Genomic DNA, 114,975 nt, shown 5'->3' with positions numbered 1-114,975 from the left:
CGACGCCACCGGGGGCAGCAGCACGCAGGTCGCCGACATCTGGCCGAGCCTGCTGTCGCAGGACAACGGCTGCGCCGTGGCCAAGGCGCAGCGCGACGGCAATGCCTGGAAGCTCCAGGTGATCAACCTGACGGGGAAGATCAAGCAGGGCGACGAGAACGCCCTCATGCGGTTCGCCGTCAGCAAGTGACCGACGGGCTGGGGTCCTTGTCGGCCGGCCCGGGCGACAGGGCCGGAGCGCGGGCCGCGGTGGCCGGCCGGACGTCGCCCGCGCCGGTGTGAGGCTGCGCGGCCCCTTCGCAGGAGGGGGCCGCGGCCTCCCGGGCCCCGGGAGGGCAGGCGCGGCTCCTGGACGGGACCCGCCCCGCTGAACCGAACAGCGTCAGCGGAGGCCGGCCCCGGGTCGCCGAGTGGCCTGGTGGCCGGGTGGCCTGGTCGTCCGGGGCGCGGCCTGTCTCCTTCCACCGCGGACGGGCACCGTCCGCGGCGACGCGTTGCGGGAGGGCACCCTCGATCCGTACGAAGCCGTCGCTCAGGAAGCGCTCCGGTATCACCGTCGGGGCCCCCACTTTTTGCCGTTCGAGCAAGGCGACTGGCCGCTTCCGGGGGGTGGCGGGCACGCTGTCGGCATCCCGAGAGAGAGGCTTCCGCCATGGCACAGGACCACGGCCACGACCCGGTGCACCACCAGGGCATGGCCGGCGCTCCGGTACACCACCACGCGCACGGCCACACCCACGTGGACTTCGCCGAGATGCTTCCCCTGCTCGTGCTGGAGGCGGAGCTGTTCTCCCCGGCCTACACCGAGGCCGCGCGGTGGCTGCGCGAGCAGCGGCCCGAACCCGGACTGGTGGTGGACGCGGGCAGTGGCCCCGGCGTCATCTCCTGTCTGCTCGCCGAGACCTTCCCCGGCGCTCGGGTCGTCGCCGTGGACGCCGTGGAACCGCTGCTCGCACAGGCCCGGGCCCGTGCCGCACGCCTCGGCGTCGCCGACCGCTTCAGCACCGTGGAGGCCGAACTCCAGGACGGCATAGGAGATGTGGAGTATCCCGCCGACCTGGTGTGGGCCAGCCGGTCGCTGCACCACGTCGGCGACCAGCGCGCCGCCCTCGCGGAATTCGTCCGCGGTCTGGCCCCGGGCGGGACCCTCGCCCTCCTCGAAGGCGGCCTGCCCACACGGTTCCTGCCGCGCGACATCGGCATCGGCCGGCCCGGCCTGCAGGCCCGCGTCGACGCCGTGCACGACGAGTGGTTCACGCGGATGCGGGAGGAACTGCCCGGCGCGGTGTCCGAGGCGGAGGACTGGCCGGCCCTGCTCACCGCCGTCGGCCTGCGCCACACGGGGACCCGCACCTTCCTCGTCGACCTCCCCGCCCCGCTCTCGGACGAGGCCCGCGCCTTCGTCGTCGCCTCCCTCGCCCGCCGCCGCGACGGCCTCGCCGAGGGCCTCACGCCCGAGGACGTCACCACCCTGGACCGCCTCCTCGACCCGGACGACAAGGCGAGCGTCCACCACCGCGCCGACACGTTCGTCCTGACAGCGATGACGATGCATGTGGGCGTGAAGCCGGAGTAGCGGTCGGCGGGCCCCATGGCGGGCGAGGTCGCGTGAGAAGGGGCGCCCCGGAGAGCCGGACCCCGGGCCCAAGCCCCGTACCCCCAGGACCCCTTGACATCGAGAACACTCCAAGTGATGGACTCTCCGAGTTCGCCGTACATCCGGTCCGTGGCGAAGCGGGCCGGCGGGCAGGCCGTCGTGAGGAGGCCGGCCGGACTCTATGGGGGTAGACCATGACCAGCACCGACACCGACACGGGCAGTGGCTCCGGCGCCGACACCGGCACCGATGCCCCCGTGGCCCTCATCACCGGAGGGGGCAGCGGTATCGGAGCCGCGGTCGCGCGGCGGCTGCTCGGCGCCGGGCATCGGGTGGCCGTCACGGGGCGCGGGGCGGAGCGGCTGCGGGACTTCGCGGAGGAACTCGGCAACCCTGAGGGGCTGTTGACGATCGTCGGGCACGCGGCCGAGTACGACCAGGTGCGGGCGGCGGTCGAGGCGACGCTCAAGGAGTTCGGGCGGCTCGACACCGTCGTCGCCAACGCCGGTTTCGCGACGCACGACACGGTCGCGGAGGGCGACCCGGCCGGCTGGTCCGAGATGGTGCTGACCAACGTGCTCGGGCCCGCGCTGCTCATCAGGGCGTCCATCGACGCGCTGAAGGAGAGCCGTGGCCGCATCGTGCTGATCGGCAGCGTGGCGGGGCACGTGAACACGCCCGGCAACATCTACGGCGCCACCAAGTGGGCGGTGACGGGGCTCGCCGAGAACACCCGGCGTCAGGTCACCGAGTTCGGGGTGGGCGTGACGCTGATCTCCCCCGGCCGGGTGGAGACCCCGTTCTGGGACAGCTACGGGAGCCTCCCGCCGGGGCACCTCCTGACGGCGGACCAGCTCGCCGACTCGATCGTGTGGGCCGTCGGACAGCCGGAGGGTGTCGACGTGAACACCGTGGTGGTCCGCCCGATCGGCCAGCCCGCCTGAGCCCGGTGACCGGTGACCGGTGGGGCCGTGCCGCGCGAACGGCCTCACCGGCCACCGGGGATCGACGGCGGGCCTCTCCCCGCCGGCACGCCGCGGGGAGAGGCCTACGGTGGTGCGACGTCGAGTCAGTTGCCGGCCAGGAACTGCTGGGCCAGCGAGTTGCCGAGCGTCACGGCCGCGGTGTGGCTCTCGATGGGCGACACCTGCGAGTTCTTGAACAGAATGTAGGTCACGCCGGAGTCGGTGCCGCCCGTCTCCGGGTCGGGGTCGATGCCGAGCGCGCTCGCCGTGGCGTACGAGGCCTCGCCGATGATGCTCGTCGGACCGGTGTCGCCGACCACCGCGTACTCGACCTTGTTGTTGTAGACGACGGCGACCACGCCGCCGCCCTTGATGCCCGAACTCGTGTACTTCCAGATGCTGCTGGTGGACGGCACCACGACGTAGGGGAGCGAGTCGGCGCGCAGGGGCTGGCCGTTGGACTGGTGGAAGGCCGTGTCGTCCTGGAACCAGGGGTCGGTGTCGCCGCTGCACTTGCTGGTGACCTGGCCGTCGCAGTCGATGTCCATGTCGGCCTTCCAGAACACGGCGCCGTTCTTGCCGCAGACGGGAATCGTGGCCGACGTCTCCTCGTCGGTGCGGTACTTGCCGCTGGAGATCTGTGAACAGGACGTCACCTTGGCGAGCAGGGAGGCCGCGCTGACCGAACCCTCCTGTGCCGAGCGGGGGTTGACGGTTCCTGATGCCTGGGCCGGGAGGGCGGCGCCGGCGAGGAGCGCGGCGCAGGCGGCCGCGGACAGGGTCAGTGTTCGAGTGCGCACTGTGGGGGAACCCTTCTGTTAGGAAACTTTCCTTACTGGGTTGCCGTACAAGGTGGCCCTCCTTGCATGACCGCGTCAAGACCTTCCGCGGAGTTGGTCCGGTCCAGGGTGCGAAAACACCGCCGGCCCGGACGCTTCCAAGCGTCCGGGCCGGCGGTGGCGGTGGCGGTGGGTGCGGGCCGGTCAGCCGACGTCGAACGTGGCCGGGTCCGGGCCGAGCCGGCGGTCCTCGTTCAGGGCGGAGATGGCCGCGATGTCCTCGGTGTCCAGGGAGAAGTCGAAGACGGCGATGTTCTCCTTGATCCGCGACGGGGTCACGGACTTCGGGATCACGACGTTGCCGAGCTGGATGTGCCAGCGCAGCACGACCTGTGCCGGGGTGCGGCCGTGCTTCTGCGCGATGGCCACGATCGCCGGAACCTCCAGGAGGCCCTTGCCCTGGCCCAGCGGCGACCAGGCCTCGGTCGCGATGCCCTGCTCCGCGTGGAACTCGCGGGCGGCCCGCTGCTGGAGGTGCGGGTGCAGCTCGATCTGGTTGACGGCCGGGATGACGGACGTCTCGTCGATCAGCTTCGCCAGGTGCTCCGGGTGGAAGTTGGACGTGCCGATGGCCTTGGCGCGGCCGTCGGCGTAGATCTTCTCGAAGGCCTTGAACGAGTCGATGTTCGTGCCGCGGGACGGCATCGGCCAGTGGATCAGGTACAGATCCACGTGGTCCAGGCCGAGCTTCTCCAGCGAGGTGTCGAAGGCGCGCAGGGTCGAGTCGTACCCCTGGTCGCTGTTCCAGAGCTTGGTGGTGACGAAGAGCTCCTCGCGGGGGACGCCCGACGCGGCGATGGCCTTACCGGTGCCCTCTTCGTTGCCGTAGATCGCCGCGGTGTCGATGCTGCGGTACCCGGACTCCAGCGCGGTGGCGACCGCCCGCTCCGCCTCGTCGTCCGGCACCTGCCAGACGCCGAAGCCCAGCTGCGGCATCTCGACGCCGTTGTTCAGGATGATCGGGGGGACCTTGCTCACGAGCTCTCGATCCTTCAGTCGTCGGGTGGTACTCCCATGGTCAACGATCACGGCCCGTGGTGCATTCCTGACCGGGCCCGCGGTCCTGTGAAATACAGATTGGCCGAAAGGCCCACCGCGCAGGTCCCCGCCGGGTGCCGCGCCCGTACCACCCGGCTGCTACGCCCGGTACAGCGCCTCGACCTCCGTCGTGTACGCCTTCTCGATCGCCTTGCGCTTCAGCTTCAGCGAGGGGGTCAGCAGTCCGTGCTCCTCGGTGAACTGGTGGGCCAGTATCCGGAACGTACGGATCGACTCGGCCTGCGAGACCAGCGTGTTCGCGGCGACCACGGCGCGCCGCACCTCGGTCTCCAGGTCGGCGTCGCGCACCAGGTCGCCGGCGGCCAGCTGCGGCTTGCCCCGCATCTGGAGCCAGTGCTCGACCGCCTCGGAGTCGAGGGTGACGAGCGCGGCGATGTACGGGCGGTCGTTGCCGACCACGATGCACTGCGCGACGAGCGGATGGTCGCGCACCCGCTCCTCCAGCACGCCCGGCGCGACGCTCTTGCCGCCGGAGGTCACCAGGATCTCCTTCTTGCGCCCGGTGATCGTGAGGTAGCCGTCCTCGTCCAGGGAACCGAGGTCACCGGTGGCGAGCCAGCCGTCGTGCAGGGTGGCGTCCGTGGCCTTGTCGTTGTTGAGGTAGCCCTGGAACACGTTGCCGCCGTGCAGCCAGATCTCGCCGTCGTCCGCGATGTGCACGGTGGTGCCCGGGATGGCCTGCCCGACGGTGCCGAACCGGGTGCGCTCGGGCGGGTTGGCGGTCGCGGCGGCCGTGGACTCGGTGAGCCCGTAGCCCTCGTAGATGATGACGCCCGCGCCCGCGAAGAACAGTCCGAGCCGCCGGTCCATCGCCGAGCCGCCCGACATGGCGTGCTTGACCCGGCCGCCCATCGCGGCCCGCACCTTGGAGTAGACGAGCTTGTCGAAGACCTGGTGCTGCATGCGCAGGCTCGCGGAGGGGCCGGGGCCGATGCCCCAGGCCTTCGACTCGACGGCGTCCGCGTAGCGCACGGCGATGTCGACGGCCTTCTCGAAGGGGCCCGATCTGCCTTCCTTCTCCGCCTTGCGGCGGGCGGCGTTGAACACCTTCTCGAAGATGTACGGCACGGCCAGGAAGAAGGTCGGCCGGAAGGCGGCCAGATCCGGCAGCAGCGCGGCCGCGTTCAGCTGCGGCTGGTGCCCGAACTTGACCCTCCCGCGGAACGCGGCCACCTGCACCATCCGCCCGAAGACGTGCGCGAGCGGCAGGAACAGCAGGGTGGTCGCCTCGTCGCCGCGCTTGGAGTGGAAGACCGGTTCCCAGCGCTCGATGACGGTGTCCGCCTCGAACATGAAGTTCTCGTGCGACAGGACACAGCCCTTGGGCCGCCCGGTGGTGCCCGACGTGTAGATGATCGTCGCGGTCGACTCGGGGGTGACGGCACGGCGGTGCCGGTGCACCACGTCGTCGTCGATGTGCGCCCCGGCCTCGTACAGCTCGTGCACCGCGCCGGTGTCGAGCTGCCACAGCTGGTGCAGCGCGGGCAGCCGGTCGACGACCGTGGCGATGGTCATCGCGTGGTCCTCGTGCTCCACCATGACCGCCGACACCTGCGCGTCGTGCAGCATCCAGAAGACCTGCTCGGCGGAGGACGTGGGATAGACGGGCACCACCTGGGCGCCGACCGTCCACAGGGCGAAGTCGAAGAGGGTCCACTCGTAGCGGGTGCGGCACATGATGGCGACGCGGTCGCCGAAGCGGACGCCCTGGGCGAGCAGGCCCTTGGCGAGGGCCAGGACCTCGTCGCGGAACTCGGCCGCGGTGACGTCGCGCCACTCTCCTCGCTCGTCCTTGCGACCGAGCGCGATGCGCAGCGGATCCTCCTGGGCATACTCGAAGACGACGTCGGCCAGGCCGCCCACCGGCGGCGCCGACGCCAACGGGGGGTTGGTGAACTCGCGCAATACCGCTCCTCGTGGCGCTCCGCACAGCGCCGTGAAAGCTACCCCACCCCGGGACCGGACGGGAGGGGGCTCGAACCGGAGAGGGGCACGGCGTCCGCACTGGTCAGCCGAGGAAATGCCCGCACAAGGGGAAGGGCCGGACAGAATTGCCTACGGTTCCGTAGGTTTCGGGTCCGCAATCTCCACGGAATCTGTACGACCCCGCACCAGTCTCCGGCGCCACCCGCGCCGGAGGGGATCCTCCCCGTCCAGCGGGGGTGTGAACCCTCTCCGCGGGCCTCCTGAACCCCCACCCCGCACGCGGCGGCCTCTGGTTCCCGTGGAGCCCCCGTGCGGGGCGGGGCGGCCCTGCCCGGCGCGCTGGGTGCCCGGGGAGTGCGTGCCGAGCCGGTCCGGGCGGGCCGGTCCCGGCTCGGGCGGGCGGGTCTCAGCCCTGGGGCGCCGGTACTTTCTCCGCGGAGGCGGCCGCCGGGCTCGCCGCGGCGCGTGGGGTCCGGACCAGGATCAGGACGAGCGCGCCCGCGACCAGCGCCGTCACCCCGGCCGCCACCGACGCCGTGTCGAGCCCCGAGGCGAACGCGGCCCGCAGCGTGTGCTCGGAGACCGTGCCGCGCAGCGCCCCGGCGCCGCCGCCCGCCAGCGTGTGCGCCCCAGCGTGCGACAGCGTGTCCCGCATCCGGGAGATCAGCACGGTCCCGAAGGCGGCCACCCCGAGCGCGTACCCGAGCTGCCGGACCGTGTTCACCGCGCCGCTCGCCATCCCCGCCCGTTCCTGCGGCACGGAGGCGAGCGCGGCGCCCGCGAGCGCCGGGGCGACGAGGCCGATGCCGATTCCCACGAGTACCAGGCCCGGCACCAGCACCGTCCAGCCCGTGCCCGCGTCGAGAACGGCCTGGCACAGGACCCCCGAGCCGATCAGCAGCAGCCCGCCGCCGATGGTGAGCCACGCCGGAGCCCCGTGCAGCAGCTTGCCGGCGAGGATCGCGACGACCACCGACGCGCCGGTCATCGGCAGCAGGGTGAGCCCGCCGTGCACCGGACTCAGCCCCAGCACCGTCTGCATCCAGATCGAGAGGTACGGGATGACGCCGAAGGCCGCCCCGTTGAAGGCGAGCGCGCCCAGCATCACCCCGACGAACGCGGGCTTGCGAAGCAGCGCCAGATCGAGCAGCGGCTGCGCCACCCGGCGCTCGACGAGGACGAAGGCGAGGAGTGACACCGCCGCGACGGCGAAGGAGCCCGCGGTCACGGCCGACGCCCAGCCGTCGGACCCCGCCCGCACCACCGCGAAGGTCGTCGCTCCCGCGAAGCAGGCGAACGCCGCCGTGCCCGCCCAGTCGATCCGCATGCCACGCGGGCCCTTCGACTCCGGCACCACCTTCAGCGTCAGCCACACCGCGGCCACGCTCACCGGCAGGTTCACGAAGAAGATCCACCGCCAGCCGGGCCCCTCGGTCAGCAGCCCGCCCAGTACCGGACCGACCGCCGCGGCACTGCCGCTGACCGCGCCCCACACGCCGAGCGCGGTGGACCGGTCCCGCCCCCGGTAGACCGAGCCGAGCAGCGGCAGCGTCGTCGCGAGCGTCGCCGCCGCGCCCACACCCTGCACCACCCGGGCGGTCACCAGCATCTGCGGCCCGGCCGCCAGCCCGCACCACAGCGACGCCACCGCGAACAGCACGACGCCCGCCACGTGCACCCGGCGCCGGCCCAGGATGTCCGCGGCCGCCCCCACCCCGAGCAGCAGCGCGGCGAGCGCCAGCGCGTATCCGTCGATGACCCACTGCAGATCGCTCAGCGAGGCGTGCAGCCCCCTCGCCATGTCCGGCAGCGCGACGATCGCGATCGTCACGTCCAGCAACAACATGCACGTGCCCAGGCACACCGCCGTCAGCGGCCCCCACTTACGCATGTCCTCAGCTCCCTCTACCGCCGGATCCCGCGCATCCCCGTGTCACGGACGCGGGCCGTCGCCGCTGATGCGGCCGACTCCGCCGGCACCGTTCGTGCCGGTCGGCTCGCGCTTCTCCGTACGATGGGGCGGCACCGGCCGATCACAGCGGTCGCCGGTCGAAGGCCGACGGAATCCGACAGGGACGGGCCGCATGAAGATGGAATCCATCAGGCTCGACAGTCTCGATCTGCGACTGCTCGCCGCTCTGGAGGTGAACGGACGGGCCTCCTTCAGCCGGATCGGGGAGGTGCTGGACGCCTCCGACCAGACGATCGCCCGGCGCTACCGCCGGCTGTGCGCCGAGGCCGGCCTGCGGGTCGTCGCCGTCCGGGACGCCCAGCGGCTCGGCCAGGACCACTGGATGCTGCGGCTGCGCTGCACGCCCGACGGCGTCGAGGCCATCGCCGACGCCCTCGCCAGGCGCCCCGACACCGCCTGGATCGGCCTGGCCTCCGGCGGCACCGAGGTGGTCTGCATGACCCGGCCGCGCAGCATCGGTGACCGCGACGACCTGCTGCTCGGCAAACTCCCGCGCACTCCGAGCATCCTGGAGATCCGGGCCCACCAGCTGATCCACCGCTTCTACGGCGGACCCGACGGCTGGACCCGCAAGTTCGCCGCGCTGACCGACGACCGGATCGCCGCACTGCGCCCCGAGCGGCCGGCGACGGACGGGCCCGCCCGGATCGCCCCCGAGGACGAACCCCTGGTCGCCGCGCTCGAACGCGACGGGCGCGCCACCTACCCCGAGCTGCAACGCGCCACCGGACGCTCCGAGTCGGCCGTCAAACGCCGGCTGTCCGCGCTGCTCGCCTCCGGCGCCGTGTACATCGACGTCGAATACCACTCGGAGATCCTCGGCTATCCTCTCGCCGCCTGTCTGTGGATCACCGCGGCCCCCGCCGCCCTCCACTCCGTGGGACGGGCCCTGGCCGCCCACGACGAGGTCGCCTTCGCCTCCGCCACGGCGGGCCCCTCCAACATCGTGGTGACCGCCGTCGTCCCCGACACGGCCGGCCTCTACGCGTATCTGAGCGGCCCGCTCGGCCGGCTCGACGGCGTCCAGCACGTCGAGACGTCGCCGTTCCTGCGCCGGGTCAAGCAGCTCACGTACACCCGGCTCCGCTGACCTCCCTCAGTCCCGCCGCCCCCGGTGCAGCCGGTCCCCGCCCGCCAGGACCGCCGCCGCGAGCGCGTCCGCCGCCCCCTGCGCCGAAGGCCTCCGCCGCCCGTGCACCAGCACGAAGTCCACTTCGCCCAGCGTGGGCAGGCCCGCCCGCTCCGGAACCCGGGCCAGCCCCGGCGGCACGAGCCCCCGGGAGTGGGCCATCACGCCGAGACCCGCGCGGGCCGCGGCGATCAGCCCGTTGAGGCTGCCGCTGGTGCAGGCGATGCGCCAGGACCGGCCCTGGCGTTCCAGTGCCTCCAGCGCGAGGGCGCGGGTGATGCCCGGCGGCGGATAGACGATCAGCGGAACCGGACGCTCGGGGTCGAGGCGCAGCCGCGGGGCGCCGATCCACACCAGGTGGTCGTGCCAGACGAGTTGGCCGCGCGGGTCCTCGGGCCGCCGCTTCGCCAGCACCAGGTCCAGATCGCCCGCCGCCAGCCGTTCGTGGAGGGTCCCGGACAGCTCGACCGTCAGCTCCAGGTCCACCTCGGGATGGTCGGAGCGGAACCCCTCCAGGATCTCCGGCAGCCGGGTCAGCACGAAGTCCTCGGAGGCACCGAAGCGCAGCCGGCCGCGCAGCCGCGTCCCCGTGAAGAACGCCGTGGCCTGCTCCTGCACCTCCAGGATCCGGCGCGCGAACCCGAGCATCGCCTCGCCGTCCTCGGTGAGTTCCACGGAGTGCGTGTCCCGGGAGAAGAACTGCCGGCCGGCGGCGTCCTCCAGCCGGCGCACGTGCTGGCTGACCGTCGACTGGCGCACCCCGAGCCGCCGGGCGGCCTGCGTGAAGCTGAGGGTCTGTGCCACCGCCTGGAACGTACGCAGCTGCGAAGGGTCGTACATGTCGATCACGTTATCGTGGAACGTGATGACAGTCAGAGCGGTGTGAAGGATTCCCGATCGCGGAGAGGGAGAGGACGATGGAGAGGGCACGACCCGGGCCGGTCCGAACGGCACCTCCGGCGGCCCCGACCGACGCACCGAACGAGTAGTGGAGCACCGTGAAACGCCTGCAGTGGCCGAGTTGGATGCCGATCGATCCGTACATCCTGCTGTTGCTCGGGACCGTGGGGCTCGCCGCCCTGTTGCCGGCGAGCGGTACGGGAGCGGACGTCGCCTCGGGGGCGTCCACGGCGGCGATCGCGTTCCTCTTCTTCCTGTACGGCGCCCGCCTGTCGACCCGTGAGGCGGTGGAGGGCGTCAAGCACTGGCGGCTCCACACCACGGTCCTGGTGTGCACCTTCGTGGTGTTCCCGCTGCTCGGTCTCGCCGCCCGCGGCCTGGTCCCGGTGTTCCTGACGCACGACCTGTACACCGGTCTGCTCTTCCTCACGCTCGTCCCCTCGACCATCCAGTCGTCGATCGCCTTCACCTCGATCGCGCGCGGCAACGTGCCCGCCGCGATCTGCGCGGGCTCCTTCTCCTCGCTGGCCGGCATCGTCATCACGCCCCTGCTCGCCGCCGCCCTGCTCGGCAACAGCGGCGGCGGGTTCTCCGCGGACTCGCTCGTCAAGATCGTGCTGCAGCTGCTGGTGCCTTTCGTCGCCGGGCAGTTGCTGCGGCCCTGGATCGGCGCGTTCATCACCCGGCACAAGAAGGTCCTCGGTTACGTCGACCGCGGTTCGATCCTGCTCGTCGTCTACACCGCGTTCAGCGAGGGCATGGTGCAGGGCATCTGGCACCAGGTCAGCGCCGGCCGGCTGGCGGGACTGCTGGTCGTCGAGGCGGTGCTGCTCGCCGTGATGCTGGTCCTCACCTGGTACGGCGGCAAGGCGCTGCACTTCGGCAGGGGGGACCGGATCGCCATCCAGTTCGCCGGGTCGAAGAAGTCGCTCGCCTCCGGACTGCCCATGGCCAGCGTCCTGTTCGGCGCGCACGCCTCGCTCGCCGTGCTCCCGCTGATGCTCTTCCACCAGATGCAGCTGATGGTGTGCGCGGTGATCGCCAAGCGCCGCGCCCGCGACCCCGAGGCGTCGGGACCGGCCGACGGAACCGGCCCGGACCGCCCGGACGGGACGACGGGCACCGGCGGAACGCGCGGCGTGGGCGGCACCACCGGATCGGCCGGGAACGCTAGGAGGGTGCCCCCAGGCGCAGCGTCACGAAGCGCGGTCGGTACAGGGACACGTTCCGGCTGAGGTGCGTCTGTGCCGCACCGCCCGTGGCGTCCAGCCAGTTGACGTCGTAGCTCAGGACGATCCGGCCGCCGTCGCCCAGTTCGGGATGCGCCTGCGGGTTGTAGGCGGCCACCTCGCCCGGCGGCAGCGGGGGGCTGAAGCCCCGGGTGGGCCCGTGCCAGGGCCCGGTGGGGGAGCACGCCCAGTAGGAGGTGACCGTGGTCAGGCCCGCGGCGCCCGTCGCCATGGTGAACAGGACGTACGTGCCGCCGTCCCGCACCACGGTGAACGCGCTGCCCACGCCGGTGTTCCGGCCGTCCCCGAGCACCGGCGCGGGACGCCCGCGCACCGTCCAGTCCGTGCCGTCCCAGTACTCCCAGGCACCCGGCTCGCCGAGCCGGCCGCGCGGCACCCGCGCCACGTACGCCTGCGAGGCGGGGCGTCCGACGGCGCGGCCGTCGTCGCCGCCGAAGACGTACGTCCAGCCGCCCGCGTCGACGGCCGTGGTGCCGAAGAGGACCCGCCGGGAGGCGTCCGGCACCTGACGCTGGTCCAGGACCGTGGTGACACCTTCGAGGCGCAGCCCGGGCAGGGACAGCGTGGCCACCTCGGTGGCCGTCGGCACCCCGTAGATCCAGGGCGCGGGGCCCGTGGCGCGCGTCCACAGCAGGACGCGCAGGACCTGCTCGCCCGAGCCGGGGGAGCGGGCCTCGACGCGGGCTGCCACCGGCCAGCGCCACTGCTGCGGGGCCGGGTCGGGGAAGAGGGGTGTGGGCAGCGTGGTCAGCGGCCTGCCGTCGCGTGACATGACGACCGCCGCGTTGCGCACCAGGGGCGTGCTCGCGTCGCGCCAGGCGTAGGACTCGCCGACCGGGTTCGGCGGCGCGTACACCTGCCCGAGATAGGTGTCCGAGAACAGCCACAGCACCCGGCCGTCCGGCAGCCGCACCGAGTGGGTCCCGTCGCCGCCGGTCCAGTCGTCGGCGCGGCCGGCGTCGTCCCCGTACCGGGCGAACGCGTCCGTGTGCCGCGCGTCCGCGGACCAGGATCGCAGGGTGCGGGCGGCACACGTGCCGCCGCCCTCCCGGTCGTGGTCCGGGAGGGCGGTGAGCAGCACGGCGGCCGAGACCAGGGCCAGCAGCACGCCGAGCCCGGTCCCGGTCCGCCGTCGCGTTCGTGCGTCCTCGGGCACGGACGGGACGTTAGTGGCCCCCGCCCACCCGGTCCATGGGCAGCCACAGGACGGTGTCGCGGGTGATGCGCGCCGCGGGCTCCGCCGCCAGTTCGGCGTCGCTCAACGCCCGGTCGTAGACCCGCACGTCGTCGATGGAGCCGGTGAAGTAGGCCCGGCTGTCCATCCGTTGGCCGATGTGCACTCCGAACGGCGCGTTCCGGCTGACCGATCCGGGTACGTCCGCGGCGCCTACGGTCGTCCCGTCGACGGACAGGGTGAGCTGTCCGCCGCCCCGGCGCAGCGCCAGATGGTGCCACTGGCCGTCGTTGTACGCGCCGGTGGTCCGCACGGACGCCGTGGCCGGGGCGGCCGCGCCGTTCCTGGTGGTGATGAGACCGGTGATCCGGCCGGACGCGGGCTCCCCGCGCACCCACACCTGCGGCTGCGTCGTACCGATCCCGCCCATCCACAGCAACGGCTGTTCACCGCTGGTCGCCGTGTAGCGGAACCACAGGGACGCGGTGAAGTCCTCGGCGCCCAGCGGCAGTCGGCTGCTGTAGGGCAGGCGTACGGCGTCGTCGGTGCCGTCGAACTCCAGCGCGCCGCCGCGGACGCCCGCCGTCTCGCGGGCACCGCCGAGCACCGCGGCCCGCCGGGCGAACGGCACGAGGTCGGCCGTCGTCGGGTCGGGCGCACGGCGGGGCTGGAGCCAGTCCTCGGTGAAGCGGGCGAAGCGGATCTCGTCGCGCGCGTCGACCGCGCCGCCCTCGTACAGCAGGCCCACCGCGTCGCCGTCGATGCGTACGAGGTCGGAGTAGCCCGACCAGTCGGTGGTCACGACGGTGCCGCGGTCGACGCTGTCCCAGGTACGTCCGCCGTCGTAGGAGGAGCGGATCATCATGGTCCGGCGGCGGTCCGGGTCGCCCGGGCAGGCCAGCAGGATCCGGTCGCCGACGCGCAGGACCGAGCCCTGCACCTGGGGTGCGTACAGGTCGGGGAGGGCGGCGAAGGGCGACACGAAGCTGTCGCCGCCGTCCCGGCTCACCGCCTGGGTGCGGTGTCCCAGGTCGGTGCCGTCCTGCTCGCGGCCGCTGACCAGGACCGATCCGTCGGTCCGCTCGGTGAGCGTCATCTCGGAGGGCTTCTGGCGGAAGGTCCCGTCGTCCGCGATCGGCCAGGAGTCCCGGGCGCCGATGTCCCAGTGGTCGCCGCCGTCGTCGCTGGTGATGAGCGCGGCGTTGTTGGCGGTGACCCGACCGCCGTTCCACGTCTCGGTGTTGACGGCGAAGACGAGGCGTCCCGCGTGCCGTCCCCGGGTGAGCTGGATGCCGTGCACCGGGCCGGTGGCGTACCAGGAGTTCCAGTCCGCGGGCAGGATCTCCTCGCTCAGGTCGCGCGGCCGCGACCAGGTGAGACCGTCGTCGTCGCTGTACTGGAGGTGCGGGGTGCGGTCGCACGGCACGGAGCAGCTCGCGCTGTCGGTGCGGCCCGTGTTGTACGTCTCGGCGAGCAGGATCCGGCCGCTCTCCCGGTCCACGACCGGGGTGGGGTTGCCATGGGTGTCGCCGCCCCCGTCGTTGACGACCCGCAGAGGGCTCCAGGTGCGCCCGCCGTCGCTGGAGCGCTTGACCACGATGTCGATGTCCGCCGCGTCACCGCAGTTCAGAACGCGCCCCTCGGCGAACGCCAGCAGCGTCCCGTCGGTGGTCCGCACGACGGACGGGATGCGGAAGCAGGCGTAGCCCGGGTCCTGGGAGGCCTTGAACAGCACCTGCTGTTCGAAGGTACCGGGCGCGGACGTGGTGGTGGCAGTGGCGACCGGGGCGGTATCGGCCGGCGACGCGTGTGCCGTGCCGGGCAGCGTGAGCAGTGCGGCGACGCCCAGGAGAGCGGTGAGGGCGGCGCCCGGACGGGTGCGGGAGCGGTGGCGCGGGCGGGCGGCGAATTCCGGGCCCGGCCGCGCGGCGAGGGCGGATCTCAGACGGCTGCGGAGGCGTGACGGCATGGTGCGACCTGCCCTTCGTACGGCTGGGCAATCCGGATTCTCTGGACATCCCACGTCCAACGTTCGCGCCGCAGACGCTACTTGGGCACTCACGCACCTCACAAGGAGCATGCACCGGTCGTGTTCACGCCAGATTTTCGCCCGCTCGACGACGGGCGGACGGAGCGTTCGGGCGCGAGATCACCTTGCCTCGGGCCGCCCCGGGAGGACCGGACGGCGCACGGCCGCGCGTGTCGGCTCGTGGCCGTACGGCGGGAGGGGCGCGGACCGCGAGAACGCGGGCCGCACCGGCCGTCCGTGCCACGCCCGACGGCCCCGGCGAGAGCAGTTCACGGGCTTGTTGATCCGGATTTCCGGTACGGACGGCTGATGCGGGCTAACGTTCCGTCATGACCGCACCCGAAGCCGAACCCCGCCTCGCCCTCGATCCGGCGTGCACCGCCCTCGTGCTCGTCGATCTGATGGAGCGCATCGTGGCGCTGCCCCTGGCGCCCCACAAGGGCACCGAAGTCCTGGCCACCGCCGAGGAGTTGGCGGCCACCTTCCGCAAGGCGGGCGCGCTCGTCGTGCTCGTCCGGGTCGAGCGGTCCGGTGTGCCCGAGCAGCCCCCCGGCAGCGGACTCGTCGCCGGGCTCGCCGAGGCCGGCGACCTGGAGATCGTGAAGCGGACCATCGGCGGGTTCCAGGGCACCGGTCTCGACGACAAGCTGCGCGAACACGGCGTCTCCACCGTGGTGTTCGGCGGGATCGCCACGAACCTGGGGGTCGAGTCCACCGCTCGCGCCGCCGGCGACCTCGGCTACGACCTCGTCTTCGTCGAGGACGCGATGGCCGCGTTCACCGCCCCCGAGCACGATGCCTCCATCCGGCTGGACTTCCCCCGCCTCGGCACCGTCGTGACCGCGGCGGAGGTGCGCTTCGCAGCCCGGTGAGCGGTGTACCGGGGAGATCGGTGCGCCGCACCGCGCGGCGCAGTGCTGCGGGTGCCGGGGGAGCCGGCGTGCCTCCTCGCCTCGCGGTGGGCGGCGAGGCGAGGAGGCACGCCGAGGTGAGCTGACGCGCGGTGACGTGCCGCTGACGTGCCGGGGCACGGCCGCCGTCGTGACGCGCGGACGCCGCGCGATGCCGGTGAACCTCGCTGGCGTCGCGGTGTGTACCGGTGGGACGCGCCGCGACGCCTCCCGCCGGCCTCTGCGGCGCGAAGCGCGCGCCGGACCGTTGCCCGGTCCGGCGCCCTGCCTCCGGCCCGGTGTCCCGCGTTCGGGCGGCCCGGTCCTCAGACCAGTACCCCGCCCCCGTCCACGACGACCACCGAGCCGGTGGAGTAGCCGCCGCGCATCAGGTAGAGGTAGGCCTCGGCGATGTCCTCCGGCTCGCCCGCCCGGCCGACGGGGAGCGAGCCGGCGGCCGACGCGAACAGTCCCTCGCGGTCCTGCGCGGGCAGGTCCCGCCACAGCTCCGTGCGCACCACCCCCGGCGAGACGGCGTTCACCCGGAGCGGCGCGAGCTCCAGGGCCAGAGCCCGGGTGAGCGACTCCATCGCCCCGCACAGGCTCGCCGCGACCGTCGTCCCCGGCATGGGCCGGCGCCCGGCCGTACCGGTCGTCAGGACCACGGAGCCGCCCTCCCGGATCGCCGGCGCGCCGTGCTTCACGGCCGTGTACGCACCCCACAGCCGGGTGTCCAGGAATCCCCGGGCCCGCGTCAGGTCCGACTCCGCGAGGCTCCCCAGCAGCAGGGACTCGCCGGCTGTGTAGACGAGATGGTCGAACGCGCCGGTCCGGCCGAAGAACTCCCGGACGGCCTCCTCGTCGGTGGCGTCCAGCACCTCACCCCCTGCTCCCGCGGGCAGCCTCTTCAGCGCGGCGTCCACACTCTCCCGGCGGCGCGAGGCGACCACCACCTCCGCCCCCTCCCGCGCCGCCGCCTCCGCGACCGCGAACCCGATCCCCGCCGTACCGCCGATCACGACGACCCGCTGTCCTCGCAGACCCATGTCCGTTCCCTTCCGCGTTCTCCCCGGGGCCGCCCCGGTGTCCGCAAGCCTGCGCGCCCTGCCGCCCCGCCGTCCAAGACCTCTTCCGGCGTCGGCGATACCCTGAAGGCATCGCCGACGGACGGACGGAAGGGGCGGCCGTGGATCTCGACCTGCGCAAGGTCCGCTACTTCGTGACGGTGGCCGAGCTGCTGCACTTCGGGCGCGCGGCGGAGCGGCTGCACATCGCCCAGCCGGTGCTGAGCCGTCAGATCAGGTCCCTGGAGAAGGACTTGGACGCGGTGCTCTTCGACCGCGACAGCCACGGTGTCCGGTTGACGGCCGCCGGACGTCAACTCCACGACGACGCGGGCCCGTTGCTCTCCGCAGCAGAGGCCGCCCGGCGCCGGGCGCACCGTGCGGCCCGCGGCCCGCGCCGGCTCGTCGTGGGCTTCCGGGCCGGGGTGGTCGTCACCCACGCCCTGCGCGCCTTCTCCGCCGGCCACCCCGACGTGGACGTGGCAGCCCGCCGCGTCGAATGGGACGACCAGGAGCAGCTGATCCTCGACGGGACCGTCGACGTCGCCTTCGTCCGCAGGCCCGTCGACGAGCGGGGACTCACCCTGCTGCCCCTGTTCGGCGAGGCCAGGGTCGCCATGCTGCCGGCCGCCCATCGGCTGGCCGGGAAACCGGAGCTCGTGCTCGGCGACCTGGACGGCGAGAGCTGGCTGCGCTACTCCGATCCCGGCCCGGACGACACACCGATCCGGACCGTCGAGGAGAAGTTCGAGCGGGTGGCTGGCGGCGCCGGCATCACGCTCGTACCGGAGTCCGTGGCCGCGCAGTACTCCCGACCGGACATCACCTACGTGCCCGTCACGGACGCGCCGCCCGACCAGGTGTTCCTCGCCTGGGAGGCGGGCCGTCACGCCCCCCTGGTCGCCGCGTTCGCCGAGGTCGCGGGGGTGCGCGGCTGAGGCGGGGCCCCTCCGGCGCAGGGGGCGCACCCCGCCGTTCGGGGCCCCGCCGCCGTGTCGCGGGGAGCCTGGTCAGCCCTGGGCGGCCGCGGCCCGCAGAGCGATCCGGTGCTCGCCCGCGTACACGTTCATGTTGGAGCCGCGCAGGAAGCCGACCAGGGTCAGGCCGGTCTCCGCGGCCAGGTCGACCGCGAGCGACGACGGGGCGGAGACCGCCGCCAGCACCGGGATGCCGGCCATCACCGCTTTCTGCGCCAGCTCGAAGGAGGCCCGGCCGGAGACCAGCAGGACCGTCCGGGAGAGCGGGAGCGTGCCGTTCTGCAGGGCGAGGCCGACCAGCTTGTCGACCGCGTTGTGCCGGCCCACGTCCTCGCGGACGTCCACCAGCTCGCCCTCCTCGGTGAACAGCGCCGCCGCGTGCAGACCCCCGGTCCGGTCGAAGACCCGCTGGGCCGCGCGCAGCCGGTCGGGGAGGCACGCGAGCAGTTCGGGCTCCAGCCGCACCGGGGGAGTGGTGTCGCCCGCCGTGTCGTCGACGGGCCAGCGGGCCGTGGTGCGCACCGCGTCGAGGCTCGCCTTGCCGCACAGGCCGCAGGAGGACGTCGTGTACACGTTGCGTTCGAGCGTGATGTCGGGGATGACGACGCCCGGCGCGGTCCGTACGTCGACGACGTTGTAGCTGTTGGAGCCGTCCACGGTGGCGCCGGCGCAGTACACGATGTTCTGCAGTTCCTCGGCCGCGCCCAGCACCCCCTCGCTGACCAGGAAGCCCGCCGCGAGCGCGAAGTCGTCGCCCGGGGTGCGCATCGTGATGGCGAGGGGTTTGCCGTTGAGACGGATCTCCAGCGGCTCCTCGGCGACGAGCGTGTCGGGGCGGGTGTTCACGGCCCCGTCCCGGATGCGGATCACCTTGCGTCGTTCCGTGACTCGTCCCATGTCCTGATCAGTCCCGGTTCTGTCCGTGCGGCCGGCCGAAGAGGCCCTTGTGCGGCGGTTGCCGTGCGGGTCACCGGCCCGTCGCGCGACCGGGTGACCATCTGGTCCTCATTGTCCTGCACCCGCGGAGCGGACCGCATGCCGCCCGGCCTCGCGGCCCGCTCCGCGCTCATGCCGCCGTCCGCAGCGCGAGCAGGTCCGAGATGGCGTGGACGGTGCGCAGCGTCGGCACCGGCACCCCGGTGATCTCGGCGAGTTCCACGACGGCCGCGAGCAGCACGTCGAGTTCCAGCGGTTTGCCGCGCTCCAGGTCCTGCAGCGTGGAGGTGCGGTGGTCCCCGACCCGCTCGGCGCCGGCGAGGCGCCGCTCGATGGACACCCCCACCTCGCAGCCGAGTGCCTCGGCGACGCTCAGCGTCTCGGTCATCATGATCTCGATGACCTTGCGCGTCCCGCCGTGCAGGCACATCTGCCGCATCGTGGCGCGGGCGAGTGCGCTGATCGGGTTGAAGGAGATGTTGCCGAGCAGCTTGAGCCAGATGTCGTTGCGCAGGTCCGGCTCGACCGGGCACTTCAGTCCGCCCTCCCGCATCGCGTCGCCGAACGCCCGGCAGCGTGCCGATACGGACCGGTCCGGTTCCCCGATGGAGAACCGGGTGCCTTCGAGGTGGCGGACGACGCCGGGCCCCTCCAGTTCCGTGGCGGCGTACACGACGCAGCCGATGGCCCGCTCCGGCGCGAGCACCGCGCTGACCGCGCCGCCGGGGTCCACGCTCTCCACACGGTGACCGTCGTGGGGTCCGCCGTGCCGGTGGAAGTACCACCACGGGATCCCGTTCTGGGCGGCGATCACCGCCGTGGTGTCGTGCAGCAGCGGCTCGATGAGCGGCCCGCACGCCGCGTACGAGTTGGCCTTGAGGCCGAGGAAGACGTAGTCGACCGGGCCGATCTCGGCCGGGTCGTCGGTGGCATGGGCCCGGGCGGTGAAGTCGCCGCGCGGGCTGAGGACTTGGACGCCGTGCTGCCTCATGGCCGCGAGATGCGGTCCACGGGCCACGAGATGCACGTCGGCGCCCGCTCGGTGCAGCGCGGCGCCGACGTAGGCGCCGATCGCACCGGCGCCGAGAACTGCGACTCTCACTGTGTGGCGCTCCGTTCGGTCGAGGGTACCGAGGAACTTCCGAACTCTGTCGACGAAATATTGTCTACAGGATGGAATGGGTGTCGGCAAGGGATTCGACAACCACCGGGCGTAGTGGGTGAATCGGCCACCCGCGTGACCGGGCCGCCGTCCGCGTGCCCGTTCGGCCGGCGCCCGCGACCGTTCGTCGCGTCAGGAGGACCGCTCGTCGCACGCGTCCCGCCGGTTTGCGTCAGGCGGGTTCCCAGCCGGGCAACCGCTTCCTATCGTTCCGGATCATGAGCCCCCCTGTCGCACCCCCCGGCTGGAGCCGCTGGCTCGTCCCGCCGGCTGCCCTGTCGGTCCACCTCTCCATCGGTCAGGCCTACGCCTGGAGCGTCTTCAAGCCACCGCTCGAGTCCTCGCTCGGTCTCAGCGGGACCGAGAGCGCGCTGCCCTTCCAGCTCGGCATCGTGATGCTCGGTCTGTCCGCCGCGTTCGGCGGCACGCTCGTCGAGCGCAACGGCCCGCGCTGGGCGATGACCGTCGCCCTCGTCTGCTTCTCCTCCGGCTTCCTGATCGCCGCGCTCGGCGCCGCCACCGAGCAGTACTGGCTGATCGTGTTCGGCTACGGATTCGTCGGCGGGATCGGCCTCGGCATCGGCTACATATCGCCGGTGTCCACCTTGATCAAGTGGTTCCCGGACCGGCCCGGCATGGCCACCGGTATCGCGATCATGGGCTTCGGCGGCGGCGCGCTGATCGCCTCGCCCTGGTCCGCCCAGATGCTGAAGTCCTTCGGGTCCGACTCCTCCGGCATCGCCCTCGCGTTCCTCGTGCACGGACTGACGTACGCCGTCTTCATGACGCTCGGTGTCCTGCTGGTGCGCGTTCCGCGCGGTGAGCGGCCGGTCGCCTCCGGGCCGAGCGCGCTCGACGGCGTGCAGGTGTCGGCACGCAGCGCGGTGCGCACCCCGCAGTTCTGGTGCCTGTGGATCGTGCTCTGCATGAACGTGACCGCGGGCATCGGCATCCTGGAGAAGGCCGCCCCGATGATCACGGACTTCTTCGCCGACGGCTCCACCCCCGTGTCCGTCTCCGCGGCCGCCGGCTTCGTCGCCCTGCTGTCCGCCGCCAACATGGCCGGCCGGATCGGCTGGTCCTCGACCTCCGACCTGATCGGACGCAAGAACATCTACCGCCTCTACCTCGGCGTCGGCGCGCTCATGTACGCGCTCATCGCCTGGTTCGGGGACTCCTCCAAGCCGCTGTTCATCATCGGCGCCCTGGTGATCCTCTCCTTCTACGGCGGGGGCTTCGCCACCGTTCCGGCGTACCTGAAGGATCTCTTCGGCACTTATCAGGTCGGCGCGATCCACGGGCGGCTGCTCACCGCGTGGTCCACGGCGGGCGTGCTCGGACCGCTGATCGTCAACCGGATCGCGGACCACCAGGAGGCGGCCGGCAAACACGGCTCGTCCCTCTACGGCATGTCGTTCCTGATCATGATCGGGCTGCTCGTCGTAGGCTTCGTCGCCAACGAGTTCGTGCGGCCCGTCCACCCCCGCCACCACGTCCCCGCACCGAGGGAGGCAGCCGATGTCGCACGACAGCAGCCCGAGTCCGCCTGACCGGCGACCGCTCATCGCCTTCGCCTGGCTCTGGGTGGGCGCACCGCTGTGTTATGGCGTCTACGAGCTGGTACAGAAAGCGACACAACTGTTCAGCGGGTGAGTGTTCGGGCGTCCGAGAGTCTGACAGAAGCCGACAAGCCTGGCGCCCAGATCCTGTGGCATCACCTGCCGTCGTACCCGTGAGTCACTGATCAGACTGGTGGATCCCGCTACCCAAGGCAACGAGGGGGACCACTCATGAACGGCTCACGGATCGCCGCCGTCGGCCATTACCAGCCCGCCAAGGTACTCACCAACGAGGACCTGGCGGGCATGGTCGACACCAGTGACGAGTGGATCAGGAGCCGGGTCGGTATCCGGACGCGGCACATCGCCGGGCCCGACGAGCCGGTCGACGAGCTGGCCGCGCACGCCGCCGCCAAGGCGCTCGCCGCCGCCGGACTGACGCCGGGCGACATCGACCTGGTGCTCGTCGCCACGTCCACCGCCGTCGACCGTTCCCCGAACATGGCCGCCCGGGTCTCCGCCCGCCTCGGCATCCCCTCCCCGGCCGCCATGGACGTCAACGTCGTCTGCGCCGGTTTCACGCACGCCCTCGCCACGGCCGACCACGCCGTGCGCGCCGGTGCCGCGACCCGGGCGCTGGTCATCGGCGCCGACAAGATGTCCGAGGTGGCGGACTGGACCGACCGCACGACCTGCGTCCTGGTCGGGGACGGCGCGGGCGCCGCCGTCGTCGAGGCCTGCGCGCCGGGCGCGGAGCCCGGCATCGGCCCCGTGCTGTGGGGCTCGGTGCCCGAGATGGGGAACGCCGTCCGCATCGAGGGCACCCCAGCGCGCTTCGCGCAGGAGGGCCAGAGCGTCTACCGCTGGGCGACCACCCAGCTCCCGCCGATCGCCCGCAGGGCCTGCGAGCGCGCCGGCCTCACCCCCGAGGACCTCGCCGGCGTCGTCCTGCACCAGGCGAACCTGCGCATCATCGAGCCGCTCGCCCAGAAGATCGGCGCGGTCAACGCCGTCGTCGCGCGGGACGTCGTCGAGTCCGGGAACACCTCGGCCGCGAGCATCCCCCTCGCCTTCTCCAAGCTCGTCGAGCGCGGCGAGATCTCCTCGGGCGACCCCGTCCTGCTGTTCGGCTTCGGCGGCAACCTCTCGTACGCGGGACAGGTCGTCCGCTGCCCCTGATCCGGCTCCCGCCACCCCGCCGGGCTGCCGGCGGGCCACGGCCATGATCCGGCCCACCCCCGTGCGACAGGCCCAACTCCCGTGCCCTGCGCGGCTTTGTGCGCCGTAGACTGTAGGCGAAAGACAATTCATAATTGACTTTCCCTATCGCGGCGACGGCGCTGCCCAGGAGGGACCGTGATGTTGTCGGCAGGACTGCCTCAGGGAGCGGTACCCAGGCTCGAACGGCCCGGCCCACTGCGTGACCGTGTGTACGAGGCGCTGCTCGAACTCATCACCACCCGTGCCCTCCAGCCGGGCCAGCACCTCGTCGAGAGCGAACTCGCCGGTCACCTCGGGGTGTCCCGGCAGCCGGTACGGGAGGCGCTGCAGCGGCTGAGCACGGAGGGCTGGGTCGATCTGCGGCCCGCCCAGGGCGCGTTCGTGCACGAGCCGACGGAGGAGGAGGCCGACCAACTCCTCACGGTGCGGACGCTCCTGGAGGCCGAGGCGGCCCGGCTCGCCGCCGCCAACGCGGGCAGTGACGCGATCAGCGCACTGGAGGACCTGTGCGGGCAGGGCGAGCGGGCGGTGGCCGCCGACGACGTGGACGCCGCGGTCGCGCTGAACGCCCGGCTGCACGCCAAGGTCATGGAGCTCGCCGGGAACGCGGTGCTCGCGGAGCTCGCCGCGCAGGTCGACCGCCGGGTCCGCTGGTACTACACGCCGGTCGCCCGGCAGCGCGGCCGGCAGTCCTGGATCGAGCACCGCGAGCTGATCGCCGCGATCGCGGGAGGTGACGGCCAGCGCGCCACCGCGGTCATGCGGGCCCACACGGAGCACACCCGGAAGATGTACCACGAGCGCGCGAAGTGACCCGCTGACCAACGGAGTCGACTGACCCGCCGACCGTCCGCGGTGCCCCCGTCGACGGTCCGACGGATGCCCGCGCGCCCGTCTTTGTCCACGGAGTGGAGAAAGTGGGTGCCGATTGCTGCGCTACTTCTTCCCACCTCCGGCAGCCGCTGCTACGTTCCCCTCGAAAGCACGACCGGTGCGCGTGGCCGGAAACCGACGGACGCAGGCCGGTGGGGCGGGGAGGGGCACGTGAGACGGATGACGGCACGACCCGCGAACGCCCATCAGGCCCGGCTGCTCAGGCTGTTGCGTGACGGCGGCCCCAACTCCCGGGCCCAGCTCGGCGATCAGATCGACCTGTCACGGTCGAAGCTGGCCGTCGAGGTGGACCGGCTCCTGGAGACCGGGCTCGTCGTGGCGGACGGCCTCGCCGCCTCACGCGGCGGTCGCCGCTCCCACAACATCCGGCTCGCGCCGGCGCTGCGCTTCCTGGGCGTCGACATCGGAGCCACCTCGGTCGACGTGGCCGTCACGAACGCCGAACTGGAGATCCTGGGACACATCAACCAGCCGATGGACGTCCGCGAGGGCCCGGTCGCGGTCTTCGAACAAGTCCTGAGCATGGCGGCGAAGTTGAAGGCCTCGGGGTTCGCGGAGGGATTCGACGGCGCCGGCATCGGCGTCCCGGGACCGGTCCGCTTCCCCGAAGGCGTACCGGTCGCCCCGCCGATCATGCCCGGCTGGGACGGGTTCCCGGTCCGCGAGGCACTCAGCCAGGAACTCGGCTGCCCCGTCATGGTCGACAACGACGTGAACCTGATGGCGATGGGGGAGCAGCACGCGGGCGTCGCCCGCTCCGTGGGCGACTTCCTCTGCGTCAAGATCGGCACCGGCATCGGCTGCGGCATCGTCGTCGGCGGAGAGGTGCACCGCGGGGCGACCGGCAGCGCGGGGGACATCGGGCACATCCAGGCCGTGCCCGGCGGACGTCCGTGCGCCTGCGGCAACCGGGGCTGCCTGGAGGCCCACTTCAGCGGTGCCGCGCTCGCGCGCGACGCCGTGGAGGCCGCCCACCAGGGACGGTCGGCCGAACTCGCCGCGCGGCTGGAGGCGAACGGCGGCCTCACCGCCGTCGACGTCGCCGCGGCCGCCGCCGCGGGCGACGCCACAGCGCTCGACCTGATCCGGGAGGGCGGCAACCGCACCGGCCAGGTCATCGCCGCACTCGTCAGCTTCTTCAATCCGGGCCTGGTGGTGATCGGCGGCGGGGTGACGGGTCTCGGCCACACCCTGCTCGCCGCGATCCGCACCCAGGTCTACCGCCAGTCGCTTCCGCTCGCGACCGGCAACCTGCCCATCGTCCTCGGGGAGCTGGGCCCGACCGCCGGAGTCATCGGCGGGGCCCGGCTGATCAGCGACCACCTGTTCTCACCCGCGTAACCCGCACCCCACCACGGAGCACCGGCACGACGCCCGGCTCCGCCGTGTCCGAAAACAGCTCGCCCTGCACGCGCACCACCCGGCAACCGGCCCGCACGCCTGCCAAGGGGAACCGTCATGGCACCCGAACCACCGCTGCTCACCATGTCCGGCATCACCAAGTCGTTCCCCGGCGTCCGGGCCCTCGACGGCGTCGACCTCGACGTGCAGGCCGGCGAGGTCCACTGTCTGCTCGGCCAGAACGGTGCCGGGAAGTCCACGCTCATCAAGGTCCTGGCCGGCGCCCACCAGCCCGACGACGGCACCATCACCTGGCGGGGCGAACCCGTCACCCTCCGGTCCCCGATCGCCGCGATGCGCCTCGGCATCGCCACCATCTACCAGGAACTCGACCTGGTGGAGGGCCTGTCGGTGGCCGAGAACGTCCATCTCGGACACGAACTGACCACCGCCGGATTCGTCGTCCGCGGAAAGGCCGCCAAGACCTCGACAGCCGCGCTGCTCAAGCGGCTCGGACACCCGGAGATCGATCCGGGGCGGCTCGTCGGCGACCTGTCGGCGGCCCAGCAGCAGATCGTCTCCATGGCCCGGGCGCTCTCCCACGACGTCCGGCTGATCGTCATGGACGAGCCGTCCGCCGCCCTCGACCCCGACGAGGTCGACAACCTCTTCCGCATCGTCGGCGGCCTGACCGCCGGCGGCGTCGCCGTCGTGTACATCTCGCACCGGCTGGAGGAGATCCGCCGCATCGGCGACCGGGTCACCGTGCTGAAGGACGGGCGGGCGGTCGCGGGCGGGCTCCCCGCCAGATCCACCCCGACCCGCGAGGTCGTGGCCCTGATGACCGGCCGCAACGTCGAGTACGTTTTCCCCGACCGACCCGCGGAACGGCCGGCGGCCGACCCCGTCCTCACGGTCCGGGGCCTGTCCCGGGAAGGCGAGTTCGCACCCCTCGACCTCGACGTGCGTCCCGGCGAGATCGTCGGTCTGGCGGGGCTCGTCGGCTCCGGACGCTCCGAGATCCTGGAGACGATCTACGGGGCGCGCAGGCCCACGACCGGCCGGGTCGACGTCGGCGGCAAGCCGCTGCGCACCGGCAGTGTGCGCGCCGCCGTGCGCGCCGGGCTCGGCCTCGCCCCCGAGGAACGCAAGGCCCAGGCCCTGCTGATGCTGGAGTCCGTCACCCGCAACGTGTCCGTGTCGTCCATGTCCCGCTACGCGCACGGCGGCTGGATCGACCGGCGGGCCGAGCGCGACGCGGCGCGGGCCGCGACCCGGGAACTCTCGCTGCGCCCCGACAACCCGTCCGTGCCGGTCCGCACGCTGTCCGGCGGGAACCAGCAGAAGGCCGTGCTCGCCCGCTGGCTGCTGCGCGGCTGCCGGGTCCTGCTCCTCGACGAACCCACCCGCGGGGTCGACGTCGGCGCCCGCGCCGAGCTGTACGCCGTCGTCCGGCGGCTCGCCGACGAGGGGCTCGCCGTCCTCATGGTCTCCAGCGAGGTGCCCGAGGTGCTCGGACTCGCCGACCGGGTCCTCGTGCTCCGCGAGGGCCACGTCGTCCACGAGGCACCGGCCGCGGAGCTGGACGAACACCGCGTACTCGACCTCGTCATGGAAGGAAGCCCTGTGGCCAGTGAAGGGAGCCCCGCGTCATGACGCAGCACGTGTCCCCGCCCCGGGAAGGCACCGGCAAGGTGCCCTCGACGGGTGAACTCCCCGCGTGGCGCTCGGTCGTGGCCCGCGCCGACGTCCGCACCCTCTCGCTCCTCGGTGTCCTCGCCGCCCTCATCGCCATCGGAGGAGTGACCAGGCCCGACGAGTTCCTCGACACCCGCAACCTCCAACTCGTCCTCACCCAGGCCTCGGTGATCGGTGTCGTCACCGTCGGCATGACCTTCGTCATCACCTCCGGCGGCATCGACCTGTCGGTCGGCGCGATCGTCGCGCTGTCCTCGGTGTGGGCGACCACGGTCGCCACCCAGGAGTACGGCTTCGCGGGCATCCTCTTCACCGCGGTGCTCGTCGGCCTGGGCTGCGGCCTCGTCAACGGACTGCTCGTCGCGTACGGCCGGATGGTCCCCTTCATCGCCACGCTCGCCATGCTCGCCTCGGCCCGCGGCCTCGCCCTACAGATCACCGACGGCAGGACCCAGATCGTCTCGGTGGACGGCGTCCTCGGGCTCGGTGAGCGCGACGCCTACGTGCTGGGAATCCCGCCGCTGGTCCTCGTCTTCGCCGTCGTCACCGTCATCGGCTGGCTGATCCTGAACCGCACCACCTTCGGCCGTCGCACCGTCGCCGTCGGCGGCAACGCGGAGGCGGCCCGCCTCGCCGGCATCGGCGTACGGCGCCAGCGGCTCTACCTCTACCTGCTGTCCGGACTGTGCTGCGGCATCGCCGCGTTCCTGCTGATCATCCTGTCCGGCTCCGGCCAGAACACCAACGGCAACCTGTACGAACTCGACGCCATCGCCGCCGCGATCATCGGCGGCACCCTGCTCAGCGGAGGCCGCGGCACCATCACCGGCTCCGTGCTGGGCGTCCTCATCTTCACGACGATCACCAACATCTTCGCGCTGAACAACCTCCAGAGCGACGTCCAGCAGATCGCCAAGGGCGCGATCATCGTCGCCGCGGTCCTGGTCCAGCGGCGCACAGCAAGCACGACCTGACACGGGAAGGGTCCACCGCCATGCCAGAACCCATGAGTCCGACCAGCCGCAGAGGACTGCTCTTCGGCACCGCCGCCATCTCGGCCGGCGTCCTGCTCACCGGCTGCACGAGCAACGACACCAAGGACGAGAAGCCGGCCGCGAACGACCGGCCGGCCGCCGACGACAAGCCCGGCAAGCACGTCACCATCGGCTTCGCCGGACCCCAGGCCGACCACGGCTGGCTCAACGCCATCAACGACAACGCCAAGAGCCGCGCCAAGAAGTACTCGGACGTCAGCCTGGAGATCACCGAGGGCTCCAACGACACCGCCGCGCAGATCGGCCAGATCGAGACGCTGATCAACAAGAAGGTCGACGTCCTGGTCGTGCTGCCCGCCGACGGCAAGGCGCTCACCCAGGTCGGCCTCAAGGCGATGCGCGCCGGCATCCCCGTCATCAACCTCGACCGGATCTTCAACTCGCCCCAGGCGTACCGCTGCTGGATCGGCGGCGACAACTACGGCATGGGGCTCAGCGCCGGCCACTACATCGGGGAGAAACTCAAGGGCAAGAGCGACGCCCGGGTCATCGAGCTGGCCGGGATCGACAACCTGGAGCTCACCAAGCAGCGCACCCAGGGCTTCGACGCGGCGCTGAAGAACTACCCGAACATCAAGAAGGTCGCCCGTCAGGCAGCGGAGTTCACCGTCGAGACCGGTCAGGCCAAGATGGCCCAACTCCTCCAGGCACAGCCCAAGTTCGACGCGCTCTGGAACCACGACGACGACCAGGGCGTGGGCGCGCTGCGGGCCATCGAGCAGGCGGGACGGGACGGCTTCCTGATGGTCGGCGGGGCCGGCGCGCTCTCCGCCTTCCAGGCCATCGAGGCCGACGACAGCGTCCTGAAGGCGACGGTCCTGTACCCGCCGACCATGGCCGCGTCCGCGATCGACCTCGCCCGCACCCTCGGCCAGGGCAAGGGCATCGGGGGACTGGCCGAGTTCGAGATCCCCGCCTCGCTCACCCTCTACTCGGCCGTCGTCGACAAGGACAACGTCAAGCAGTACATGTCCACCGGCTTCAAGTGAGCCGCCCCCGTTCCAGGGGCCCGGTACGGGGGTCCGGGCCCCTTTTGCCACCGCGCCACGACGACGAGGAGGACATCCGTATGGGACAGCCGCACCGGGGTGACGAGGCCGCGAAGCCCCCACTGCGTGTCGGCATGGTCGGCTACGCGTTCATGGGCGCCGCCCACTCGCAGGGCTGGCGCACCGCGGGCCGCGTCTTCGACCTGCCGCTGCGCCCCGTCCTCGCCGCCGTCTGCGGCCGGGACGGGACGGCGGTGCGGGCGATGGCCGACCGGCACGGCTGGGCGGCGGCCGAGACGGACTGGCGTGCGCTGATCGCCCGGGACGACGTCGACCTCGTCGACATCTGCACTCCCGGCGACAGCCACGCCGAGATCGCGGTCGCCGCGCTGGCCGCGGGCAAGCACGTGCTGTGCGAGAAGCCCCTCGCGAACACGGTCGCCGAGGCGGAGACGATGGCCGCGGCGGCGGAGGCGGCCCTCGAACACGGCCGGCTGTCCATGGTCGGTTTCAACTACCGCCGACTGCCCGCCACGGTGCTCGCCCGCTCCATGGTCGCCGAGGGCCGCCTCGGCGCTCTGCGGCACGTACGGGTCACCTACCTCCAGGACTGGCTGGTCGACCCGGACTTCCCGCTCACCTGGCGGCTCCGCAAGGAGGTCGCCGGCTCGGGGGCGCTCGGGGATCTCGGCGCCCACATCGTCGACCTCGCGCAGTTCCTGGCGGGGGAACCGCTGGGCGGGGTGTCCGCGCTCACCGAGACGTTCGTGCGCAGCCGGCCGTGGCCCACCGGAGCGTCCAGCGGCCTGTCGGCCGTGCCGGAACCGGACACAGGGGCGGGCGGCACGGGCCCCGGTGCGGGTTCCGCGCCCGGGAGCGGTCCGGACGCGGGAGCCGCGGGCACCGTCGACGGACCCGGCTCGGGAGCCGTCACCGTCGACGACGCCGCCCTGTTCACCGCCCGCTTCGCCTCCGGCGCCCTCGCCTCCTTCGAGGCCTCCCGCTTCGCGACCGGACGCAAGAACGCCCTGCGCATCGAACTCAACGGGGAGCGGGGCTCGTTGGCCTTCGACCTGGAACGCCTCAACGAACTCTCCTACCACGACCACACCGAGCCCGCCACGCACGCGGGCTTCCGCCGCATCCTGGTCACCGAGCCCGACCATCCCTACCTCGACGCCTGGTGGCCGCCGGGCCACGGCCTCGGCTACGAGCACACCTTCGTGCACCAGGCCCGCGACCTCGTCCGCGCCATCGCCGCCGGCCGCCCGCCCACCCCGTCCTTCGCCGACGGTCTCCAGGTGCAGCGCGTCCTCGCCGCGGTCGAGGAGAGCGCCGAGAAGAACTCCGTCTACACCCCCATCGCGGTCTGAGGAGGCCCGTCATGCCACGCACCTTCACGCTCTTCACCGGCCAGTGGGCCGACCTGCCCCTCGAAGAGGTCTGCCGCCTGGCCCGCGACTTCGGCTACGACGGGCTCGAACTCGCCTGCTGGGGCGACCACTTCGAGGTCGACAAGGCGCTCGCCGACCCGGCGTACGTCGACTCCCGGCGCGCCCTTCTCGACAAGTACGGGCTGACCTGCCGGGCCATCTCCAACCACCTCGTCGGGCAGGCCGTCTGCGACGCCATCATCGACGAACGCCACCGCGCCATCCTGCCCTCCCGGATCTGGGGCGAGGGCGAGGCCGAGGGCGTACGGCAGCGGGCCGCGGCCGAGATCGCCGACACCGCGCGCGCGGCCGCCGCGCTCGGCGTCGACACCGTCATCGGCTTCACCGGCTCGGCGATCTGGCACCTGGTCGCCATGTTCCCGCCCGTCCCCGAGTCGATGATCGAGCGCGGCTACGAGGACTTCGCGACCCGGTGGAACCCGGTCCTGGACGTCTTCGACGCCGAGGGCGTCCGGTTCGCCCACGAGGTCCACCCCGGCGAGATCGCCTACGACTACTGGACCACCCACCGCGCCCTGGCCGCCGTCGACCACCGTCCGGCCTTCGGCCTCAACTTCGACCCGTCCCACTTCGTGTGGCAGGACCTCGACCCGGTCGGTTTCCTGTACGACTTCCGCGACCGGATCTACCACGTCGACTGCAAGGAGGCCCGCAAGCGCCTCGACGGCCGCAACGGCCGCCTCGGCTCCCATCTGCCCTGGGGCGACCCGCGCCGCGGCTGGGACTTCGTCTCCGCGGGCCACGGCGACGTGCCCTGGGAGGACGTCTTCCGCATGCTGCGCTCCATCGGCTACACGGGGCCGGTGTCGGTCGAGTGGGAGGACGCGGGCATGGACCGGCTCCAGGGCGCGCCCGAGGCGCTCAGGCGTCTGAAGGCCTACGACTTCGACCCGCCGTCGGCGTCCTTCGACGCCGCCTTCGCAGGCAACGACTAGGCCACGCGGGTTAGTTGCCTCGATCCTGTCCTGTCTCCACCCGCACCACGTCGAGGGGCCCTCCCCGCCGGATCGGCGGGGAGGGCCCCTCGACGTCCGGCCGCCCCGGTGCGGGCGGCCGTCCTCAGCCGACGGGCTGCGGCTGCGGTGCCGAGGTGTCCGCCGTGCTGCGCCCCGGCTGCCGCAGCAGCAGGGCGATCGCGGCCGCCACCATGGAGATGCCGCCCGCCAGCGCGTAGGCGCCGTTGTAGCCCCAGGCCGCGACCACCATCGAGCCGAGGCCGCCGCCGAACAGGCCGCTGATCAGTTTGCCGCTGTACACCAGGCCGTAGTTGGTGGCGTTGTAGTTCTCGCCGAAGTAGTCCGGGGTCAGGGCCGCGAACATCGGATAGAAGGCGCCGCCGCCGAACCCGGAGAGGAAGGCGAAGAACAGGAACAGCGCCTCGCTGTGGATGTCACCGGCCCAGATCACCCCGAACTGCGCGAGGCCGAGGACCACGATGACGAACACCAGGGACTGCTTGCGGCCCCAGGAGTCGGACAGCCAGCCCACCACGCCCCGGCCGACGCCGTTGATGACCGCCATCACGCCCATCGACGACGCCGCCACCAGCGGGCCGAAGCCCACCTCCTTGGCGAAGTCCACCTGGAAGGAGATCCCGAAGATCGACACCCCCGCGGTCATCACCAGCGCGACCCACATCAGGGGGAGCATCCCGGTCCTGATGGCCTCCTTGGGCGTGTACTGCTTCACCGCGGGAGGGTTCTTCGCGAGGCTCGCGGCCCCCTTCGCACTGCCGCCGTACGTCAGTGGGTCGATGTCCGCCGGCCACCAGTTCTTCGGCGGGTCCTTGAAGAAGAACGCGGAGGCGAACACGACGATCATCACGTAGCAGCCGATGAGGTCGAGGACCCGGTGGTAGTTGGCCGTGTCGAACGCGTAGTTGAAGATGAAGATGAACGGCAGGGAGCCGTACGCGAAGCCGCCGTTGACGAACCCCGTCTTCGCGCCCCGGCGTTCGGGGAACCACTTGCCGACCATGTTGATGCAGGTCGCGTAGACCAGCCCCGACCCGATGCCGCCGATGACGCCGAAGCCGAGGATCGCCAGCAGGACGTTGCTCAGGTGCGACAGGGCCAGGAAACCGATCGCGCACATGACCGAGCCGAGGTACATCGCCCTGCGGGCCGTGAGGATGCCCTTCTCCCGCATCCAGCCCGCCGGGAACGCGATGCCCGCCTGGAAGAACACCCAGACGCTCAGGATCCAGAAGGTGTTGCTCTGCGTCCAGCCGTGCGCGTGGGACAGGGTGTCCTCCGCCGAGCCGTACGCGTACTCGAAGACACTGATCGCCATCATGGCGGCCCAGGGCAGGTACACCATGAACTTCCGTGAGTGGCCGAGGATGTCGCGGTCGGTCTCGCCGATCCGGTAGACGCGGCCCCGGGAGTCGGTGACCTCCCGGTAGGCACGCCGGGAGGCGCCGGAGTCGTCCGGCCGGTCCTTCGCCGCCATGGGTTCCGCCGTCATCACGCCATCTCCTCGCCGAGCGGGTGCGGATTGGGGACGATGCTCCGGGCCTGCGGTCGGTCCGGCGCCTTGAGGAACAGGGCCAGTACGGCGGACGCCAGTCCCACGGACCCGGCCAGCACGAAGGCGCCGTGGTAGTCCCACGCGCCCACGACGACCGCGCCCATGCCGGAGCCCACCAGGCCCGATATCAGCTTCGAGCTGTAGACCATGCCGTAGTTGGAGGCGTTGTTGTTCTCACCGAAGTAGTCCGCCGTCATGGCCGCGAAGAGGGGGAAGATCGCGCCGCCGCCGAAGCCGGAGACCATGGAGCAGAACAGGAAGAACGGCATGCTGCCCATCTGGCCGGAGACCAGCACCCCGAACTGCGCGGTGCCCAGCACCAGACACACGATGATCAGCGTGTGCCGGCGGCCCACCCGGTCGGAGATCCAGCCGATGACACCGCGCCCGGTGCCGTTGACGATGGCCTTCAGGGACATCGCCGTGGCCACGATCCCGCCCGCGAAGCCCATGTCCTTGCCGAACGGCACCTGGAAGGCGATGCCGAAGATGTTGATCCCGGCCGTGCACAGCAGACAGAACCACATCATCCACAGAACGGGGGTACGCGCCGCCTCCCTCGGGGTGTACTGCTTCACGGCCGGCGGGTTCTTCTCCAGGGCCCGGCGGATCTTCGGGTCGTCCGACACCTTCAGCGGGTCCACGTGCGCCGGCCACCAGCCCTTCGGCGGGTCCTTGAAGAACCAGCCGGCCACCGCGACGATCGCGCAGCACAGCAGACCGACGCCCACCAGGACGCCCCGGTAGTTGCCCAGGTCCATGTACGAGGTGAACAGGAACACGAAGGGCACGGACCCGTAGGCGAAACCGCCGTTGACGAAGCCCGTCTTGCCGCCCTTGCGCTCCGGATACCACTTGCCGACCATGTTCACGCAGGTCGCGTAGACCAGACCGGCTCCGATGCCGCTGCACATGCCGAAGCCGAGATAGGCGATGGCCACATGCGGCGCGAACGCCAGCGACACATAGCCGAGCAGGGTGCCCAGCGCGCCCAGCAGCATCGCCGTACGGGCCGGCAGCCGGCCGCTCTCGCGCAACTGCCCGGCGGGGAAGGCGACGGCGGCCTGGAAGAAGATCCAGACACCCATCAGCCAGAAGATGTGCCCGCTGCTCCACAGATGCGCGTCGTGGAGTGTGTCCTCCGCCGACGTGAACGCGTACTCGGCGGAACTGATGCCCATCATGCCCGCCCAGGGCAGGAAGACCATCCACTTGCGTGTGCGGCCCATGATGTCGACGTCGGACTCGCCGACGCGGTACACCCGGCCGTTGGGGTCCGTCACCTCTTGATAGGGGACGGAGGTCGAATAGTCGGTGGTTGTCATGTCGGTCCAGCACCCCTTGCGTCGAAAGATCTGGTCAGCGCCCCCTGCCAAATGCCTTTCGTGCGCTCACGGGTCCCGGGGCCGGCCGACGCGCACCGTCGGCCGTCCCCGCGCACACTCATGTCATCGACGTGCCCCCCAACAGCAGGTACGGACAGGCCATCTCAGATCACCCCGGTGGACTTGAGCAGCCGCAGTTCCTCGTCGCCCAGGCCGAGTTCACCGATGTAGATCTCCTCGTTGTGCTCGCCGAGGAGCGGGGAGGCGGTGATCTCGACGGGGGAGTCGGAGAGCTTCAACGGGTTGCCGACGGTGACGTAGGACCCGCGTTCGGGGTGCTCGACCTCGACGACCATGTCGTTGGCGGCGAGGGAGGAGTCCTCGATGATCTCCCGGGTGGACAGGATCGGCCCGCACGGGATGTTCTCCGCGTTGAGCCGTTCCAGCACCTGCCACTTGGGCAGGGTGCTGGTCCACTCCTCGATGAGCTGGAACATCTTGGCCAGCTTCGGCAGGCGGGCCTGCGGGGTGGACCACTCGGGGTCGTCGGCGAGTTCGGGCCGGGCGATCAGCCGGGTCAGCGGCTGCCAGCCGGCCGGCTGGACGATGACGTACACGTAGTCGTTGGGCCCGCCGGGCGCGCAGCGCACGGCCCAGCCGGGCTGTCCGCCGCCGGAGGCGTTCCCGGACCGGGGCACCTCGTCGCCGAAGTCCTCGTTCGGATACTCGGCGAGCGGTCCGTGCGCGAGGCGTTGCTGGTCGCGCAGTTTGACCCGGCAGAGGTTGAGGACGGCGTGCTGCATGGCGACGTTGACGCGCTGCCCGCGTCCGGTGCGGGTGCGCTGGAGCAGCGCGGCGAGCACGGCGGCGACGGCGTGGATGCCCGTGCCGGAGTCCCCGATCTGCGCGCCGGTCGCCATCGGCGGCCCGTCCTCGAAGCCGGTGGTGGCCATGGAGCCGCCCATGGCCTGCGCGACCACCTCGTAGGCCTTGAAGGCGGTGTACGGGCCGTCCCCGAAGCCCTTGATGGAGGCGTAGACGATCCGCGGGTTGATCTCGCGGATCCGGTCCCAGGTGAAGCCCATGCGGTCGACCGCTCCGGGGCCGAAGTTCTCCACCATGACGTCCGAGCGGCGGATCAGTTCGGTCAGGAGCTGTTTGCCGCGCTCCGTCTTGGTGTTGAGCGTGATGCTGCGTTTGTTGCTGTTGAGCATCGTGAAGTAGAGGGAGTCGGCGTCCGGGATGTCCCGCAGCTGGGTGCGGGTGATGTCCCCGGCCGGCGCCTCCAGCTTGACCACGTCGGCGCCGAGCCAGGCCATCAACTGGGTCGCCGAGGGACCGGACTGAACGTGTGTCATGTCGAGCACGCGGATGCCTTCGAGAGCCTTGGTCGTCACAGGTCACCTCACTTGTCCGTTGCCTTGGGCCGCCCTGGTGCCGCCGGTGGTCGGGCCCCGCTCGGCACATTGCATACAGTCGACGAATACTGTATGAAGATTGTTATCCCGCATCCGCTGGGTGATGTCCAGAGGTCGCGCACCACTTTCAGGACAGGAGCCGAAACATGGACCTGTACGAGCACCAGGCGCGGGAACTCCTCGCGGAACACGGCATCTTGGTGCCACGCGCCGAGACCACCGACTCGCCGCGCGAGGCCCGCGCCATCGCCCGCCGGCTCGGCGGGCCGGCCGTCGTCAAGGCCCAGGTCAGGACCGGCGGACGCGGCAGGGCCGGCGGCATCCGGTTCGCGGCCGACCCGGCCGAGGCGGAGCTGATGACCCGGCAGATCCTCGGCTCGGACATCAAGGGCCATCTCGTCGACACCGTGATGCTGGCCCAACCCGTGTCCATCGAGGGCGAGTTCTACGTCGCGTACGTCCTCGACCGGACCGCCGGACAGTTCCTCGCCGTCGTCTCCACCGAAGGCGGCACCGAGATCGAGGAGGTGGCCGCGGCGCGCCCGGAGGCGGTGACCCGCGTCCCCGTCGACCCGACGGAGGGCGTCACCCCGAAGAAGGCGGCCGGCATCGTCAGGGCGGCCGGACTGCCCGCCGGAGCCGCCGACGTCCTCGTACGGCTCTGGCAGGTGCTGACCCGCGAGGACGCCCTCCTCGTCGAGGTGAACCCCCTCGTCCTCACCGCCCAGGGCCGGCTCACGGCACTGGACGCCAAGGTCACCCTCGACGACAACGCCCGCTTCCGCCAGACACGTTGGGGCGAGCAGGACGTTCCGCACGACGACCCCCTGGAGGCGTCCGCCGCGGCCAGAGGACTCACCTACGTGAAACTGGACGGCGAGGTCGGCGTCATCGGCAACGGCGCGGGCCTCGTCATGTCGACCCTCGACGTGATCGCGGGCTGCGGCGCCCGCCCCGCCAACTTCCTCGACATCGGCGGCGGAGCCTCCGCCCGGGTCATGTCCGACGGCCTCTCCGTCGTCCTCTCCGACCCCGACGTCAAAGCCGTCCTCGTCAACGTCTTCGGCGGCATCACCGCCTGCGACGCGGTCGCCGACGGCATCGTGCGGGCCCTCGACGCCGTGCGGCCCACCAAGCCGCTCGTCGTCCGGCTCGACGGCAACAACGCCGCACGCGGCCACGCCGTGCTCGACGAGCGCGCCCACCCCCTGGTGCACCGGGCCACCACCATGGACGACGCCGCGCGCCGCGCCGCCCACCTCGCCAACACCACCTGAAGGAGCGGGACATGGCCGTCTTTCTCACCAAGGAGTCCAAGGTCCTCGTCCAGGGCATGACCGGGGCCGAGGGCATGCGGCACACCCGCCGCATGCTCGCGGCCGGCACCGACGTCGTCGGCGGCGTCAACCCCCGCAAGGCCGGCCGGACCGTCCGCTTTGACGTCCCCCTGAGCCCCGCGGGCCTCGGCACGGCGCACCGGTCCGTCCCCGTCTTCGGGTCGGTGCGCGAGGGCGTCGAGGCGACCGGGGCGGACGTCAGCGTCGTGTTCGTGCCGCCCGCCTTCGCCAGGGCCGCCGTCGAGGAGGCCGCCGACGCCGGAACCGGACTCGTCGTCGTCATCACCGAAGGCATCCCCGTCCACGACGCGGTCGCCTTCCGCGCCCACGCCGCCGAGCGGGGCACCCGGGTCGTGGGCCCCAACTGCCCCGGCCTGATCACTCCCGGCCAGTCCAACGCGGGCATCATCCCCGCCGACATCGCCGGACCGGGACCCGTCGGCCTGGTCTCCAAGTCCGGCACCCTCACCTACCAGCTCATGCACGAACTGCGGGACATCGGCTTCTCCACCTGCGTGGGCATCGGCGGAGACCCCGTCGTCGGCACCAGCCACATCGACTGCCTCGCCGCCTTCCAGGACGACCCCGACACCGAACTCGTCGTCCTCATCGGGGAGATCGGCGGTGACGCCGAGGAACGGGCCGCCGCCTATGTCCGCGACCACGTCACCAAACCCGTCGTCGGCTACGTCGCCGGATTCACCGCCCCCGAGGGCAGGACCATGGGCCACGCCGGCGCCATCGTCTCCGGCTCCTCGGGCACCGCCCGGGCCAAGAAGGAGGCCCTGGAGGCCGCCGGCGTACCCGTCGGCGGCACCCCGACCGAGACGGCCCGGCTGGTCCGCGCCCGGCTGAACACCACGGCCCGGTTCGCCTGAAACCGACGTGACCTCACTCATAGTCGACGTGGGGTGACTCCCGGAATCCACGTCGCCTCACTACCTTCCCCTTACCGGCGCGACGACTGTTCGCGCGGGCCCGGGCGACCTGCCGTACGGCAGAGGCCGGGCCCCCCGCCCCCGACTGTGCACCGAGAGCGGAGACACCCATGACAACCCTCGACCCCACCACCGCGAAACCCCGAGACCCCCTCGTCCTCAAGTCCGGAACGTCGTGGACCGACGCCTGGCGGCGCTGCCTCGCCGTCGCCCCGGAGGCCTTCCGCGACGACCGCGTCCTCAACCTCTGGAACGCCGCCTGGCAGGCGGACGGCCGGAGCCTGCCCGCCACCAGCCCCGTCGACGGCGCCCCCATCGCGGGCCCGCCCCGCCTCGACGGCGCCACCGCCCGGCAGGCCGTCGGCGCGGCGCTCGACCAGCACCGCGCCTGGCGCCACGTACCCCTACCGGAGCGCCGTGCCCGCGTCGCGGCGACCCTCGACGCCCTCACCGAACACCGTGAACTCCTCGCCCTGCTCCTCGTCTGGGAGATCGGCAAACCCTGGCGGCTCGCCCAGGCCGACGTGGACCGGGCGATCGACGGCGTGCGCTGGTACGTCGACGGCATCGAGCCCATGGTCGACGGCCGGAGTCCGCTCGACGGACCCGTCTCCAACATCGCCAGCTGGAACTACCCGATGAGCGTCCTCGTCCACGCGATGCTGGTGCAGGCACTGGCCGGCAACGCGGTCATCGCCAAGACCCCCACCGACGGCGGCGTCGCCTGCCTCACCCTCGCCTGCGCCCTCGCCGCCCGCGAGGGAGTCCCCGTCACCCTGGTCAGCGGCAGCGGCGGCGAACTGTCCGAGGCGCTCGTGCGCGCGCCCGAGATCGGCTGCGTCTCCTTCGTCGGCGGCCGGGACACCGGCGCCGCCGTCGCCACCGCCGTCGCCGACCTCGGCAAGCGCCACATCCTCGAACAGGAGGGACTCAACACCTGGGGCATCTGGAACCACACCGACTGGGACGCGCTGACCGCCGTCGTCCCCAAGCTCTTCGACTACGGCAAGCAGCGCTGCACGGCCTACCCGCGCTTCGTCGTCCAGCGCTCCCTCTTCGACGACTTCCTCAGCGCGTACCTCCCCGCCGTCCGCACCCTGCGGACCGGCCACCCCCTCGCCGTCGAGCACCCCGACGACCCCTACCCCTCGCTCGACTTCGGCCCGGTCATCAACGCCGCCAAGGCCAAGGAACTCCACGACCAGGTCGCCGAGGCCATCGACCGGGGCGCCGTCCCGCTGCACCGCGGCAAGCCCGCCGACGCGCGCTTCCTGCCCGGCCAGGACACCTCGGCGTACGTCCAGCCCGTCACCCTCCTCAACCCGCCCCCGTCCTCGCCGCTGCATCACGCGGAACCCTTCGGCCCGGTCGACACCATCGTCCTGGTCGACACCGAGGCCGAACTGCTCGCCGCGATGAACGCTTCGAACGGGGCGCTGGTCGCCACCCTGTCCACGGACGACGAGGCGACGTACGACCGACTCGCCCCGCAGATCCGCGCCTTCAAGGTCGGTCACGGCAGGCCCCGCTCGCGCGGCGACCGCGACGAGTTGTTCGGCGGCTTCGGCGCGTCGTGGCGCGGGGCGTTCGTCGGTGGGGAACTGCTGGTCCGCGCGGTCACCCAGGGCCCGGCGGGGGAGCGGCTGCCGGGCAACTTCCCGGACCACCACCTGATGCCGTGAGGCGACGGGCGGCGCCCGTGCGGGGCGCCGCCCCGATCGCGGCAGGCCCGCTACGCGATGCCCTGCCGGTCGGGCCGCAGTGCGAAGGCGCGGTCCGACGGCTCGGCGACCGTGAGCTGCACGGCCTCCACCAGCAGGGTGCGGTGCCGGATCAGCGGCTCCCGGCGTTCCTCGGGAGCGACGTGCAGCAGGTCGTCGAGGCCGGCGACGAGACGCCGCGTCACCTGCGGACTGCCCACCGCGCACGCCCGGATCTCCGCGAACGCGAGATCGACCAGCTCCGTCCACCCGGGCACGGGCTGCACCAGCCGCACCGCCCCGCGCCGGTCGCGGTGCAGCGCCGTGTCGAGCGGCCGACGGACGACCGCGGACAGGAACTGCACGATGCGGTCGATCGCCTGGACGGCGGTGGTCGGGTCGTTCACCGCCGGCGACAGCGCCCGCAGCCCGATGTCGGCGAGCTGCCGCAGGCCGAACGCCAGGTCCTGGTGGAAGGTCCGCTCCACCCCGACGGTCACCGTGTAGCTCAGCGACCGCCGCGAGGGCGCGGACCCTCCGTGCACGGCGAGCAGCGGCGTGCCCGGTACGACGAAGTCCCCGATCCGGGGAATCAGCCGCAGCACGACGTCCTGCTGCCGGGCCGCCCGCACCAGCCGGGCGATGTTCACGTCCCGCAGCACCCCGGCCCGTCCCTGATGGGCGACCCGCGCGGTCTCCGGCCCGAGCGCGTCCTCCTCGCCGGTCGAACGGGCTACCGGCATCTGCCCGACGACCTTGAACGCGTCCCGGGTGATGTGGTCGATGACGTGGCTGATGCGCATGAGCCGCAGCGTCTGGTTCACGTACAGCACGAAGAGCAGCAGGCTCAGCCCCAGCATCAGCAGCGTCAGCACCGACTGCACCAGCGGGATCGAGGTCACCAGCCGTGCCTCGGCGTTCGACTCGTAGGAGGTGAGCACGAGGAGCGACAGCAGGAACGTCGCGAGGAACACCGCGAAGGTCGCCTTGGTAATCCGGCTCCGTACGAAGATCCGCACCACCCGCGGACTGAACTGCCCGCTCGCCATCTGCACGGCGACCAGCGAGATGCTGAAGACCACGCCGATGAAGGTCATCATCGCCGAGCTGACCGACGTCACCACGGTCTTGGTGTCCTCGGCCAGCTGCAGCAGGTTGTCGAGCGTGTCGTAGTCCCGCGACCGCTGGAGGGACTCCACGATCGCGGCGTCGATCGCGCCGGCCACCGTCCACACCACGAAGACGAGCACCATCGCCGCGGTGGGCGCGAACCAGAACGTGTCCCGCAGATGCTCCCGCAACGGCGACAGCGCTCTCGGCCGCCGCCCCTCCGGCAAGCCCCTGGTAGTCATCCAGTCACCCATGGTGAGACTGTAGGCGCACCCCCGGCCCACCGCGCGGACCCGCTCCGGGGGCCCGGATATGCAGGTGAAGGGCACTGCGAAAGCTTGGTATTGTTGTCCATGTCGCCGCGGGGAACACCCCCGGCCAGGCGGCATACACCTCGTCCGGGTGGCGGAATGGCAGACGCGCTAGCTTGAGGTGCTAGTGCCCTTTAACGGGCGTGGGGGTTCAAGTCCCCCCTCGGACACCATGCAGATCCCCGAGGTCGGTTCGCCGACCTCGGGGATTTTTTGTGCCTACGGCCGCCTTCCGGGCAGGCGCCACCAGGTTCCGCCTGTGGATTCATCGACGCGATGGGGTTGCAGGGACGCGGTTTCGGATGCATCGTGCCGCTGCCTTACGTCGCCACGTGAAGGGCGTCGCGAAGTCGCCCGCAGGCGGCTGGAGTTCAACGCCGTATCGAGCGGGTTCTTGCTTTCGGACCTGTGCTCGAGTCCCGCTTTTGGTGCACCCCTGACTGATAGCTTCGTGCGATCGGGCGGACACGTTCTGGTGGGTGAAGCCGCCAGGACCGGATGGACAGGTTCAACGACGGTGCATATTTCGCAGGTCCTCGACAAGGTCGACGCCGGAGACATCGCGCTTCCGGAGTTCCAGCGCGGCTATGTCTGGACGCGCGACCAGGTACGCGGCTTCTTCCAGTCGCTCTATCGCGGGTACCCCATCGGGGGCTTCTTGACCTGGAGCACCAAGGCCGAGGGCGTGCAGACGCGGGGCGGGGACTCGGGTCGGGACGGTTCCATCCACCTGCTGCTGGACGGTCAGCAGCGAGTCACCACGCTTTACGGAGTCACCCGCGGCAGAGCTCCGAGCTTTTTCGAGGGCAACGCCTCGGCGTTGACTGGACTGCACTTCAATCTTCAGACGGAGTCGTTCGAGTTCTACGCGCCGGCCAAGATGAAGGACAACCCGCTCTGGGTGGATGTCACCGCGCTTTTTCAGAGCGGACTCGCCAGTCAACTCATCGCCGTCACCCAGTTGGCGAACGGTGACGCCGGACTGCAGGTCGCCTACATCGAACGTCTCAACCGCATCACCCAGATAAAGGACCGCAGCGTCCACATCGACGAGGTGACCGGCGAGGACAAGACCATCGACGTGGTTGTCGAGATCTTCAACCGGGTGAACTCAGGTGGCACCAAGCTCTCTAAGGGTGACCTCGCCCTGGCCGCCATCTGCGCGGCGTGGCCGGCTGCCCGGCCGACCATGAATCGGGCTCTCCAGGACTGGTCGACCGCAGGTTTCGGTTTCAAGCTCGACTGGCTACTGCGCAATGTCAACGCCGTCATCACCGGTGAGGCCCAGTTCTCCAAGCTGGCCGACGTGGACGTCGCGGCGTTCCGGTCGGGGCTCGCTGAGACCATCGACGCCGTGTCCTATCTGCTCAACTCGCTCGGCGGACGGCTTGGGCTGGACCATGGTGCAGTCCTCAGCGGCCGCGGTGCTCTTCCGGTGATGAGTCGACTGCTCCGCGGTCACGGAGGCTCGTTCCCTGATGCCATGACGCGTGACCGACTCTTCTACTGGTACGTGCACAGCTTCCTCTGGGGCCGTCACACGGGTGCCACGGAGACCGTGCTCAACCAGGACTTGCAGGCACTCGACGAAGGCGGAGTCGATCAGCTGATCAACGTGCTGCGACGCAGCCGCGGGGGTCACCTCGCCGTCGCAGCGGACGACTTCGTCGGTTCCAGCATGGGCTCCCGCTTCTACCCGCTTCTCTACATGCTGACGCGGGTTCACGGCGCGCAGGACTTTGTCAGCGGAGTTCCGTTGCGGGATGGGATGCTCGGACGGCTCAGCTCACTTCAGGTGCACCATATTTTCCCCAAGGCCCTTCTCTATAAGCACGATTACAGCCGGGGCGAGGTGAACGCGGTCGCCAACTTCTGCTTCCTCACCCAGGACACGAACCTGAAGATCGGTGCGAAGGAGCCGGCGGAGTACCTCGAGGAGATCGAGTCGCGTATGCCCGGGGCACTGGCGACCCAGTGGATCCCGATGGACCGTGACTTGTGGAAGGTGTCAAGCTACCCGGAGTTCCTCGCGGCCCGGCGTGCTCTCCTGGCAGGTGCAGCAAACGATCTCCTCCAGGGTTTGCACGACGGCCCGTCCCTCGTGGCCTTGGCCGGCGCAGGTGAGTCGCTGACGGCAACGTCTTTCGCGGCTCCGTCCGGCATCTCGAAATCCGACCCTGTCGATGAGGTCCCCGGTCTGCGTGCGCTGCTGTCGGAAGTTCACGAAGCCGATCTGGCTGAACCGGAACTGGACAGCGAGGTCAGCGAACCCCGCTCTGGCGCTGCGATCACCGTGGCAGCCGCCCTCTGGCCGCAGGGGTTGCGAGCAGAAGGCGGCGTCCCGGTAGTCCTGGTCCCTGATACGAGTGAGGAAGAGCAGATTGCCCTTGAGGCTGCTGGCTACCGGATCTTCCACAGCACGGACGCGCTGCGGGCGTATGTCAGGAATCAATGTGCGGAGCAGTGAGTTCGTGGCCCTGGTGTAGGGATGAACCTGACCCGAGATTCGGTTCCGATCCAGGGGGCGCCTCAGGCCAATGCAGTTGCTTTTGGGGAGGTGACGGGGTCGGGGAAGACCGAGCTGTAGGTTCCCGCCACAAGGCTTACGGCTAGCCAGCAGGTCTCCGGCGTGTCAGGGGCGCCCGTACCCCGGTGTCTCAGTTCGGCATTTCCTGGAGGATGGTGCCGTGCTGACCTACTTCTACCGCGTCACCAAGTACGACCCCTCCGACCGCGACGAACACGGGTCCTACACCGGCCTGGAGGACGCCGTCAGCGATCACGGTGAGGTCGAGGCGGCCTATCTTCAGGCGGTCGCGGCATTCGCCAGGGACACCGGAATCGATCACTTGGTCGTACGCGAACCGGCAGTCCCCTCCCTGGCACACTTCGGCGTCGAGCCTCCGGTAGAGGGCTTTGGGCTGGATGGGCTCTTCCCATCCGGCCCGGCCGGCTTCCACGACGGGGCCGAAGTGTCGCTCGATATCGGGCTGGAACTGGTGCGGGCCATGCTGCGCGACAACGGCGCGTGGTGCAGGTTGGAGGTCGAGGACACCTTCGCGGCCCACGTGGGGTGGGACCAGTACCTCTACGTCAGCAGCAACCGGCCATGCGCGGAGGCGCTGGTCCGGACCAGCAAACTCGGGCTGTTCCCAGAACCCGTGGACGCTTCCCCCTACCGCTTCGAGGATGAGGGAGAAGGCATTCAGCGGCCCGGCGACGACGATTTCTGGGCTTGCCTGCACCGGGCCGTCCGTGACGGTGTCGCCGGAATCTTGGAAGAGACGTACCTCGAAGGCGCCACACGATGGCACCACCTCACCGACGACACCATCAGCGCAGTCCGCTCCGAACTGGCTCCCCGGGCCCGCCTGGAGGTATGGCCTCCCTTGTACCCCGATGTCGAAACCGTTCTGGGAGCACTCCCGGCCGAGGGCCTCATCGAAGGCGTCTGGCAAGACGACACCGGCCGCATCCTCAGCGCCATCGCCAACGAGGACGACTTCCTGGAGCTGACCGCGCGAATATCCAGAGCCCCCGCCGCCGCACTCCTGCCCGTTTACGCGGACGAACGTGTGCCTCTATTCACCGCTGTCATGCCTGACAACGACGGAGTCCTCCGGGCTCGCTGGCGGACCGAGCCGACACCGCACGACCGGCACTGGGCCCTCCACCATCACCAGGGGTAAGTACGGCGACCCACAGACCCACCAACACAACACAGAGCTTCCGATGTGCCATCGGAGTTCAGATTGTGCCGCGAAGTTCGAGGCCCTACGTGAGCACGGGTCTCCCCGCCCGCCGGTGCGACTTCACCTTCTTGGTCTGGTTGAGGGCCCAGCGGCCCGGCTCGACGGTCCCCCGTTTGGCGCGGGTCCGCAGCACGGGCCACCGGTTGGGCTTCTTGATCGCTCGGGGGCAGTTCCGGTCCCGGCGGGCCGGGAGCAAACGGCTGCGCGCCTCCTGCCCGGCCTCTGTGAGAGAGCGGGTGAGCTTGGCCGTGCTGGCCCCGAGCTGGGACGGAACGCTTCGGCGGATGATGCGGACGCACCTGAGGTAGGACACGCGGTCCGCGTCCACGGCGGGGGCGACGAGTGCTGCGGCGTGAGCGAACCGGCGGATCGCGTGGTGGACGGCAAGGTAGGCCCACAGCTCCTGTCGGACGCCTTCTGGCGTGCGGGACCGGATCGGCCCGCCAGAGCCCAGGTGGTTCTTGATCTCGTCGAAGGCCAGCTCGATCTCCCAGCGTTCCCGTCAGAGCGCGACCAGCTCGGCCGCCGGGTACTCCTCAGGGTCCAGCAGGGTCGTGCCGAGGAAGGCGGCCTTGTCGTCCTTCGTGAAGGTGATGACGCGGTAGATCGTTTGCTTGGGCAGGGTCCTGCCCTCCCGGGCGGCTCGGAGCCGGACCTCCTTGCCCGGACGCGCCATCGACAAGTACGAGCCGTCGGGAAGCTCCTCCTGGAGGGTGCCGAGGTGGTTGGACTGGAGCCTCACCAGCAGGTCCGCGTCTGTCGCGGAGAAGGCGTGGGCGAACTCGACCGACCAGAAGCCGCGGTCGGCGATCACCAGGTCCCCGGGGCCGGTGGAGCCGGCTAACTGGTAGGCGAGGCTGCGTTCGGCGTCGCGGGAGCCGGCGAGGCGGGCATCGATCACTCCGTGTGTTCCGATCTCGGCGAGGACCACGGCCCTCACCTGGGGGAATCCGAAGGGGAGGCCGCCCGTGCTGGAAGGCCCGTCGAAGGTGTCGCCGTTGCTCACCGAGTCGGGAAGGTCGAACTGGGTGCCGTCAAGAGCAAGCAGCCATAGCCCGCGCCACCATGCCCCGGGTGTGTCCGGAGTGGCGAGCGGACCGGCCACTTCCCTGAACAGGGTCTCCAGCACGCCCTCACCAAGCCGTGACCGCGCTCGGCACAACGACGACCGATTCACCCTGCCCAGGGCCTGGCTGCCCGGTATGCCGCTGGTCAGCACACGCAGCACCTCCTCGTACGACTCCCGGGCGAACAGGCACAGGGCCAAGACGAAGTACACGACCAGCCGCGCTGGCAGGAGACGGCGCCGCTGCTCGGCTCGGCCGTGCTTGGCTATCGCCGCGTCGACCAGCTCGGCGGTGAACACCTTCGTCAGGATCCCGATCCGCACGCGCTGCCCTGCTCCCCACCCCGTCACACCCAGGGCAACTGCCTCCACCCGCCAAAAGCAACTGCATTGGGCGCCTCAGGCCCCCGACTCCCACCACCAGACGCACGTGTCGCCCGGGACCGTCACCCGCCCCTCCGTGCCCTCGTCCAGAGGGGCGCTGGACAGGAGGACATCGGCGTCCCGGGGGAGGGGCTGGGGGGTGGGTGTCAGGTTGGTCAGGCAGTGGAAGCCGTCCGGGCGGGTGAAGCTCAGGACGCCGGGGTCCTCCTCGACCCAGGTCAGGGTCTCGGGGAGGTGGGTCAGCCGGGTCCGGCGCAGGGCCAGGGCCCTGCGGTAGAGGTTCAGGACCGAGTCCGGGTCGGCCTGTTGGGCGGCCACGGCGAGGCCGTCCCAGTCCGCCGGCTGGGGAAGCCACGGGGTGGCCGGCGTGCCCGCGGGGGAGAAGCCGAGCGAGGGCCCGTCGGCCGTCCAGGGCAGCGGGATACGGCAGCCGTCGCGGCCCCGGTCGGTGCCGCCGGAGCGGGCGAACGTGGGGTCCTGGAGCAGCTCGTCGGGCAGGTCCCGCACCTCGGGCAGGCCGAGCTCGTCGCCCTGGTACACGTAGACCCCGCCGGGCAGCGCCAGGGTGAGCAGGGCCGCGGCACGGGCCCGGCGGCGGCCCAGCTCCGTGTCGCTCGGGTCCAGCAGCCGCTTGTCGGACATGTCGAAGGACGTGTCCTCGCGGCCGTAGCGGGTGACGTGCCGGATGGTGTCGTGGTTGGCCAGGACCCAGGTCGGCGGGGCACCGACCGGCTCGTGCGCGGCGAGCGTGCCGTCGACCACGCGGCGCAGCGCCTCCGCGTCCCAGGGGCAGCACAGGATGTCGAAGTTGAACGCCGAGTGCAGCTCGTCGGGGCGCAGGTAGCGGGCGAACTGTTCGGCGGTGGGCAGCCACACCTCGCCGACGAAGGTGCGCTCCCCGTCGTAGGCGTCGAGGATCTTGCGCCAGGAGCGGTAGACCTCGTGGACGTCGTCGACGTCCTGGTACGGGAGATCGGCCGGGTCGGGGGCGGTGCCGACGTCCGGCAGGCCGGGCTTCTTGGCGAGGCCGTGGGCGACGTCGATCCGGAAGCCGTCGACCCCGCGGCGCAGCCAGAAGTGCAGGATGTCCTCGAACTCGGCCCGTACCGCCGGGTGTTCCCAGTTCAGGTCGGGTTGCTGCGGCGCGAACATGTGCAGGTACCAGTCGCCGGGGGTGCCGTCGGCCTCGACGACGCGGGTCCAGGCGGGGCCGCCGAAGTACGACTGCCAGTCGTTCGGCGGGAGTTCGCCGTGCTCGCCGCGTCCGGGCAGGAACCAGAAGCGGTCGCGCGCCGCCGATGCCGGGCTCCCGGCGAGTGCCTCCTGGAACCAGGGGTGCAGGTCGGAGCAGTGGTTGGGCACGAGGTCGACGATGACGCGCAGGCCCTGCGTGTGTGCCTCGCCGATCAGGGACTCGGCCTCGGCGAGGGTGCCGAAGACCGGGTCGATGTCCCGGTAGTCGGCGACGTCGTAGCCTCCGTCGGCCATGGGGGAGACGTACCAGGGGGTGAACCACAGGGCGTCCACGCCGAGTTCACGCAAGTACGGCAGCCGGTCGCGGGCGCCGGCCAGATCGCCGACGCCGTCGCCGTTGCCGTCGGCGAAGCTGCGGACGTAGATCTGGTAGATCGCGGCGTGTCGCCACCAGGGGGCGGCGGTGCGAGGCGCGCGCTCGGTCACGTGGACTCCTCTTCGTTGCTTGCTGCGTGTGCCGGGTGGAGCTGGGCGGGCCCGGCCCGCGGGGCGTTGCGACCGGGCCCGCGTAGTTGGGGGCTACCAGCCGGAGTTGCCGGAGCCGCGGTTGACGGTGAAGCCGCCGGCGAGGTCCAGGCCGCCGGACGCCGTGCCGGTCACGGTCACGCCGGAGAAGGTGCCGGAGCCCGCGGAGTCGATCTCGATGCCGTACGCACCGGTCCTGTCGACGGTGAGGTTGGCGACGGTGAGGTTGCTGACGGTCTTCTGGTAGGAGATGAGGACCGCGCTGTAGGTGGAGTCGAGGATGGTGTTGTCGGTGACGTTCACCGGGGCGCTGATGTCGGAGGCGTCGGCGTAGATCCACAGCGCGCCGAACCTGCTCTGCCAGTTCGGCTCGTAACCGCCCGTCCTGGTCAGGGTGTTGCGGGCGACGGTCGTGGTGCCGCCGAAGGGCAGCGGAGCGGGGTTGAAGTTGCGGGTGCTGATGGCGATGCCCGCGGAGGCGGTGACCGTGTCGGAGATCAGGTTGTCCTCGATGCGGTTGTCGCTGCCGCCGTAGATCGCCGCTCCGTTGGCGAGCAGGGGGACCTGGACGGTGTTGAAGCGGTAGACGCAGTCGGTGACGGCCTGGGCCTCGGAGAACATCGCGAGGGCGTCGTCCCCGGTGTTGCGGATGCTGGAGTTGGAGATCTCGGTGCCCGCGGTCCCCTTGTGGAGGTTGGATCCGTCGGCGAACGTGTCGCGGATGCGCAGCCCGCTCGCGTACAGGCCCGTGGTGGGGGCGTCGATCCAGAGGCCGACCTTGGTGTGTTCGATCCAGACGTTCTGGACGGTGGAGCCGCTGCCGAAGTCGCCCTCGACGGCCGTGTCGAAGCCGGCGTCGTCCCGGTAGGTGACGTCCCCGGAGATGCTGAGGTCCTGGACGGTGTTGGTGCCGCCCTGGCCGAACAGGCCGCCCTTGCCGTTCTTTCCGCGGAGCACGGTGTACCACTCGCCCGCGCCGCGCAGGGCGACGCCCGTGAGGTTCACGTGCCCGGAGATGTCGTACGTGCCGGTCGGCAGCCAGAGTCCCTTGCCCTGGCCCTTGGCGGTGCCGACGGCGGAGTTGAGCGCCGCGGTGTCGTCGGAGCCGTCGTCGGCGGTGACACCGAGCGTGGTGGCGGAGACGAATCCGGCGGGCATGGCGTACGCGACGGGCGCGGTCTCGGTCTCGACGAGGTCGAGGGTGTACGAGGAGGCCGTGTCCGTCGCGTCCTTCTGGAACTTGAGCACGGTTCCGGCGGGCAGGGTGCTCGCCAGCCGGACGTGTACCTCGTCGAAGAAGTGGTGCCCCGAGCCCTGCGAGGGGTCGTTCGAGTAGGGGTAACCGCCGTACACCCAGCTGTACTTGGTGGTGAGGGTGAGGTCGCGGAGGTGGCTTCCGGCGGAGTACAGGCTCAGGGGTGCCTCGTACGCGGTGCCCGAGGCGTTGTCCGGGATCGAGTAGCGCAGGGTGAGGGCGTTGGCCGGCTTGGCGAGGGTGAACTGGACGTACTCACCGGTCTGGTCGAGGACGACCGCCTTGCGGCCCGAGGCCTCCGACGCGATCTTCAGGTAGGTGCGGTCGGGTCCCGTGACCGAGCCGTTGGTGCTGCCGCTCTCGGCCTCGTAGGTGGTGTACGGGACGGTGGCGCCGCGGGTGGCGTTCGCGGTGGCCGCGGTGATGTTCAGGCCGTCCAGCTGGAGGTTGCCGTTGTCCCCCGATTCCTTGCGCAGGGTCAGGTTGTTGAGGCCGGCGCGCAGGGGTGCGTCGGTCGTCAGGGTCTGCCAGGCGCCGGAGGTGGCGGGCAGCGAGAGCCGGCGGATGATGAGGCCGTTGGCGACCAGGGTGATCGTCGCGGCGGTGGCGTCGGGTGTCCGGTAGCGCACGTCGAAGGAGGCGGTCTTCGCGTCGGCGGAGTCGACGGCGAAGGCCGCGCGGGCGCCGGTGGTGCCGAACCCGGTGAGGTATCCGCTGCCGGTGTGGCCCGCCACGGAGGAGGCTTTGGCGGGGCCGCCGGAGGCGAACGCGTTCTCCGCCTCGTGCGTCACGCTGCCCGTGGGGGCGGTGGGCGTGGTGGGCGTGACGTTGTCGAGGTTGATGTTCCCGCTGTCGGAGGACGTGAACGTCAACGCGACGGTGTTGGCGCCCTTCTGGTAGGTCAGGGCCTCGTCGGTGGTGGACCAGGTGTCCCAGTTCGCGGTCGCGGGGAGGCTGATCTGGCGGACCTTGCCGCCGTTGACGTACAGGCTGAGCGTCATTCCGGCGGTGGTGCCGTTGGCGTACCGGATCTTGAGGGAGCCGCTGCCCGCCACCGCCGAGGAGATGCTGAACGACGTGGACGCGGTGCCCTTGTGGGTGTCGGTGTAGCCCCCGACGTAGCCGGTGCCGGTGTGGCCGGGGTGTTCGGTCTCGGCGACGGCCCCGCCGGAGAGGGTGGCCGACTCGGCTTCCAGGGTCGTGGACGCGGCGTGCGCCCGGGTGGCGGAGACCGCGCAGAGCAGCGCGGCCAGCAGGGCGAGGAGCAAGGGGGGAACGAGGAGTCGGGTGCGGATTCCCGGTGATCGTGACATGGCGATCTGTCCTTCCGTCGGGGGCGGCTCGCCCGTGGGGGTTCGGCTCGGACGGGAACGGGGCCGCCCGGTCGCGGGCGGCGTCGTGCTGGGGAGGTGGTCCGGGTGGGTCGGCGCGGAGACGTGCCGGTGGTGGCGGGGTGCCGGCGTCAGCCTTTGAGGCTGCCCGCGGTCAGGCCCGTGATGATGTGGCGCTGGAAGACGAGGAAGAGCACCAGCAGGGGGACGGAGGCCATCACCATTCCGGCGAGGAGCTGGTTGGCGGGCATGAACTCCGCGAGGCGGCCCAGGGCGACGGTGATCGGCTGCTTCGACGGCTCGGGCAGCACGAGCATCGGCCAGAGGAAGTCCTTCCAGACGCCGACCACCGCGAAGATGGAGACGACGGCCAGGACCGGACGGGACAGCGGCAGCACGATCGAGACGAGGACGCGGACCGGTCCCGCGCCGTCGATGCGCGCCGAGTCGAGGAGTTCGCCCGGGATCTGGTCGAAGAACCGCTTCAGGATGAAGATGTTGAAGGCGTTGGCCGCCGCCGGGAGCCAGATCGCGAAGGGCGTGTTGATGAGGTTGACGTGTACGAGGGGCACGTCGGTCACGGTCAGATAGGTCGGTACGAGCAGCGCCGACACCGGCAGCATCAGGGTCGCCAGCATCATCCCGAGGACGATGTCGCCGAGGGCCGGGCGCAGTTTGGACAGGGCGTAGGCGGCGGACACGTCGATGACGAGCTGGAACAGCCAGGCGCCGAGGGCGAGCAGCAGGGTGTTGAGGAAGTAGGTGCCGAGGCCCACGTTGGTCCACGCGTCGGCGTAGGCCTCGGGATGCCAGGTGTGGGGCAGCAGCGTCGGGTTCGGGTCGGCGAGTTCCGCCGAGGACTTCAGCGCGCCGGTCGCCATCCAGTAGAGCGGGAAGACGAAGGCGAGGGTGAAGCCGGTCAGGGTGAGGGCGAGGACGGTGCGGTAGAGGATCCTGCCGGTCCGGCGGGACATCTCGGTGGGTGCGATCAGGGTGCGTTCGGCGGTGCCGGCCATGTCGGTTCCTCTCAGCCCTTGGTCCGGGTCAGCCGGAGATAGACGGCCGCGAAGGTGCCGAGCACCACGAAGAGCACGGTGCTCATGGCGCTGGCCATGCCGAAGTCGTTGTAGATGAACGCGTAGCGGTACAGCAGGAGCAGGACGGTGACCGTCGCGTCGTCGGGGCCGCCGCCGGTGAGGACGTAGGGCTCGATGAAGACCTGCATCGTCCCGATGACCTGGAGCAGCAGCGTGATCATCAGGATGAACCGCATCTGCGGCAGGGTGACGTGCCACAGACGCTGCCGGATGGACGCGCCGTCGATCTCCGCCGCCTCGTACAGCTCGCCGGGGATGCCGCCGAGCGCCGCCAGGTAGATCAGTGTGGTGGTGCCCATGTTGGCCCAGGTCGAGACGAGGACCAGCGAGACCATCGCGAGGTTCTCGGACTCCAGCCACTGTTGCGCCGGCAGGTGCACGAGTTCCAGCGCGTTGTTGAAGAGGCCGGGGCCGGGATCGTAGAACCAGCGCCACAGCAGCATCGTCACGATCGGCGGGAGCATCACCGGCAGGTAGACGGTCATTCTCAAGTAGGCGCGCCCGTGCCGGAGTTCGTTCAGCACGACCGCGGCAAGGAAGGGGGCCGCGAAGCCGAAGACCAGCGCGAGCAGGGTGAAGCAGCCGGTGTTGCGCCACGCGGTGACGAACAGGGGGTCCTCGAAGAGCCGCCGGAAGTTGTCCCAGCCCACCCACTCGGCGGGCTGCGCGAACGTGACCTGCTGGAAGCCGAGCAGCCAGCCGCGGACGATCGGGTACCAGGAGAACACTGCGAAGCAGAGCACACCCGCGGTCAGGAACGCGTACGCGACGAGGTTCTCGCGGAGGCGCCGACGCCGCCGGGACGGGCTCGCCCCGCCCGGCGCGGGCGGACCCGCGTTCTTCCGGGCGGGCGGCGGTGCCGTCGGAGTGGGCTTCTGCCGTGCGGAGTTCGGGGTGGGAGTGAGGGGCTGCACGGTCATGTCACTTGACCGTGGCGAGTATCGAGTCGACCTTCTTCGCGGCGTCGCCCAGCAGCTGGTCGATGTCCGCGTTCTCCCGGGTGAGCACCGCCTGCATGACGCTGTCGAGGACGGTGTAGATCTGCTGGGCGTTCGGCGGTTCGACCTTCTGCGCCAGACCGCTGTTGCGTGCCATGAACGGCTTGTAGTTCTCCTGCGGGACGGTGGCGTACCGCGCGTGGACCGCGTCCACCTCGGCCTGCGTCGCGGCCGTGTAGAGCCGGTCGAGCGGAAGGCCGATGGGCACGTCACCGCCCTTGGAGCGCTTGTCGTCGTGCTCGGCGCGGTCGGGGTTGAGATACTTCCACTGGATCCACTGGACACCGGCCCTGATCTTCTCCGGTGAGGCCTTCGGGTTGAACATGAAGCCGTTGCCGCCGCCCAGGGTCGCGGTGCCGGGCATGGCGGCGACGCCGAACTCGGCGTACTCGCGCTCGAACTGCTTGACGATGGTGGGGATGTTGTCGGGACCCGCCATGTAGATGCCGAGCTTCCCGGAGCCCATCAGCTTCTGGACGTCCTCGATCTGGAGCAATTGCCGGGTGCCCATGGTGCGGTCGGTCCAGCGCATGTCGTGCAGATGGGTCAGCGCCTGCCGCCCGGCGTCACTGTCGAACGCGGCCTTCCACCGCCCCCCTCGGCGGGTGGCGATGTCTCCGCCGAGCGAGTACACCCACGACGTGAGGTGCCAGCCGCCCTGGTTGTTCTTGCTGTAGTCGGCGTAGCCCACGATGCCGTCGCCGAGGGCGGTGATCCGCCGAGCCGCCTCGCGGACCTCCTCCCAGGTGGTCGGCGGCTTGTCGGGGTCGAGGCCGGCCTTCTTGAACAGGTCGCGGTTGTAGATCAGTCCGAGGGAGTACTGCCCGTTCGGGAGGCCGTAGATCTTGCCGTCGGGTCCGGTGAAGACCTTCTTGAACGCGGGAGCGACGTCCTCGACGTACGGAACTCCCTTGAGGTACGGGGTGATGTCGGCGCCCTGACGGCGCTGGATGAGGCCGGAGGGGTCGGTGAAGTAGACGTAGTAGACGTCCTCCAGCTGGCCGCCCGCGAGCTTGGCCGAGAAGGTCTTGGGGTCCATGTAGCCCTCGCGGGCGTCGATCCTGATGTTCGGGTGGCTCTTCTCGAAGTCCCTGACGTCCTGCTCGTACCACTTGCGGTCGACGGGCTGCGTCTTCGGCGGCATGCCGTTCACGGAGATCGTCACCTTGCCGCCCTTCCCCTCGGACGACGAGGAGCCGCCGCATGCGGAGAGTCCGAGAGCGAGCGTCGAGGCGATACCCGCACCGACGAAGCCACGGCGGGAAAGAGAGTCGGCCATACGATCAGCGCCTTCCTGAAGTGAGCCCGGGGACGCCGGTTCCCGGGCAGCAGCGATGACGCAGACCGTAAAAGCTGTCACGCAAATCGTCAATGAAAGTACGCAAAAAATTGATCGTACTGACGAAGTCGTCTGACGCGACGTCGTCAGCGGGGGCGGGCGGCGGTCGATCCGCGCACGATCAACTCCGTCCCGAAGAGCAGGGGTTCGGCCGGCGGCGCCTGCCCGTTGAGCTGGGTGACGAGAGCGGTGATCGCCGCGTCGGCCATCGCCTGCACCGGCTGCCGGGCGGTCGTCAGGGGCGGATCGGTGGCGACCATGAACAGCGAGTCGTCGAACCCCACGACGGAGAAGTCGTCCGGCACCGCCAGGCCCTGGCGACGCGCTCCGCGGATCACGCCGAGCGCCAGGGCATCGCTCGCGCACACCACCGCGGTGACGCCCTGGGCGGCGAGTTGGGGCACCGCCGTGGCGCCGCCCTCCATCGAGAACATCGTGTGCGCCACCCAGCCGTGCCACTCCTCGGGCGGCACCCCGCGGGCCCGCCAGAAGGCCGCGTACCCGGCGAGCTTCCTGGCCGAGGGGACGTGCCCGATCGGTCCCGCGACCAGGCCGATCCGCTCGTGCCCCAGGGCGGTGAGGTGCGTCAACGCCTGTTCGGCGGCCTGTGTGTCGTCCGCCGAGACCTGCGCCAGGCCGCGGTTCTCGTCGGCCGCGTTGATGAGGACCAGCGGGATCCTGCGGTCGCGCAGCGCCCTGCTCTGCTCGGGTCCGGCGTCGGCGTAACTGGACCCGACGAAGACGATGCCGCCGATGTTCTGCCCCAACAGCCGCTGGATGTAATGCGCTTCGGAGGACCCGTCCGCGGTGCGGGTGCAAAGGACGGGTATCAGCCCCTGCTTGTTGAGGCGTCCGGCGAGCGCCTCCGTGAACGCGGGGAACACGGGGTTCTGCAGCTCGGGCACCACCAGGCCGACCAGCGGCGCGCGTTCGCTCCGGCCGGCCGCGGGGCGCTCCAGGCCGAGCACGTCGAACGCCCTGAGCACCTTGTCCCGGGTGGCCGGCGCCACGACCGAACTCCCGCTCGCCACCCGGCGGACGGTCACTTCACTGACGCCGGCGAACGCGGCCACCTCGGAGAGTCTCGTTGTCACACGGGTACTGTACAACCGTGTCCGCAAAACTGAATCAGATCAACGCAAGAAAGTGACAGCAATGCCGTGCGGGTGATCGGGCCGGTGATCCGGGCGGGGCCGCACCCGGTCGGGCGGTCAACGGGCCGTCGAAAGGCGGCCGTCGGGCGGTCGACGGCCGCCGGCGAACGGATCCCGAGGGGCCCTCGGAGCCGCGTCCCCGTTCACGGCCCGCGGTACGGGTAGAACCGAGCCATGGCGCTTGAAAGGTTCATCGGCATCGACCTCGCCTGGGCCCTCGGCGGGGGCCGGGCCCGGCCGTACGAGACGGGTGTCGCCGTCATCGACGCACGGGGCGAGGTCATCGACTGCGGCTGGACGCGGGGGGTCGACGAGACGGCTGACCGGATCGCGTCGGTGGCGGGGGACGGTTCGTCGTCCCTCGCCTTCGTCGACGCCCCGCTCGTGGTGGACAACCCGTCCGGGCAGCGGCCCTGCGAGCGGGAGGTGGGCCGACGCTACGGACGCTGGAAGGTGAGCGCGAACAGCACGAACCTGGCGTCCCCGCGGGCGGCCGGTGTGCTGCTCCTCGAACGGCTGCGATCGGCGGGCTGGAGGTACGACGACGGCCGGGGCGGCCCGCCGGGCGACGGGGGCGCGCTGTCCGAGTGCTACCCGTACACGACACTGGTGGGCGCGCCCGAGCTGGGTTACCCGCTGCAGCGGCCCACGTACAAGCGGCGTCCCGCGAGCGTGCCGACGGCGCGTTGGCGCGCGGTCCGGGCGCAGGTCTGCGACGAGCTGATCGCCCGCCTGGCGGCCCTTGCGACGGCTGACCCTCCGCTGCGGCTCACGTCGCACCCGGTCGCGCGCCGTCTGCTCGACGAGCCGACGCCCGAGGCGGCCGGAGCGTACAAGCACCGCGAGGACCTCATCGACGCGCTGCTGTGCGCGTGGACGGCCTCCCTGTGGGCCCGCCACGGACTGACGCGCTGCCAGGTGCTCGGTCCGGGTGAATCCGACCTCCGGGTTCCCGGGGCAGACGTGGCCACGATCATCGCGCCCGCCCGGACGGAGCAGCGCAGGGACGACACCCGTCGGTGAACGCGAAGGCGATGCCGGTGGCGGGTCGGACCGGCCTCCGTGGTGGCCGGCTGCGGTCCGTCGCCTCCCGTGCGGGGTCGGCGCCCACGCGCCGAGGGGCACGGCCGGGCGGCTCCGGCCATCTGGACAGGAACCGCCGACGGTTCAAGAATGCTGGTTACTGGATACCGTATGCACCATGGTGTACGTGCGTTCGCGCGACGGCCCTCCGCCCCCGGACGGTGGCTCACGAGCCGTCCAGCGGGGCCGCTGGCCGCCGCCGCAGACGCCGGTCCACAGGTCGGAGAAGCCGGCAGGCCCACACGCCGGCCGCCGTTCGGCCCGGTGACGCGTGCCTGTGGCGTCGTCGCGTGGGCATGCTCACCGACGCGGTACTCCTTTCGAACCCTGACCGGAGTGAGGTAGCCCAGCATGACTTCAGCACCCCGACTCGCCTCGTCCATCGACGCTCCCCCCGGTGACGGCTCGGTCATCGACCGCCTCGTGGCGGCCAACCGCGCCTATGCCGCCGGGTTCGTCGACCCGGGCATGGGCGCCCGGCCCGTCCTGCGGGTCGCCGTCGTGGCCTGCATGGACGCCCGGATCGATCTGCACGCCGCGCTCGGTCTCGAACTGGGCGACTGTCACACCGTGCGCAACGCCGGCGGGGTCGTCACCGACGACACCATCCGGTCCCTGACGATCAGTCAACGCGCCCTCGGTACACGCAGCGTGATACTGATCCACCACACCGGATGCGGTCTGCAGACCCTGACCGAGGAGTTCCGGCACGAGCTGGAGATGGAGGTCGGGCAGCGGCCGGCCTGGGCGGTGGAAGCCTTCCGCGACGTGGACCAGGACGTACGGCAGTCGATGCAGCGGGTGCGGACCTCGCCGTTCCTGCCGCACACCGACGACGTGCGCGGCTTCGTCTTCGACGTCACCACGGGGCTGCTGCGGGAGATCGACCCCGGGGCCTGAGCCGCCCCTTCGCCCGTCCGTCCCCGCGGCGCCCGTCCCCGTGGACCGGCCCGGGTCCCCGTCCGGCTGTCCGTCCTGACGTCGCCCGGGGCTCCCGTGCGGGCGTCCTGTCCCGCCGTCGCCCGACGGCTCTCCGTGGCGGGCCGGCCACCTCGCTGCGCCTCCCCCCACGTACGCGCCGGGGGAGGCCGGCGCCTGGCGCGGCCCGATTCCCGCGCCTCGTCCTCTGGCGCGCTCCGATGATGAACGGCATACTGTATGCAATTCCTGCGGAGGGGTATCCCCTGACGTTCCCGTGGGAGGCCGGTCCGGTGTCCAGAAGGGGGTCACCCCGTGTCGTACCGCAGTTCGCTCTCCGCTGTCCTCGCCGATGTCGTCGCGCCCGCCGCCGAAGTGACCGGCGGGCAGGGCCGGTTCCCGCGTGCGGCCGTGACGGCCCTCGGTCGCGCGGGGCTGCTCGGACTCACCGCTCCCGCGGCCGACGGCGGTGGCGGTCGGGGGAGCGCGGAGGCCGCCGAGGTGGTGGCCCGCACGGCCTCGGTCTGCCCGGCGACCGCCACCGTGCTCACCTCCCACTTCGCCGCCGTCGCCGCCCTGGGGATGTACGGGAGCGCCTGGCTGCGGGGCGAGATCGCCGCCGGACGGCACCTCGCCACGCTGGCCCTCGGGGAGGGCGGCCCCGGTGGGAGTGGCCTTGCCGGGGAAAGGGCGGATGGGTGGCCCCTGCTGCCGGGGGAGGGCGGGGCGACCGCCGTCCGCCGCGGTGATGTCGTCTCCCTGCGGGCCCGCAGGCGGGGCGTGGTCGCCGCGGGCGAGGCGGACGGCTATCTCTGGCTGTCCGAGGCCCTGGAGCCATCTCGGCCGACCGAGCCGCAGGTTCCGTCGGGGTCCTCCCGGCGGCTCGCGGGCGGGGGTGGTGGGACCCTGTGGCTCGTTCCGGCGCACGCCTCCGACCTGTTCGTCCCCGCGAGACCCTGTGGCGGCGGCCCCAGCGGCAGCGGGACCTCGACGGTGTGCGCCGATCCGGTGCTCGTTCCGGCCGACGCGATGCTCGGACCGGACGGCGCGGGGCTGGACATCGTTCTCGGCGTCGTGCGGCCATGGCTGCTGGAACTGACGGACGCGATGGCCGCCGTGATGCCGCGGGACGACGAAGTGCTGTCCGGGCAGGCGCGGTTCGCGGACGCGTCCTCCGAAGGCGGCGGGCCGGAGGATGCGCGCTCGGGCGACGGCCGGTCCATGGACGGCCGGTCCGGTGGCGCGGGTTCAGGAGACGGCGACCTCCGCGCGTGCCGCCCCGCCGGAACCCTGGCGGCGACGTGAACACGGCACGGTGGCGACTACGCCCGTCCGCCCGCCGCGATCTGCTTGCGGTAGAAGCCCGTGGTGCGCTCGGTGTGCTTGCGCATCACCTCGCCGGCGCGGTCGGCGTCGCCCTTGGCGATGGCCCTGATCAGCTGGGCGTGTTCGTTCCACGCCTCCTTGCCGCGCGGGCGGGCGATCGGCGTGTAGTACCAGCGCACCTTCTGGCCGACACCGGAGATCAGCTCGGCCAGGACGTCGTTGCCGGCCACGGAGGTGATGAAGGCGTGCAGGGCCGTGTTCGCGGCGACCAGCCGCTCGACGTCAGCCTCGGCGAGCGCGTCGACGCCCTCCTGCTGCAGCTCCCAGAGCCGCTCGATGTCCTCGGGCTTCGCGTTCTGCGCGGCGAGCTGGGCCGAGTACGTCTCCAGAACCGCGCGGACGCCGAGGAGTTGGGCGGCCTCCTCCTCGGTGGGGGAGTGCACGAACGCGCCCTGGGCCGGACGCAGGTCCACCCAGCCGTCGGTCTGGAGTCGCTGCAACGCCTCGCGGACGGGCTGGCGGCTGACGCCCAGATGCTCGGCGAGCTCGGCCTCGACGAGGTGCTGACCGGGCTTGAGGGACCCGCTGACGATCAGCTCGGTCAGGGCGTCGTACACGGCCTGGCGCAGTGGCGCCGGGCGGGTGACGCGCCGGGCCGCGGCGGCCGTGAGTGCCTCACGCATGGGAGCCCCGATCTGCCACCGGTCCCGCGGGCCGACGGCTCTGCCAAGTGGTGGCCGCCGAGTGGGTCGCCGGCAGCCCGGCCAGCATACAGGTTTTGGTATGCAAGATGGCGGGCTCCTCCAGAAGGAATCCCAGGTCGGCCGGGGGTGCTTGCCGTGCCGCCCGCCGTCGCAGGGGGCATCGGGAGCGGGTGCGGGGCGCGGGGTCGTGACGGTCCGCTTCCCTCGGGGTGTCAAGTCCCCTCCAGGTGAACGTGATTGATGACGATTGAGTTCTGTATACAGAAGCCTGTATGAGGTATCGTCCAGTCTCCCGCGAGCATCGCCGGGGGCCCGCGTGACGGAAGGCGGAGCGATCATGACGACCAGCGCGAGCGACGTGACGGTCGAGAGCGTGGTCCGGAGAGTGGCGGCCGGCCACCGGGATCAGCGCGGTGCGCTGTTGCCCGTACTGCACGCCGTACAGGCCGAGTTGGGCCACGTGCCGCAGGAGGCCATCCCGGTGCTCGCCGACGAGTTCAACCTCTCCCGGGCCGATGTCCACGGAGTCGTGACCTTCTACCACGACTTCCGCCGCGAACCAGCCGGACGCACCCTCCTGCGCATCTGCCGGGCCGAGGCCTGCCAGGCCCTGGGCGCCGAAGGCCTGATGGCCTACGCCCGCGAGGCGGGACTGGTCCCCGGCGAGACGACCGCCGACGGTGCCGTGACCGTCGAGCAGGTCTTCTGCCTCGGCAACTGCGCCCTCGGCCCGGCGGTCGAGGTGAACGGCCGCCTGCACGGACGCGTGAACCCGGCCCGGCTGGGCTCCCTCCTCGACGGGACGGTCTCCTCATGAACGCCACCACCGCGCACCCGGCCGCCACGGTCTACGTCCCCCGCGACTCGGCCGCCCGGTCCGTCGGAGCGGACGCCGTGGCGGACGCCCTCCAACAGGCCGCGTCACGCGGCGACTTCGCGCTCGATGTCGTACGCAACGGATCGCGCGGCATGCTCTGGCTGGAACCCCTCGTCGAGGTGGTGACCCCCCGGGGCCGCATCGGATACGGCCCCGTCGCACCGTCCGACGTCGAGGACCTGCTCGCCGCGGGCCTGCTCGACGGCGCCGACCATCCACTGCGCCGCGGAGTGGTCGACGAACTCCCCTGGCTGGCACGCCAGAGCCGGGTCACGTTCGCCCGCGTCGGCGTCACGGACCCGCTGTCGGCGGAGGACTACGTGGCGCACGGCGGCATCGCGGGACTGCGCGCCGCGCTGGAGCGCCCGCCCGCCGACGTGGTCGCCGAGGTCACCGCGTCCGGACTGCGCGGCCGGGGCGGCGCGGGGTTCCCGGCCGGCATCAAGTGGAAGACCGTGCTCGACTGCCCGGACGAGCTGAAGTTCGTCTGCTGCAACGCCGACGAGGGCGACAGCGGCACCTTCGCCGACCGGATGGTCATGGAGGGCGACCCGTTCCTGCTCATCGAGGGCATGACCATCGCCGCGCACGCGGTCGGCGCGCGCGAGGGCTACCTCTACATCCGCTCCGAGTACCCGGACGCGGTGGCCTCGATGCGCGCCGCGATCGGCGTCGCCCGTCGACAGGGCTGGCTCGGAACGGGCATCCTCGGCTCCGCGCTCGACTTCGACCTCCACGTCCGCGTCGGCGCCGGGGCGTACATCTGCGGCGAGGAGACCTCCATGCTGGAGAGTCTGGAGGGCAAGCGCGGCACCGTGCGCGCCAAGCCGCCGATCCCCGCGATCGAGGGCCTGTTCGGCAGGCCGACGGTCGTGAACAACGTCCTCACGCTGGCGACGGTCCCCGTCGTGCTCGCCGCGGGAGCCGCCGCGTACCAGGAACTCGGCGTCGATCGCTCGCGCGGCACCCAGGTCTTCCAGCTCGGCGGCAACATCGCGCACGGCGGCATCGTGGAGACCGCCTTCGGTGTCACCCTGCGTGAACTGGTCGAGGACTACGGCGGCGGTACGTTCACCGGGCGCCCGGTGCGCACGGTGCAGGTCGGCGGCCCTCTCGGCGCCTACCTGCCGCCGTCGATGTTCGACCTGCCGATGGACTACGAGGCGTTCGCCGCCGCGGGCGCGATGGTCGGGCACGGCGGAGTCGTCGTCTTCGACGACACCGTGGACATGGCGGCCCAGGCACGCTTCGCGATGGAGTTCTGCGCCGCGGAGTCCTGCGGCAAGTGCACGCCGTGCAGGGTCGGTTCGGTACGGGGCGTCGAGGTGATCGACAAGATCGTGGCGGGCCGGCACCGGGACGAGAACCTGGCCCTGCTCGAAGACCTGTGCGACCTGATGACGGACGGATCGCTGTGCGCGATGGGCGGCCTGACGCCGATGCCGGTGCGCAGCGCCCTCACGCACTTTCCCGACGACTTCCTCGCCCGCGGACCGGGCCAGGGAGCCCCACCCGAGCCGACGAGCGGCGTACGGACGGAGGGCACGGCATGACACTGCTCAAGGAACCCGACTTCGGAACCCCAAAACGGCCCGGCGAGGCCACGGTGTCCGTGGAGGTGGACGGACTGCCGGTGACCGTCCCCGAGGGCACCTCGGTGATGCGTGCCGCCGCCCTGGCCGGCATCGACATCCCCAAGCTGTGCGCCACCGACAGCCTGGAGCCCTTCGGCTCCTGCCGGCTGTGCGTGGTGGAGATCGACGGCCGGCGCGGCACCCCGGCGTCCTGCACCACGCCGGTGGCGGACGGGATGCGGGTGAGCACCCAGACGCCGAAGGTGGAGAAGCTCCGGCAGGGCGTCATGGAGCTGTACATCTCCGACCATCCGCTGGACTGCCTCACCTGCCCCGCCAACGGCGACTGCGAACTCCAGGACATGGCGGGCGTGGTGGGGCTGCGGCAGGTGCGGTACGGCTTCGAGGGGGAGAACCACCTCGACGCCGAGAAGGACACCTCCAACCCGTACTTCGACTTCGACGCGTCCAAGTGCATCGCCTGCTCCCGCTGCGTTCGGGCCTGCGGCGAGGTGCAGGGCACGTTCGCGCTGACCATCGAGGGGCGCGGCTTCGACTCCAAGGTGTCACCGGGCGCCGGCGAGACGTTCATGGACTCCGAGTGCGTCTCCTGCGGGGCCTGCGTCCAGGCCTGCCCGACCTCCACCCTCCAGGAGAAGTCGGTGGTCGAACTCGGCATGCCGACCCGGTCGGTGGTCACCACGTGCGCGTACTGCGGGGTCGGCTGTTCCTTCAAGGCCGAGCTGCGCGGCGACGAACTCGTACGGATGGTGCCGTACAAGGACGGCGGCGCGAACGAGGGCCACTCCTGCGTGAAGGGCCGCTTCGCCTTCGGCTACGCCACCCACCCGGACCGGATGCTCAGGCCGATGGTCCGCGAACGGATCACCGACCCCTGGCGCGAGGTCGACTGGGACGAGGCGATCGGCACCGTCGCCCGCCGGATGCGCGACATCCAGGCGCGGTTCGGGCCCGGTTCGATCGGCGCGATCTCCTCGTCCAGGTGCACGAACGAAGAGGTCTACGTCGTCCAGAAGATGGTCCGTGCCGCCTTCGGCAACAACAACATCGACACCTGCGCCCGGGTCTGCCACTCCCCGACGGGATACGGGCTCAAGCAGACCTTCGGAGAGTCGGCCGGCACCCAGGACTTCCGGTCCGTCGCCGAGGCCGACGTCATCATGGTGATCGGCGCCAACCCCACCGACGGCCACCCGGTGTTCGCCTCGCGGATGAAGCGCAGGCTCCGCGAGGGCGCCCAGCTGATCGTCATCGACCCGCGCCGCATCGACCTGGTGCGCTCCCCGCACGTCGAGGCCGCGCACCACCTCCAGCTCAGGCCCAGCACCAACGTCGCCGTCGTCAACGCCCTGGCACACGTGGTCGTCACCGAGTCACTGGTCGACCGTTCCTTCGTCGACAGCCGGTGCGAGGGCTTCGACGAGTGGGCGCGCTTCGTCGCGCTGCCCGAGAACAGCCCGGAGGCCACCGAGGAGATCAGCGGCATCCCCGCCGGGCAACTCCGCTCCGCCGCACGGCTGTACGCCGGGGCACCGAACGGCGCCATCTACTACGGCCTCGGCGTCACCGAGCACAGCCAGGGCTCCACCATGGTCATGGGGATGGCGAACCTCGCCATGGCCTGCGGCAACATCGGCCGCGACGGCGTCGGGGTGAACCCGCTGCGCGGGCAGAACAACGTGCAGGGCTCCTGCGACATGGGGTCCTTCCCGCACGAACTCCCCGGCTACCGGCACGTGTCCGACGACGCGGTCCGCGAGGTGTTCGAGAACCTGTGGGGAGGCACGCTCCTCGCCGAACCGGGTCTGCGCATCCCCAACATGTTCGACGCCGCGATCGACGGCACCTTCCGCGGACTGTTCGTGCACGGCGAGGACATCGCACAGTCCGACCCCAACCTCCAGCACGTCACCGCCGCCCTGGAGGCCATGGAACTCGTCGTCGTGCAGGACCTGTTCCTCAACGAGACCGCCAAGTTCGCCCACGTCTTCCTGCCCGGCGCCTCCTTCCTGGAGAAGGACGGCACGTTCACCAACGCGGAGCGCCGCATCAACCGGGTGCGCGCCGTCATGAAGCCGAAGACGGGCAAGCACGAGTGGCAGATCGTCTGCGAGATCGCCACCGCCATGGGCTACCCGATGGCGTACGACCACCCGGCCCGCATCATGGAGGAGATCGCCTCGGTCACCCCGACGTTCACCGGGGTCTCCTTCGAGGTGCTCGACAAGCTGGGCAGCGTGCAGTGGCCGTGCAACGCGGACGCCCCCGACGGCACACCGGTCATGCACGTCGACGCGTTCGTGCGGGGCAAGGGCCGATTCGTCGTCACCACGTACGTGCCGACCAAGGAGCGCTCCACCCGCCGCTTCCCGCTGGTGCTCACCACCGGGCGCATCCTCAGCCAGTACAACGTCGGCGCGCAGACCCGGCGCACCGGCAACGTCGCCTGGCATCCCGAGGACATCCTGGAACTGCATCCGCACGACGCCGAGGTGCGCGGCATCACCGACGGCGCCCTGGTCACGCTCGCCAGCCGGGTCGGGCGGACGACCCTGCGCGCCGAGATCTCCGACCGGATGCCGGCCGGCGTCGTCTACACCACGTTCCACCACCCCGTCACCGGCGCGAACGTGGTCACCACCGAGAACTCGGACTGGGCCACCAACTGCCCCGAGTACAAGGTGACCGCCGTCCAGGTCGCTCTCGCGCACCCGCTCGGCCACGCCGACGACCTGCCGGAACGGACGGCGGACGCCGCACCGGCACCCTCCGGGAACGATGCCCGGAAGTCCGCCGGCGACGACGTGCTCACGGCGGTGGACTGAGATGGCGGGGACCGTGCCGGCGGAGCGCCGGATGGCGAACGACATCGCCGTGAACCTCGGGCACCTGCCCGGGGACGAGGCGGCGGCGGCGGTCGCCGGGCACATCGGCCGGTTCTGGGACCCGCGCATGCGGTCCCGGCTCGTCGCGGACGTCGACGCCGGGGCCGAGGGGCTGCATCCGCTGGTGGTCGCGGCGGTACGGCTCCTGCGCTGACCGCGGCGGTGCACGACAGGCCACGGGGCACGGCCGGATCGGTAGGCTCGGGATGATCACGGGGCAGCCGGCCGGTCGGTCCGCGGTGCCGGGGTGCGGCGCGAGCGAGAGAGGAGTCGTGCATGCTGTTCCGGCAGCTCGAGTACTTCGTGGCGGTGGCCCGCGAGCGGCACTTCGCGCGGGCGGCGGAGTCCTGCTACGTCTCGCAGCCCGCGCTCTCGGCGGCGATCGCCAAACTGGAGCGGGAGTTGAACGTCACGCTCATCAACCGCGGGCACAACTACCAGGGCCTGACACCCGAGGGCGAGCGGCTCGTCGTGTGGGCCAAGCGCATCCTCGCCGAACAGGACGCGTTCAAGGCCGAGGTGGCCGCCGTGCAGTCGGGCATCACCGGCACGCTCCGCCTCGGCACCGACCCCACGGCCTCCACCACCCTCGCGATGCCCGTGGCCGCGTTCTGCGCCGCGCACCCGCTGGCCAAGGTGCAGGTCCGCTCCCGTCTGTCGACGAAGGAACTCCACCGCCAGCTCCGCGACTTCGAACTGGACGTGGCGATCGCCCACTTCGACCCCGGCGACCAGGAAGGCCTCCAGGTCGTCCCGCTGTACCAGGAGAGGTACATGCTGCTCGTCTCCGACGATCAGCTGACCGCCCAGGCCACCACCATGACCTGGGCGGACGCCGCCCAGCTGCCGCTCGCGCTGCTGACCCCGGACATGCGGATCCGGCAGATCGTCGACGGGGTCTTCGCGGACAAGGGCTTCGTGGTGACCCCCCAGGTGGAGACCGACTCGATCGCCTCGCTGTACGCGCACGTCGGCGGCGGTGAGTGGGCGAGCATCGTCCCGCACACCTGGCTGCGCGCGATGCCGGTGATCGGCAGGACGCGGGCGCTGCCGCTGGTCGACCCGGAGGCGGGCGCCCAGGTGTCGGTGGCGATCCACGCGGCGACGCCCGGATCGGTGGCCGCCCGCGCCTTCGTGAACGCGGCGACGGGCCTGTCCCTGGACGACTTCTTCGGCCGGCCCCTGACCACCGGCGAACACCGCGTGCGCTGACCCGGGGCAGGTCCGTCGTCCGTCCCTCAGCGCGCGAACCGGGCCTCGACCGCCAGCCGGTCGAGACCGCCTTTGGTGGTGTACGGCAGCTCGGCGACGAACGCCAGCCGTTCGGGCACCTCGAAGGGGGCCAGCCGCTCACGGCAGTACCGCAACACGTCCTCGGCGCCCGCGCACTCCGGGTCGCGAACGACCAGGGCCGCGCCGACCCGCTGCCCGTACACGGCGTCGGGGACGGCGAACACGGCGGCCTCGGCGACGCCCGGGCAGCCCGTGAGGACGTCCTCCACCCGCTCGGGGGAGATCTTCTGGCCGCCGCGGCTGATGATGTTGGTCATCCGCCCCGTGAGGCGGAGGTGGCCGTCCTCGTCGAGGGACCCGAGGTCGCCGGTGCGCAGCCAGCCCCCGGAGAAGCCGCGCGCCGTCTCCACGGGGTCGGCGAGATAGCCGCGGGCGACCGTGGGCCCCGACAACCACACCTCGCCGTGGACACCGGCGGGGCACGGCCGGCCGTCCCGGTCGACGACCCGCACCCGCACGCCCGTCGGCAGGCCGACCGACCCGTGTTTGAGGACGCCGTGCTGCGGCAGTGGCTCGCTGGTCGCCTGGTGGGTGGACTCCGTCATTCCGTAGGCGGAGAGCAGAGGAGCGCCGAACGTGCGCTCAAGCGCCCGTTGCGTGGCCGGGTTGAGCGGGGCGCTGGAGCTGCGTACGAAGCGCAGCGGCGGACCCTGCGGGCCGGGATGCCCGAACTCCGCCCGCTCCAGCAGGACCTCGTGCAGCGTCGGTACCGCGGTGAACCAGGTGGCGGACGCCGCGCGCATGTCGTCCCAGAAGGTCCGCGCGCAGAACCGTCCCCGTACGGGCAGCAGGACGCCGCCCCCGCCGGCCAGGGACGCCAGGAGTGCCGCGAACAGGCCGTGACCGTGGAAGAACGGCATCACCGCGACGGTCGCGTCCCCGGGGCCGAGCCGGTACGTGGCGCAGATGCCCCGCACGGAGGCGGCGACGTTCGCCCGGGTCAGCGGCACCATCCGGGCCCGGGCGCCGGTCCCGGAGGTGTACAGCACCAGGGCGTCCCGGGCGGTCAACTCGCCTACGGCGCCCGTCGTTCGACGGGCGACGGCAGTCGTGTCGACGTCCACGGCCGCCGTCCCGGTCGGGGAGACCTCCACCCGCAGGGGCCAGGCCGCGACCCGGGGCGGTGCCGGCGGCGGAGTTCCGGCTGCGGAGGGGCCGAGCAGGACCGCGGGCACACCGAGGGCGTCCAGCCGAGCGGAGAGTTCGGGCGCGGGCAGCGCCGGGTCCAGCGGGGCGGCCACCAGTCCGGCCCGCGCCGCGCCGAACAGCCCGACGACGAACTCGGCCGTGTTGGCGCCGACCAGACCGATCGCGTCACCCCGGCGCAGTCCGGTGGCGGCGAGGCGCGCGGCCAGGTCGTCGGCCAGCGCCGACAGGACCCGGAACGACACCGGTCGCCGGCCCGCCCCGACCACCAGGGCCCGGGCGTCGGGGCGTTCACGCACCGACCGGTCCAGCAGGTCGGCGAGGCCGGTCAGTTCGGGCGGCCGGTACCCGTCCGCCTCACGCGCCGACGCCGCGGCCGGAACGGCCATGACCCCACCTCCGTCCCCCAGGTCCGCAGGAGCCGCCGTCCGCCGCAGCGGGCCCCGGCTTCGGCGAGGCGCTCCCCTGCGAGCCTGCGGCGAGGCGGGGAGCGCGTCCAATACGCAGCGGTGAACGGCCGATAGGGGCCGTTTATCAAGGGAGTTGAGAGGTCCTGGGGACGCCCTCGATAGACGCTGCTTATCGGCTGGTCGCCGATGGGTCTTGGACGCGGGCGGGCGCGGTGCCGAAGGTGGGAGAAGGAGCCGCACCGGCAGGATCTGCCCTAGGAGGACCTCGGACCATGACCGCCCCCTCGACACTGGAGACCGCGGCGAACGCCGACGTTCCGACCGAGCTCACCGACGGGTACCACCTGGTCGTCGACGCGCTCAGGATGAACGACGTCGACACCATCTACGGGGTGGTCGGCATCCCGATCACCGACCTGGCCCGCCTCGCGCAGGCCCGGGGCATCCGCTACGTCGGCTTCCGGCACGAGAGCAACGCGGGCCACGCGGCCGCGGCGGCCGGCTATCTCACCCGGAAGCCCGGAATCTGCCTCACCGTGTCCGCGCCGGGCTTCCTCAACGGTCTCGTCGCGCTGGCCAACGCCACCACCAACTGCTTCCCCATGGTGCAGATCTCCGGCTCCAGCGAGCGGCACCTCGTCGACCTGCGGCAGGGCGACTACGAGGAGATGGACCAGCTCGCCGCCGCGCAGCCGTTCTGCAAGGCCGCCTACCGGGTGAGCCGCGTCGAGGACATCGGCCGGGGCATCGCCCGCGCCCTGCGCACCGCGGTCTCCGGGCGCCCCGGCGGTGTGTATCTCGACATCCCCGCCGCGGTGCTCGGCTCCATCATGGACGCCGAGTCCGGCGCGCGGACGCTGAGCCGCCTCGTCGACCCCGCGCCGCGCCAGCTCCCCGCACCCGAGGCCGTCGACCGCGCGATCGAGCTTCTCTCGGGCGCGGAGCGGCCGTTGGTGGTCCTCGGCAAGGGCGCCGCGTACGCACGCGCCGACGACCAGGTCCGCGCGTTCGTCGAGTCCACCGGCATCCCGTACGTGCCCATGTCGATGGCCAAGGGCCTGCTGCCCGACGACCACCCGCAGTCGGCGGCCACCGCCCGTTCGCTGGCCCTGAAGAAGGCCGACGTCGTCATGCTCGTCGGCGCCCGCCTCAACTGGCTGCTGAACCACGGCGAGTCACCCCAGTGGAACCCCGACGCCCAGTTCATCCAAGTCGACATCGAGGCACGGGAGATGGACAGCAACCAGCCCATCGCCGCCCCGCTCGTCGGCGACATCGGGTCGGTCCTCGACGCCATCGCCGAGCGGACCAAGCCCGGCCGGATCGCCGCTCCCGCCGCCTGGCGCGAGGAACTCGGCGCGCGCTCGGCGCGGAACATCGCGAAGATGGCGGAGCGCCTCAAGGCCGACCCGCACCCCATGCAGTTCATGGGCGCCCTCAGGGCCGTACGGGACGTGCTGCGCGAGCGCCCGGAGACCTACCTCGTCAACGAGGGCGCCAACGCGCTGGACATCGCGCGCAACGTCATCGACATGCACGTACCGCGGCACCGCCTCGACAGCGGCACCTGGGGCGTCATGGGCATCGGCATGGGCTACGCGATCGCCGCCGCCGTGGAGAGCGGCGCGCCGGTGGTGGCCGTGGAGGGCGACAGCGCCTTCGGGTTCAGCGGCATGGAACTGGAGACCATCTGCCGTTACGGACTGCCCGTCGTCACCGTCGTGATGAACAACGGCGGTGTCTACCGGGGCGACGACGTCAACCCGCTGGGTGACGCACCCTCCCCGACCACCCTGATGGCCGCCGCCCGGCACGACCGGATGATCGAGGCGTTCGGCGGCAAGGGCTACCGCGCGACCACGCCCGCCGAGGTCACCGCCGCCCTCACCGAGGCGCTGGCCTCCGGCGGCCCCGCGCTCATCGACTGTGTGATCGACCCCGCGGCCGGCACCGAGAGCGGCCACATCGCGCACCTGAACCCCAAGGGCATCACCGTCGGCAACATCAAGGCGGCCCGCACGTGAGCCCTCGGCCCCCCGCCCGCAGCGACGACTCCCGCACCGCGATCATTCACGAGAAGGAAACCGCCATGAGTGAAAAGCCGCTCGCCGGAATCAAGGTGATCGACTTCACCGGAGTCCAGGCCGGTCCCGCGTGCACGCAGATGCTCGCCTGGTTCGGCGCCGACGTCATCAAGGTCGAGCGTATCGCCGGCGGTGATGTGACCCGGCGTCAACTCCGGGACATCCCCGACCTCGACGCCCTCTACTTCACCATGCTCAACAGCAACAAGCGGTCCCTGGCCATCGACACCAAGTCCCCCGAGGGCAAGGAGGTCATGGAGAAGCTGATCCGTGAGGCGGACATCCTGGTGGAGAACTTCGCACCGGGCGCCATGGACCGGATGGGCCTCGGCTGGGACCACATCCACGCCCTGAACCCCCGGCTGATCTTCGGCTCGGTCAAGGGCTTCAACGACGACTCCCCGTGGAACGACCTCAAGGTCTACGAGAACGTCGCCCAGGCCGCGGGGGGCGCCGCGTCGACCACCGGGTTCTGGGACGGGCCGCCCACCATCAGCGGCTCGGCGCTCGGTGACAGCAACAGCGGGATGCACCTGCTCGTCGGCCTGCTCACGGCGATCATCCAGCGCGATGCCACGGGCGTCGGCCAGAAGGTCTCGGTGTCCATGCAGGACGCCGTCCTCAACCTGACCCGGGTCAAGCTCCGCGACCAGCAGCGCCTGGAGCGCGTCGGGCACCTGGAGGAGTACCCGCAGTACCCGAACGGCGAGTTCGGCGACGCGGTGCCGCGCGGCGGCAACGCGGGCGGCGGCGGGCAGCCCGGCTGGATCCTCAAGTGCAAGGGCTGGGAGACCGACCCCAACGCCTACATCTACTTCACGATCCAGGAGCAGAACTGGGCCCGCACCTGTGAGGCCGTCGGCCGGCCCGAGTGGACCGAGGACCCCGGGTACACCACCGCCCTGGCCCGGCAGCCGCACATCATGGAGATCTTCGGCGAGATCGAGAAGTGGCTCGCCGACAAGACGAAGTACGAGGCGGTCGACATTCTGCGCACCTTCGAGGTGCCGTGCGCGCCCGTGCTCAGCATGAAGGAACTCGCCGCGGACCCGGACATGCGCAAGAGCGGCACGATCGTCGAGGTCGAGCAGAAGGAGCGCGGCACCTATCTGACGGTGGGCAGCCCGATCAAGTTCTCCGGCTTCAAGCCCGAGATCGCCGGTGCCCCACTGCTCGGAGAGCACACCGACGAGGTGCTCGCGGACCTCGGCTACGACGCGAACGCGATCCGCAGGCTGCACGAGGGCCAGGTCGTCGCCTAGCCCGTACGGCGAAGTGCCCCGCGAACGGACGCCGTTCGCGGGGCACTTCGCCGTACGGAGCTTGTCGCAAGGGCCTATACGGCCGTCCGGTCCGTCTCGGCCCGCCTCCGCATCAGGTCCTTCTCCCTGGCCCGGCGGGCGGTGACGTCCCGGACGACCGCGCCGACGTACGGGGCACCGTCGTTCCCGGTCAGCAGCACCACGCTGAACTCGATGGACAGGGTCCGGCCGTCCGACGCCAGTGCGGGCACCGTCAGGAGGTCGGCGTCACCGTACTTGGTGGTCCCTCGCTCCATGGCCGTGCCGAAGCCCTCCCAGTGACGCCGGCGGTGCTTCTCCGGAATGATGACGTCGAGACTGCCGCCGTCCACCTCCGCCGCCGAGAAGCCGAAGATGCGCTCGGCCCCTCTGTTCCAGTACCGGATCAGGCCTTCCCTGTCGATGATCACCACGCCGTCGGGTGCCTGGTTCGCCATGCCCAGCACCACTTGGGGATCCAGCTCTGCCATGTCGCCTCCGGGTCGGGGCCATTTGGTGGGCGACAGTATACAGAATCCAGTCTGCGGAGAGCCTGGGTCGTCACGTCCCGGGTGCCGGGCCGCTTCCTCGCGCGGTGCCGCGACTCGGCCCGTCTGCGCGGAGCCGCCCTTCGAGGAGGACGCCGACACCGCGGACGCCGGCCGGGCCCGTGAACCGTGCACCGTGATGCGGCCGATGGCCGCCGCCCCAATCTTCGGGCTCCCCGCTGTCACGGTCGCGGTGGACGTCGGCGAGGGCCTGCCGTTCGGCGCCCGGATGACGCCTTCGTCTCCCGTCAGACCGGCGCCCGGACCCCGTCCAGTGCCACCGACAGGACGCGGTCGCGCTGGGCGTCGTCCAGGAAGTTCGTCGCCATGATGCCGGCGATCATGCGCAGCAGGTCGTCGAAGTTCATGTCGGTCCGGGCCTCGCCGGCCTTCTGTGCCCGCTCGAAGAGCGGTCCGCCGGCCGCGTACATCGAGTCCCGGCAGGCCAGGAAGATCTCGGACTCGTTGTTCAGGGCTTCCCGGATGGCCCGCTTGGTGGCCGTGTAGTCCACGAAGCGGCGCAGCCAGGAGGTCAGCGCGTCCCACGGCTCCCGTCCGGCGACCTCGTCGGCGACCCGGCAGAGGTCTTCGACCTCGCCCGCGTAGACGCTCTCGAAGAGTTGGCGGCGGGTCGGGAAGTTCCGGTACAGCGTGCCGATGCCGACGCCGGCACGGCGGGCCACGTCCTCCAGGGACGCCTCCGCGCCCTTCTCCGCGAACGCCTCACGGGCGGCGGCCAGCAGCGCGTCGTAGTTGCGGGCGGCGTCCTTCCGGTGCGGACGGCGGGACGCGACGATCTCGCTGACGGGGTAGGGCTCTGCCGTCACTGCTGCCTCCCGGCTGGATCGGGTTGAAGCGGAGGTTTGCCTCCGCTACAGTGGAGGGGTACCTCCACTTTAACAGCCGGGGTGCGTCCGGCATCGGCCGCGTGCGGCCGCACGCGACGCCGACGTGCACCTGCCCCGGCCCTCGACCCCGGCGGGCCGTGCGACGAAGCACCGCGCCCGCCCCCCGACTCTTCTCCTCGCGCGACCGCCGTCGCGGTCGCCGGTGTGCCCGGGCGCCGGCCGGCGCCCCGCCCGTCCCGTACGACCGTGGCCCGACGACCTCGGCCGCAACCTGTCCGGAGAGGCTCTTCATGCCCCGCACGTCCACCCGCCTCACCTTCGCGGTCCTCGCGACCGGTGCCGGCGTGTTCTCCATGCTGCAGTCGCTGATCGCGCCGGCCCTGCCGACCGTTCAGCACGCGCTGCACACCTCGCAGTCCACCGCGACCTGGGTGATGACCGCGTACCTGCTGTCCGCCTCGATCTTCACGCCGATCCTCGGAAGGATCGGCGACCTCATCGGCAAGAAGCGCACCATGGTCGCGGTGCTGGTCACCGTCCTGGCCGGCTGTCTGCTCGCCGCGCTCGCGCCCACCATCGGCATACTCATCGTCGCCCGTGTGGTGCAGGGCGTCGGAGGCGCGCTCTTCCCGCTGTCCTTCGGCATCATCCGCGACGAGTTCGCCGCCTCCCGGGTCAGCGGCAGCATCAGCAACCTGTCCGCCGTGATCGCCGCGGGCGGAGGAGTCGGCATGGTGGCGGCCGGCCCGATCGTGAGCGCGCTCGACTACCGCTGGCTGTTCTGGATCCCCGTCGGCATCGTCGCGGTGACCGCGCTGATCGCCCTGCGCTACGTCCCCGAGTCCCCCCGGCGGGCCGCGGGGCGCGTCAACTGGCTCGGCGCCGTCCTGCTGTCCGGCTGGCTGGTCGCGCTCCTGCTGCCCCTCAGCCAGGCCGGGCAGTGGGGCTGGGGGTCGGGCCGGGTGATCGGTCTGTTCGCCGCCGCCGTCCTGCTCTTCGCCGTCTGGCTGGCCTCCGAGGCCAGGTCCGCCAGCCCGCTCATCGACCTGCGCATCATGCGGCTGCCCGCCGTGTGGACCACCAACACCGCCGCGCTGCTGTTCGGCGCGGGCATGTACGCGATCTGGTCCTTCCTCCCCGGCTTCGTCCAGACCCCGCGGTCCGCGGGCTACGGCTTCGGCGCGAGCGTGAGCGCGGCCGGACTGCTCATGCTGCCGATGCTGGTCGCGATGTTCTGCTCCGGTGTGCTCAGCGGCCGCCTCGAACCCGTCGTCGGCGCGAAGAAGCTGCTCGTCGCCGGTGCCACGCTCGGCGCGGTCGCCTGCGCGATCCTCGCCCTGTGGCACGACCGGCAGTGGCAGGTCGCCCTCGCGGCAGGCGTGTTCGGTCTCGGCATCGGCCTCGCCTTCGCCTCGATGGCCAACCTCATCGTCGGCAGCGTCCCGGCCGAACAGACCGGCGCCGCGACCGGGATGAACGCCAACATCCGCACCATCGGCGGTTCCATCGGCGCCGCCGTGACCAGCGTCCTGGTGACCGGCCACCTCCAGTCCTCGGGCCTGCCGTACGAGTCCGGGTACACCCACGGGTTCACCCTGCTCGCCCTGCTCTGCCTGGCCGCCGCACTGGCCGCGCTCCTCGTCCCGGCCCGGCGCACGGCCCGTCTCTCCGGCCCGCGCGCCTCGGGGGACACCCGGCGCGCCGGCGCCGGTTCGGCCGCCCAGGCGCAGGCACAGGCGGAGGTCGTCGCTCCGGGCGCCCGGAACTGAACGCGGGGGCGGGGCCCGGCCGGGACCGGCCGGTGAGGCGTCCTGTCGCGGCCGGGCCGTGAGCCACCACCGTGCGGGGGTCGTGTCGCGAGACCGGCCCCCGCACCACCACGTGCGGGGCCGGGTCGCGGCAGTCGCCCTCGCACCCGCGCGCCCGGAGGGGCGGAGCGCTCCCGAGGGTGCCCGCGCGCCCCCTCAGCAGGCGGTGGTGAGACCGGCGAACTCGTCGAGCAGTGCCGCCGCGGTGGTCACGTCGTCCGTGAGGGGACGGTCCCGCATCTCGGGGTCCAGCTCCGCGGCCGCCCGTGCGTAGGCCCGGCCCGCCACCGTCTCCGGACGCGGCGCGCCGCCCCGCAGTCGCAACGCCCGTACGGCGGCCACCAGTTCGCATCCGAGGACCAGCCGGTACGCCTGGGCGAGGCGCAGCGACGTGCGGGCGGCCTGCGTCGCGAAGGTCGCCGCCTCCTCCATCCCCTGGGACAGCACCACGTGCCCGAGCGCGGCCGGGGTGGCGCAGGTCTGTATCTCGGCGAGCGCGGACGCGGCGCTGTACTCCAGGATCATCATTCCCGAACCGGCCGAGGACGCGTCGGCCAAGTAGGAGCGCAGGCCGGTCAGTTCGGGCCTCCCCAGGTTGGACAGCCGGGCCGCCGAGAGGCGGGCCGTGCCGAGCACCGCGAGGCCCAGCTGGTCGAGGGCGAGCGTGAGCGGCGCGGTGAAGAAACCGCCGTGATGCCGGGCGACCGGCGCTCCGGTGGCCGTGTCCCAGCCGATCAGGGGGTTCTCGGTGGCGGAGTTGAGGTCGATCGACAGCACCCGCTCCAGGCCCTCCCACGCCTCGGTCGCCGGACCGTGGGCCTGCGGGAAGCACCGGAAGCCGTAGGGGTCCTGCACCCGGGACGTGCCGCTCGTGGGCTCCGGTGGCTCAGTGTGCGGGGTCTCGCCGGTGCCGAGCAGTTCGCGGACGCGGGCCGCCGCCCCCTGGATCGCCGGGTGCGGATGGGCGGCGTGCACCTCCGGCGCGTACGGCTCCGTGGAGGCGTCCACCGCGAGCAGGGAGAGCGAGGCCACCACGTGAGCGGCGCTCAGCAGGACGCCCAGGTCGTGGCAAGCGAGCGCGGACTGGCCGAGGGTGAGGGCGTTGCTGCTGAGCAGGGCCAGCGCGTCACCCCGGCGGACCGGCAGGCTCGCGGGAAGCGGGTTCCCCGCGTCCGCCCGGTCCCGTATCCAGGTGCCGTGCCCGAACAGGGCCAGACCCAGTTCGGCCAGGGCGGTCAGATCCCCGGTGCCCACGGCCCCGTACTCCGGCACCCGGGGGTGGACCTCCGCCCGGAGCGCGTCCGTGACGGCCACGGCGATCTCGGGGCCGAGCCCCGATCCGCCGGCGAGCAGCTGGTTGGCGCGCACCAGCATCATGGCGCGGACCTCGCGGGCGGGCAGCGGCGCGCCCACGCCTCCCGCGTGGCTCAGCAGCAGCCGCAGGTCGTGGCCCGCGCCGTCGGACTCCTCGACGGCGAGGCCCCGGTGCGCGCCGACGCCCGTGCTGCGCCCGTAGACCCGGGCGCCCTCGGCCGCCAGCCGTCGTGCGGCACGCCGGGTGTGCTCCATCGCCTCCAGCGCCGCGGGATGCGGCGGGGGAGGCGGGGCCCCGTCGGCGACCGAGGCCACCGTCGCGGCGTCGAGCCCCCGGCCGCGGAGAGCTGCCCCGGGCGGCGGGTCGCTCCTGGCTGGGCCGGGAGTGCCCATCTCCCCGGCACCCGGGCCCGTGAGGGGCGGCGAGACGCTCTCGTGCGCGAGGGCGGTATCCCCGCCGCCCGCGTCCGCGAGGGCCGTGGCTGCTTCGGCCGCGTCGGCCGTGCGCTTGAGCATGACGGGCGTTCACTCCTCCGTACGCCGCCGGAAGGCCGGGCCGGGGTGGTGTGACCGCCCCGGCCGCGGCATCCGTCAACCGGCCGCCGACCTCCGGGTCAGCTGAGTCCGGCGGAGGACAGCCAGGACTTCGCCACGTCCAGCGGGTCCTTGCTTTCGTTCTGCACCTGGCCGTTGAGCGACACCAGGGTCTCCGTGTCGAGCTTCGCCGAGACGTCGTCGAGAACGGCGATTCCCGCCTTCGGGAGACCCTTCTTGTACGTCAGCGGCGTCACGTTCTCGAAACCGAAAAGACTCTTCGGGTCCTGGAGCACGACGAACTTGTTCTTGCTGATTCCGGGGTCCGTGGAGAAGATGTCCGCGGCCTGGATGTTGTTCCCCTTGAGGGCCGCCACGGTGAGCGGGCCGCCGGCGTCCAGCGCCTTGAAGTTCTTGAAATCGAGACCGTATACGGACTTCAGTCCCTTGAGGCCCTGCTGGCGGGTCTGGAACTCCGGCGAGCCGCCGATCACCAGGTCCTTCGCCGAGTCGGCGAGGTCGGAGATGGTCGACTTGTCCGTCAGGCTGTACTTCTTCGCCGTGGCCTCGTTGACCGCTATCGCGTCCTTGTCCTCGGCCTTGGACGGCGTGAGCAGGCTCAGCTTGGAGTCGAGCTTGGCCGTGATGGCCGTGCTGGTCTCCTCGACGGTCTTCGGGGTGGCCTTCGCGTCGAGGTAGGCGAGCAGCGCGCCGTTGTACTCCGGCAGGACGGTGATCGTGCCGTTCTTGATCAGGCCGTACGTCGTCTCGCGGCTGCCGATGTTCAGCTTGTAACTGACCTTGATGCCCTTGGACTTGAGGGCCTCGCCGTAGATGTCGGCGAGCAGGATGCTCTCGGGGAAGTTGTTGGAGCCGACAACGACCGTACCGCCCTTGGCGGCGTCACCCTTCAGCGGGTCGGACGTGCCGGAGTCGTCGGAGGAACCGCAGCCCGTCAGTGCGGCCGCGGCCACAACCAGCAGGGTGGCAGCGTACGTTGCGGACGTTCGGGTGCTTCTGGCGATGGTCACGTTGGTCATCCAGACTTGGCAATGGGTGGGGCGTGGGCGGGGCGCGGGTCTTGACAGTCCAGACGATCCAATCGAGCCACCTCAAGGACCGTCAAGACACGAATAGATCACTGGTGGGGACCGTACAGCTTCGCCCCGTAGGCGCAACGCGACCAATATGCGCTCGAATCCGACGTCACTGCATGTCACTTTTTGGTTGATCATGGCCGTACTCTTACGCCAGCCGCTAGGGTTGGCCGCGTCGAGGGCCCCCTTCCACTTGTCGGCCCGAGCGCGCTGTCGTGACCACTGATCCAGGCAGGCCTGCCAAAAGGCTTCCAACGGGGAATGAAGTCAAGGAGGTTGGGTGCCCGCGCACAGAAAAGCCGCCTCGGGGCAGCCGTCCACGGCTCTTCCGATCGGCCGGACACCATCCCCGCTGGACCGCTGGCCCTTTCGCCGGAAACTCAACGTCCTGGTGATCGTGCCGCTCGCCGTCATCTCCGCGATGATCGCCTATGTCGTGTACGGCGAGATCGACAAGGCCCGCTCGGCGGCCGACACCGCCCAGCTCGTCCGTGACAGTGCCCAGGTGACCAAACTCATCGACGCCGTGCAGACGGAGCACCGGCAGGCGCTCCTCGTCTCCCTGCGCCACGAGGCCGGCGGTTCCGGAAAGCGTGCGCAGGACACCACCCCCTACCTCGACGCGCAGCAGGAGGTCGGCACCCGCATCGCCGCCGTGCGGACCGCCTACGGCGACCGGCTGCCCGACGCCGAGGCGCAGGCGCTGAAGGAACTGGAGGGCCTGGACAGCCTCCGCAAGACCGTCGAGCAGGGTCCGATCCCCGCCGACAACATCGACCCCGCCTACGGATCGGTGATCGAGGGCCTCATCAACGGCCTCGGCCTCGGAGTGTCGGGCGGCGAGTCCGGCTCGTCCGCCGCCAATCTGCTCGACGCCCTGCTGCGCGCCGACACCGCCCACGCCTCCTTCGAGACCAGCGTCTTCGCGGCCCGTACCCGCGACTCCAACGCGCTCATCGAGTTCACCGGCGCGGTCGGCGACTACGACCAGTACTCCTACCAGGCCGAGCGGTTCACCCGGTTCGCGAGCCAGGACCAGAGCACCGCCCTCGCCGGGATCGAGCGCAGTCCGTACCAGAGCGTGATCAGCCAGCACTGGGCCGCCCTGCAGGTCGATCCCAGCGCCCTGGTCGCCGAGACCCCGATCCAGCTGCGGGACGCGCTCGGCGACGCGCTGCGCGCCGACCCCACCTACGAGCGGCAGGCCGGGAACCGGCTGAAGATCGTGCAGTCGCTCATCGGCGAGATCGCCGCGGACGCCCAGTCCGCGTCCAGTGCGGCCTGGTGGCGGGTGGCCTGGCTGGTCGCCGGCAGCCTCCTCGCCTTCGCCGCGTGGATGCTCTTCTCCGTGCTGGCCCGCCGCTCCGTGGTGCGCACCGTACGGTCCCTCACCGCGGCCGCCCAGCACGTGGCCGGCGCCGCCAGGACCGAACTCGCCCGGGTCGCGGACGACGACGCCGACGACGCGAGCCCGCCGCGGCTGGAGGCCGTGCCGGTGCCGGTGCGCGACGAGATCGGCGAACTGGCCGAAGCCTTCAACCAGGTGCAGGTCACCGCGACCGCCCTGCTGGAGCGCCAGGTCGTCAGCCGGCGCAACATCGCCGAGATGTTCGGCAACGTCGGCCGCCGCGTCAGCAACCTGACGGCACGTCAACTGGCGCTGATCGACTCGGTGGAGCGCGGCGAGACCGACCCCGAGGTGCTCGACCGCCTCTACCGCATCGACCACATCGCCGTCCGGCTCCAGCGCAACGCCGACAGCCTCATGCTCCTCGCCGGCATCAGCGAGACCGGCCTCACCACCGAACCGATGCGGCTCAGCAACATCGTCCGCGCCTCGCTCGGCCAGATCGAGGGCTACCAGCGCGTCACCCCGCACGCCGAGGGCGATGTCACCGTCGTGCCCGACATCATCGGCGACCTGACCCTGATGCTCGCCGAACTCCTGGAGAACGCCGTCATGTTCTCCCCGGCGAGCAGCGGCGTCGAAGTCGTCCTGCGGCCCCGGCACGACGGAGGCGGCGCGCTCGTCGAGATCATCGACCACGGACTCGGCATGAGCCCCGAGCGGCTGGAGCAGGAGAACGCCCGCCTGATCCGCCGCGAGCGGCTCGACCTCGCGCCGACGGAGGTCCTCGGCCTCTTCGTGGTCGGCGGTCTCTCCCGGCGCTGGGGCATCGAGGTCGTCCTGTCCCGCACTCCGGGCGGCGGCGTCACCGCCACCGTCGCGGTCCCCGCCTCCCACCTCGTGTCCCGCGACCACGGCAGGACCGTTCCGCGCGCCCCGCGCATGATGCCCCCGGCACGCCACCCCGGTCCGGCCGAACCGCGCCCCGCCCAGGTCGAGTCGCCGCCGGGACCCACGGGACTGCCCCGCCGGGTGCCCGCCCGGCCACGGACCGCAGAGCCCGCCGGCCACGCCCGCCGCGCGGAACCCCCGACGGGCCCCGGCGCCGAGCACGCCATGACCCACGGCGGTGTCCGCGCCGGCACCGGAGCCGAGCCGGCTCCGGGACCCACCGCCCCCGCCGCACCGGCCCGGCCCGGCGAGGCCGGTCCGCTGCGCCGCCGGGTGCGCGGGGCGACCCTGTCGGCCACCACGGCGTCGACGCGGCTGCCCAAGTCCCGGGAAGCCGTCACCCACCGCAGACCACCCTCCTGGCAGCCAACGGACGCCGAGGCGGCACGCTCCGAACTCGACGAGTTCGAGGCCGCCGTCCAGCGCGCCCAGCACGAGAGCGAGACGGGGGAGCACCCGGTCTGGGCGTTCCGCCCCGACGACGGACCCGGCGGACCCGCCGGCCCCGACACCCTGAACAGAAGACCCTCTTCCCCGGAAGGCATGAGCACGTGACCATGTGGACAGGCGGGCCGGAGTCCCGAACCGAGGAGCCCGAGACGGACGTGAAGGCCGCCGCTGCCGACTTCAACTGGCTGCTCAACCGGTTCGCCACCGAGACGGCCGGGGTCGTCGACGTCATCGGTGTCTCCTCCGACGGACTGCTCATAGCCGTCTCCCAACTGCGCGGCCAGGCCGACTCCGAACGCCTCGCGGCGATCGTCTCCGGCATCACCAGCCTGGCCATGGGCGCCTCGGGGAACTACGGCCTCGGCGGCCTCAACAAGGTCATCATCGACCTGGAGGAAGGACACGTCCTGGTGTCCGCCCTCGGCGCCGGAGCGGTGCTCGGGGTGGTCGCGTCGAAGGAGGCGAAGCTCGGCAACATCGCCTACGAGATGACCCTGTTCGCCAACCGCGCGGGCGCCGTGCTGAGTCCGCAACTGGTCATGGAACTGAAGAACACCGTGGGCGTCGCCCCGGCCGGATGACGTCCGAGGCGTCGTCGCACGACCGGTGAGGGCACTGGGTGAAGGGGGAGGACGTGATGACGTCCGGCGAGCCACGGGCCGGCGGTGACGCCGAATGGGGGGCCGAGCGGCCCGCCTCGGTCGTCCGGCCGTTCCTGCTCACAGCGGGACGGATCGCCGGCGGCGACAGCCTCGTCCCGCCGATCCCGATCGAGACGCAGGTCGTGGCCACCGAGGTGGGACTGGCCGCACTCGACGCGTTCGTCTTCGACCAGCACCGCGACATCATCACGGTCTGCCGTGAGCCGCAGTCCCTCGCGGAGATCGCGGCGAAACTCCGGATGCACCTCAACGTGATCCGGGTCCTCGCCGACGATCTGCGCGCCGACGGCCAACTGGCCCTGTACGCACCCCAGGCCCACTCCAACCGCGATGTCTCCGTATTGCGAAGGGTTATCGATGGTCTCCGAGCTATCCCCGACTCCCGGGGAGCGATCCGTGAGGGCTGACGACGAGCGGCCCCGGCCGCCGCTGCCGGTGAAGATGGTGATCGCGGGCGGTTTCGGCGTGGGCAAGACCACCACGGTGGGTGCCATCTCCGAGATCGAACCGCTCACCACCGAGGCGTCCATCACCTCGGTCGCCGCCGGCGTCGACGACCTCTCCCACACACCGGAGAAGGTGACGACGACCGTCGCCATGGACTTCGGCTGCGTGACGCTCGACCCCACGCTGAAGCTCTACCTGTTCGGCACCCCCGGCCAGGAACGCTTCGGCTTCATGTGGGACGACCTCGTCGAGGGCGCCCTCGGCGGACTCGTCATCGTCGACACCCGGCGGCTCGACGACTGCTACGCCGCCGTCGACTACTTCGAGCACCGCCAGATCCCCTTCGCCGTCGCCGTCAACGCCTTCGACGGCAGGCTCGAACACGATCTGGACGACGTACGGTGGGCGCTCGACGTCGCCGACCACGTGCCGCTGACCGTGTTCGACGCGCGCGAACGGGGCTCCGTGCGCGACGCGTTGCTCGTCGTCCTCGAACACGCCCTCGCCACGGCGCAACGCTGAGGCGGACGGCACGACGACGGAGGCGGGGAGGGCCCGAGGGCCCTCCCGGCCTCCGTCGTCGCGACTGCCCTCAGGCGGCCCGGCGCCTGCGCACCCCGGGAGAGACGGCCACCCGGCCAACGGCCCAGAACAGCATGAGGACGAGCAGCGCGAGGATCGCCGTGAGGGCGGCCCCGCCGACGACCTTCTCGTAGTCCCGCTGGTACAGCCCGTCCAGGATGTAGCGGCCGACCCCGCCGAGCGAGACGTAGGCCGCGATCGTCGCCGTCGACACGATCTGGATCGTCGCCGAGCGCAGTCCGCTGAGGATCAGCGGCAGCGCCGCCGGGATCTCCACCTGGAAAAGGATCTTCGACTCCTGCATGCCCATGCCCCGGGCGGCGTCCACGGGGGAGGGGTCCACGGTGCGGACCGCCTCGTAGGTGGTGATGAGGATCGGGGGGATCGCCAGGACCACGAGCGGGATCATCACCGGCACGATCCCGAGCCCCAGCCACACGAACATCAGCACCAGAAGACCGAAGGTCGGCAGCGCGCGGGCGCCCGCGGACAGGAACGCGAGCGCGTTGCCGCCGCGCGCGGTGTGCCCGGTGACCAGGCCGACCGGCAGCCCGATCGCCGCCGCGATCGCGAGGGCACCCGCGGTGTACTGCAGGTGCTCCCACACGCGCTGCGGAATACCGTCGTAACCGTGCCAGTGGGCGCCGTCGCCGAAGAACGACTGCATGAAGTTGAGTACGTTCACGACACGGCCTCCCGGGTGCGGACCGCCGGGTCCTCGAGCGTGACCGCGGGACGCCGCGCGGCGCGGCCGGACGGGGGCTCCCACGGGGTGAGGAGGCGCCGCAGCAGGACCAGCAGCGCGTCGACCACGATCGCCAGCACGGCGGTGGTGACCACCGAGGTCACCGCGAGCCGCGGCCGGTGGTAGAGCATCGCGGTGGTCAGCAGGTTGCCGAGCGCGCCCTGGTTGCCGATCAGCGAACCGACGCTCACCAGGCTGATGCTGGAGGCCGTGGCCACCCGCAGCCCGGCCATGATCGCGGGGACGGCGATCGGCAGTTGGACCTGGAAGTAGCGGCGCACGGCGCCGATGCCCATGGCCGCGGCGGCCGCGTTGGTCTCCTCGGGGACCGAACGGATCCCGTCGACCACCGCGGGCACCAGGACGACCAGGCTGTACAGGCACAGCGGGATCATCACGGTCAGCTGGGTCAGCCCGGTGGAGTCGATGAGCACCACGAAGAACGCGATCGACGGGATCGCGTACAGCACCGTCGAGGTCCACAGCACCGGCGGGTACAGCCAGTCGTAGTGGACGCACAGCAGGCCGATCGGCAGCGCCAGCAGCAGACCGACCAGCACCGGGATCAGGGCCTCCTGCATGTGGATGCCGATCAGGCCCAGATAGCTGTGCTGGAGGTCGCTCGGTATGTCGAAGAAGCCGTTCATCACAGGGCCTTCGCCGGAGCGGCGTCCTGCGGGGCGTCCGTCGCCCTGCGCTGCCGGGCCACGCGGATCGCCGCGGCGATCGTCTCCTGCCCGGCGACACCGAGCACCTGCCCCGAGCCGTCGACGCCGACGGCCTGACCGGTCGGCGACAGCACGGCCCGGTCGAGCGCGACGCGCAGCGAGTCCCGGCCCACCTCGAAGCTCTGCCCGTACGCAGCGAGCGTCTCCACCTCGCCGTTCCAGGCGGGCGCTGCCCAGCCGAGCGGCTTGCCGCCCGCGTCGGTCACCAGGACCGGTGCCTGCGCCGTGCCGCGTCCGGCGGCCTCGCGCGCGCCGGAACCGACGGGGACGACCCGGGAGCGGTCGAGTTCGAGATCGCCGGTCGACAGGAACGACAGCCCGCGGATGCCCCGGTCGGCGCCGAGGAACTCCTCGACGAACGCGTCGGCGGGTGCCGACAGGATCTCGTCGGGCGTGGCGAACTGGGCGAGCTTGCCGCCGGTGCGCAGCACGGCGATGCGGTCGCCGATCGTGATCGCCTCGTCCATGTCGTGGGTGACGAAGACGATGGCCTTGCCCAGTTCGCCCTGGATGCGCAGCAACTCCTCCTGCAGACCCCGGCGGACGACCGGGTCGACCGCGGAGAACGGCTCGTCCATGAGCAGGATGGGCGGGTCGGCGGCGAGCGCGCGGGCGACGCCGACGCGCTGCTGCTGACCGCCGGAGAGCTGGTACGGGTAGCGGCGGGCCATGCCCGGGTCGAGGCCGACCCGCCCCATGAGCTCCGCCGCGCGGTCCCGGGCGCGCTGCTTGGACCAGCCGAGCAGCCGCGGCACGGTGGCGATGTTGTCGAGGATCGTCCGGTGCTGGAAGAGACCGGCGTTCTGGATGACGTAACCCATGGAGCGGCGCAGGGCGTTGACCGGCTGCCGCGTGATGTCCTCGCCGTCGACCAGGATCGTGCCGCTGCTCGGCTCGATCATGCGGTTGATCATGCGGAGCGTGGTGGTCTTGCCACAGCCCGAGGGTCCCACGAGGACGGTGATGGAGTGGTTCGGTATCTGGAGGGACAGGCGATCGACGGCCACCGTGCCGTCTGCGTATCGCTTGCTGACATCTTCGATGGCTATCAAGCGTCGAAACCCTTCGGGGACGGCATTGCTCGCGCGTGGCGCGATCACGTGCACAAGGGGTCTGAGTCTAGCCAGTTGATGTTTGTTCTCGGCCGGGGCAGGTCGTGAAGTGCGCAAGGGTGTCCGGTTTCGGCGGAGTCGTGCCGGAAGCGGGACGGCCGGTCACGTCGTGCGGGTCCGCGCAGGCCGGTGCCCGTCGGCGCCGAGCCGTTCGGCACGCAGGACCCGCAGATGGAGCGCGGCCCAGGTGCGCAAGGGCCGCCAGTTCTCCGCGATCGCGGCCGGTTCGCGACCGGGCCCGTACTGTTCCTCGATCTCCGCGGTCAGCCGCCGCTCCTGTGTGGGCAGCACGTCCGGGTGCCCCGCACCCCGGAGGACGACGAGTTCGGCGGCGAAGGCGCCGAGCCCCTTGACCTCTCGGACCCGCCGCTTGGCCTCCTCCGGATCCAGCGACCGCAGTTCGGCCCCGTCCAGCTCCCCGTCCAGCGCGGCCCCGGCGACGGCGTGCAGGTACTCGGTCTTGCGCCAGGGCAGTTCGACGTCCAGACGGAGCAGCCGCTCGGGCGACGGGAACGCTCCGCCGTCACCGAGCCGGGCGACGATGTCGGCACGGGTTCCCCGGGCCGCCGTCCTCCCGGTGCGCTGGGTCAGCACCGCCCACGCGGCCGCCTCGTACGGAGAGTGGAAGCCGCAGGGGCGAAGTCCCGGCCTGCGCGCCTGGATCCCGCCGATCACCGGGTCGCGGTCGCCGACGGCGGGCCAGTCGCGGGCGTCGACGTCCAGGGAGAGGAAGCGGGCCACCTGGTCCGCCGCCGCGTCCAGGTCGCCGTCCCCGGTGACCACGATCCTGGCGGCGGAGCCGGACTGCCCGACCTCCGCGGTGACGCGCCGCCAGTCGGCGTCCGCCATGAACACCGTCCGCAGCGCCCCTTCCGTGCCGGCCGCCCCGGCCGGGGGCAGCGGGGCCATCTCCTCCCAGAACTCCCGGCTGGTCTCCAGGGACCAGGGACCCGTCACCTCGTACGTGACCTCGTGCCGCGCCATGTCCGACCTCCCGCTGGGGACACGCTCACCGTGTCGACGCGCACCACTGTGACGGCAATACCTGACACATCCCGTCAAGTAATTCCGGCGGGGCGTCGCCGGGGCCACGGCGGACGCGCCGGGTGCCGCCTTGGCCCGTCGGGGTGAACCATGCCCGGCCCCGCACCGGGTTCGTACGAATATCGGGCCGGGGTGCCGACCATGATCGCGTGCGGGGCCGTCCGGCCGCCGCTCCCCGTACTCACGCACCGAGGTGGAGACATGCTCAGCCCGCGCGCCCGGCGGACCACGAACCGGCTCCTCGCCCTGGTCACGGGCTGCCTGCTGCTCGGAGCCGCCGGCCCGGTGCCCGCACCTTCGGTGGAGCCCGGCCGGGTCACCGTCCCGGCACCCGGAGCCGGCGGCTGGACCCGCAACGGCTCCGCCCGGCTCTCCGGCGCCGACCTCCAGCTCACCCGGACCGTGGCACACCAGGCCGGCTCGGCGGTGTTCCCGGTCCCGGTGGTCACCGACGGCCTCAAGGCCGCGTTCTCCACCGTCATCGGCGGCGGCAGCGGCGGTGACGGCCTCACCTTCGGCCTGCTCGACCCGGCCCGGGCCACCCCCGCGGCCCTCGGCGCGGACGGCGCCGGGCTCGGCTGGGCCGGGAAGCCCGGGGTGGCGATCGCCTTCGACACCCACCGCAACACCGGTGACCCGTCGGCCAACTTCGTCGGGGTCACGGCCGCCACGAGCGACAGCTCACGCACCCTCGCGACGACGTCCGCCAGCGTGCCGGACCTCCGCTCGGGCCCGCACGCCGTCGCGATCGCCGTCTCCGGCAAGACCCTCACCGTCTGGATGGACGGCGCACGGCTGCTGACCGCCACGGTCCCCGCACTGCCCCCGACGGCCATGCCCGTCTTCACCGGCGCCAACGGCGGCAAGACCGACAACCACGCCGTCCGCGACACGGTCATCACGGCGACCTCCTACGCGGTGGCGCCGCCCGGTCCGAACGGCTGGACCCGCAACGGTTCCGCCACGCTGTCCGGCACCGACCTCGTGCTCACCGACGCCGTGCGCGACGTCAGGGGATCGGCCGTCCAGGGCACCGCCGTACCGTCGGCGCGGCTGCGGGCCCGCTTCACCGCGCGACTCGGCGGCGGCAGCGGCGCGGACGGACTCGCCCTGCTCCTGCTCGACGCGGCGATGGCGACTCCGACGGCGCTGGGCGCGGGCGGCGCGGGACTCGGTCAGGCGGGTCTGCCGGGGGTCGCCGTCGCCCTCGACACCCATCGCAACACCGGTGATCCGGCGGCGGGTTTCGCGGGGGTGGCCGTCGGCGGAACCGATGCACCGCCGCGGTACGCCGTCACCTCGGCCGCCCTGCCCGGTCTGCGGAGCGGTGCCCGAGCCGTCGACGTGTCCGTGACGGGAAGGGGGCATCTGCTGGTCTCCGTGGACGGCACGCGGGTCCTCGACACCGAGGTCGTCCTCCCGCGGAACGTACTGGTCGGATTCGCCGCCGCGACCGGCGGCCGCACGGACCGCCACACGGTCCGCGACGTCGTGATCACCTACTGAGTTCCCGCGGTACCGGCCGATGCCGCGCTCACGCCGCCGAACGCGTGGCCGGGGCCGGCCGCGGTGCCGCGGCCGGGGCCTTCGCCGCCACCCCGACCAGGTCACGGGGCGGCCGCTCGCTCCGCGCCGCCGGCTCGACCGCCGGGCGCGCGCCGTGCCGCCACAGCCACACGATGTCGCGGCCGAACGACCAGACCAGCGAACCGAGCGCCAGCGCCACGGCCGCCGCCGTCACCCCGTACGGCAGGATCCCGGCGCCCGCGACCAGCAGCACGATGCCCTGCAGCGCCGCCACGGTCTTGCGGGCCATGCTCGGCGGCAGCGCCGCGTTCAGCCACGGCAGCACCCTGGCCGCCGCGACGAACACGTAGCGCATGGTGCCGATCAGCAGCACCCACGGGCCGAGCGACATCGCGACGTACACGCTCAGGACCAGGATCAGGAACGCGTCCACCTCCATGTCGAAGCGGGCGCCCAGGGCGGACGACGTGCCGGTCCGCCGGGCGACCTTGCCGTCGACACCGTCGAGGATCAGGGCGACCGCCGTCAGGCCGACGAGCAGACTCACCGGCGGCGAACTCTGGAAGGAGTCCGCCACGAGCGCGGTGACACCGCCCACCAGGATCGCGCGGCCGAGCGTGACGCGGTTGGCCGGCCCGAAGGAGCGGGGCCGCGTGCGCCGCAGGGCGCGGGTGAGCACCGCCCAGGTCGAGATCCCGAAGGCCAGACCGCTCAGCCAGCCCGCGGGTCCCATCCCTATCAGCGTGCCCAGCAGCACCAGCAGGAGAAGCTGCACCCCGGCTCCCACCATGGTCTCCTGCTGGGGAAGCCTCGCGCCGTACGTGTTGTTCAGGGCCACCGCACATCCTCCGGCCGTGTGACAGAGTCGATCAACGCCGCGTACCGTCCGCGGCTTGTCACTGGTCCGTACGTGAAGATCTGCTGAATCGTTCAGGGGGACGCTCATGGAACGCACAGCTCGGGCCTTCTGGCTCGCCGAACCCGGCCGCGGAGAGATCCGCCCGACACTCCTGCCCTCTCCCGGGAACGGAGAGGTCCTGGTGCGCACGCTGTACTCCGGGGTCAGCAGGGGCACGGAGACCCTGGTGTTCCGCGGCCAAGTCCCGGAGAACCAGCACGCCTCGATGCGCGCGCCCTTCCAGGAGGGGGAGTTCCCGGCACCCGTGAAGTACGGCTACCTGAACGTCGGCCGGGTCGAGGAGGGACCCGAACCACTCCTCGGGCGCACCGTCTTCTGCCTCTACCCGCACCAGAGCCACTACGTCGTCCCGGCGAGCGCCGTGACCCTCGTGCCCGACTCCGTGCCCGCGTCCCGCGCGATCCTCGCCGGCACCGTCGAGACCGCGGTCAACGCCCTGTGGGACGCGGCCCCGTTGATCGGCGACCGGATCGCCGTCGTCGGCGGCGGCATGGTCGGCTGCTCGGTCGCGGCCCTCCTCGCCCGGTTCCCCGGGGTACGGGTCCAACTCGTCGACGCCGACCCGGAACGCGCCGCCGTCGCCCGCGCCCTCGGCGTCGGCTTCGCGCTCCCCGGGGACGCGGCGGGCGAGTGCGACCTCGTCGTGCACGCCAGCGCGACCGAGGCCGGCCTCACCCGCTCCCTGGAACTCCTCGCCCGGGAGGGCACCGTCATCGAACTGAGCTGGTACGGCGACCGCCGGATCAGCCTGCCGCTCGGTGAGGCCTTCCACTCCCGGCGGCTGACCCTGCGCAGCAGCCAGGTCGGTTCCGTTTCCCCCTCCGGCCGGGCCGGACGGACCTACGCCGACCGGCTCGCCCTCGCCCTCGAACTCCTCGCGGAACCGGCCTTCGACGCCCTGATCACCGGCGAGTGCGCCTTCTCCGAACTCCCCGACGTGATGGGCAAACTCGCCTCCGGATCGATCCCCGCGCTGTGCCACCGCGTCGCCTACGACGAGGTTTGAGCCGACCGGAACCGGCCTGACCTCCACGGACTCCGAAGAAAGGGCGACCGGCCGCTGAACACGGCGCGCCGGGCAGCCGTACTAGAAGACGTGATCCCGGCAGAGGATCAGACGTACCGCACCTGGAGGGTCGTCCGTTGTTCAGCATCACCGTCCGCGATCACCTGATGATCGCCCACAGCTTCCGTGGCGACGTCTTCGGACCCGCTCAGCGCCTGCACGGAGCGACGTTCCTGGTGGACGCCACCTTCCGCCGCCCCGAACTCGACGACGACAACATCGTCGTCGACATCGGGCTCGCGACGCAGGAACTCGGCGCCGTCGTGAGCGAGTTGAACTACCGCAACCTCGACAGCGAGCCGGACTTCAAGGACACCAACACCTCGACCGAGTTCCTCGCCAAGGTCATCGCCGACCGGCTCGCCGCCCGGGTCCACGCGGGCGGCCTCGGCGAGGGTGCCCGCGGCCTCACCGGCATCACCGTCACCCTCCACGAGTCGCACATCGCCTGGGCGAGTTACGAGCGTGCGCTGTGACCGACGTGATCCTCGACAAGACGACCCCGCGGGCCGGACACGGCACCGTGACGCCGGGCCCCGACGGCGCCCTGAACTACGTGCCCGTGCAGCACACGGCTCTGAAGAACGCCGAGATCATCCCCATGTCCCTGCGCTCCGTGCACTTCGTCATGCCCGGCGGTGTCGACGACCCGACGGCGCCGAGCGGCGGCAACGCCTACGACCGCCGGCTCTGCCTGGACCTGCCCGGCTTCGGCTGGCAGGTCCACCGGCACGCCGTCCCCGGCGAGTGGCCCCGCCCCGGCGCCGCGGCCCGCACGGAACTCTCCCGCACGCTCGCCGACCTGCCCGACGGCACGGTCGTCCTCCTCGACGGCCTGGTCGCCTGCGGCGTACCGGAGATCGTCGTCCCCGAGGCCGACCGGCTGCGGCTGGTCGTGCTGGTGCACCTGCCGCTCGGCGACGAGACCGGGCTCCCGCCCGCCGTCGCCGCCGACCTGGACGCGCGGGAACGGACGACCCTGCGGGCCGTGTCGGCCGTCGTCGCCACCAGCGACTGGGCCGTCCGCCGGCTCGTCGCCCACCACGGCCTCGCCCCCGACCGCGTCCATGTCGCCGCCCCCGGTGCCGACATCGCGCCGCTCGCCTCCGGCACGGACGGCGTCTCACGGCTGCTGTGCGTCGCCGCGGTCACCCCCCGCAAGGGCCAGCACCGGCTCGTCGAAGCCCTCGCGACCGTCACCGACCTGCCCTGGAGCTGCGTCTGCGTCGGCGGACTCGCCCAGGACCCGGCCTACGTCGCCCACCTGCGTTCCCTGATCGCCCAGTACGGCCTGGGCGACCGCCTCCACCTGGCGGGCCCGCAGGCCGGAGCCGAACTCGACGCGAGCTACGCCGCCGCCGACCTCATGGTCCTCACCTCGTACGCCGAGACGTACGGGATGGCCGTCACCGAGGCGCTGGCCCGCGGCATTCCGGTGCTCGCCACCGATGTCGGCGGCCTGCCCGAGGCGGTCGGCCGCGCCCCCGACGGCGGGGTGCCCGGCATCCTCGTACCGCCGGAGGACCCGGGTGCTCTCGCCGCCGAGCTGCGCGGCTGGTTCGGCGAGGCCGACGTGCGCCGCCGCCTGAAGGCCGCCGCCCGCGGACGGCGCGCCGCGCTCGACGGCTGGGCGACCACCGCGCGCAGCCTCGCCGGAGTGCTCGGCCGGCTGCCCGACGCACCCCGGAGGGCCGCATGAGTGCCCCGACGACGTCCACGGGCGGGCCGGATTCCGGCGCGCCCGAGGAGCCCGAGGAGAAGGTGAGGACGGGTGTGCCCGGTGAGCGAGGGGCGGAGTCCGGCGCCGACGAGGTGCCGCGCTACGCGCCCCAGTGGCTCCGGCTGCGTGAACCCGCCGACGCCGCCGCCCGCGCGGGCGACCTGCTCGACCCGCTGCGCGTCCGGTTGGCCAACCGGCCGGTGCGCGGCGGCGACCTGGTCATCCACGACCTCGGCTGCGGCACCGGCTCCATGGGCCGCTGGCTGGCACCCCGGCTCGACGGCGCCCAGCACTGGATCCTGCACGACCGGGACCCCTACCTGCTGCACTTCGCCACCGTGGGGGCGCCCCGCGCGGCGGCCGACGGCAGCCACGTCGCCGTCACCACGCAGCGCGGTGACATCGGGCGGCTCACCGAGGACGCCCTCGCCGGAGCGTCCCTGGTGACCGCGTCGGCGCTGCTCGACGTGCTCACCGGCGAGGAGATCGACCGGCTCGCGGCGGCCTGCGCCGGTGCCGGAGTACCCGCCCTGCTGACCCTGTCCGTCGTCGGCCGCGTCGAACTCTCCCCGGCCGACCCGCTGGACGCCGAGATCGGCGAGGCGTTCAACGCCCACCAGCGGCGCGGCGACCGGCTCGGCCCCGAAGCCGTCACGGCGGCCTGCGAGGCGTTCGGCCGGTACGGCGCGACGGTGCGCGCGCATCCGAGCCCCTGGCGGCTCGGTCCCGACCAGGCCGAGCTGACCGCGGAGTGGCTGCGGGGCTGGGTCGGCGCGGCGGTCGAGCAGCACCCCGAACTCGCGGAACGCGCCGAGTCCTACCTGCGCAGCCGCCTGGAGGCGTGCGCCGCAGGAGAGTTGAGCGTTCTCGTGCACCACAGCGACGTCCTGGCGCTGCCCCGGGGAAACAGGGGTGCGGTGTGAGCGCCGGCCTGGAGACGGTGAGCGCGACGGAACCCGCCGTGTCGGCGACTCCGGTTCCCGTGGCGGGGGCCTGCGTCTCCCTGGCCCTCGAGTCCCGGGACTCCGAGGCATCCACGTCGCCTGCATCCACGTCGCCGGTCTCCACTCCGGCTGTCTCCACGCCGACGGGCTCAGCGGCGTCGGTGAGCGTCCCCGGGCCGGCCCCTGTCGACAGCCTCCCGGACGAGGCCGCCGAGCCGGATCCCGTACCGCGTGCCCGAGGCGCCGTCCGCCGCGTGCGCAAGCATCTCGGCACGGTCGCCGGAGTACTCATCCTCGGTGTGCTCCTCTGGCGACTGGGTACAGGAGTGTTCCTCGACGGGTTGCGACGGATCGACGGGACGACGCTCTTGGCGGCGATCGGGATCGGGCTTCTCACCACGGCCTTCAGCGCCTGGCGGTGGTGCCTCGTCGCGCGCGAGCTGCGCATCCGGCTCCCGCTCGGCACTGCCGTCGCGGACTACTACCGCGCGCTGTTCCTGAACGCCGCGCTGCCCGGGGGCGTCCTCGGCGACGTGCACCGGGCCGTACGGCACGGACAGAGCGCCGGCGACGTCGGCCGGGGCGTGCGCGCGGTGGTCATCGAACGCACCGCGGGGCAGGCCGTGTTGGTCGCCGTCGGCGCGGTGGTGCTGCTCACCCAGCCCTCACCCGTGCTCACCCAGTCCCGGGAGTCGGCGCTGCTGCTCGCCGTGGTCTCGGTGTGCGGGGTGGTGACCGTGGGCGCCGTCCGCAAGGGCCGGGCCCCGGCGCCCGCCACCCGGTACGGCGCTCTCCGCGCCGCCCTCACCGAGGCGCGCGGTGCCCTGCTGGCCCGGCGCAGCTGGCCCGGGGTGACGCTGTCGTCCGTCCTGGTGCTCGCCGGACACCTGGCGATGTTCGTGCTGGCGGCCCGGGCGGCCGGGTCCGACGCGTCCGTCACGCGGCTGCTGCCGCTGGCCCTGCTGGCCCTGCTCGCCATGGGACTGCCGCTGAACATCGGCGGCTGGGGCCCCCGCGAGGGCGTCACCGCCTGGGCGTTCGGTGCTGCCGGGCTCGGCGCCGGCATGGGCCTCACCGTCGCCGTGATCTACGGCGTGCTGAGCTTCGCGGCGAGCCTGCCCGGCGCCGTGGTCCTGGTCGTCCGGTGGGGAGCCGCGCTGCGCGGCCCCCGCGAGGAGAACGCGGAAGGGCGTGATCAGTGCAGCGTCTCGGACGTCACCAGAGCGAAGTACGCGCCGAAGGCCTCGGCCAGCCCGGCCAGGAGCTCCCTGCCCTTCTCGGCGGACGCCATCGAGGGACGGCCGATGACCCCGGACTCGGTATAGGCCGACATGCCGAGCGTGAGCAGATGCCGACGGTCGTCGGCGACGAAATCGGAGGCCTCATAACCGTCTTTGACGCATTCCGGATGGGCGTGCAGGAGAATGGACGTCTCGATTTCTCCCGCATGCATGTCGCTGAGCAACGAGGTCTGCACACCGGCTCGTTCACAGGCGCCCTCCCAGTCCTCAGCGGCGGGGAAAAGCGCCATACGCGTGCCGGTGCCGGCGGATTCCTGGACGACATTCCCCAGCACGTAATTCCCGCCGTGGCCGTTGACCACCACCAGGGTGTCGACGCCCGAGCGCCGCAACGACGCGGCGATGTCGCGGACCACCGCGTACAGGGTGACCGCGGAGATGCTCACCGTGCCCGGCCAGGCGGCGTGCTCGTGCGAGCAGGAGATCGTCACCGGGGGAAGGAGCTGCACCGGGTGGGCGGCCGCGATCTCCCGGGCCACGGCGCACGCGACGAGCGTGTCCGTCGTCAACGGCAGGTAGGTCCCGTGCTGTTCGAGACTGCCGACGGGAAGAACGGCGACCTGACGGGGGACACCGGCCCCCCGTGCGCGCACATCCTCCGTGGTGTCCAGCGGCAGTACACCGGACACCGTCGAGCGCGTTCCCGAACCACTCATGTTTTCACGGCCCTTTCGACTCTGCTTAGGAACCAGATCATGACAGATAACTTTGGCGTACTCGGCGGGAATGCCCACCTCACAGGTGTCGAACGAGTCGTGATTGCCCCCCTGCCGACCGAATACGGCGATTTCCAAGCCGTCGGCTACCTCGACCACGACCGGGGCGAGGAACAAGTCGTCCTCGTCTACGGCGACTTGGATGCCGTACGGGAAGGCGACGTACTCACCCGGCTGCATTCGGAATGCCTGACCGGTGACGCCTTCGGATCGCAGCACTGCGAGTGCGGGCCCCAACTCGACGCCGCACTGCGGGCGATCGTCGCCGAGGGCCGCGGTGTCCTCGTCTACCTGCGGGGCCACGAGGGCCGGGGCATCGGTCTGCTCGCCAAGCTGAAGGCGATGAAGCTCCAGGCGGAGGGCCTCGACACCGTCGAGGCCAACCTCGCCCTCGGTCTGCCGGTGGACGCCCGGGACTACGGGGTGGCGGCGCAGATGCTGCACGACCTCGGCGTACGGTCCGTGCGGCTGCTGTCGAACAACCCGCGCAAGCGCGAGTCGCTGGTGCGTCACGGCATCAGGGTCGCCGAGCAGGTGCCGCTGCTGATTCCGCCGTGCGAGGACAACCTCACCTATCTGCTGACCAAGCGGGAGCGCCTCGACCACTACCTCCCGCACCTCGACGGCGACGAATGGGCGAAGGCGATCTTTTGCGGGTCGGCGAAAACGGTCATCACTGAGGAATGACACACGACGACCCCGGCCCGCTGTTCCTCTCGCGCGAACAGGTGACCGCGCTGCTGGACACCGACGCGGCGATCGCCTCGCAGCGGGCGGCCTTCACCGCGCTCGGTGACGGCACCGCGGAACTGCCCGGCAAGATCATGCATCCCAGCCGCTTCGACGACAGCGTGGTCTTCGCCTACCTGGCGCGGCTCTCCGCGGACACCGGGGCCGTCGCCAAGATCGGCAGCGTCAACCCGGCCAACGCGGCGGCCGGGCTGCCCACCGTCCACGCGGTCGTCACCGTGCTCGACCCGGTCACCGGGCAGGTCGTCGCCGTCATGGACGGCACCGCGGTGACGACCCTGCGCACCGCCGCGGCCAGTGCCGTCGCCTTCGACGTCCTGGCCCGCCCCGACAGCGCGGAACTGGGCCTCCTCGGCTCCGGAACCCAGGCCCTCGCCCACGCGCGGGCCGTCGCCCGGGTGCGCGACCTGCGGTCCGTACGCCTGTGGAGCCCGCACCCCGGCCGTCGTGCGGCGGCGGCGGCGCGCCTCACCGCCGAACTCGGCGTCCCGGTCGAGGCGGTCGGCTCGGCCGAGGAGGCCGTCACGGGCCTGCCGATGGTCGCCGCCTGCACCCTCAGCGCCACCCCGGTCGTCCGGGGCGCCTGGCTGGCCCCCGGCTGCACGGTCGTCAGTGTCGGCTCCTTCGAACCCGTCCGCAGCGAGGTCGACGCGGAGGTGCTCGGCCGGGCCACCGTGGTCGTCGTCGACGATCCGGCGACGGCGGCCGAACACGCCGGACCCGTGGTGGACGCCCTGCGGGAGGGACGCCTGAGCGTCGACGACCTGGTCCCGCTCGGCGGCGTCCTCACCGGCCGCCACCCCGGCCGCACCCACCCCGAGGACATCGTCTTCCACAACAGCACGGGCCTCGGAATCCAGGACGCCGCGGCGGCGTGGGCGGTGGTGCACGCCGCGGGGGAGGCGGAGCAAGGGGGCTGACGGCGGCGCGCCGCCCCGGGGCGCGACCGCGGACCGAGTGCCCCGCCACCCGCCCTCGCGCCCCGGGACCGACCTCGTATGATCGCCCGGCACGTGGAGTCGATCGGCGGAGCCGGGCCATGCCCCGGCGTCGGCGGTGAGGGAGGACGATGAAGACCGCGGCGCGCCCGCCGACGACCCGGACGGCGCCGCTGCGCAGCGCCGCCTTCCGCCGGTTCGTCCTCGCCAACCTCATCTCGGCGACGGGGACGGCGATGGCGCCGCTCGCCCTCGCCTACGCGGTGATCGGGGAGGGCGGCGGGGCCGGCACACTCGGCCTGGTGCTCGCCACGAACACCGTTCCCACGGTCGCCTTCCTGCTGGCCGGAGGGGTCCTCGCGGACCGGATGTCCCGCAGCCGGATCCTGGTGGCGGGCAACGTCGTCGCGGCGACCGCCCAAGGCGCCCTCGCCGTCGTCGTACTGAGCGGTGCGGCCTCGACCCTCTCGATCGCCGCGTGCGGATTCCTCTCGGGCGTCGCCATGGCGTTCACCGTGCCCGCCGGTCAGGGCGTGGTGAACCAACTGGTCGCGGCCGAACATCTGCAGCAGGCCAACGCCCTGGTCAGGCTGCCGAGCAACGCGGTACGGGTGCTCGGCCCGGTCGTGGGCGGCCTCGTCGTCGCGCTCTGCGGACCCGGATGGGCACTGGCCTGGGACGCCCTCACGTTCCTGATCGCGGCCCTGCTGCTGCACGGGCTGCGCCTGGAGACCCCCGTCACCGTGCACAGCGCCCTGAGCGATCTGCGTGCCGGCTGGGCCGGATTCCGTTCCCGCACGTGGCTGTGGACGTACACCGTGGCCGGAATGATCGTGGTCGCCGCCTGGCTGGCCGGCTTCCAGATGCTCGGGCCCGTCCTCGCGGCGGAGTTGTACTCCGGCGCCGGCTCCTGGGGCCTCGTGCAAGGGGCCTTCGCGTTGGGCCTGTTGGCGGGCGCCCTGGTCTGCCTGTGGTGGAAGCCGTACCGGCTGCTCGCCGTCGCCGTGAGCGCCGGCTCGCTGCTCTTCCTGCCGCTGACCGCGATGGGACTCGGGCTGCCCCTGCCCGCCGTGCTGGTCGCGGCCCTGCTCGCCGGGATCGGCCTGGACGTCGCCATCGTCGCCTGGACGACCGCCTTCCAACTGTACGTACCCGAGCAGGAGCTGGGTCGGGCCGGATCCCTCAACAGTGTCGGCGAGCGCCTCGCGATTCCGCTCGGCTACCTGCTCGCCGCCCTTGCCGCCGGCACCTGGTCCGACCGGGACGTCCTCCTCGTGTGCGCGGGTGCGATCGTGGCCGCCACGGTGGTCAACCTGTGCGTGCGGGACGTGTACCGCATCAACCGGGCCGCTCGGCAGCCCGGTTGACGTCGGCGGCTGGTCAGCCCTGGACCGCCTCGTGCACCAGACGCTTGAGTTCGGGGTAGACCGAGTGGGAGGCGGTGGGCCGGAGCTGGCTCAGGAACTGCACCGTGAGGTCGTTGCGGGGGTCGACCCAGAAGGTGGTGGTGGCGACGCCGCTCCAGCCGAACGCGCCCTCGCTGGAGGGGGACCGGGTCAGTTCCGGGTCCAGTACGACCGAGACGCCGAGGCCGAAGCCGAGGCCGGCGTTGCCCGGCTCCTGGTGGAAGGGGGCCCCGAAGGTACGGCGGTCGGCGTTGCCGGGCAGGTGGTTGGCCGCCATCATGTCCACGGTCCCGGGGCGGAGCAGCCGGACCCCGTCGAGTTCGCCGCGCCGGCGGAGCATCTCCGCGAAGCGGTGGTAGTCGTGGGCGCTCGCGACCATCCCGCCGCTGCCGGAGAGGAAGCGGGGCCGGCCGCGCAACGGCAGCCCGGCGATGGGCCGGATGCCTCCCTCGCCGTCCTCCCCGTACAACTCGGCGAGCCGGGGCGCCTGTTCGGGCGAGACGTGGAAGCCGGCGTCCGCCATGTCCAGCGGCCGGAAGATCCGCTCGTGGAGGAAGGTGTCGAGGTCCTGGCCGGAGGCGACCTCGATGACGCGGCCGAGGACGTTCGTTGCCACGGAGTAGTTCCAGCGGGTGCCGGGCTCGAACTGCAGGGGCAGCCCCGCGTACACCTCGCACGTCCGGGCCAGGTCGGCGCCCGGTGCCACCGAGGACTCCACTCCGGCGTCCCGGTACAGCGCGTCGACGGGGTGCGCGTGGTAGAAGCCGAAGGTCAGGCCGGCCGTGTGGCTGAGCAAGTGACGGATCAGGACGGGCTGTTCGGCCGCCCGGGTGACCGTCCCGGATCCCGAACCGCTGACGTACACGCGCAGTTCGGAGAAGGCGGGGAGATGGTCGGACAGGCGGTCGTCGAGTCCGAGTCGTCCCTCTTCGACCAGCATCAGCGCGGCGACCGAGGTCACCGGCTTGGTCATGGAGTACATCCGCCACAACGTGTCGGTCTCCACCGGGAGTCCGGCCTCACGGTCACGGTGTCCGTACGCGGTGAGGTGGGCGACCCTGCCGTGCCGGGAGACGCAGACCAGATAGCCGGGCAGCTGGCCGTCGTCGACCATGTGGGTGAAGTGCTGGTCGAGTCGGGCCAGCGCCTTGGTGTCGAGGCCGACCGATCTCGGTTCGACTTCCTGTCGCAGATGTCCCATGGCTCTCCTCCGGGCTGCGCCTGTCTCGTTCATCGTCCCGTACGGGCCGAAGCCGCGTCGTCCGGGCTCCGGTCAGCGGTGCTCACGGTGTTCTTGTGCCCAGGAAGCCGCAGCGCGAGCAGTGTTCCGGCCGTGCAGATCGCCGCCGCCGCGGTGAGGGGGAGGCCGATGGAGCCGGGTGTCACGGTCAGCAGCGTGGCCGCCGCGGCGATCCCGAGGACCGGGCCGATGTTCATCGCCGTCTGCTGCAACCCGCCCGCCACACCGGCCGATCCCGTGGACGCCTGTCGGACGACGACCGCGGTCGCGGTGACCATCACGGTGGCGAAACCGGCGCCCAGCAGCAGGAAGCCCGCGCCGATGGACACCGCGGTCGACGTCGTGTCGAGCCGGGCCAGGAGCAGGACACCGCCGGTGAGGAGGAGCGTTCCGGCCAGGGTGGTCGCGCGAGCGCCGAGTCTGCGCAGGAGGACGGCGGCGACGGGGGCGCCGAGCACCATCATCACGCCGCCGGGCAGGGCCCGTACACCGGTCTCCAGCGGGTCGAGATCCAGGGTTCGCTGAAGGAAGTAGCTGGCGGTGAAGAGGGTGCCGAACATGGCGGCGGACGCGGCGACGAGGATGCCGAGCGCGGCTGCGACGGTCGCCGAGCCGAGCAGGTCGAGGGGCACCAGCGGGCTCGCGGCACGCCGTTCCCGGCGTATGAACGCAGCGCCGGCGGTGGCCACCACCGTCAGTCCGAGCGCGGTGGTCGCCGTCCAGCCGGAGTCGGGGATCGCGACCAGGGTGTGGACCAGGGCGACCAGCGTCACCGTCAGAAGGCAGGCGCCCGGCACGTCGAGGGCGTCGGACGCGGCCGGGCCGGTCCTCGCCTCCGCACCTCTGCCCGCACCCGCGCCCACCGCCCCGTCGGCTTCCGCGGCGGCCGGCGGCCGGACCGTGAGCGCCAGCACGCCCAGCACCAGCGCGGGAAGGACGTTGAGCGTGAAGACGGCCCGCCATCCGAACTGGCTCACCAGCGCGCCTCCGAGGAGAGGTCCGGAGGCCGCGGCGACGCCGATGGCACTGGTACGCAGCGCGATGGGCATCCCGAGCCGGTCGGGCGGGTACGCGGCCCGCAGCATGCCGAGGGTGGCCGGCTGCAGCAGCGCCCCGAAGACACCCTGCGCCACCCGGAGCGCGATGACCCAGCCGATTGCGGGAGCGAGGCCGATCCCCGCCGACGTCACGCCGAAGCCCAGAATGCCCAGGGCGAAGACCCGTTGATGGCCGTGACGGTCCCCGAGCCGTCCCGCGAACACCAACAGGCCGGCCACCGCGATGAGATACCCGGTGCTGGTCCACTGGACCCGGGCGAACGAGGCGTCCAGATCGCGTTGGAGCGTGGGCTGCGCGACGGTGAGGACCGTGCCGTCGAGCGCGACGATCACGGCACCGGCGACGCTGCTCGCCAGCGTGACCCGGCGGTGCGCCGCCACGGTCGCCGCACGGCGCAGGGCGCCCACGGAGCCGCCCGCGCTCACCGTTCCGCCGGCCCGAGGTGCGCGTCGAGCGCCGCCCGCAGCAGGGGTGTGAACTCGGCCGCGCCGGTGCTGAGTTGCAGGCTGCCCCACCCCCACAGCTGGGCGATGCCGTGCAGGTTCGCCCACAGGGCACCCGCGACGGTCGGGGCGTCGGCCTCGGGGCGTACCCGGCTGACGAGGTCGACCAGCACCCCGAAGAGCGGCAGGCTCGTCTCCCGCAGTCCCAGCCGGTCGCTCTCCAGCAGGTCGTGACGGAACATCAGCTCGTACATCCCGCGCCGGGACAGGGCGAAGTCCAGATAGACCGTGGCGAGGGCGGTGAGCCGGGCCCGCGGGCCGGCCGAGTCGCCGTCGTCCACCGCCGCGGCCCGCGCCTGGAGATCGGTGAACCCGCGCCGCGCGATGGCGGACAGCAGTTCCAGGTGGGTCGGGAAGTAGCGGCGCGGGGCGCCGTGCGAGACCCCGGCCCTGCGGGCGATCTCCCGCAGGGTCAGCGCCTGCGCGCCCTCCGTCGTCACCAGGTCGACCCCCACGTCGATCAGGCGCGCTCTCAGTCCACCGGTCCCCGGATCGCTCATAGACACTGTCTACCAGGACGGAGTAGACACTGTCTACCGCTCCCGCGGACCTGGTCGTGGAACGGCTGGGCGGGTGGTTCGGCCCCGTGGGCGGAATGGGAGGTCCGGCGCCGGACGTTGCCACAGACATGACTGCCGAAGAAGAACGGGACGAGACGCAGGGCGACCTGCTCGAACTGCTCTCCGCGTACAAGGGCGGCGTGCTCGTCACCCTCAAGAAGGACGGCCGGCCCCAGCTGTCCAACGTCAGCCACGTCTATTACCCCGACGAGGGGGTCATCCGCGTCTCCCTCACCGACGACCGGGCCAAGACCCGCAACCTCCGCCGGGATCCTCGGGCCTCGTACCACGTGACCAGCGACGACCGCTGGGCGTACACGGTGGTCGAGGGCACGGCCGAGCTGACGCCCGTCGCCGCCGACCCGAACGACGAGACGGTCGAGGAACTGATCCGCGTCTACCGTGACGTCCTCGGTGAACACTCCGACTGGGACGACTACCGCGCGGCCATGGTCCGCGACCGCCGCCTCGTCCTACGCCTGCACGTGGAGCGTGCCTACGGAATCCCCGCCCGCTGACCGCACGGCGTCGCCCCGGGCCGGCCCCGCGTCCGTGCGGTGCTCGATCGCCCGCAGCACCGCGACCATGTCCAGGTCCCCGTGACCGAGCGCCACGGTCTCGGCGAAGAGGGCGTGACAGGCGTCCAGCAGGGGTGACGCCAGACCGGTGAGCCGGGCCGCCCGCGCGATCAACTCGTTGTTCTTCAGGACGTCCTGGACGGCGGCCTGCACCGCGAAGTCGCCCTCCAGCAGTTTCGGCGCCTTCATCCGGGACACGCCGCTGGCCATCGGGCCCGCGTCCAGGACGTCCAGGAACAGGCCCGGGTCCAGGCCCTGTCGGCCGGCGAAGTGGAACGCCTCGGTCAGGCCGGTCACCAGGGTGATCAGGAACAGGTTCACCGACAGCTTCATCAGCAGGGCGTTCGGCACCGCTCCGCACGCGAACGTCTCCTGGCACATGGGCGCGAGCAGAGGACGTACGTCCTCGACCGTGACCGGGTCCCCGGCGAGCATCGCCACCAGCCGCCCGGCCTCGGCCGGAACACGCGAGCCCGAGACGGGGGCCTCGGCGTACCGGCCGCCCGCGGCGCGGATGTCGGCTTCGAGGCCACGCGAGTACTCCGGTGACGTCGTGCCCATGTGGACCACGGTGCGCCCGGCGACACGCGACGCGAACCCGTCCGTGCCGCGGCCGAGGACCGCGTCGACGGCACCCTCGTCGGCCAGCATCAGCAACACCGTGTCGGCCCGCTCGAAGACCTCGGCGGGCCCTGTCGCCGGCTCGGCCCCCTCGGCGCACAGGCGCTCGGTCCGGGAGGCCGTGCGGTTCCAGGCGAGGAGGGGGACGCCCGCCCGGACCAGATGGAGCGCCATGGGTGTGCCCATCACCCCGAGGCCGATGAAACCGACGTGCACCAGGAACCGCCTCTCCGGCGGGCGGAGTACGGGTCCCGCCCTCGGGTCGTCACCTCCGCGCCGACTATGACAGTCGTCATAGTAGACGGCTTCATGACAGCTGTCATAGTGGAGAGGGCGCAGCAGATCGGTCGGCACGGGAGGTCGGTGATGGCGGGACCCGAACGCGGGCCGCGCGAGCGGATGGTGTTCAGCGCGGCGCAGCTCATCCGGCGCGACGGGGTGACCGCGACCGGCATGCGGGACGTGGCCGGACACGCGGGTGCGCCGCGCGGCTCGCTTCAGCACTACTTCCCGGGCGGCAAGGAGCAGGTGGTCAACGAGGCCGTGGACTGGGCCGGCCGATACGCGGGCAACCGGGTCGCCCGCTTCCTCGCCGCCCTGCCGGAGCCGACGCCCGCCGGGCTGTTCGCGGCGATGGTGCGGCAGTGGACCGACGAACTCCAGGAGACGGGCTTCGTCTCGGGGTGCCCCGTCGCGGCGGCCACCGTCGACTGTGCCGAGTCCGCCGACGGGACCAGGGCGGCCGCGGCCGCGGCGTTCGGGCGCTGGACCCGTCCGGTCGCCGAGGCGCTCGTCGGGACGGGTGTCCCCGCCGAACGCGCCGAACCGCTCGCCACCTTGATGATCAGCGCCCTGGAGGGCGCGCTCCTCATCGCCCGGGCCGAACGCGACGTACGCGCTCTGACCGCCGTGACCCGCGAACTGGGCCCTCTGCTCGACGCGGCACGCGGGGGAGGGGCGTAGCAGCGCCCGATCACCGACCCTCCAGGGCGGACGGCGGATCGTGGGTGAGCGGCGCTCCGCGTACGCGCGACGGGTGCTCCGCGCACACCGGCCGCCCCTGAACCCGGCCGGGGTGCGCGGAGCCCCTCTCAAGGGTGCCGCAGACCAGAGCGTCGTGGGTGCTCTGATCGTCGGTCAATACCTGATGTTGCATCAAGTGCCGTGCTGTGGAGGGCAGGTGAACGCTACCGCGGGCCGGGTCTCCGGTCAGGCGGCCACCGTCGTCCGCCGTACCGCCTCGCCCGGCGTCGGCTCGCCGAGGAGTTCGGTGGGTACCTCGTGCGTCTCGCGGGCGGTGAGCACCGCGATGACCGGCGGGACGCACAGCGCCGCGGTGAACAGGGCCACCGCCGACCAGTCGTCACCGCCGGGTCCCGCGATCTGTGCCGCGAACGTGACGGCGAACCCGGCGACCGCGAAGCCGATCTGCGTGCCGATGGCCATGCCGGACAGCCGGACCCGGGTGGAGAACATCTCGCCGTAGAACGACGGCCAGACGCCGTTCGCCGCGCTGTAGACGACGCCGAACGCGAGGATGCCGAAGAGCATGACCAGCGCGTACGAGCCGGTGGAGAGGGACCACAGGTACGCGGACATCAGGACGGCGCTGCCGGCGGCGCCGATCAGGTAGACCGGGCGGCGGCCGATGCGATCGGAGAGTGTGGCCCAGGCGGGAATCGCGCCGAGCGCGACCACGTTGGCCAGCGCGCCCACCCACAGCATCTGTGTCCGGGACAGGCCGACCGCGTCGCTGGTCCCGTAGGCCAGCGCCCATACGGTGAAGATCGTGCTGACCGACGCGATCAGCGCACCGGCGACCACCCGCAGCACGTCCGCCCAGTGGTCGCGGAAGAGCACGCCGAGCGGCAGCTTCACGACGCCCTCCGTCGCGGCCTGCCGGGTGAAGGCCGGGGTCTCCTGGAGGGTGCGGCGGATGGCGTAGCCGACCACGGCGACCGCGACGCTCGCCCAGAACGGGACGCGCCAGCCCCACGAGAGCAACTGGTCCTCGGGCAGCGCGGCGATCGGCAGGAAGACGAGGGTGGCGAGGAGCTGGCCACCCTGGGTGCCGCTGAGGGTGAAGCTCGTGAAGAAGCCGCGCCGGCCCGGTGGCGCGTGTTCCAGCGTCATCGAGTTGGCGCTGGCCTGCTCCCCGGCCGCCGAGATCCCCTGGAGGACGCGGCAGAGGACGAGCAGGACCGGAGCGAGACCGCCGACCTGGTCACGCGTCGGCAGGCAGCCGATGAGGAACGTCGAGAGCCCCATCAGGATCAGCGTGAAGACCATGATCTTCTTGCGTCCGACGCGGTCGCCGAAGTGGCCGAGGAACAGCGCGCCGACGGGCCGGGCCGCGTAGGCGACCCCGAAGGTGGCGAGCGAGAGGAGGGTCGCGGTGGCCGGGTCCGACTCGTCGAAGAAGACCTTCGGGAAGATCAGGGCAGCGGCGCTGCCGTAGATGAAGAAGTCGTAGTACTCCAGGGCGCTGCCGATCCAGGCGGCGGCCGCGGCCTTCTTCGGTTGGCCCGGTGGCGCGGTGAGCGGGATGGCGGGGTCGGACACGGCTGCTCCTTCGGGGAACTCCGGGGACGGGAGTGCGACGGTGCCAGGGGAGAGGGTGCCGGGACCCTGGGGCGTACGGGTCGGCCGTGCCGGGAGCGGGATCGTGCGACCTCCGCGGTTCCGGCTAATTAACCCACTGGATAGTTAGTAGCGACTGGCTACGGATGTTGCGCCCACGTTTCCCGGGTGTCAAGGGGTCGTGCCGAAGGATCTCCCCGCGCTCGGCGGTCCGTTCAGCCGGCCGTGCGGTCCGCGGTGAGGTAGGCGATGACCATGTCGCCGAGCATCGCCCGGTAGTGGTCCCGCTGGTCGGGGGCGACCAGGTCGCGGCCGAACAGGGCGCCGAACGTATGCCGGTTGGAGACCCGGAAGAAGCAGAAGGAGCTGATCATCGCGTGCAGGTCCACGGCGTCGACGTCGGCCGTGAACAGCCCCGACGCGCGGCCGGTCGCCAGGATTCTGCCGATCACGTCGAGCGCGGGCGAGCCGATGCGGCCCAACTCGTCGGAGGCGACGATGTGTTCGGCCTCGTGGATGTTCTCGATGCTCACCAGGCGGATGAAGTCGGGGTGCGCCTCGTGGTGGTCGAAGGTCAGCTCGGCGAGCCTGCGGATGGCGGCGACCGGGTCCAGATGCTCGACGTCCAGCTTCTGTTCGGCCTGCCGGATGACCGTGTACGCCCGCTCCAGGACCGCCGTGAAGAGCTGCTCCTTGCCGCCGAAGTAGTAGTAGATCATCCGTTTCGTGGTGCTGGTGCGGGCGGCGATCTCGTCGACCCGGGCGCCCGCGAAGCCGGCGCGGGAGAACTCCTGGGTCGCCACGTCGAGAATCTCGGCCCTGGTGCGGGCGGCGTCGCGGATGCGCCCGCCGGGTCGTGCCGGTTCTTCGACGCTGGTCATCGGGTTCCTTCGGGCGAGACGGTCGGTGCCCGCGATTCTAGAAGCAGGGCGCGGTGGGGCGGGCCCGGGCGGTCCCCTCCCGCAGCCCCTCTTCCCATCGGGCAAACGGCTTGATAAAACTAACGAACCAGTTCGTACATTAATCCAGCCGTCAGCCGTCAGCCGTCAGCCGTCAGCCGTCAGCCGTCAGCCGTCAGCCGGTCACCGGCCGCGGGCTCTTCCGCCCGTCGTCGAACCGCCCTCGTCCCCGGAGGCCCCGCCGTGTCCCAGACCTCGTATCTCGTCGGCCTGATCGGCTCGGGGATCGGTCCGTCGCTCAGCCCGGCGCTGCACGAGCGCGAGGCCGACCGGCAGGGACTGCGCTGTCTGTACCGGCTGATCGACATCGACACGCTCGGCGTCGGCCCGGAGGCGGTCGGCGATCTCGTACGCGCCGCACGCGACGTCGGCTTCGACGGGCTGAACATCACCCACCCCTGCAAGCAACTCGTCATCGGTCACCTCGACGACCTCACCGCGCAGGCGGCGGCACTCGGCGCGGTCAACACCGTGGTCTTCGAGGACGGCCGGGCGACCGGCCACAACACGGACGTCACCGGCTTCGCCGCGTCCTTCGCCCGCGGCCTGCCCGACGTGTCCCTGGAGCGGGTCGTCCAGCTGGGCGCGGGCGGGGCGGGCGCCGCCGTCGCCCACGCGGTGCTCACCCTCGGAGCGGGCCACGTCACCGTGGTCGACGCCCTGCCCGACCGCGCCGCCGCGCTGGCCGCCGCGCTGCGACGGCACTTCGGCGCCGGCCGGGCAGCCGCCGCTGCACCGGACGCCCTCGGCCCGCTCCTCGCGCGTGCCGACGGCATCGTGCACGCCACGCCCACCGGCATGGCCGCGCACCCCGGACTCCCGTTCCCGGCGCGGCTGCTGCGCCCCGGGCTGTGGGTCGCGGAGGTGGTCTACCGGCCCCTGGAGACCGAGCTGGTGCGTGCCGCCCGCGCGGCCGGCTGCGCGACCCTCGACGGAGGCGGCATGGCCGGCTTCCAGGCCGCGGACGCCTTCCGGCTCTTCACCGGACGCGAGCCCGACCCGGCCCGGATGCTCGCGGACATCTCCGAACTGGCGGGCTCCCCGGTGCCCGCGACGGAGAACGTGTAACGACAGGGTCCACCATGACGACCCCGGCGGCCCCCAGGTCACCTCGGCCACCCCGACTGCCCCGGCTACGGAAGGAAGCAGCGTGCGTACGTCCATCGCCACGGTGTCCCTCAGCGGTTCCCTGACCGAGAAGCTCACCGCCGCGGCCCGTGCGGGCTTCGACGGCGTGGAGATCTTCGAGAACGACCTGCTCGCGAGCCCTCTCACTCCCGAGGAGATCCGGGACCGCACGGCCGACCTCGGTCTGACCATCGACCTCTACCAGCCGATGCGTGACGTCGAGGCCCTCCCCGAGGAGGAGTTCGCGCGCTCGCTGCGCCGGGCACGCCACAAGTTCGCTCTCATGCGTCGTCTCGGCGCCGACACCGTGCTGGTCTGCTCCAGTGTCTCGCCCCTCGCCGTCGACGACGACGCGCTCGCGGCGGAGCAACTGCACCGACTGGCCTGCCTCGCCGAGGACTTCGGCATCCGGGTGGCGTACGAGGCGCTCGCCTGGGGGCGTCACGTGAACACGTACGACCATGCCTGGAGCGTCGTCGAGAGCGCCGGGCATCCGGCCCTCGGCACCTGCCTGGACAGCTTCCACATCCTGGCGCGCGGCTCCGACCCTGTGGGGATCGAGGCCATCCCCGGGGACCGGATCTTCTTCCTGCAGCTGGCCGACGCCCCGCTGATGGCGATGGACGTCCTCCAGTGGAGCCGCCACTACCGCTGCTTCCCCGGGCAGGGCGGCTTCGACCTCTCCGGTCTTCTGACGCATGTGCTGCGCGCCGGCTACCGGGGCCCGTTGTCGCTGGAGGTCTTCAACGACGTGTTCCGGCAGGCCGCGGCGGGGCCGACCGCCGTCGACGCCCGCCGCTCCCTCCTCGTCCTCCAGGAACAGGTGCGGCCGGCCCTGCCTGCCGGCGTGGATCTCGCCGCGCCGCCCGCACCCGTCGTGCCGAGCGGTATCGCCTTCGCCGAACTCGTCACGCCCGATGTCGTCCCCGTCGCCGGTCTCCTCGGCGCGCTCGGTTTCACCCGCACCGCCCGCCACCGCGGCAAGCCGGTGGACCTCTGGCAGCAGGGCGGGGCCCGCGTCCTGGTCAACACCGGTCCGGCCGCCTCGCGTGACGGCACGTCCCTCGCCGCGATCGGCCTGGAGTCGCCCGACCCGGCCGCCGCGGCCCGTCGCGCCGAGGCACTCCTCGCGCCCGTGCTGCCGCGCCGCCGGACACTCGGCGACGCCCCACTCGAAGCCGTCGCCGCGCCCGACGGCACGGAGGTCTTCTTCTGCGCCCCCGCCGGCTCCCCGGCCCCGTCCGGCCGGCGAGCGGTCTCCGATGATCCCGAACTCCGCGGGTGGACGCACGACTTCGAGCCGCTCGACGCCGGCGGATCGGCCGTGCCCCCGGCCGGCCGGGGCTCCGTGAGCCGGATCGACCACCTCGCGCTCACCCAGCCCTGGCACCAGTTCGACGAGGCCGCCCTCTTCCATCGCGGTGTGCTCGGCCTGACCGGCCAGGAGAGCGTGGACGTCGCCGACCCCTACGGACTGCACCGCAGCCGCGCCGTCACCAACGCCGACGGGAGCGTCCGGATCGCCCTCGGTGTCGGCCCCGCCCCCACGGACGACGGAGCCCGCGTCCAGCACATCGCCCTCGCCACCGACGACGTGGCCGAAGCCGCCCGCCGCTTCCGCGCGGCCGGCGGCCGACTGCTGCCCATCCCCGCCAACTACCACGACGACCTGGCCGCACGTCACGACCTCGACGCGGAGGAGCTGGCCGTCCTGCGCGAACTCGGCATCCTCTACGACCGTGACGCCCATGGGGAGTTCAGGCACTGCTACACGGAGACGATCGGCCGCGTCTTCTTCGAACTCGTGCAGCGCGACGGCGGATACCGCGGCTACGGAGCGCAGAACGCCCCGGTGCGTCTCGCCGCGCAGCACGCGGCGGGACGACCGGGGCGCTGACACGCCTGCCTACCGGACCAGACGCAGGGTGAACCCCCGGTCCAGCGGCAGAGGGGGTGTGCTCAGCGTGGTCACCCCGGTGCCGCTGTCGTGCGACCACGACGTGCGCGGCAAGGGACGTCCGCCGACGAGCACCTGCCGGGGCGCCGACTCGCCGTGCACGGTGAAGCGGTACGCGCGGGAGGCGGGCTTGTCCTGGTAACTCCCCTTGCTCGCACCGACGTCGACGGTCGTCACGGTCCGTCCGGCGCTCACTGCGACGTGCTGGGTCGCCGAGGCGCCCTCGGTGAAGTGCCGGGTCACGCCGTCGTCCTCGTACAGCGTGTAGCCGCTGTCACCCTTCGGGTACAGGTCCCAGTCCAGTTCGTGCCGGTCACGGGTCTTCCAACTCGTCGTGCCCTTGGGCCACATGGGGACGATCGAGCCGCCCTTCACGAAGAGGGGCAGGGTGTCGAGCGGCGCGTGGTAGCCGTCGACGGTGGTCGGGCCCTCGTAGGTGCGGCCCGTCCAGTAGTCCGTCCAGGTGCCCTTGGGCAGATAGATGCCGTCCCGGGTGTCGGAGTCCTTGTAGACGGGCGCGACCAGGAAGTCGGAGCCCGCGAGGAACTCGTACTTGGCGTCGGCCCCGAGGGTCTTCGGGTCGTCCGGGTACTCCAGCCAGAGCGGGCGTACGGCACCGACGCCCGACGTCGCCGCCTCGGCGGACAGCGTGTACATGTAGGGGAGCAGGCGTTCCTTCAGCTGGAGGTACTTGCGGTTGACCGAGGTGTACGGCTCCCCGTCCAGCCAGGGTTGCTGGTCGGCGGGCTTGCCGGTGGTGATGTCCGAGGCCCAGCCGTCCATGGTCATGACGGCCGGCAGGAACGCCTTCCACTGGAGGTCCCGCGCGTACATCTTCGGGTCGTGGCCGTAGATCGAGCCCACGTCACCGGTGTTGTACGCGATACCCGACAGGGTGGCCCCGGCGTAGGTGGGGATCTGCCAGCGGATGTAGTCCCAGGACAGCTTCTGGTCGCCGCTCCACAGGACGCCGCAGCGCTGGGCGCCCGCCCAGGACACCGGCAGCCAGACGAAGCCGCGGGCGTCGCTGTTGTCCTCGATCCCGGCCTTCGCCCGGTCGCACGCGTCGAGCGCGAATCTGTACCCGTTGCCGACCCAGGCCACGTCGAGTTTCGCCACCCGCTGGCCCGCCTTCACCTGGTCGGCGAGCTTGTCGATGCCGTCCTGGGTCCACAGTCCCAGATGGGCGTTGTGGTCGCCCAGGCCCTTCGCGGTCTGGTCGAGGTTCTCGTAGCCGCAGCCGTACCCGTCGTTGACGAGCATCCAGCCGAGCGGCATGTCGTGCGCGGTGTAGCCGTCGGCGACCTTCAGGGCGTCGAGGGTGTGCCGCTCACCGCGGTTGGCGTTGTGCAGATAGCAGTCGGAGTCGCCGGGTTCGAGGCCGTAGACGGGTGGCATGAACGGCTTGCCCACCAGCGCGGTGTACTTGCCGATGACCTTCTTGGCGTCCCCGAGGAAGTAGTAGGCGTCCAGGCGCCGTTCCTGCTGTCCGGTGCGTACCGGCGATCCGAAGTCGTACACCCCCGGCGCGAAGGTGTTGCGGAAGACGCCGTACCCCGCGCTGGACAGGTAGAAGGGCTGTGAGTTGTTGTAACCGCCCTCGTTCCAGTTGAAGTTGTTCGCCACGTACATGGTCTGGTCGCGGTGTGCGAAGGAGCCGTTCTGTTCGCCGCCGCCGAAGAACTGCTCGCCCGTACCGCGGGCCAGGCTCTGCCGCATCCCACTGGTGGACCAGCGCAGCGGCTTGTCCTCCTGCCAGATCCGGGTGCGGTTGTCGGGCTTGTAGAGGCCGAAGCGCAGCGGCTTCTTGTACACGCGCAGGACGGCGTCGGGGGACCGGATGCCGTAGTACGCGCCCGCGTCGAACGACGACGTGCGGGTCTGCCGGGCGGGCCGGCGGCGGACGATCGCGCTGTCGGCGGGGTCACTGAACGTGCCGGACGGATCGGCCTGCAGGCGGAGTTGGCCATCCGCCAGGAAGTCGGCCCGGGCCTTAAGATCACCGGCCGCGACGGTGTAGCCGCCGTGGTCGCCGCTGAAGGAGGTCAGGTCGCCCGCGTCCGCGGTCCGCGGCAGATAGACCTTCCCGGTGTACGCGTTGTCGTGCACGTCGTACGGCACGACCAGCACGTGGTAGGTCCCCGACGCGTTCGGGATCAGGGTGGCCTCGGGGTCGGCGGTGCCCGCGCTGGAGGCGACCTCCTTGCCCGTGTCGTCGTACACGTACAGGTCGAAGTCGTCGGTGGGGTGCTGCCACTCGATGGAGATCGGCACCCCGCCCTCGGGGTTGTCCGCCCAATACCCCTCGGGTACCTCGACGTTCACGTCGAAACGGTCGCAGACCTCGCTGTCGGGGTCCTCGGCGGCCGCAGGACAACTCTCGGTGCCGCCGGAGGTGCCCTTCGGGTAGACGGGACTCTGCCAGGTGACGCTCTGGTGGGTGGCGTCGAGGACGGCATTCGCCGGGGTCGCCGCGAGCGCCGGTCCCGCGGGGGCGTTGAGGAGGGTGACGGCCAGGGCGGTGGCCAGTCCCGCCACGGCCCAGGAACGGTGTCGGAGTCTTCGCACGGTACGTATCTCCACTCGACGGATTCGAACCAGGTGCTGCACCGGCCTCAGGAGGCCGATGCTTGCTCATGCTTGAACAGTCGTGATTCCGCGCAACTTCGAGCATGAAGGGTCACAGGCTTCGCGGGAGCTGTCAACGGTGTGATCGCGAACCCGGGAGGGACGTACGGGAGTGAAGCGGGGCGATCCACGAGCCGGTCCGCGAACGGACTCTCGGCCACCTCCGGGGGCGTTCACCACCCCGGGCACGGCTCGTCAGAAGCCATGAATTACCGACCGGTTGACGTTGAAAGGGCAACAGTCACCGCTATCATCGCAGCACCCGCGGAGCGACCCTCCGCATCCGCGGCGTGACCCTCTGCCCGATGACGGCGCTGGTGCGGCATCGGCCTTCACACCCCCCACTCGCACGGCGCTGCCCGGCGTGCCCGTCGGCGCGTCGTGCAGCACGGAAAGCAGCACGATCATGAGCAAGAACAGGGGAAGAGGGCTTCAGGCCAACGCCCTCGGCACCTTCGACACGATCGTGATGGCGGTGGCGGGCAGCGCTCCCGCCTACTCGCTCGCCGCCACCACCGCCGTCCTCCTCGGCGCGGTCGGCCTCGCCGGTCCCGCCGCGCTCCTCTACTGCGCGATACCCATGCTGGGCATCGCCCTGGCCTTCAGCTACCTCGGCCGGATCGACGTCAACGCCGGTGCCAGCTACTCGTGGGTCGGCCGCACCCTGCACCCCTTCCTCGGCTTCATCAGCGGCTGGGCCCTGGTCGTCTCCGCCACCATCTTCATGGTCGCGGGCTCGCTGCCCGCCGGCTCGATGACCCTCGCCCTCGTCGACACGGAACTCGCCGGCGACACCGCCCTCGCCACCGTCGTCGGCGCGGCCTGGTTCCTCGTCATGCTGCTCGTCGTCCTCGGCGGCGCCCGGCTCACCGTGCGCGCCCAACTGATCATGTCCGGCGTGGAACTGGCCGTTCTCGCCCTCTTCGCCGTGGGCGCCCTGCTGCACGACGACAACGCCCGCGCCTTCTCGTGGTCCTGGCTCGGCCTCGGTCAGTTCGACGGCGTGAGCGGCTTCGCGTCCGGCGCCCTCATCGCCGCCTTCTACTACTGGGGCTGGGACGTCACCAGCAACCTCAGCGAGGAGACGAAGGACAGCCGCCGAACGACCGGACTCGCCGGACTGATCGGCGTCGGCATCGTCTTCCTGCTCTTCGAGGTCTTCACCATCACCGTGAACATCATTCTCACCGACCGGCAGATCAAGGACAACGGCGCCAACGTGCTCGGCGCCCTCGGCGAGGAGATCTGGCCCGGCTGGGGCGGGAAACTCATCGTGGTGGCCGTGATGCTCTCCACCATCGCCACCCTGGAGACCACCCTCATCCAGGTCACCCGCTCGCTGTTCGCGATGGGCCGCGACCGGACGATGCCGAGCGCGCTCGGCCGGGTGCACCGTCGCTGGAACACCCCGTGGGTGGCGATCGTCGTCGTCGGCGCCGTCGCCCTCGCGATGTTCGTGACCTCCAACGCCCTCGGCTCGGTCGGCGACATCCTCGCCGACGCCATCGCCGCCATCGGTCTGCAGATCGCCGTCTACTACGGCCTGGCCGGCCTCGCCGTCGTCGTCGCCTACCGCAAGATGCTGCTGAAGTCCCCGGCCAACTTCCTCTTCGGCGGCCTCTGGCCCCTCACCGGCGCCGCGTTCATGTTCTGGGTGTTCGTCGAGTCGCTCGGCGACCTCAGCGCCCCGTCCATCGCGATCGGCATCGGAGGCATCGCCGCCGGCCTGGTCCCCATGCTCTGGTACTGGAGGCAGGGCAGCGACTACTACCGGCCCGCGAGGCTGGACGCCACCCACGTCGTCGAGGCCGAGTACATCCCCGACGATCGCACCGGAGCGGCGGTCGCCGCCGGGACCCGCGGCCACGAGGGTCTGCCCACCGACTTCTGAGGGGGCTTCCGATGGCGGGAGACCGCTTCACACCCGATTTCGACCCCGACTGCGGCGACGCGCCCCTCACCTCGGCGCGCCAGGACATCGTCATCGGACGCTGGCAGGGGCTGCGCGAACTCCTGCGCGCCACCGGCGCCGACTGGGCCGCGCGCAGCCACCGCGTCCGGCTGCTCGCCCCGGCCTGCGCGGGCAACTCGACGGCCGAGTCCTGGCTCGCCGCCGAACCGCACAGCGCCGATGCCATGGTCCTGCGGGCCGCGACCGACGTGACCCGGGCCTTCAACCTGGCCATCGCGGCGGGCCGCGGGGTTCCCATCGATCCGCAGCGCGTCGACAAAGCGGTGCTGGCCTGCCTGCGCGCCGCCGAGGCCCACCCGGAGGACCCCACGCCGTGGATCTTCCTCATCTCGGTCGCGCGGCTCTACCCCTCCGGCGTACGCCGCAGGGAACTCGGCCGCTGGTGGGACGAGTTGCACGGCCGCGACCCGTACAGCATGGAAGGGCACCTGCAGATCCTGCACTACTACTCCTCGCGCTGGCACGGCACCCACGGCCTGATGTACGACTTCGCGCGGGACGCCGCGGGGGTCGCGCCGGCCGGCTGCGCGCTGCCCGTGCTGGTGCAGTACGCCCGTGTCGAGGAGTACCGCTGCGTCCTCGACGCGGCCGGACGGCAACGGGACGCCGTCGTCGGCAAGGGCCAGCACTGGAGTCACGACGCCGCGGTCAACGACGTACGGCGCACCTGGCAGCGCTGGATCGGCGTACGCCCGGAGACTCCGCCGGCGCCGGTGGAGCTGCGCGACCTCAACTACCTCGCCCACGCGGCCTGTTACGCAGACACGGCGGACACCGCGGACATCGCCGCCGACACGTTCCGGATCATCGGGCGGCGCGCCACCCGGACGCCGTGGTCCGCCACCGGCGACGCGGAGAAGGAGTTCGTGAGGTGGGGAAGACGTTCCGCCCGCGGAGAGGCGCGCTGAACGGGTCGCTCGCCGCACACGCCGCCCGACACGGACGCGGCCCCGGCCGGTACGTCCAGGGACGTACCGGCCGGGGCCGCGTCGGGAAAGGGGGCTGTGGCACCGCGGGGACTAAGGGACCGAGACCGAGGATCCCGGCTCGTTCCACGTCGCGATCACCGGATCGCCGTGCTCGGTGGAGAGCCGGCTGACGGTGCCGGTCGCGAGCTGGAACAGCCGCCCCGACCCGGCCGGAAGGCCGAGCCGGCGGGCTGTCAGGACCCGCAGGAAGTGCGCGTGCGCCACGAGCACCACATCACCGGCCTCCTCGCGCAGCGCGGCGTCCACCCGGGCCAGCACCCGGTCGGCGCGCGCGCCGACCTCGTGCGGGGACTCACCGGGATGGCCGTCGGGACCCGGCGGTACCCCGTCGGTCCACAGCACCCAGTCGGGCCGCTCCCGGTGGATGGCGCGCGTGGTGATGCCCTCGTAGCCGCCGTAGTCCCACTCGTGCAGATCGGGTTCGATCCGCGCGTCGGACAGGCCCGCGAGCCCGGCCGTGAGGACCGCGCGGCCGAGCGGGCTGGTGAGGACCCGGGCGAAGGAGCGCCCGGCGAAGAACGGGGCCAGGGACTTGGCCTGTTCCTCGCCGTGCCGGGTGAGCGGCAGGTCGGTCCAGCTGGTGTGCTGTCCCGTCAGGCTCCACTCGGTCTCGCCGTGGCGGACCAGGACGAGGTCGCCCATGGCCGGGGCTACTTGGCCGACTCGACGGCGTGGCCGCCGAACTGGTTGCGCAGGGCCGCGATCATCTTCATCTGCGGCGAGTCGTCCTGGCGGGACGCGAAGCGCGCGAACAGGGAGGCCGTGATGGCGGGCAGCGGGACGGCGTTGTCGATGGCCGCCTCGACGGTCCAGCGGCCCTCGCCGGAGTCGTCGGCGTGGCCGCGCAGCTTGTCCAGGTGCTCGTCGCCGTCCAGGGCGTTGACCGCGAGGTCGAGCAGCCAGGAGCGGATGACGGTGCCCTCCTGCCAGGAGCGGAAGACCTCGCGGACGTCGGTGACGGAGTCGACCTTCTCCAGCAGCTCCCAGCCCTCGGCGTACGCCTGCATCATGGCGTACTCGATGCCGTTGTGGACCATCTTGGAGAAGTGACCGGCGCCGACCTTGCCGGCGTGCACGAAGCCGAAGTCGCCCTCGGGCTTGAGCGCGTCGAAGACCGGCTGCACCTTGGCTATGTTCTCGGCGTCGCCGCCGACCATGAGCGCGTAGCCGTTCTTGAGGCCCCACACGCCGCCGGAGACACCGGCGTCGACGAAGCCGATGCCCTTGGCCGCCAGCTCCTCGGCGTGCTTCTCGTCGTCGGTCCAGCGGGAGTTGCCGCCGTCCACGACCGTGTCGCCGGGCTCCAGCAGATCGCCGAGCTCGTCGATGACGGTCTGGGTGGGGGCGCCGGCCGGCACCATCACCCAGACCACACGCGGGCCTTCGAGTTTGCTCACGAGCTCGGTGAGGCTGTTGACGTCGGCGAGGTCCGGGTTGCGGTCGTAGCCGACGACGGTGTGGCCGGCGAGGCGTATCCGCTCCCGCATGTTGCCGCCCATCTTGCCGAGACCGATGAGTCCGAGCTGCATATCAGTTCACTTCTTCCCGAGAGAGCGGTAGGTGGCCACGAGGGCGGTGGTGGAGGGGTCGAGGCCGGGCACGTCCGTGCCGTCGGCGAGGGCGGGTTCGATGCGCTTGGCGAGGACCTTGCCGAGTTCGACGCCCCACTGGTCGAAGGAGTCGATGTTCCAGACGGCGCCCTGGACGAACACCTTGTGCTCGTACAGGGCGATCAACTGGCCGAGCACGGACGGTGTCAGCTCCGCCGCGAGGATCGTGGTGGTGGGGTGGTCGCCGCGGAACGTCTTGTGCGCGACCAGCTCCTCCGGCACCCCCTCCGCACGGACCTCATCGGGAGTCTTGCCGAACGCCAGCGCCTGCGTCTGCGCGAAGAAGTTCGCCATCAGCAGGTCGTGCTGCGCCTTGAGCGTCTCACTCAGCTCACCCACCGGGTTCGCGAACCCGATGAAGTCCGCCGGGATCAGCTTCGTCCCCTGATGGATCAACTGGTAGTACGCGTGCTGCCCGTTCGTACCCGGCGTTCCCCACACCACCGGACCCGTCTGCCACTCCACCGGCCGGCCCTCACGGTCCACCGACTTGCCGTTCGACTCCATGTCCAACTGCTGCAGATACGCCGTGAACCGCGACAGATAGTGCGAGTACGGCAGCACCGCATGCGACTGCGCGTCATGGAAGTTGCCGTACCAGATCCCCAACAACCCCAACAACAACGGGGCGTTCGCCTCCGC

93 protein-coding genes, 1 tRNA gene and 2 pseudogenes (1 of these 96 only partly in view) are annotated in these 114,975 nt (G+C 71.7%); 52 read left to right on the top strand and 44 right to left on the bottom strand.

Annotation, left to right across the window (positions count from 1 at the left end):
• The 3 genes from ACIRQH_RS33575 to ACIRQH_RS33565 form a co-directional block, all read left to right on the top strand.
• Window positions 1-190 carry the end of a TerD family protein gene (locus tag ACIRQH_RS33575; RefSeq protein WP_081220239.1) on the top strand. 395 nt of this gene lie to the left of the window's left edge, so 190 of the gene's 585 nt are visible here — the last part of the coding sequence; the start codon falls outside the window, past its left edge; it ends in the stop codon at window positions 188-190.
• Window positions 191-652: 462 nt separating this feature from the next.
• Window positions 653-1,576 (top strand): class I SAM-dependent methyltransferase, encoded by a 924-nt coding sequence (locus tag ACIRQH_RS33570; protein WP_404228564.1) that lies wholly within the window; start codon window positions 653-655, stop codon window positions 1,574-1,576.
• A gap of 215 nt (window positions 1,577-1,791) precedes the next feature.
• A complete protein-coding gene (locus ACIRQH_RS33565; RefSeq protein ID WP_358820103.1) occupies window positions 1,792-2,541 on the top strand; it encodes an SDR family oxidoreductase in 750 nt (249 codons plus the stop codon).
• A gap of 125 nt (window positions 2,542-2,666) precedes the next feature.
• Here the strand turns inward: ACIRQH_RS33565 and ACIRQH_RS33560 are convergent, their stop codons facing one another.
• From ACIRQH_RS33560 to ACIRQH_RS33545, 4 genes are all read right to left on the bottom strand, one after another.
• Entirely contained in the window at window positions 2,667-3,362 is a 696-nt protein-coding gene (locus ACIRQH_RS33560; protein ID WP_358820102.1) for a glycoside hydrolase family 75 protein, read from the bottom strand.
• A 183-nt stretch (window positions 3,363-3,545) separates the two neighbouring features.
• Window positions 3,546-4,337, bottom strand: coding sequence for an aldo/keto reductase (locus ACIRQH_RS33555; protein ID WP_388876655.1), 792 nt, complete (start codon window positions 4,335-4,337; stop codon window positions 3,546-3,548).
• Between the two features lie 201 nt (window positions 4,338-4,538).
• Entirely contained in the window at window positions 4,539-6,365 is a 1,827-nt protein-coding gene (locus tag ACIRQH_RS33550; RefSeq protein ID WP_358822218.1) for an AMP-binding protein, read from the bottom strand.
• A gap of 427 nt (window positions 6,366-6,792) precedes the next feature.
• Window positions 6,793-8,277: an MFS transporter gene (locus tag ACIRQH_RS33545; RefSeq protein WP_404228560.1), complete on the bottom strand. Its 1,485-nt coding sequence runs from the start codon at window positions 8,275-8,277 to the stop codon at window positions 6,793-6,795.
• 193 nt (window positions 8,278-8,470) lie between these two features.
• On the opposite strand from ACIRQH_RS33545, the gene ACIRQH_RS33540 reads away from it, so the two are divergent.
• On the top strand, window positions 8,471-9,448 hold the full coding sequence (locus tag ACIRQH_RS33540; protein ID WP_388934102.1) for an Lrp/AsnC family transcriptional regulator: 978 nt from the start codon (window positions 8,471-8,473) through the stop codon (window positions 9,446-9,448).
• Window positions 9,449-9,454: 6 nt separating this feature from the next.
• On the opposite strand, the gene ACIRQH_RS33535 is transcribed toward ACIRQH_RS33540, so the two are convergent.
• Window positions 9,455-10,327, bottom strand: coding sequence for a LysR substrate-binding domain-containing protein (locus ACIRQH_RS33535; RefSeq protein ID WP_358822220.1), 873 nt, complete (start codon window positions 10,325-10,327; stop codon window positions 9,455-9,457).
• Between the two features lie 185 nt (window positions 10,328-10,512).
• Between ACIRQH_RS33535 and ACIRQH_RS33530 the strand changes: the two genes are divergently transcribed.
• Complete coding sequence (locus tag ACIRQH_RS33530) at window positions 10,513-11,622, top strand: bile acid:sodium symporter family protein (RefSeq protein WP_404228675.1); 1,110 nt, start codon at window positions 10,513-10,515, stop codon at window positions 11,620-11,622.
• On the opposite strand, the gene ACIRQH_RS33525 is transcribed toward ACIRQH_RS33530, so the two are convergent.
• Window positions 11,558-12,793: a DUF4185 domain-containing protein gene (locus tag ACIRQH_RS33525; RefSeq protein ID WP_404228557.1), complete on the bottom strand. Its 1,236-nt coding sequence runs from the start codon at window positions 12,791-12,793 to the stop codon at window positions 11,558-11,560. The genes ACIRQH_RS33530 and ACIRQH_RS33525 overlap by 65 nt on opposite strands.
• A 10-nt stretch (window positions 12,794-12,803) precedes the next feature.
• Entirely contained in the window at window positions 12,804-14,780 is a 1,977-nt protein-coding gene (locus tag ACIRQH_RS33520) for an exo-alpha-sialidase (protein WP_404228554.1), read from the bottom strand.
• 389 nt (window positions 14,781-15,169) lie between these two features.
• Between ACIRQH_RS33520 and ACIRQH_RS33515 the strand changes: the two genes are divergently transcribed.
• Window positions 15,170-15,712 carry an isochorismatase family protein gene (locus ACIRQH_RS33515; protein ID WP_388876420.1) on the top strand — a complete coding sequence of 181 codons (543 nt, stop codon included), beginning with the start codon at window positions 15,170-15,172 and terminating at the stop codon, window positions 15,710-15,712.
• 344 nt (window positions 15,713-16,056) lie between these two features.
• Here ACIRQH_RS33515 and ACIRQH_RS33510 read toward each other — a convergent pair whose 3' ends face one another.
• Window positions 16,057-16,776 (bottom strand): SDR family oxidoreductase, encoded by a 720-nt coding sequence (locus ACIRQH_RS33510; RefSeq protein WP_404228551.1) that lies wholly within the window; start codon window positions 16,774-16,776, stop codon window positions 16,057-16,059.
• 140 nt (window positions 16,777-16,916) lie between these two features.
• On the opposite strand from ACIRQH_RS33510, the gene ACIRQH_RS33505 reads away from it, so the two are divergent.
• Window positions 16,917-17,732, top strand: coding sequence for a LysR family transcriptional regulator (locus ACIRQH_RS33505; protein ID WP_404228548.1), 816 nt, complete (start codon window positions 16,917-16,919; stop codon window positions 17,730-17,732).
• A 72-nt stretch (window positions 17,733-17,804) separates the two neighbouring features.
• Here ACIRQH_RS33505 and fdhD read toward each other — a convergent pair whose 3' ends face one another.
• Window positions 17,805-18,668 carry a formate dehydrogenase accessory sulfurtransferase FdhD gene (gene fdhD / locus ACIRQH_RS33500; protein ID WP_358822226.1) on the bottom strand — a complete coding sequence of 288 codons (864 nt, stop codon included), beginning with the start codon at window positions 18,666-18,668 and terminating at the stop codon, window positions 17,805-17,807.
• A 169-nt stretch (window positions 18,669-18,837) separates the two neighbouring features.
• A complete protein-coding gene (locus tag ACIRQH_RS33495; protein WP_358822227.1) occupies window positions 18,838-19,809 on the bottom strand; it encodes a 2-dehydropantoate 2-reductase in 972 nt (323 codons plus the stop codon).
• 278 nt (window positions 19,810-20,087) lie between these two features.
• On the opposite strand from ACIRQH_RS33495, the gene ACIRQH_RS33490 reads away from it, so the two are divergent.
• From ACIRQH_RS33490 to ACIRQH_RS33450, 9 genes are all read left to right on the top strand, one after another.
• Entirely contained in the window at window positions 20,088-21,419 is a 1,332-nt protein-coding gene (locus ACIRQH_RS33490) for an OFA family MFS transporter (protein WP_404228543.1), read from the top strand.
• A 240-nt stretch (window positions 21,420-21,659) separates the two neighbouring features.
• The gene (locus tag ACIRQH_RS33485) at window positions 21,660-22,607 is read left to right on the top strand and encodes a beta-ketoacyl-ACP synthase III (RefSeq protein WP_388875699.1); all 948 of its coding nucleotides are present in this window, start codon (window positions 21,660-21,662) and stop codon (window positions 22,605-22,607) included.
• 180 nt (window positions 22,608-22,787) lie between these two features.
• On the top strand, window positions 22,788-23,462 hold the full coding sequence (locus tag ACIRQH_RS33480) for a GntR family transcriptional regulator (RefSeq protein WP_358822230.1): 675 nt from the start codon (window positions 22,788-22,790) through the stop codon (window positions 23,460-23,462).
• A 240-nt stretch (window positions 23,463-23,702) separates the two neighbouring features.
• Window positions 23,703-24,884: an ROK family transcriptional regulator gene (locus ACIRQH_RS33475; RefSeq protein WP_358822231.1), complete on the top strand. Its 1,182-nt coding sequence runs from the start codon at window positions 23,703-23,705 to the stop codon at window positions 24,882-24,884.
• A gap of 117 nt (window positions 24,885-25,001) precedes the next feature.
• Entirely contained in the window at window positions 25,002-26,540 is a 1,539-nt protein-coding gene (locus tag ACIRQH_RS33470; protein ID WP_358822232.1) for a sugar ABC transporter ATP-binding protein, read from the top strand.
• Window positions 26,537-27,556, top strand: a complete 1,020-nt coding sequence (locus ACIRQH_RS33465; protein ID WP_404228539.1) for an ABC transporter permease — start codon at window positions 26,537-26,539, stop codon at window positions 27,554-27,556. The genes ACIRQH_RS33470 and ACIRQH_RS33465 overlap by 4 nt, the downstream gene beginning before the upstream one ends.
• Window positions 27,557-27,576: 20 nt before the next feature.
• Window positions 27,577-28,626 (top strand): substrate-binding domain-containing protein, encoded by a 1,050-nt coding sequence (locus tag ACIRQH_RS33460; RefSeq protein ID WP_388875691.1) that lies wholly within the window; start codon window positions 27,577-27,579, stop codon window positions 28,624-28,626.
• Window positions 28,627-28,706: 80 nt separating this feature from the next.
• Window positions 28,707-29,999 (top strand): Gfo/Idh/MocA family protein, encoded by a 1,293-nt coding sequence (locus ACIRQH_RS33455; protein WP_404228535.1) that lies wholly within the window; start codon window positions 28,707-28,709, stop codon window positions 29,997-29,999.
• Window positions 30,000-30,010: 11 nt separating this feature from the next.
• On the top strand, window positions 30,011-31,015 hold the full coding sequence (locus tag ACIRQH_RS33450; RefSeq protein ID WP_388875685.1) for a sugar phosphate isomerase/epimerase family protein: 1,005 nt from the start codon (window positions 30,011-30,013) through the stop codon (window positions 31,013-31,015).
• A 124-nt stretch (window positions 31,016-31,139) separates the two neighbouring features.
• Here ACIRQH_RS33450 and ACIRQH_RS33445 read toward each other — a convergent pair whose 3' ends face one another.
• The 3 genes from ACIRQH_RS33445 to frc (ACIRQH_RS33435) form a co-directional block, all read right to left on the bottom strand.
• Entirely contained in the window at window positions 31,140-32,546 is a 1,407-nt protein-coding gene (locus ACIRQH_RS33445) for an OFA family MFS transporter (protein ID WP_404228532.1), read from the bottom strand.
• Window positions 32,546-33,934, bottom strand: coding sequence for an OFA family MFS transporter (locus tag ACIRQH_RS33440; protein WP_388934116.1), 1,389 nt, complete (start codon window positions 33,932-33,934; stop codon window positions 32,546-32,548). Before ACIRQH_RS33440 ends, ACIRQH_RS33445 begins: the two co-directional genes overlap by 1 nt.
• A gap of 164 nt (window positions 33,935-34,098) precedes the next feature.
• The gene (gene frc / locus ACIRQH_RS33435) at window positions 34,099-35,331 is read right to left on the bottom strand and encodes a formyl-CoA transferase (RefSeq protein ID WP_358821847.1); all 1,233 of its coding nucleotides are present in this window, start codon (window positions 35,329-35,331) and stop codon (window positions 34,099-34,101) included.
• Between the two features lie 167 nt (window positions 35,332-35,498).
• Between frc (ACIRQH_RS33435) and sucC the strand changes: the two genes are divergently transcribed.
• The 3 genes from sucC to ACIRQH_RS33420 all read left to right on the top strand — a co-directional run bounded on the left by sucC (window position 35,499) and on the right by ACIRQH_RS33420 (window position 39,309).
• On the top strand, window positions 35,499-36,629 hold the full coding sequence (sucC, locus tag ACIRQH_RS33430; RefSeq protein WP_388875673.1) for an ADP-forming succinate--CoA ligase subunit beta: 1,131 nt from the start codon (window positions 35,499-35,501) through the stop codon (window positions 36,627-36,629).
• 11 nt (window positions 36,630-36,640) lie between these two features.
• Window positions 36,641-37,567: a succinate--CoA ligase subunit alpha gene (sucD, locus tag ACIRQH_RS33425; protein ID WP_388934119.1), complete on the top strand. Its 927-nt coding sequence runs from the start codon at window positions 36,641-36,643 to the stop codon at window positions 37,565-37,567.
• A gap of 170 nt (window positions 37,568-37,737) precedes the next feature.
• A complete protein-coding gene (locus ACIRQH_RS33420) occupies window positions 37,738-39,309 on the top strand; it encodes an aldehyde dehydrogenase family protein (RefSeq protein ID WP_404228527.1) in 1,572 nt (523 codons plus the stop codon).
• A gap of 50 nt (window positions 39,310-39,359) precedes the next feature.
• On the opposite strand, the gene ACIRQH_RS33415 is transcribed toward ACIRQH_RS33420, so the two are convergent.
• Window positions 39,360-40,679 carry a DUF2254 domain-containing protein gene (locus tag ACIRQH_RS33415; protein ID WP_404228524.1) on the bottom strand — a complete coding sequence of 440 codons (1,320 nt, stop codon included), beginning with the start codon at window positions 40,677-40,679 and terminating at the stop codon, window positions 39,360-39,362.
• Window positions 40,680-40,833: 154 nt separating this feature from the next.
• Here ACIRQH_RS33415 and ACIRQH_RS33410 point away from each other — a divergent pair.
• The 3 genes from ACIRQH_RS33410 (at window position 40,834) to ACIRQH_RS33400 (ending at window position 44,437) form a co-directional block, all read left to right on the top strand.
• Window positions 40,834-40,921, top strand: a tRNA-Leu gene (locus ACIRQH_RS33410).
• Window positions 40,922-41,265: 344 nt separating this feature from the next.
• Window positions 41,266-43,215: a DUF262 domain-containing protein gene (locus ACIRQH_RS33405; RefSeq protein ID WP_404228521.1), complete on the top strand. Its 1,950-nt coding sequence runs from the start codon at window positions 41,266-41,268 to the stop codon at window positions 43,213-43,215.
• Window positions 43,216-43,435: 220 nt separating this feature from the next.
• Window positions 43,436-44,437, top strand: coding sequence for an RNA-binding protein (locus tag ACIRQH_RS33400; protein WP_388875658.1), 1,002 nt, complete (start codon window positions 43,436-43,438; stop codon window positions 44,435-44,437).
• Between the two features lie 85 nt (window positions 44,438-44,522).
• On the opposite strand, the gene ACIRQH_RS33395 is transcribed toward ACIRQH_RS33400, so the two are convergent.
• The 8 genes from ACIRQH_RS33395 to ACIRQH_RS33360 form a co-directional block, all read right to left on the bottom strand.
• Complete coding sequence (locus ACIRQH_RS33395) at window positions 44,523-44,813, bottom strand: hypothetical protein (RefSeq protein ID WP_404228518.1); 291 nt, start codon at window positions 44,811-44,813, stop codon at window positions 44,523-44,525.
• 189 nt (window positions 44,814-45,002) lie between these two features.
• On the bottom strand, window positions 45,003-45,890 hold the full coding sequence (locus ACIRQH_RS33390) for an IS4 family transposase (RefSeq protein ID WP_404228514.1): 888 nt from the start codon (window positions 45,888-45,890) through the stop codon (window positions 45,003-45,005).
• Window positions 45,891-45,965: 75 nt separating this feature from the next.
• Entirely contained in the window at window positions 45,966-47,630 is a 1,665-nt protein-coding gene (locus tag ACIRQH_RS33385; RefSeq protein WP_404228511.1) for a glycoside hydrolase family 13 protein, read from the bottom strand.
• A gap of 93 nt (window positions 47,631-47,723) precedes the next feature.
• On the bottom strand, window positions 47,724-50,237 hold the full coding sequence (locus tag ACIRQH_RS33380; RefSeq protein ID WP_404228509.1) for a CBM35 domain-containing protein: 2,514 nt from the start codon (window positions 50,235-50,237) through the stop codon (window positions 47,724-47,726).
• A 149-nt stretch (window positions 50,238-50,386) separates the two neighbouring features.
• Entirely contained in the window at window positions 50,387-51,271 is an 885-nt protein-coding gene (locus tag ACIRQH_RS33375) for a carbohydrate ABC transporter permease (RefSeq protein WP_358821839.1), read from the bottom strand.
• Between the two features lie 11 nt (window positions 51,272-51,282).
• Entirely contained in the window at window positions 51,283-52,272 is a 990-nt protein-coding gene (locus ACIRQH_RS33370) for a carbohydrate ABC transporter permease (RefSeq protein ID WP_388875646.1), read from the bottom strand.
• A gap of 1 nt (window position 52,273) precedes the next feature.
• Entirely contained in the window at window positions 52,274-53,629 is a 1,356-nt protein-coding gene (locus ACIRQH_RS33365) for an extracellular solute-binding protein (RefSeq protein WP_388875643.1), read from the bottom strand.
• A gap of 146 nt (window positions 53,630-53,775) precedes the next feature.
• Window positions 53,776-54,783, bottom strand: coding sequence for a LacI family DNA-binding transcriptional regulator (locus tag ACIRQH_RS33360; protein ID WP_358821837.1), 1,008 nt, complete (start codon window positions 54,781-54,783; stop codon window positions 53,776-53,778).
• A gap of 234 nt (window positions 54,784-55,017) precedes the next feature.
• On the opposite strand from ACIRQH_RS33360, the gene ACIRQH_RS33355 reads away from it, so the two are divergent.
• The 3 genes from ACIRQH_RS33355 (at window position 55,018) to ACIRQH_RS33345 (ending at window position 58,149) form a co-directional block, all read left to right on the top strand.
• A complete protein-coding gene (locus tag ACIRQH_RS33355) occupies window positions 55,018-55,866 on the top strand; it encodes a DUF429 domain-containing protein (protein WP_404228504.1) in 849 nt (282 codons plus the stop codon).
• Between the two features lie 411 nt (window positions 55,867-56,277).
• Window positions 56,278-56,826, top strand: a complete 549-nt coding sequence (locus tag ACIRQH_RS33350; protein ID WP_404228501.1) for a beta-class carbonic anhydrase — start codon at window positions 56,278-56,280, stop codon at window positions 56,824-56,826.
• 333 nt (window positions 56,827-57,159) lie between these two features.
• Window positions 57,160-58,149, top strand: a complete 990-nt coding sequence (locus tag ACIRQH_RS33345; RefSeq protein WP_404228498.1) for an acyl-CoA dehydrogenase family protein — start codon at window positions 57,160-57,162, stop codon at window positions 58,147-58,149.
• Between the two features lie 17 nt (window positions 58,150-58,166).
• On the opposite strand, the gene ACIRQH_RS33340 is transcribed toward ACIRQH_RS33345, so the two are convergent.
• Window positions 58,167-58,853: a GntR family transcriptional regulator gene (locus tag ACIRQH_RS33340; RefSeq protein WP_388875633.1), complete on the bottom strand. Its 687-nt coding sequence runs from the start codon at window positions 58,851-58,853 to the stop codon at window positions 58,167-58,169.
• A 358-nt stretch (window positions 58,854-59,211) separates the two neighbouring features.
• Here ACIRQH_RS33340 and ACIRQH_RS33335 point away from each other — a divergent pair, with 358 nt between their 5' ends.
• From ACIRQH_RS33335 to ACIRQH_RS33315, 5 genes are all read left to right on the top strand, one after another.
• Complete coding sequence (locus ACIRQH_RS33335) at window positions 59,212-59,691, top strand: formate dehydrogenase subunit gamma (protein ID WP_388934141.1); 480 nt, start codon at window positions 59,212-59,214, stop codon at window positions 59,689-59,691.
• Window positions 59,688-61,304 carry a formate dehydrogenase beta subunit gene (locus ACIRQH_RS33330; RefSeq protein ID WP_388875627.1) on the top strand — a complete coding sequence of 539 codons (1,617 nt, stop codon included), beginning with the start codon at window positions 59,688-59,690 and terminating at the stop codon, window positions 61,302-61,304. Before ACIRQH_RS33335 ends, ACIRQH_RS33330 begins: the two co-directional genes overlap by 4 nt.
• Window positions 61,301-64,171, top strand: coding sequence for a formate dehydrogenase subunit alpha (gene fdhF, locus ACIRQH_RS33325; RefSeq protein WP_388934144.1), 2,871 nt, complete (start codon window positions 61,301-61,303; stop codon window positions 64,169-64,171). Before ACIRQH_RS33330 ends, fdhF begins: the two co-directional genes overlap by 4 nt.
• Before the next feature lie 31 nt (window positions 64,172-64,202).
• Window positions 64,203-64,385: a formate dehydrogenase subunit delta gene (locus ACIRQH_RS33320; RefSeq protein WP_358821829.1), complete on the top strand. Its 183-nt coding sequence runs from the start codon at window positions 64,203-64,205 to the stop codon at window positions 64,383-64,385.
• A gap of 122 nt (window positions 64,386-64,507) precedes the next feature.
• The gene (locus ACIRQH_RS33315; RefSeq protein ID WP_388875621.1) at window positions 64,508-65,443 is read left to right on the top strand and encodes a LysR family transcriptional regulator; all 936 of its coding nucleotides are present in this window, start codon (window positions 64,508-64,510) and stop codon (window positions 65,441-65,443) included.
• A 26-nt stretch (window positions 65,444-65,469) separates the two neighbouring features.
• Here ACIRQH_RS33315 and ACIRQH_RS33310 read toward each other — a convergent pair whose 3' ends face one another.
• On the bottom strand, window positions 65,470-67,059 hold the full coding sequence (locus tag ACIRQH_RS33310) for a FadD7 family fatty acid--CoA ligase (protein WP_404228493.1): 1,590 nt from the start codon (window positions 67,057-67,059) through the stop codon (window positions 65,470-65,472).
• 293 nt (window positions 67,060-67,352) lie between these two features.
• Here ACIRQH_RS33310 and oxc point away from each other — a divergent pair, with 293 nt between their 5' ends.
• Window positions 67,353-69,104: an oxalyl-CoA decarboxylase gene (gene oxc, locus ACIRQH_RS33305; RefSeq protein WP_404228490.1), complete on the top strand. Its 1,752-nt coding sequence runs from the start codon at window positions 67,353-67,355 to the stop codon at window positions 69,102-69,104.
• A 65-nt stretch (window positions 69,105-69,169) separates the two neighbouring features.
• Window positions 69,170-70,426, top strand: a complete 1,257-nt coding sequence (frc, locus tag ACIRQH_RS33300; protein WP_388934150.1) for a formyl-CoA transferase — start codon at window positions 69,170-69,172, stop codon at window positions 70,424-70,426.
• A gap of 74 nt (window positions 70,427-70,500) precedes the next feature.
• On the opposite strand, the gene ACIRQH_RS33295 is transcribed toward frc (ACIRQH_RS33300), so the two are convergent.
• Window positions 70,501-70,935 carry a PAS domain S-box protein gene (locus ACIRQH_RS33295; RefSeq protein WP_388875609.1) on the bottom strand — a complete coding sequence of 145 codons (435 nt, stop codon included), beginning with the start codon at window positions 70,933-70,935 and terminating at the stop codon, window positions 70,501-70,503.
• 305 nt (window positions 70,936-71,240) lie between these two features.
• Window positions 71,241-71,819, bottom strand: a complete 579-nt coding sequence (locus ACIRQH_RS33290) for a TetR/AcrR family transcriptional regulator (RefSeq protein WP_388875606.1) — start codon at window positions 71,817-71,819, stop codon at window positions 71,241-71,243.
• A 311-nt stretch (window positions 71,820-72,130) separates the two neighbouring features.
• Between ACIRQH_RS33290 and ACIRQH_RS33285 the strand changes: the two genes are divergently transcribed.
• On the top strand, window positions 72,131-73,609 hold the full coding sequence (locus ACIRQH_RS33285; RefSeq protein ID WP_388934155.1) for an MFS transporter: 1,479 nt from the start codon (window positions 72,131-72,133) through the stop codon (window positions 73,607-73,609).
• 195 nt (window positions 73,610-73,804) lie between these two features.
• Here the strand turns inward: ACIRQH_RS33285 and ACIRQH_RS33280 are convergent, their stop codons facing one another.
• A complete protein-coding gene (locus ACIRQH_RS33280; RefSeq protein WP_388875600.1) occupies window positions 73,805-75,478 on the bottom strand; it encodes an aromatic amino acid ammonia-lyase in 1,674 nt (557 codons plus the stop codon).
• Between the two features lie 98 nt (window positions 75,479-75,576).
• Window positions 75,577-76,536, bottom strand: coding sequence for an ABC transporter substrate-binding protein (locus tag ACIRQH_RS33275; protein ID WP_358821521.1), 960 nt, complete (start codon window positions 76,534-76,536; stop codon window positions 75,577-75,579).
• 337 nt (window positions 76,537-76,873) lie between these two features.
• On the opposite strand from ACIRQH_RS33275, the gene ACIRQH_RS33270 reads away from it, so the two are divergent.
• Genes ACIRQH_RS33270 through ACIRQH_RS33255 form a run of 4 tightly spaced genes read left to right on the top strand, consistent with a single transcriptional unit; the run spans window position 76,874 to window position 80,973 of the window.
• Window positions 76,874-79,447 (top strand): ATP-binding protein, encoded by a 2,574-nt coding sequence (locus tag ACIRQH_RS33270; RefSeq protein ID WP_404228484.1) that lies wholly within the window; start codon window positions 76,874-76,876, stop codon window positions 79,445-79,447.
• Window positions 79,448-79,449: 2 nt separating this feature from the next.
• Window positions 79,450-79,923, top strand: a complete 474-nt coding sequence (locus ACIRQH_RS33265) for a roadblock/LC7 domain-containing protein (RefSeq protein ID WP_358821529.1) — start codon at window positions 79,450-79,452, stop codon at window positions 79,921-79,923.
• 56 nt (window positions 79,924-79,979) lie between these two features.
• Complete coding sequence (locus ACIRQH_RS33260; RefSeq protein WP_358821519.1) at window positions 79,980-80,411, top strand: DUF742 domain-containing protein; 432 nt, start codon at window positions 79,980-79,982, stop codon at window positions 80,409-80,411.
• Entirely contained in the window at window positions 80,362-80,973 is a 612-nt protein-coding gene (locus ACIRQH_RS33255) for an ATP/GTP-binding protein (RefSeq protein ID WP_081220282.1), read from the top strand. Before ACIRQH_RS33260 ends, ACIRQH_RS33255 begins: the two co-directional genes overlap by 50 nt.
• Window positions 80,974-81,043: 70 nt before the next feature.
• On the opposite strand, the gene ACIRQH_RS33250 is transcribed toward ACIRQH_RS33255, so the two are convergent.
• The 4 genes from ACIRQH_RS33250 to ACIRQH_RS33235 form a co-directional block, all read right to left on the bottom strand.
• Entirely contained in the window at window positions 81,044-81,718 is a 675-nt protein-coding gene (locus ACIRQH_RS33250) for an ABC transporter permease subunit (RefSeq protein WP_358821518.1), read from the bottom strand.
• Window positions 81,715-82,425, bottom strand: coding sequence for an ABC transporter permease (locus tag ACIRQH_RS33245; protein WP_404228480.1), 711 nt, complete (start codon window positions 82,423-82,425; stop codon window positions 81,715-81,717). Before ACIRQH_RS33245 ends, ACIRQH_RS33250 begins: the two co-directional genes overlap by 4 nt.
• Window positions 82,425-83,558, bottom strand: coding sequence for an ABC transporter ATP-binding protein (locus ACIRQH_RS33240; protein ID WP_358821516.1), 1,134 nt, complete (start codon window positions 83,556-83,558; stop codon window positions 82,425-82,427). The genes ACIRQH_RS33245 and ACIRQH_RS33240 overlap by 1 nt, the downstream gene beginning before the upstream one ends.
• A 162-nt stretch (window positions 83,559-83,720) precedes the next feature.
• Window positions 83,721-84,602: a DNA-3-methyladenine glycosylase family protein gene (locus ACIRQH_RS33235; RefSeq protein WP_404228477.1), complete on the bottom strand. Its 882-nt coding sequence runs from the start codon at window positions 84,600-84,602 to the stop codon at window positions 83,721-83,723.
• A 261-nt stretch (window positions 84,603-84,863) separates the two neighbouring features.
• Here ACIRQH_RS33235 and ACIRQH_RS33230 point away from each other — a divergent pair, with 261 nt between their 5' ends.
• Window positions 84,864-86,168 (top strand): hypothetical protein, encoded by a 1,305-nt coding sequence (locus ACIRQH_RS33230; protein ID WP_404228475.1) that lies wholly within the window; start codon window positions 84,864-84,866, stop codon window positions 86,166-86,168.
• Window positions 86,169-86,196: 28 nt separating this feature from the next.
• Here the strand turns inward: ACIRQH_RS33230 and ACIRQH_RS33225 are convergent, their stop codons facing one another.
• Window positions 86,197-87,027 (bottom strand): CDP-alcohol phosphatidyltransferase family protein, encoded by an 831-nt coding sequence (locus tag ACIRQH_RS33225; protein WP_358821513.1) that lies wholly within the window; start codon window positions 87,025-87,027, stop codon window positions 86,197-86,199.
• Between the two features lie 106 nt (window positions 87,028-87,133).
• Between ACIRQH_RS33225 and ACIRQH_RS33220 the strand changes: the two genes are divergently transcribed.
• From ACIRQH_RS33220 to ACIRQH_RS33200, 5 genes and pseudogenes are all read left to right on the top strand, one after another.
• Window positions 87,134-88,114, top strand: coding sequence for a zinc-binding alcohol dehydrogenase (locus tag ACIRQH_RS33220; protein ID WP_358821512.1), 981 nt, complete (start codon window positions 87,134-87,136; stop codon window positions 88,112-88,114).
• 137 nt (window positions 88,115-88,251) lie between these two features.
• Complete coding sequence (locus ACIRQH_RS33215; protein WP_356177951.1) at window positions 88,252-88,650, top strand: 6-carboxytetrahydropterin synthase; 399 nt, start codon at window positions 88,252-88,254, stop codon at window positions 88,648-88,650.
• Window positions 88,647-89,873, top strand: a complete 1,227-nt coding sequence (locus ACIRQH_RS33210; protein ID WP_388875583.1) for a glycosyltransferase family 4 protein — start codon at window positions 88,647-88,649, stop codon at window positions 89,871-89,873. Before ACIRQH_RS33215 ends, ACIRQH_RS33210 begins: the two co-directional genes overlap by 4 nt.
• On the top strand, window positions 89,870-90,817 hold the full coding sequence (locus ACIRQH_RS33205) for a class I SAM-dependent methyltransferase (protein WP_404228470.1): 948 nt from the start codon (window positions 89,870-89,872) through the stop codon (window positions 90,815-90,817). Before ACIRQH_RS33210 ends, ACIRQH_RS33205 begins: the two co-directional genes overlap by 4 nt.
• Window positions 90,736-91,896: pseudogene (locus ACIRQH_RS33200) on the top strand (lysylphosphatidylglycerol synthase domain-containing protein); the annotation flags it as partial. The gene ACIRQH_RS33205 and the pseudogene ACIRQH_RS33200, both read left to right, overlap by 82 nt.
• A gap of 137 nt (window positions 91,897-92,033) precedes the next feature.
• Here the strand turns inward: ACIRQH_RS33200 and ACIRQH_RS33195 are convergent.
• Window positions 92,034-92,795 (bottom strand): creatininase family protein, encoded by a 762-nt coding sequence (locus tag ACIRQH_RS33195; protein ID WP_358821510.1) that lies wholly within the window; start codon window positions 92,793-92,795, stop codon window positions 92,034-92,036.
• Window positions 92,796-92,834: 39 nt separating this feature from the next.
• On the opposite strand from ACIRQH_RS33195, the gene ribA reads away from it, so the two are divergent.
• The 3 genes from ribA to ACIRQH_RS33180 all read left to right on the top strand — a co-directional run bounded on the left by ribA (window position 92,835) and on the right by ACIRQH_RS33180 (window position 95,910).
• Complete coding sequence (ribA, locus tag ACIRQH_RS33190; protein WP_388936665.1) at window positions 92,835-93,542, top strand: GTP cyclohydrolase II; 708 nt, start codon at window positions 92,835-92,837, stop codon at window positions 93,540-93,542.
• Window positions 93,539-94,525, top strand: coding sequence for an ornithine cyclodeaminase family protein (locus ACIRQH_RS33185; RefSeq protein WP_404228468.1), 987 nt, complete (start codon window positions 93,539-93,541; stop codon window positions 94,523-94,525). Before ribA ends, ACIRQH_RS33185 begins: the two co-directional genes overlap by 4 nt.
• A 149-nt stretch (window positions 94,526-94,674) precedes the next feature.
• Window positions 94,675-95,910, top strand: a complete 1,236-nt coding sequence (locus tag ACIRQH_RS33180; protein WP_388936671.1) for an MFS transporter — start codon at window positions 94,675-94,677, stop codon at window positions 95,908-95,910.
• Between the two features lie 13 nt (window positions 95,911-95,923).
• Here the strand turns inward: ACIRQH_RS33180 and ACIRQH_RS33175 are convergent, their stop codons facing one another.
• The 3 genes from ACIRQH_RS33175 to ACIRQH_RS33165 are packed head-to-tail and all read right to left on the bottom strand — an operon-like array spanning window position 95,924 to window position 99,251.
• Entirely contained in the window at window positions 95,924-97,150 is a 1,227-nt protein-coding gene (locus ACIRQH_RS33175; protein ID WP_404228463.1) for a serine hydrolase domain-containing protein, read from the bottom strand.
• A 29-nt stretch (window positions 97,151-97,179) separates the two neighbouring features.
• Window positions 97,180-98,628 (bottom strand): MFS transporter, encoded by a 1,449-nt coding sequence (locus ACIRQH_RS33170; RefSeq protein WP_404228671.1) that lies wholly within the window; start codon window positions 98,626-98,628, stop codon window positions 97,180-97,182.
• A 41-nt stretch (window positions 98,629-98,669) separates the two neighbouring features.
• Entirely contained in the window at window positions 98,670-99,251 is a 582-nt protein-coding gene (locus ACIRQH_RS33165; RefSeq protein ID WP_404228460.1) for a TetR/AcrR family transcriptional regulator, read from the bottom strand.
• Between the two features lie 128 nt (window positions 99,252-99,379).
• Between ACIRQH_RS33165 and ACIRQH_RS33160 the strand changes: the two genes are divergently transcribed.
• Window positions 99,380-99,829: a PPOX class F420-dependent oxidoreductase gene (locus tag ACIRQH_RS33160; RefSeq protein ID WP_358821504.1), complete on the top strand. Its 450-nt coding sequence runs from the start codon at window positions 99,380-99,382 to the stop codon at window positions 99,827-99,829.
• Here the strand turns inward: ACIRQH_RS33160 and ACIRQH_RS33155 are convergent.
• Window positions 99,785-100,726, bottom strand: coding sequence for an NAD(P)-dependent oxidoreductase (locus tag ACIRQH_RS33155; RefSeq protein ID WP_404228456.1), 942 nt, complete (start codon window positions 100,724-100,726; stop codon window positions 99,785-99,787). The genes ACIRQH_RS33160 and ACIRQH_RS33155 overlap by 45 nt on opposite strands.
• 150 nt (window positions 100,727-100,876) lie before the next feature.
• Here ACIRQH_RS33155 and ACIRQH_RS33150 point away from each other — a divergent pair, with 150 nt between their 5' ends.
• On the top strand, window positions 100,877-101,473 hold the full coding sequence (locus ACIRQH_RS33150; protein WP_358821526.1) for a TetR/AcrR family transcriptional regulator: 597 nt from the start codon (window positions 100,877-100,879) through the stop codon (window positions 101,471-101,473).
• 246 nt (window positions 101,474-101,719) lie between these two features.
• Here the strand turns inward: ACIRQH_RS33150 and ACIRQH_RS33145 are convergent, their stop codons facing one another.
• The gene (locus ACIRQH_RS33145; protein ID WP_388875562.1) at window positions 101,720-103,072 is read right to left on the bottom strand and encodes an MFS transporter; all 1,353 of its coding nucleotides are present in this window, start codon (window positions 103,070-103,072) and stop codon (window positions 101,720-101,722) included.
• Between the two features lie 233 nt (window positions 103,073-103,305).
• Window positions 103,306-103,971 (bottom strand): TetR family transcriptional regulator, encoded by a 666-nt coding sequence (locus ACIRQH_RS33140; protein ID WP_388875559.1) that lies wholly within the window; start codon window positions 103,969-103,971, stop codon window positions 103,306-103,308.
• 261 nt (window positions 103,972-104,232) lie between these two features.
• Here ACIRQH_RS33140 and ACIRQH_RS33135 point away from each other — a divergent pair, with 261 nt between their 5' ends.
• Entirely contained in the window at window positions 104,233-105,117 is an 885-nt protein-coding gene (locus ACIRQH_RS33135; protein ID WP_404228452.1) for a shikimate dehydrogenase, read from the top strand.
• A gap of 82 nt (window positions 105,118-105,199) precedes the next feature.
• Window positions 105,200-107,074, top strand: coding sequence for a bifunctional sugar phosphate isomerase/epimerase/4-hydroxyphenylpyruvate dioxygenase family protein (locus ACIRQH_RS33130; protein ID WP_404228449.1), 1,875 nt, complete (start codon window positions 105,200-105,202; stop codon window positions 107,072-107,074).
• Between the two features lie 9 nt (window positions 107,075-107,083).
• Here the strand turns inward: ACIRQH_RS33130 and ACIRQH_RS33125 are convergent, their stop codons facing one another.
• On the bottom strand, window positions 107,084-109,243 hold the full coding sequence (locus ACIRQH_RS33125) for a TIM-barrel domain-containing protein (protein WP_404228669.1): 2,160 nt from the start codon (window positions 109,241-109,243) through the stop codon (window positions 107,084-107,086).
• Window positions 109,244-110,168: 925 nt separating this feature from the next.
• Here ACIRQH_RS33125 and ACIRQH_RS33120 point away from each other — a divergent pair.
• Together ACIRQH_RS33120 and ACIRQH_RS33115 are read left to right on the top strand one after the other, a co-directional pair.
• Entirely contained in the window at window positions 110,169-111,653 is a 1,485-nt protein-coding gene (locus ACIRQH_RS33120) for an APC family permease (protein ID WP_404228447.1), read from the top strand.
• An 11-nt stretch (window positions 111,654-111,664) separates the two neighbouring features.
• The gene (locus tag ACIRQH_RS33115) at window positions 111,665-112,642 is read left to right on the top strand and encodes a hypothetical protein (RefSeq protein WP_388936685.1); all 978 of its coding nucleotides are present in this window, start codon (window positions 111,665-111,667) and stop codon (window positions 112,640-112,642) included.
• Between the two features lie 111 nt (window positions 112,643-112,753).
• Here the strand turns inward: ACIRQH_RS33115 and ACIRQH_RS33110 are convergent, their stop codons facing one another.
• The 3 genes and pseudogenes from ACIRQH_RS33110 to ACIRQH_RS33100 form a co-directional block, all read right to left on the bottom strand.
• Window positions 112,754-113,365: a histidine phosphatase family protein gene (locus ACIRQH_RS33110; protein ID WP_404228444.1), complete on the bottom strand. Its 612-nt coding sequence runs from the start codon at window positions 113,363-113,365 to the stop codon at window positions 112,754-112,756.
• A gap of 8 nt (window positions 113,366-113,373) precedes the next feature.
• Entirely contained in the window at window positions 113,374-114,252 is an 879-nt protein-coding gene (gene gnd, locus ACIRQH_RS33105) for a phosphogluconate dehydrogenase (NAD(+)-dependent, decarboxylating) (RefSeq protein ID WP_358821495.1), read from the bottom strand.
• Between the two features lie 6 nt (window positions 114,253-114,258).
• Window positions 114,259-114,975: pseudogene (locus ACIRQH_RS33100) on the bottom strand (glucose-6-phosphate isomerase); the annotation flags it as partial.

The organism is Streptomyces sp. NPDC102279 (assembly GCF_044766365.1).
Classification (GTDB): Bacteria; Actinomycetota; Actinomycetes; order Streptomycetales; family Streptomycetaceae; genus Streptomyces.
The sequence above is the reverse complement of the archived record's forward strand: the minus strand, read 5'-3'. Positions and strand labels throughout refer to the sequence as shown.

Excerpts from the sequence above, each read along its gene's own strand:
- ACIRQH_RS33570 (WP_404228564.1), top strand. The coding sequence starts at position 653 with ATGGCACAGGACCACGGCCACGACCCGGTGCACCACCAGGGCATGGCC.
- ACIRQH_RS33565 (WP_358820103.1), top strand. The coding sequence starts at position 1,792 with ATGACCAGCACCGACACCGACACGGGCAGTGGCTCCGGCGCCGACACC.
- ACIRQH_RS33555 (WP_388876655.1), bottom strand. The coding sequence starts at position 4,337 with ATGCCGCAGCTGGGCTTCGGCGTCTGGCAGGTGCCGGACGACGAGGCG.
- ACIRQH_RS33545 (WP_404228560.1), bottom strand. The coding sequence starts at position 8,277 with ATGCGTAAGTGGGGGCCGCTGACGGCGGTGTGCCTGGGCACGTGCATG.
- ACIRQH_RS33540 (WP_388934102.1), top strand. The coding sequence starts at position 8,471 with ATGAAGATGGAATCCATCAGGCTCGACAGTCTCGATCTGCGACTGCTC.
- ACIRQH_RS33535 (WP_358822220.1), bottom strand. The coding sequence starts at position 10,327 with ATGTACGACCCTTCGCAGCTGCGTACGTTCCAGGCGGTGGCACAGACC.
- ACIRQH_RS33530 (WP_404228675.1), top strand. The coding sequence starts at position 10,513 with ATGCCGATCGATCCGTACATCCTGCTGTTGCTCGGGACCGTGGGGCTC.
- ACIRQH_RS33520 (WP_404228554.1), bottom strand. The coding sequence starts at position 14,780 with ATGCCGTCACGCCTCCGCAGCCGTCTGAGATCCGCCCTCGCCGCGCGG.
- ACIRQH_RS33515 (WP_388876420.1), top strand. The coding sequence starts at position 15,170 with ATGACCGCACCCGAAGCCGAACCCCGCCTCGCCCTCGATCCGGCGTGC.
- ACIRQH_RS33510 (WP_404228551.1), bottom strand. The coding sequence starts at position 16,776 with ATGGGTCTGCGAGGACAGCGGGTCGTCGTGATCGGCGGTACGGCGGGG.
- fdhD (WP_358822226.1), bottom strand. The coding sequence starts at position 18,668 with ATGGGACGAGTCACGGAACGACGCAAGGTGATCCGCATCCGGGACGGG.
- ACIRQH_RS33490 (WP_404228543.1), top strand. The coding sequence starts at position 20,088 with ATGAGCCCCCCTGTCGCACCCCCCGGCTGGAGCCGCTGGCTCGTCCCG.
- ACIRQH_RS33485 (WP_388875699.1), top strand. The coding sequence starts at position 21,660 with ATGAACGGCTCACGGATCGCCGCCGTCGGCCATTACCAGCCCGCCAAG.
- ACIRQH_RS33480 (WP_358822230.1), top strand. The coding sequence starts at position 22,788 with ATGTTGTCGGCAGGACTGCCTCAGGGAGCGGTACCCAGGCTCGAACGG.
- ACIRQH_RS33475 (WP_358822231.1), top strand. The coding sequence starts at position 23,703 with ATGACGGCACGACCCGCGAACGCCCATCAGGCCCGGCTGCTCAGGCTG.
- ACIRQH_RS33470 (WP_358822232.1), top strand. The coding sequence starts at position 25,002 with ATGGCACCCGAACCACCGCTGCTCACCATGTCCGGCATCACCAAGTCG.
- ACIRQH_RS33465 (WP_404228539.1), top strand. The coding sequence starts at position 26,537 with ATGACGCAGCACGTGTCCCCGCCCCGGGAAGGCACCGGCAAGGTGCCC.
- ACIRQH_RS33460 (WP_388875691.1), top strand. The coding sequence starts at position 27,577 with ATGCCAGAACCCATGAGTCCGACCAGCCGCAGAGGACTGCTCTTCGGC.
- ACIRQH_RS33455 (WP_404228535.1), top strand. The coding sequence starts at position 28,707 with ATGGGACAGCCGCACCGGGGTGACGAGGCCGCGAAGCCCCCACTGCGT.
- ACIRQH_RS33450 (WP_388875685.1), top strand. The coding sequence starts at position 30,011 with ATGCCACGCACCTTCACGCTCTTCACCGGCCAGTGGGCCGACCTGCCC.
- ACIRQH_RS33445 (WP_404228532.1), bottom strand. The coding sequence starts at position 32,546 with ATGACGGCGGAACCCATGGCGGCGAAGGACCGGCCGGACGACTCCGGC.
- ACIRQH_RS33440 (WP_388934116.1), bottom strand. The coding sequence starts at position 33,934 with ATGACAACCACCGACTATTCGACCTCCGTCCCCTATCAAGAGGTGACG.
- sucC (WP_388875673.1), top strand. The coding sequence starts at position 35,499 with ATGGACCTGTACGAGCACCAGGCGCGGGAACTCCTCGCGGAACACGGC.
- sucD (WP_388934119.1), top strand. The coding sequence starts at position 36,641 with ATGGCCGTCTTTCTCACCAAGGAGTCCAAGGTCCTCGTCCAGGGCATG.
- ACIRQH_RS33420 (WP_404228527.1), top strand. The coding sequence starts at position 37,738 with ATGACAACCCTCGACCCCACCACCGCGAAACCCCGAGACCCCCTCGTC.
- ACIRQH_RS33415 (WP_404228524.1), bottom strand. The coding sequence starts at position 40,679 with ATGACTACCAGGGGCTTGCCGGAGGGGCGGCGGCCGAGAGCGCTGTCG.
- ACIRQH_RS33380 (WP_404228509.1), bottom strand. The coding sequence starts at position 50,237 with ATGTCACGATCACCGGGAATCCGCACCCGACTCCTCGTTCCCCCCTTG.
- ACIRQH_RS33375 (WP_358821839.1), bottom strand. The coding sequence starts at position 51,271 with ATGGCCGGCACCGCCGAACGCACCCTGATCGCACCCACCGAGATGTCC.
- ACIRQH_RS33370 (WP_388875646.1), bottom strand. The coding sequence starts at position 52,272 with ATGACCGTGCAGCCCCTCACTCCCACCCCGAACTCCGCACGGCAGAAG.
- ACIRQH_RS33365 (WP_388875643.1), bottom strand. The coding sequence starts at position 53,629 with ATGGCCGACTCTCTTTCCCGCCGTGGCTTCGTCGGTGCGGGTATCGCC.
- ACIRQH_RS33355 (WP_404228504.1), top strand. The coding sequence starts at position 55,018 with ATGGCGCTTGAAAGGTTCATCGGCATCGACCTCGCCTGGGCCCTCGGC.
- ACIRQH_RS33350 (WP_404228501.1), top strand. The coding sequence starts at position 56,278 with ATGACTTCAGCACCCCGACTCGCCTCGTCCATCGACGCTCCCCCCGGT.
- ACIRQH_RS33340 (WP_388875633.1), bottom strand. The coding sequence starts at position 58,853 with ATGCGTGAGGCACTCACGGCCGCCGCGGCCCGGCGCGTCACCCGCCCG.
- ACIRQH_RS33335 (WP_388934141.1), top strand. The coding sequence starts at position 59,212 with ATGACGACCAGCGCGAGCGACGTGACGGTCGAGAGCGTGGTCCGGAGA.
- ACIRQH_RS33330 (WP_388875627.1), top strand. The coding sequence starts at position 59,688 with ATGAACGCCACCACCGCGCACCCGGCCGCCACGGTCTACGTCCCCCGC.
- fdhF (WP_388934144.1), top strand. The coding sequence starts at position 61,301 with ATGACACTGCTCAAGGAACCCGACTTCGGAACCCCAAAACGGCCCGGC.
- ACIRQH_RS33320 (WP_358821829.1), top strand. The coding sequence starts at position 64,203 with ATGGCGAACGACATCGCCGTGAACCTCGGGCACCTGCCCGGGGACGAG.
- ACIRQH_RS33315 (WP_388875621.1), top strand. The coding sequence starts at position 64,508 with ATGCTGTTCCGGCAGCTCGAGTACTTCGTGGCGGTGGCCCGCGAGCGG.
- ACIRQH_RS33310 (WP_404228493.1), bottom strand. The coding sequence starts at position 67,059 with ATGGCCGTTCCGGCCGCGGCGTCGGCGCGTGAGGCGGACGGGTACCGG.
- oxc (WP_404228490.1), top strand. The coding sequence starts at position 67,353 with ATGACCGCCCCCTCGACACTGGAGACCGCGGCGAACGCCGACGTTCCG.
- frc (WP_388934150.1), top strand. The coding sequence starts at position 69,170 with ATGAGTGAAAAGCCGCTCGCCGGAATCAAGGTGATCGACTTCACCGGA.
- ACIRQH_RS33295 (WP_388875609.1), bottom strand. The coding sequence starts at position 70,935 with ATGGCAGAGCTGGATCCCCAAGTGGTGCTGGGCATGGCGAACCAGGCA.
- ACIRQH_RS33285 (WP_388934155.1), top strand. The coding sequence starts at position 72,131 with ATGCCCCGCACGTCCACCCGCCTCACCTTCGCGGTCCTCGCGACCGGT.
- ACIRQH_RS33280 (WP_388875600.1), bottom strand. The coding sequence starts at position 75,478 with ATGCTCAAGCGCACGGCCGACGCGGCCGAAGCAGCCACGGCCCTCGCG.
- ACIRQH_RS33275 (WP_358821521.1), bottom strand. The coding sequence starts at position 76,536 with ATGACCAACGTGACCATCGCCAGAAGCACCCGAACGTCCGCAACGTAC.
- ACIRQH_RS33265 (WP_358821529.1), top strand. The coding sequence starts at position 79,450 with ATGTGGACAGGCGGGCCGGAGTCCCGAACCGAGGAGCCCGAGACGGAC.
- ACIRQH_RS33260 (WP_358821519.1), top strand. The coding sequence starts at position 79,980 with ATGACGTCCGGCGAGCCACGGGCCGGCGGTGACGCCGAATGGGGGGCC.
- ACIRQH_RS33255 (WP_081220282.1), top strand. The coding sequence starts at position 80,362 with ATGGTCTCCGAGCTATCCCCGACTCCCGGGGAGCGATCCGTGAGGGCT.
- ACIRQH_RS33245 (WP_404228480.1), bottom strand. The coding sequence starts at position 82,425 with ATGAACGGCTTCTTCGACATACCGAGCGACCTCCAGCACAGCTATCTG.
- ACIRQH_RS33235 (WP_404228477.1), bottom strand. The coding sequence starts at position 84,602 with ATGGCGCGGCACGAGGTCACGTACGAGGTGACGGGTCCCTGGTCCCTG.
- ACIRQH_RS33230 (WP_404228475.1), top strand. The coding sequence starts at position 84,864 with ATGCTCAGCCCGCGCGCCCGGCGGACCACGAACCGGCTCCTCGCCCTG.
- ACIRQH_RS33220 (WP_358821512.1), top strand. The coding sequence starts at position 87,134 with ATGGAACGCACAGCTCGGGCCTTCTGGCTCGCCGAACCCGGCCGCGGA.
- ACIRQH_RS33205 (WP_404228470.1), top strand. The coding sequence starts at position 89,870 with ATGAGTGCCCCGACGACGTCCACGGGCGGGCCGGATTCCGGCGCGCCC.
- ACIRQH_RS33195 (WP_358821510.1), bottom strand. The coding sequence starts at position 92,795 with ATGAGTGGTTCGGGAACGCGCTCGACGGTGTCCGGTGTACTGCCGCTG.
- ribA (WP_388936665.1), top strand. The coding sequence starts at position 92,835 with ATGACAGATAACTTTGGCGTACTCGGCGGGAATGCCCACCTCACAGGT.
- ACIRQH_RS33185 (WP_404228468.1), top strand. The coding sequence starts at position 93,539 with ATGACACACGACGACCCCGGCCCGCTGTTCCTCTCGCGCGAACAGGTG.
- ACIRQH_RS33180 (WP_388936671.1), top strand. The coding sequence starts at position 94,675 with ATGAAGACCGCGGCGCGCCCGCCGACGACCCGGACGGCGCCGCTGCGC.
- ACIRQH_RS33175 (WP_404228463.1), bottom strand. The coding sequence starts at position 97,150 with ATGGGACATCTGCGACAGGAAGTCGAACCGAGATCGGTCGGCCTCGAC.
- ACIRQH_RS33165 (WP_404228460.1), bottom strand. The coding sequence starts at position 99,251 with ATGAGCGATCCGGGGACCGGTGGACTGAGAGCGCGCCTGATCGACGTG.
- ACIRQH_RS33160 (WP_358821504.1), top strand. The coding sequence starts at position 99,380 with ATGACTGCCGAAGAAGAACGGGACGAGACGCAGGGCGACCTGCTCGAA.
- ACIRQH_RS33150 (WP_358821526.1), top strand. The coding sequence starts at position 100,877 with ATGGCGGGACCCGAACGCGGGCCGCGCGAGCGGATGGTGTTCAGCGCG.
- ACIRQH_RS33140 (WP_388875559.1), bottom strand. The coding sequence starts at position 103,971 with ATGACCAGCGTCGAAGAACCGGCACGACCCGGCGGGCGCATCCGCGAC.
- ACIRQH_RS33120 (WP_404228447.1), top strand. The coding sequence starts at position 110,169 with ATGAGCAAGAACAGGGGAAGAGGGCTTCAGGCCAACGCCCTCGGCACC.
- ACIRQH_RS33115 (WP_388936685.1), top strand. The coding sequence starts at position 111,665 with ATGGCGGGAGACCGCTTCACACCCGATTTCGACCCCGACTGCGGCGAC.
- ACIRQH_RS33110 (WP_404228444.1), bottom strand. The coding sequence starts at position 113,365 with ATGGGCGACCTCGTCCTGGTCCGCCACGGCGAGACCGAGTGGAGCCTG.
- gnd (WP_358821495.1), bottom strand. The coding sequence starts at position 114,252 with ATGCAGCTCGGACTCATCGGTCTCGGCAAGATGGGCGGCAACATGCGG.